The organism is Stenotrophomonas maltophilia (assembly GCF_900186865.1).
Classification (GTDB): Bacteria; Pseudomonadota; Gammaproteobacteria; order Xanthomonadales; family Xanthomonadaceae; genus Stenotrophomonas; species Stenotrophomonas maltophilia.
The window spans coordinates 2,253,281-2,366,676 of sequence record NZ_LT906480.1 but is presented as its reverse complement, the minus strand read 5'-3'; the positions used below and the strand labels follow the sequence as shown (position 1 = coordinate 2,366,676).

Below are 113,396 nucleotides of genomic sequence, written 5' to 3'. Positions count from 1 at the left end.
GCATTGTCCATCTCGCCGGAGAACATGCGCTGGAACTCCAGCTTTTCCACGTGCGCCTGGTGCTTGTCCAGGTCGGCGACCACCGCCAGTGCGGTGTCCTCGTCCTGCTCGGACTCGGCCAGCTCGAGCAGTTCGGTGGCGTCGTTCAGGCCATCCAGCACCGAGGCGATGCCGCCCACGGTCTTTTCCAGGCTGGAACGTTCGCGGCCCAGGTTCTGGGCGTACTCGGCGTTGTTCCAGACGTCGGGGCTTTCCAGCTCCCGCGTTACTTCTTCAAGACGCTCTTTCTTGGCGTCGTAGTCAAAGATACCCCCGAAGCGACAGCACGCGATCGGTCAGATCGGTGATGCGCTGGCGGACAGGATTCAGTTCGATCATGTCGGCGGTTATGCATTCAAAAGATGACTGCCAATGATACCGCAGGCCGGGGGCGCCCGGAATGAGGGACCAGGCCTGCCGCTGGGAGCCAACCACTGGTAGACCCGCCTCTGTAGAGTCGACTGTCAGTCGACTGCTTTTCATTCAGGTTGCGGTGGAGCCCGCGCTGCGCGCGATAGTCGACCAACAGTCGACTCTACCCGCGCCCGCGCCGCCCAGCGCCTGCCGCAGGACCGGCAGCTGGCGCCGGCTGCAGGGCACTTTGGCTCCATCGGCCATGTGCAGCAGGGCCTCGCCTCCGTCCAGCGGCTCGATCGAGCGCAACTGACCGCGATTGATCAGCCAGCTGCGATGCGGGCGCAGGAACTCGCCCGGGTCCAGCCGCTGCTCCAGCACCGCCATGGTGATGCGCAGCGGGTAGTCGTGGCCGCGTACCCGCAGGTTCACGTAGTTCCCCGCGGCCTGCGCGTACTCCACATCTGCGGTGGCAACCAGGAATTCCTTGCCCAGCTTGCGCACCAGGAAGTGCTGGGGGCGCTCGACCGGCTCCACCGGCGGGCCGACGTCGGGCTCGGCCAGCAGGCTCGCTTCGCCCTGCCTGCGCCTGCCGAACCAGCTGGCAAAGTGCTCGAGGGCCACGAACATCGCGAACGTGCGCACATCCTTCAGGTACTCGTAGGCAAAACGCTCCAACAAACCGGCATCGTCCTGGTAGCGGTAGCCCAGCGACGCGTAGGCCAGATGCCGCAGCAGCATCATCCCCACCACGTGCAGCAGCGACCAGCCGACGCTGGCCAGCAGATACAGCGGCAACCGCCGCCTCCAGGTATCGGCATGCAGCGGCCAGCGCTCGCAGCCCCACCACAGCAACGGCAGGGTCAACAGGATCAGGGCGAGGCTGCTGAACTCCCAGATCATCGGCTCCCACAGCCCGAGATCGGCGCCGCGGCGACTGGCGTCCATCACTTCCACCAGCGCATTGGTCACTGCCGAGGCCGACAGGATCGCCGCCCATACCAGCAGGCGGGTTGAAGTACGCCAGCGCGATGGTCGGCCCTGGGTCATTGCTGCATCCATGTCGTTGCGGTGCTCCAGCCTGCCTCAAGGGACCAAGGGTAGCGGCTCCATTGGTCCCACCACGCCCGCCATTGGTCACTGCGTCGGTTCCAACGGCCCCTTGCCAGTCGCCGCAAGGACCGGACGGCGTCACCTTGGCTCGACTCTCCGGCACACCACCACCATGCCCCGACGCTACGACATCGACGCCCTGCGCGTGTTCGCCTTCGCTCTGCTGATCCTCTACCACACCGCCATGGCCTACGTGGACGACTGGGGCTTTCACCTCAAGAGCGTGCATACCGCCGAATGGCTGCAGTGGCCGATGCTGTTCGTCAACCGCTGGCGGATGTCGCTGCTGTTCCTGATCTCGGGTATCGCCATCGCGCTGATGCGGCCGGAAGGCAGGTTGCTGCGCTTCGCCGGCCTGCGCACCTGGCGGCTGCTGCTGCCGCTGCTGTTCGGCATGTTCGTGATCGTGCCGATCCAGCCCTACTGCGAAGGCGTAGCCAACGGCCACGTGGCACCCGGCTTCGGCCACTTCCTGCTGCGCTATTGGCAGGTGCGGCCGTGGCCGGAAGGGAGTTTCGCCGGTTGGCAGTACGGCATCACCTGGAACCATCTGTGGTACCTGGCGTATCTCTGGAACTACACGCTGGCACTGGCCCTGTTGATGCCGTTGCTGGGAACGGCGGTGGTGCGCCGCGCGGTGGCGTTCTGCGCAGCATCGCCGATGCTGCTGATCGGCCTTCCGTCCGCCCTGCTGCTGGCCTGGGTGATCTGGCTGGAGCCGATCTACCCGTCCACCAATGCCCTGCTCAGCGACTGGTACCAGCACGCGAAGTACGCAACGGTATTCCTGGCCGGCTACCTGCTGGGTCGTGAGCCGGTGTTCTGGCAGCGCGTGGTCGCCCTGCGCCGCACCACGCTGTGGCTGGCGCTTGCTGCCGTTGGCTGGTATCTGGGGTTGCGCATCCTCGGCCAGGTGCTGCCCGCCGACTCACCGCTGCGGCAATGGCCCGAACCGTTCTGGGACCTGCAGGGCCGGGCCAGCCAGTCGCTGTACGTCTGGACCGCGCTGCTGGCCATCCTCGGCTGGGGAAAGGTCTTCCTCGACCGCCCGTTCCGCTGGCTGCCGTACTGCACCGAGGCGATCTATCCGTGGTACATGCTGCACCAGAGCCTGATCATCGTGCTGTTGTTCTGGCTCAGACCGCTGCAGCTGGACCCATGGCTGGAACCGGCACTGCTGCTGGGCGGCACCGTCGGCGGCTGCCTGCTGATCCACGAGCTGCTGATCCGTCGCTGCCGCTGGCTGCGGCCCCTGTTCGGCCTGCGTGCCGATCCGCCAGCGGCGTCAAAGGCGCGCACCGTGGCGTTGTAGCGCCGCACCGAGGCTCGGCTGCCTGTGCCGTGAGCCGGGCATGGCCCCGGCTCTACATCAAAGCAGTCGAGCAAGCTCGACGCTACGCGGACGTCCGAGCGGTCAACGCACCTCGAACTCGCCCACCAGCACGGTTTCGGCGCGATCCTTCAGGCGCATCGTCACCATCTGGTCCTTCTGCTTGGCCGTGCCCCAATGGGTGGTCAAGCGCAGCATCAGGGTCGTCGCACCGGTCACCAGCTGCTGGCGGCTTCCGAAGTAGTTCGCTTCCACCTTGTACTTGCCCGGCTTGGCGTTGCGCAGGGAGAACTGCTCGGGGCCATAGCCGCCGGTGAAGTCCTGCGACATCTGCCCACCCTGGTAGGTCAGGCGGTTGCCGTAGTACGCGCGCTCGCCGTTCGGGTCGGTCACCCACAGATCCATGTCGCTGTTGTCGGCATCCCACGACAGCACCACGCGCAGGTCCAGCGGCATTGCCTGCAGCAGGCGCGGGTCGATGCTGGTGGTATCCAGCCGGGGCGTGCTGCGGGCCACCAGGTTGGTCAGTTCATCCAGTGCGATCAGGGCGATGCCATCGAAACGGCTGTCCCACGGCCGCACAACCACCTGGTACAGCGGCGCCAGCGCCTGCTGCGGCTTGCCGGCCGCGGCCAGTGCAAGGCCCAGGTCGCGGAAGCTCTGCGGCTCTTCCTGGCCCATCGCCAGCACCTGCTCGAACACCGGCACCGCCAGTGCGGGGGCATCAGCCTGCATCAGCCGGTAACCGAGCACGCGCAGCAGGTGGCGGTTGTCCAGGTCCATCTCGGCCAGGTTGGACAGCACGCGCAGTGCCAGGTCGCGCTGACCCTGCTCCAGCAGCAGGTCGGCCACGTCGAGGAAGAACGCGCTGCTGTCGGCATGCGCATCGCGCTCGGCCAGGTAGCGGTCATACAGTTCCGACGCCGGGCCCTGGCGCAGGCGCCGGGCGATGGCCGAGTCCGGCTGCCAGGCCGCCAGCTGGATACCGAGCTCGCCCTCGTTGGCGGCAGCGGGCGCAGCGACACGGCCACCAGTGACCGTAATTGAATCCAGGGCCTTGTTCGATGCAGGCGCCGAGCGACGTGCACGCGCGCTGTTGGCTTCCATGCGCTGCTCGGCGGCGGCGGCCATCGGTGCCGGGGCGGGCGGTGCCGCAGGGGCCGGCGCGGCGAGCATTGCCACCGGCGCCGATTCCATCGCATGGTCCGCCGAGGCCACTTCCAGTGCCCCGCCCTTCGCCTGCGGTGGCACACCCTTCGGCCAGCTGCGGCTCCACCACTGCTGGCGCTCCTTCCAGCGTGCCGCCACCTCATCCAGGCGCTGGCGATCAGCAGCGGCGCGATCTCTTACCTGCACTGCAAACCTGGCGTCGTACCCGGCGCGCAGCGTGCCCGAAGGGCGGATCGCATAGCGCAGGTAGTCCTCCAACGTCTCCAGCACGATCAGCGAGGTGTCCGGGCCGACCAGGCCAAACTGCTGCGACAGCCGCTGCATCGCCTCGCGGTTGCCACGGCGGTCGGCGGCCAGCTGCTGCAGGCGCGCCTGCGCCCACAAGCCCGCCAGCAGTTCTCCGTCGTTGCTCTTCTGCGTGGCGGGCAGCGCCTGCCATTCGCCGCCACCCACGCGCACCCGCATCGGCACTCCGTCGGCCGCCAGTCGTGCGTGCAGCCACAGCCAGCCCTGGGCTTCACTGCGACGATCGATCACCACGTCCTGCACGCCGCGCCCCGCATCGACCTGCACATCCAGCGGCGACGACAGCAGCTCGCGCGCCGCCGCATCAACATCCTCGCCCAGCGCAACGAAGCGGCCGCCACGCGCTTCGGTCCAACCACGCAGTCGCACGGCATCGGTGCGCGCACCGGCGCTGCTGACCGCAAACAGGCGTTGATCCGGCGCCATCGCCGGCAGCTGTTCCGGCCCGTAGGTCAACAGCCCATCGCTGACCAGCAGGTACTCCTTCACGCCCGGCTGCGACTGCCACTGCGCCAGCGCGCTGGCACCGTCCGGGCGCACCGCCTGCAGTGCTGCGCGCAGCTCACTCCAGTTGCCGGCGCGGATGCGGAAGCGACGCACCGGTTCAGCGCGATCACGCAGCACGGTCAAGGCCACGGTGCCGTCACCCAGCGCTGCGAAATAGCGATCCAGCAGGGCGAACTCACGTGTGCGATCGCGCTGCCCCGCCGAACCGGAGCCGTCCCACAGCAGGCCGATCTCGCTCGGCAACGTGCGGGGTGTACTGCTGGCCGCCACCGGCAGCTGTGCCAACAGGTAGTGCCCATCCTGCCAGGGCGCCACCTGCACCTGTGCGTGGCGGGCTGCCGGCAGGTTCCACTGGAGTTGCTTCGGCAGCTGCGCACCCTTGCCCTGCCACTGCAGCTGGCCCGCGCTGATGCGGAATGGCGCAGTACCTGCGGTGGCCGCGTCGGGAGCATGCACCTTCAGTTCAACCGAGGCTGCACCGGCGGCGAACTGCAGCGGCAGCGTCCACTGCCAGCCTTGGCCGGCGAAGGCCAGCGGTTCGCGGATCACCAGCTGCACACGCCGACTGCCACCGGCCGGCAGCGGGTAGACGCGCAGGCGGAACTGGTTGCCGGCGGTCTGTTCCAGCAGGCCCGGATCGACACCACGGCGGGCGATTTCCTCGAACACCTGGCGGCCGCGGTCCTTGGCCACCGGCACCGCGTCACGCATCTCGCCGTTGATATCCAGCGCGAAGCCGGTGATCTGCTGGCCATCAGCCAGCGGGAACTGCAGCTCACCCTCCAGCACACGACGGTTTGGGTTGTGGAATTCCAAGGTGATCCGGGTCTGGGCAACGCCGGCCTGGACCTCGCCTTCGATGCGGGCGTGTCGCAGTCGGACCGCCTGCTCGGCAGCCGGGGCAATCAGCAACGGCGTGCTGGCCTGCGGCCGGGAGATCAGCGGCGACTGCGCGCCAGCGGGCCAGGCCACAAGGGCCAGCAACAACACGGTGCAGCAACGGGCGAAGACCATGACCGGACTCCAGTGGGATCGTGGATCGTTGAACGCACCAGCAACCGTAACGGGGTTGGCGGGGCCCCAAAAAGGGGACGGAGGGGATTAAGTCGCAATTGGCCAACAAGGCAAAAGCGGCTTAATCCCCTCCGTCCCCTTTTTCTAGGCGGGCAGGCAGTGTTCGATGATCAGCTGGATGGCGCTGCCGCCACGGTAGTCGTCGCAGGCCAAGCGGTAGGCGAGGTGCACGTGGCGGCCAGGCGCATTGCCGTGCCAGCCGCCGAAATGGATGGCATTGATGGTGCCGGGCACGCCGGGCAGGCGCAGCTCCAGCTTGAGGTGGCGTTCCTTCAGAACGCGCCAGTTGGCCACTTCAAAGTGGCCGTCGAACAGTGGCTCGGGGAAACCCTGGCCCCACGGCCCGGCCAGGCGCAGCGCATCGGCGTGGCGATGGTCCAGCTCGTCGGCGGCCAGTTCGCCGTCACTGAGCACCTGCTGCTGCAATGCGGCCGGATCGAGCATCTCCAGCACCACGGCGACGAAGGCGGCCTTGAAGTCATCGACGTGATCCAGCCGCATGCTCAGCCCGGCCGCCATGGCATGCCCACCGAAGCGCTCGATCAGGCCCGGATGGCGCGCATCGACCAACGCCAGCGCGTCACGGATGTGCAGGCCGGGAATGGAGCGCGCCGAGCCGCGCAGGGTGTCGGCGCCGGGTTCGGCCGGGGCGAAGGCGATCACCGGGCGATGCAGGCGATCCTTCATTTTCGATGCGACCAGGCCGACCACGCCTGGATGCCAGTCGGCATCGAACAGGCAGGCCGCCACCGGTCGCTGACCGGCCATGTCCAGCACCACGCGGGTCAACGCCTGCTCGGCGTCATCGGTCATCGCCTGCTGCACCGCGCGGCGTTCCGAGTTGATCTGCTCCAGCGTCTGCGCGATCTCCCGCGCCTGGCGCGGGTCTTCGGTCAGCAACAGCGCGATGCCCAGCGCCATGTCTTCCAGCCGGCCCGCGGCATTCAGGCGCGGGCCGAGCGCGAAGCCGATGTCGGTGGCGGTCAGCCGCGCCGCATCACGGCCGCTGGCTTCGATCAGCGCTCGCAGGCCGACGCAGGCCTGCCCCGCGCGCAGACGGCGCAGGCCCGCGCTGACCAGTGCCCGGTTGTTCGGATCCAGCACCACCAGGTCGGCGACGGTGCCGACCGCCACCAGGTCCAGCAGCGTGGTCAGGTCCGGCCCCTTGCCATCGGCAAAGACACCGGCCTCGCGCATGTGCCGGCGCAGGGCCATCAGCACGTAGAAGATCACGCCGACGCCGGCCAGCGATTTGCTGGGGAACGCATCACCGTCGAGATTGGGATCGACGATGACATCGGCCGGCGGCAGCTGCGGCCCGGGAAGGTGATGGTCGGTGACCAGCACCTGCCAGCCCCGCGCCTTGGCCGCGATCACGCCCGCATGGCAGGCGATGCCGTGGTCGACCGTGACCAGCAGGTCCGGCTGCAGCGCGGCCAGCTCCTCCACCAGAGAAGGTGACAGGCCGTAGCCGTGCACCATGCGGTTCGGCACCGCGTGGAAGACGTGTTGCGCGCCGAGCATGCGCAGGCCCCGCACGCCGACCGCACAGGCGGTGGCGCCATCGCAATCGAAATCGCCGACCACCAGGATGCGCTTGTCGTTGGCGATGGCCTCGATCAGCAGACCCACCGCATCATCGATGCCGGTCAGCAGCTCCGGCGCGTGGAGGCTGCCCAGCTTCGGCAGTGCCAGCTCTGGCGTACCGGCGCCGCGGCTGGCATAGAGTCGCGCCAGCAGTGGCAGCGTGCCGTCTGGCCAGCTGCCGGGTACGACCGCATCGCGGCGGCGGATCATCGGCGTATCAGAGGACGGCTGCGCAGCATCGGCGGCAAGGGACATCGGCATCGCCGGGTTGCGGAAGACATCCCCATGATAGCGCGGGGTCGGATCTCTCTGCCCGCAGAAGGCTCCACCCCGATCGCTGGCATTTGGAATCTGCCAGCCTATCTTCCATGCTTGTCGGCCCGGAAATGGACTTCAACGCATGCATCGCACGCTCCTTCCCGCGCTGCTGGGCCTCGCCCTGGCCCCGGCCACCCACGCCGCCACGCCCGAACCGAAGGCCGGCGTGCAGTTCCAGCACAACGACTGGTCGCTGGCCTGCGACAACACCCGCACCTGCCGCGCCGCCGGCTACAGTCCAGAACAACCCGGCAATCTGCTCAGCCTGATGCTGGAACGCGCGGGCGGCCCGGGTACGAAGGTGCTCGCGCGGCTGCGCAATGGCGAGGATGGCGAAAGCGCGACGCCGACCGGGGCGCTGCGCCTGCGCCTGAACGGCAAGGACCTGGGCCCGGTGCGCGACACCGGCGACGGAGATCAAGTACTGCTGCAGCAGGGACAGACCGATGCGCTGGTCGCCGCGCTGCCGCGCCACGCACGCATCGACATCATCGACGGCAAGGGCAAGGCGTGGCCGATCTCCGACAGTGGTGCAGCGGCCGTACTGCTGAAGATGGACGAGGCCCAGGGCCGGCTGGGCACGCCCGGTGCGCTGGTGCGGCGTGGCGACAAGGCTGAAGCGAGCGTGCCTGCGGCGTTGCCGGTGCCAGTGATCATGCGCGGCACGCTGGTGGCACCGCGCGCCTCGGACGCGGCACTGGCGAACGCACCGGGCCTGCGCAAGGCACTGATCGCCAGCCTGCCGAAGCCGGATGAGTGCGGCCGCCTGAGCGAGGGTGGGACAGACGAGATCGAGATCCAGCGACTGGACGCCCAGCATGTACTGGCAAGCACCAGCTGCTTCATGGGTGCCTACAACTTCAGCAGCGGCTACTGGGTAGTGCAGGACAAGGCGCCGTACCAGGCGAAGTTCGTGACCTCCAACGCGGAGGACTTTGATCGCGATGACGCGACGCTGCGCGGGCGCTTCCGTGGACGCGGCATCGGTGACTGCTACTCCGGCCACGACTGGGCGTGGGATGGCGCGCGATTCGTGAAGAGCGGCGAGTTCACCACCGGGCAGTGCCGCGGCGTGGCGGGAGGGCATTGGCAGCTGCCGACCGTGGTCAGCACGGTGAGGTGATTGTTTGCAGGGCTGCGCCCTGCACCTGCCGAAGCAACATCCGAAGCAACAGCAACAGCGGGGAGTCCGTGGGTTGGCGGGGCGGTGTCGGATTGCGGGGACGCCGCAAGTACGTCCCTGTAGGCTTGGCAGCCGCATCCATGCGGCTGACACCCCGCAATCCGACACCGCCCCACCTTCGACAGGTTCACGCCGCTGCTGGTAGGTGTCGACCTTGGTCGACACATCTTTCAGATATCGATAGACAAAATGGGGTCAGAGCCGTTTTCCCTAGGAAAACGGATCCGACCCCGCTCGGCCGAGGCCCCGATCAGTCGTGAAGCTGGCGCGGCTTCTTCCAGAACTGCCAGCGCTGTCCGCGATCCAGCTGGAACTGCAGGCCGTCCTCGAAATCCAGCACCAGCCGCTGCAGCTCGCCGCGCTTCAGCGCGGCCAGCAGCGGACGGATCGCATCGTTGCCGAGCTGCTGCAGCGAGCGCAGCTGGCGCAGATCAACCAGTGCATCGACCGCCTGCTCGCCATCCACGGCTACGCCAGCCGCAAGAGCCAGGCCCTGCAGCAGCGCATCGCGGCTGCGCACCTGCGCATGCGGCGTGCTGACCGATACCGGCATCACGCCACCACCCCAGAACCACAGCGAATTGATCGGCTGTTGTCCCTGCGCGGCGCGCTGCTGGTTCCAGGAATGGTTGTGCAGCAGTACCTGCGCTTCGGTCATCAGCGCCCGCCAACGGCGGCCGCCCTCGCCTTCCGGCAGGTGCGAGAACAGGTCATCGCCCAGCACCTCGTCCGGACTGTCGAAGTCCGGCAGGGCCAGGTCGATCGGCAGGCGCAGGTACCAGCGCGAAGGGTCCGGTGCGTCGAGCACGAATCCGGCATCGGCGAACAACGGCTGCAGCACCGGCAGCAGGGCCAGGCAGTCGGCCAGGGTCGGTCGCAGCGTTTCGCCATAGGCCATCATCCGCGCGCCGTGCATGTCCGGCACCATGCAGGCCGGATCGGCACGCAGCCAGCTGGCGCCAGCGGCATCGCCGACGTCGCGCTGGCGGGTCAACGCGGCCACCGGCCATTGCGGCGCGGCGACCGTGAAATGGCGCGTCAGCTGCGCGCGTTCACCCGGTGCGACCTGCACCGTCGTGGCGCGGCCAAGCGCGCGCGCCACATCGTCCGGCAGCGCAGCCGCGGCAAAGCGGCTGCGTGCCGGCAACAGCAGGGTCGCCGTTGCCACCGGGTCAGTCCACGTAGCTGACGCTGACGATCTCGTACTCGCGCTGGCCGGCCGGGGCGTCGATCACGATCGAATCACCTTCCAGCTTGCCGATCATCGCGCGCGCCACCGGCGAGGAAATCGCGATCAGGCCCTGCTTGATGTCCGCCTCCAGGTCACCGACGATCTGGTACTTCTTCTCTTCGTCGGTTTCCACGTCGGCCAGCGTCACGCTGGCGCCGAACACCACCTTGGAGCCGGCATTGAGCTTGCTCACGTCGATGATCTCGGCGTGCGACAGCTCGCCTTCCAGCTGCTTGATGCGGCCTTCGATGAAGCCCTGTTCCTCGCGCGCGGCGTGGTACTCGGCATTCTCCTTCAGGTCGCCATGCTCACGCGCTTCGGCGATGGCCGCGATCACCTTCGGGCGCTTGACCGACTTCAGGTGATCCAGTTCGTCGCGCAGCTTCTGCGCGCCCTTCATCGTGATGGGGGCTCTCATGCATTCAACTCCTTGTGCAGCTCCTGCAGCGACCAGACGGGGCCGGTGCCGCGGAATTCCAGTGAATCCACCAGCGCCTTGGCGCCGGCAATGGTGGTCGAGTAGGTGACGCGATGCTGCAGCGCCTCGCGACGGATCGAGAACGAGTCGTTGATCGCCGAACGACCTTCGGTCGTGTTGACGATGTAGACGATCTCGCCGTTCTTGATCGAGTCGACGATGTGCGGACGGCCTTCGACCACCTTGTTGATGATCTCGCAGTCCATGCCGTGCTGCTGCAGCCACGCGGCGGTGCCACGGGTCGCGACCAGGCTGTAGCCACGCGCCAGCAGCGCCTTGGCCACCGGCAGCACGCGCTTCTTGTCCGGATCGCGGACCGAAACGAAGGCCTTGCCGACCGGCGGTGCCTTGATGCCACCGGCTTCCTGCGCACGCGCGAAGGCGGCGTTGAAGCTGCGGCCCACGCCCATCACCTCACCGGTGGAGCGCATCTCCGGCCCGAGGATCGGGTCGACGCCCTGGAACTTGGCGAACGGGAAGATCGCTTCCTTCACCGAGTAATAGTCCGGCACGATTTCCTTGGTCGCGCCCTGCTCGGCCAGGCTCTTGCCGGCCATGCAGCGCGCCGCGATCTTGGCCAGCGGCATGCCGGTGGCCTTGGACACGAACGGCACGGTGCGCGAGGCACGCGGGTTCACTTCCAGCAGGTAGATGGTGTCGGCACCTTCGTCGCTGGTCTGGATCGCGAACTGGGTGTTCATCAGGCCGACCACGTTCAGGGCCTTGGCCAGCTCCACCACCTGGCGGCGCAGCTCGGCCTGGGTTTCAGCCGACAGCGAGTACGGCGGCAGCGAGCACGAGGAATCGCCCGAGTGCACGCCGGCTTCTTCGATGTGCTCCATCACGCCACCGATCAGGACGTTGCCCTCCTTGTCGGCGATGATGTCGACGTCGCACTCGACGGCGTTATCGAGGAAGCGGTCCAGCAGCACCGGCGAATCGTTGGACACCTTCACCGCGTCGCGCACGTAGCGGGCCAGGTCGGCTTCGCCGTAGACGATTTCCATCGCACGGCCGCCCAGCACGTAGCTCGGGCGCACCACCAGCGGGTAGCCGATCTCGCGGGCCAGCAGCAGCGCTTCCTGGTCGTTGCGGGCGATGCGGTTCGGCGGCTGCTTCAGGCCCAGCTTGTCGACCAGCTGCTGGAAGCGCTCGCGGTCCTCGGCCAGGTCGATCGAATCCGGGCTGGTACCGATCACCGGCACGCCGTTGGCTTCCAGCGCGCGCGCCAGCTTCAGCGGGGTCTGGCCGCCGTACTGCACGATCACGCCCTTCGGCTGTTCCAGTTCGACGATTTCCAGCACGTCTTCCAGGGTCAGCGGTTCGAAATACAGGCGGTCGGAGGTGTCGTAGTCGGTCGACACGGTTTCCGGGTTGCAGTTGACCATGATGGTTTCATAGCCATCCTCGCGCAGCGCCAGTGCCGCATGCACGCAGCAGTAGTCGAACTCGATGCCCTGACCGATGCGGTTCGGGCCACCGCCCAGGATCATGATCTTGTCGCGGTTGCTCGGCGCGGCCTCGCACTCGTCCTCGTAGGTCGAGTAGAGGTAGGCGGTACCGGTGGAGAATTCACCGGCACAGGAGTCCACGCGCTTGTAGACCGGGCGCACCTTGTGCGCACGACGCAGCGCGCGGATGGCGGCTTCGTTGGTGCCGGTCAGCTGCGCCAGGCGTGCGTCGGAGAAGCCGGCGCGCTTCAGCTTGCGCAGGCGTGCGGCGTCCAGTGCGTCGATGCCACCGGCGGCGACGTCAGCTTCGGCAGCGATGATTTCCTCGATCTGGTCCAGGAACCAGTGATCGATGAACGACAGCGCGTAGATCTCTTCCACGCTCATGCCGGCGCGGAATGCATCGGCGACGAAGAACAGGCGCTCCGGACCCGGTGCCTTCAGTTCGCGGCGCAGGGTCTGCAGGTCGTCTTCGTTGCCCAGGTCCAGGCCGGTCGGGTCGAAGCCGACCTTGCCGGTTTCCAGGCCACGCAGGGCCTTCTGCACCGACTCCTGGAAGGTGCGGCCCATCGCCATCACCTCGCCCACCGACTTCATCTGGGTGGTCAGGCGGGCGTCGGCGGCCGGGAACTTCTCGAAGGCGAAGCGCGGGATCTTGGTGACGACGTAGTCGATGGACGGCTCGAACGAGGCCGGGGTCAGGCCGCCGGTGATCTCGTTCTTCAGTTCGTCCAGGGTGTAGCCCACGGCCAGCTTGGCGGCGACCTTGGCGATCGGGAAGCCGGTGGCCTTGGACGCCAGCGCCGAGGAACGCGACACGCGCGGGTTCATCTCGATGACGACCACGCGGCCGGTCTTCGGGTTGATGCCGAACTGCACGTTCGAGCCACCGGTATCGACGCCGATCTTGCGCAGCACGGCGATGGAGGCATCGCGCAGGCGCTGGTATTCCTTGTCGGTCAGGGTCTGCGCCGGGGCCACGGTGATCGAGTCACCGGTATGCACGCCCATCGGGTCGAGGTTTTCGATCGAGCAGACGATGATGCAGTTGTCCGCGGTATCGCGGACCACTTCCATCTCGAACTCCTTCCAGCCCAGCACCGACTCTTCCACCAGCACTTCGGTGGTCGGCGACAGTTCCAGGCCGCGGCTGACGATTTCGACCAGCTCTTCGCGGTTGTAGGCGATGCCGCCACCGCTGCCGCCCAGGGTGAAGCTGGGGCGGATGATGGTCGGGTAGCCAACGCGGGTCTGGATCTCCAGCGCTTCGTCCAGGGTGTGGGCGACGGCGGCGGTCGGGCATTCCAGGCCGATCTCACCCATGGCCACGCGGAACAGCTCGCGGTCTTCGGCCATGCGGATCGCTTCGCGCTTGGCGCCGATCAGTTCGACGTTGTACTTCTCCAGCACGCCGTGGTCGGCCAGGTCCAGCGCGCAGTTCAGCGCGGTCTGGCCACCCATGGTCGGCAGCAGCGCATCGGGCTTTTCCTTGGCGATGATCTTCTCGACCGTCTGCCAGTTGATCGGCTCGATGTAGACGGCATCGGCCATCTCCGGGTCGGTCATGATCGTGGCCGGGTTGCTGTTGACCAGCACCACGCGGTAACCCTCGTCACGCAGGGCCTTGCAGGCCTGGGCGCCGGAGTAGTCGAACTCGCAGGCCTGGCCGATGACGATCGGGCCAGCACCGATGATGAGGATGGTCTTGAGGTCAGTGCGCTTGGGCATTTTCTTCTCTAAGTCAGTACAGCGTGACAAGGGGGAGTGATCGCACGCTGTCGATCAGGAATCTTGATCCGCAGCGCCGCGCCAGGGGCAGCAGCGATGCGGGGTTTACGGTCCATCGCGACGCCACCGGGGGGCCGGCGGCGTACTGATCACGCCTTGGCCTGCTCCATCAGCACCACGAAGCGGTCGAACAGCGGGCCGACATCGGTCGGGCCCGGCGACGCTTCCGGATGGCCCTGGAACGAGAACGCCGGCACGTCGGTGCGGGCCACGCCCTGGTTGGTGCCATCGAACAGCGAGCGGTGGGTCACGCGCAGGGTCGGCGGCAGGGTCGCTTCATCGATCGCGAAGCCGTGGTTCTGCGAGGTGATCATCACCCGGCCGCTGTCCAGGTCCTGCACCGGGTGGTTGGCACCGTGGTGGCCGTGGCCCATCTTCATGGTCTGCGCGCCCGAGGCCAGGCCCAGCAGCTGGTGGCCAAGGCAGATGCCGAAGGTCGGGATCTTCACGTCGATGAAGGTCTTGATCGCTTCGATGGCGTAGTCGCACGGTTCCGGGTCACCCGGGCCGTTGGACAGGAACACGCCGTCCGGCTTCAGCGCCAGCACTTCGGCGGCCGGGGTCTGCGCGGGCACCACGGTCACTTCGCAGCCGCGCTCGGCCAGCATGCGCAGGATGTTGGTCTTCACGCCGAAATCGTAGGCCACGACCTTGTACTTGGCCGGCACGCTGACGAAGGCATTGGCATCCAGGTCCAGCTGGCCCTCGGTCCAGGTGTAGGTCTTCTCGGTAGTAACGACCTTGGCCAGATCCATGCCCTTTAGCCCCGGGAACTTGCGGGCGGCTTCCAGTGCCTTTTCCACGTCGATGTCGCCGGCCATCAGCGCACCGTTCTGCGCGCCCTTCTCGCGCAGGATGCGGGTCAGCTTGCGGGTGTCGATGCCGGCGATGGCAACCACGCCACGCTGGATCAGCCAGTCCTGCAGCGACACCTGGCTGCGCCAGTTGCTGGGGCGACGGGGAACATCGCGCACGATCAGGCCGGCCGACCACACCTTGGACGCTTCATTGTCCTGGTCGGTCATGCCGGTGTTGCCGATATGCGGATAGGTCAGCGTGACCATCTGCCGGGCGTAGGACGGGTCGGTCAATACTTCCTGGTAGCCGGTCATGGCGGTGTTGAACACCACCTCACCGACGGACAGGCCGGGCGCGCCTACGGATTCGCCCTCGAATACGGTGCCGTCTTCGAGGACGAGGATTGCGGCTTGGGTCACGGGAATCTCACTTTGGCTACCGAGGGGGCTGCCGAAGTCACGCCTGCGCTTCACGGAAATCCGGTTGCAAAAAAGCGCGGACGTGCGGTCTGGGACCGGTCCGGCTTTCGTGATTCGGCGAGTGCGAATTGTAGCGCTGCCGGGGCGCTCGCGCCAGCGGTTATCGCGCTTCATGAACGGGCGATTGCGCATTCATTTCAATCCGGCGGCGTATGCGGCACCCGCTACCGGGTAGTGCCGGCCGCTGGCCGGCAATCCCATTGGCGCCCCGTAACCCAAGGTTGCCGGCCAGCGGCCGGCACTACCGCCTTACGCCAGCAGGTCCCGTACCCGGTAGCTGCCCGGGGCGCGGCCCTGCAGCTGGCGGGCGGCGAACAGGGCGCCGCGGGCGAAAATGTCGCGGTTGGTGGCCCGGTGCACCAGCTCGATGCGCTCGCCCAGCCCGGTGAACTGCACCAGATGCTCGCCGACGATGTCACCAGCGCGCAGGCTGGCATAGTGCGGCTCCGCCCCGCCCCGCTGCGCGGCCGCGCCCAGGGTCAGTGCAGTGCCCGACGGCGCGTCCTTCTTCTGGGTGTGGTGAGACTCGACGATGTCACAGTCCCAGCCGGCCAGCGCCTGCGCCGCACGCTCGACCAGCTCGTCCAGCACCGCCACGCCCAGGCTGAAATTCGACGCCCAGACCAGCGGGATCCTCGCCGCCGCCGCCTCCAGCGCCTGGCGCTGCGTGCTGGAAATGCCGGTAGTGCCCGAGACCAGCCCCGCACCACGTTCCACGCACAGTGCCAGAATCGGGTCGAAACCCTCGGGCAGGCTGAAGTCGATCGCCACGTCGAATGCCGGCGCACCGGGCAGCTCGCTGGCCGCGAAGAACGGTACGCCATCGACCACGCGCTGGGCCGGCGCACGACCCGTCACCGCAGCGGCGATCTGCAGGGTTTCGGGATGTTCGGCGGCCAGCCGCAGCAGGGCCTGGCCCATGCGCCCGGAGGCACCGTGGATGAGCAATCGCAGGGGAGTCTGGTTCATGCCTGCAGGCTAGCGGCAGCACGCCCGCTCCGGCAAGCGCCATCGCTGCTACGCTGCATGCCCTTTCATGCAATGGATGGCAGTTCCCTCATGCAGATCAGCGAACAGCTGGTGCTGGTCACCGGTGCCGGGCGCGGACTTGGCCAGCACATCGCCCGCGCCTTCGCCGCCCAGGGCGCGCGCGTCATCATCAACTACCACCGAAGCGAAGGCGCCGCACGTGCTCTGGCTGCCGAGCTGGGCGGACAGGCGATCGCGCTGCCGGCCGATGTCACTGAGCGCGCCGAGGTCGATGCAATGCTGCAGCACGCCCTGGCCCACTTCGGCCAGGGCGTCACCACCGTAGTCAACAATGCATTGGCAGCGTTCTCGTTCAATGGTGATGCCCGCGACAGCGCCGCCGACATCGGCTGGCCGGCGTTCCAGGCGCAGTTCGAGGGCAGCGTGCGCGGCGCGCTGAACACCGTGCAGGCCGCCCTGCCCGGCATGCAGGCCCGTCGCTTCGGTCGGGTGATCAACATCGGCACCAACCTGTTCCAGAATCCGGTGGTGCCCTATCACGACTACACCGCCGCCAAGGCCGCACTGCTGTCGCTGACCCGTACCCTGGCCGGCGACCTCGGCCCGCATGGCATCACCGTGAACATGTTGTCGGGCGGCCTGCTGCGCACCACCGATGCCAGCGCCGCCACCCCGGAAGCAGTGTTCGACTACATCGCCGCCAACACGCCACTGCGCAGCGTCACCACGCCGGCCGAGTTCGCCGATGCCGCGCTGTTCTTCGCCAGCCCCTGGTCGCGCGCGGTGACCGGTCAGAACCTGGTGGTCGATGGCGGGCTGGTGCGGGACTGAGTCGATGCGCATCTCCGAAGTCAGCCGCCTGACCGGCGCCAGTGCCAAGGCCATCCGCCTGTACGAGGCGCGCGGACTACTGCCGCCGGTGCCACGCCTGAACCGCTATCGCGACTACAGCGAACAGGACGTGGCCTGGGTGCAGCTGATCCGTCAGGCACTGGGGCTGGGCATCACCCTGGCCGCGATCTCACGCCTGCAGGGCCGCGATGGACGGCTCGACTGGCCAGCGGTACTGGCCTTGCTGGAGCAGCAGCGCGGCCGCATCGCCGACGAGCGGATGCGGCTGGCACAGGTCGAGCGCGACCTGCAGCTGGTCAGCGACGAACTGCAGCAGTGGCTGCACTCCGGCAGCGGCGACTGCATCCTGGAACCCAGCGGCTGCACCACCCCGGTTTGACTCTGCCCCTGGGGCAGACCCCAACCTCGCGCACTTTCCATTGCCCGAGGTTGCCGTGTCCCGTTCCATCCTGATCCTGCTCGGCCATCCCGACCGCGACAGCCTGTGCGGCGCCCTCGCCCAGCGCTACGCCACCGCCGCCGAGAACGCCGGTCACCAGGTACGCCTGATCGCGCTGGGTGACCTCCAGTTCGACCCGGTACTGCGCCACGGCTACCGTCAGATCCAGCCGCTGGAAGCCGACCTGCAGGACGCCGCGGAAGCGATCGAGGCCTGCGATCACCTGGTGCTGGTCTACCCCACCTGGTGGGGCGCGATGCCGGCACTGCTGAAGGGCTTCTTCGATCGCGTGCTGCTGCCGGGGTACGCCTTCCGCTACCGGCGCGATTCGGTGTGGTGGGACCGGCTGCTGGCCGGGCGCAGCGCGCGGGTGATCACCACGCTGGATACGCCGCCCTGGTACTACCGCTGGATCTACCGCGACCCGGGCGTCGCCCAGATCCGCGCCACCATCCTGCAGTTCTGCGGCATCCGCCCGGTGCGTGTCAGCCGCCTTGGCGCTGTACGCAGCAGTACAGCGGCACAACGCAGCAAGTGGCTGGCGCTGGCGGCGGACCTGGGCTCACGCGCCTGGTAGATCCACGCCATGCGTGGATGAAATGGTGGCCAGTGTTCCGCGTGTCGCGTTTGCCAATTGACCGCCAGGCACCGCGCCTCAAGGCTGTGCCCCCCCCTGTTCCGGCCCGGGCAAAGCCCATGAAATCCTCGACTGTCTTCAGCAAGTGCGCCAGGAAGACCGGCTTTGCCGGGACCACGACTACCCGCTACCGCTTGCTGGATGACGCCCTGCTTGTCGTGAATCACCAGCGTGCCAGCGAAAGCCGGGGTTTCTATGTGAATGCTGGACTCTACTTTCCAGAGCTGCTCGAGCATCCCCTCGCACCTGACGATCTTGAAACGGCTTTCAGGTACCGCTCCAGCATTCCCACGCCCCACGTCGACTGGCGGATCGAAGAGACACCAGGCCTGCGCCGGGCCTTCATCCAGCAGGATCTTGAAGACCTGCTGCAGGCTGGTAACCGCGACGGACTGAAAGGCCTGCTGCTCGATGCCCTTGCCGACGTGGCCGGCTTCGCGGCAACCCATGGGAACCGGGAATCGGTGCGGCAATTGAATCGGGATGGACGCTTCCGGGCGATCATCCGCAGAGAGGTCTGAACCCCGGAAGCGTGCGAACCAAGGTTCGCACCCACCAGCGCAGGAGAAGCAGCGTCAGTGCCGCTTCGGCGGAGTCGGCCCGCAGCTGTCGCAACCGCCACAGGCGCCACCACTCCCGCTCGCCGGCGGCGCGACCTTCCGCCCCAGCGCCTGCAGCCAGGCAGCACGGCCCGGCTTCAGCAGGGCCAGCGCCAACGCACCGCGCAGCTTGCGCACGGTACCGGGGAACTGCTTCTTCAGCACCACCCAGGCACTGACCAGCACGGCCACCGCGATGATCAGGTACTGGATCAGCAGGCCGGCATCCATCAGCCGCCTCCCAGCGCCCTGGTCACCTGGTAGGTGATCAGGGCGGCCACGTAGGCCGCCGCGAACAGGTAGAACGCAGCGAAGCCCATCTGCTTCCACGAGTTGGTCTCGCGCTTGATGGTGGCCAGCGTCGAGATGCACATCGGGGCGTAGATGTACCAGACCAGCAGCGACAGTGCGGTGGCCAGCGACCAGCCATCGCTGATCAGCGGGGTCAGTGCTTGGCTGGCGGCATCGTCATCGGCTGCCGACAGCGCATACACGGTGGCCAGTGAAGACACCGCCACTTCACGCGCGGCCAGGCCCGGGATCAGCGCGATGCAGATCTGCCAGTTGAAGCCCAGCGGCGCGAAGAATGCCGCCATCGCATGGCCGATCTGGCCGGCGTAGCTGTAATCGATCGCGGGCATGGTGGCCCCCGCCGGCGCTGCCGGGAACGACAGCAGCACCCACAGCAGGATGGTCAGCGCCAGGATGATGCCGCCAACGCGCTTGAGGAAGATCATGCCGCGCTCGTACAGGCCGACCGCCAGGTCACGCACGTGCGGCAGGCGGTACGACGGCAGTTCCAGCATCAGCGGATGCTCGCTCTTGTCGCGGCGCCACTTCTTCATGATCCACGACATCGCCAGCGCGCTGAGGATGCCGGCCGCGTACAGGCCGAACAGCACCAGGCCCTGCTGGTTGAACACGCCCCACACCGTCTTCTGCGGAATGAACGAACCGATCAGCAGCGCGTACACCGGCAGGCGTGCGGAACAGGTCATCAGCGGCGCCACCAGGATCGTGGCCAGGCGGTCACGCGGGTCCTGGATGCTGCGCGTGGACATGATGCCCGGCACTGCGCAGGCGAAGCTGGACAGCAGCGGGATGAACGAGCGACCGGACAGGCCGGCAGCGGCCATCATGCGGTCGAGCAGGAACGCCGCACGCGGCAGGTAGCCGGATTCCTCCAGCACCAGGATGAAGAAGAACAGGATCAGGATCTGCGGCAGGAACACCACCACGCCACCGACACCGGCGATGATGCCGTCGGTCAGCAGGCTGGCCAGCGGGCCTTCCGGCAGCACGCTGCCGACGAAGGCGCCGAGCCAGGCGAAACCGGCCTCGATGGCGTCCATCAGCGGCGTCGCCCAGGCGTACACGGCCTGGAAGATCAGGAACATCACCACCGCCAGGCTGATCAGGCCGAACACCGGGTGCAGCAGCCAGCGGTCCAGCGCGTCGTCGATCTTCGCGGTCCGCGCCGGCATGCGCACGGCCACCGACAGGATCTCGCGCACCTTGGCGTGGTAATCGATGCCACCTTCCGGGCCCGGCACCGGTGCATCCAGGTGCGGGACCATCGCATCCAGGCGTTCGACCAGGGCCTTGGCGCCCTGCTTGCGCACCGCCACGGTCTCCACTACCGGCACGCCCAGCTCGCGCTCCAGCGCGGCCACGTCCACCTGGATGCCACGGCGCTGGGCCGCATCAACCATGTTCAGCGCCACCACCATCGGCTTGCCCAGCTCGCGCAGTTCCAGCGCGAAGCGCAGGTGCAGGCGCAGGTTGGTGGCGTCGATCACGCACAGCAGCACATCCGGCGCGGCTTCGCCCGGGTAGAAGCCCCGGCACAGGTCACGGGTGATCGCCTCGTCCAGGCTGGCCGGATGCAGGCTGTAGGCGCCCGGAAGATCGAGTACCGCGAACTCGCGGCCGGACGGCGCACGCAGACGGCCTTCCTTGCGCTCGACGGTGACGCCAGTGTAGTTGGCAACCTTCTGCCGGCTGCCGGTCAGCTGGTTGAACAGTGCGGTCTTGCCGCTGTTGGGGTTACCAACCAGCGCAACGCGCAAGGGGGCGGTAGTGGCAGTAGCAGTCATGCGCGTCGTTCCTGGCTGGCGGCGTCGACCACGACCCGCTTGGCTTCACTGATCCGCAGCGCGAAACGGGTGAACCCGACCTGCACCAGCAGCGGCTCTCCCCCCACCGGACCCTTGGCCACCAGGCGCACTTCCTCGCCCTTCACGAAACCCAGCTCGCGCAGGCGACGGGCGATGGCATCGTTGGCATGCAGGTCCTGCACGGACTCGACCACGGCCGAGGTGTGCAGCGGCAGTTCGGACAGCGTCATCTAGCGTGTTCTCTGCTGGATGTAAATGGTTCTCGATTCTAACATTCCCGCGTCGCGTCATGGCCCATGACCAATGGCCCGCTATGATCCATACAGGTATGGAGTGACCCTGGAATCCCATGAACGATGCTTTGCAGATCGAGCGCAGCGGCGCCGTCCTCACCCTCTGGCTGAACCGGCCGGAGCTGCACAACGCCTTTGACGCCGGGCTGATCGCCCGGCTGACCGCCGCACTGGAGGCCGCCGGCCACGATGCTTCGGTGCGCGCGGTGGTGCTGGCCGGCCACGGCGCCTCCTTCTCGGCCGGTGCCGACATGCAGTGGATGCGCGGCATGGCGGCGGCCAGCGAAGCCGATAACCGCGAGGACTCGCTGGCCCTGGCCCGGCTGATGCGCACCCTGGACGAGCTGCCCAAGCCGACCCTGGCCCGGGTCCATGGCGCGGCCTTCGGCGGCGGCGTCGGCCTGGTCGCCTGCTGCGACATCGCCATCGCCAGCACCTCGGCCCGCTTCGGCTTGACCGAAAGCCGCCTCGGCCTGCTGCCGGCGGTGATCTCGCCCTATGTGATCGAAGCCATCGGCCCGCGCCAGGCCCGCCGCTGGTTCGCCACCGGCGAGCATTTCGACGCCGACACTGCGCTGCGCATCGGCCTGGTCCACCAGCTGGTCGAGCCCGAACGCCTGGACGAGGCCGTGCAACGCCAGCTGGCCCTGCTCGACAAGGCCGGCCCGATCGCCTCGTCCACCGCCAAGCAACTGGTCCGCCAGGTCCGCGACAGCCATGACCGCGACACCCTGGATCGCGATAATGCCGCCCTGATCGCGCGCCTGCGGGTGTCGGCCGAGGGCCAGGAAGGCCTGGGCGCCTTCCTCGACAAGCGCGCGCCCCACTGGGTCACGGAAGCCTGAACATGCTCGATCATCTTGGTTTGACCAGCGCCGACCTGGCGCGCAGCAAGGCCTTCTTCCTGCAGGCACTGGCGCCGCTGCAGATCGGCGTGGTGATGGAAGTGACCGCCGAACAGACCGGCGCGCACGACCACATCGGCTTCGGCAGCGACGGCAAGCCGTTCTTCTGGCTTGGCAATGGTGGCACCGCCAGCCATGGCGTGCATGTGGCCTTCGCCTGCGCCAGCCGCGACCAGGTGGACGCCTTCCATGCCGCCGCCCTCGCCGCCGGTGGCCGCGACAACGGCGCCCCGGGCCTGCGCCCGTGGTATCACCCGGACTACTACGGCGCCTTCGTGCTGGACCCGGATGGCAACAACATCGAGGCGGTCTGCCACCGCCCTGCCAATGGGGCAACCGCATGAGCGACTACGTCCGCATCGTCGAGGTCGGGCCGCGTGACGGCCTGCAGAACGAAAAGCAGTCGGTCTCCACCGGCGACAAGATCGAACTGATCAACCGCCTGTCGGCCACCGGCCTGCGCAGCATCGAGGCGACCAGCTTCGTCAGCCCGAAGTGGATCCCGCAGCTGGCCGATGCCGCCGAGGTCTACGCCGGCATCCAGCGCCGGCCCGGCATCCACTACCCGGTACTGGTGCCGAACGAACAAGGCTACGACCGCGCCCGTGCGGTGGGCGTGGAGGAAGTGGCGGTGTTCACCGCCGCGTCCGAGGCGTTCAACCGCACCAATACCAATGCCGGCATCGATGAATCGCTGGCGCGCTTCGAGCCGATCCTGCGCCGTGCCGCCGCCGATGGCGTGCGCGTGCGCGGCTACGTCTCCACCGTGCTCGGCTGCCCCTACCAGGGCGAAGTGCCGCTGGCTGATGTGGTGCGCGTTGCACGCGCCCTGCACCAGATGGGCTGTTACGAAATCTCGCTGGGCGACACTATCGGCGTCGGCACCCCACGCAAGGCACGGGCGATGCTGCAGGCGGTCGCTGCCGAGATTCCGATGGAAGCACTGGCCGTGCACTTCCACGACACCTACGGCCAGGCCATCGCCAACATCGCCACCTGCCTGGAAGCAGGCGTGCGCGTGGTCGACAGCGCGGTGTCGGGTGCCGGTGGCTGCCCGTATGCCAAGGGCGCCAGCGGCAATGTGGCCAGCGAAGACGTGGTCTACCTGCTGCAGGGCCTCGGCCTGGACAGCGGCGTGGACCTGCCGGCACTGGCCGAGACCGGCCGCTGGCTGGCCGGCCTGCTCGGCCGCGCCACCGCCAGCCGCACCGGGCAAGCGCTGGCCGCCGCCGGTTGACCGCCGCACTGCGCCGCCCCGCAAAGGCGGCGCAGTGCACAACAGCGGCGGTCGCGGCTTCCGTTAGAATCGGCGGTTCTCGAACCTGCAGGACCGTTCAATGCAGCTGTCTTCCGTACGTGCCGTGATCACTGGCGGCGTCTCCGGCCTCGGCCTGGCCGTGGCCCAGCACCTCGTCGCCCAGGGCGGCAAGGTGGCCCTGTTCGACCTCAACGACGACAAGGGCGCTGCCGCCATTGCCGGGCTGGGTGCCGACAGGGCCCGCTATTTCAACGTCAACGTCAGCGATGAGGCGGCGGTGACCGCGGCCATCGACCAGGCCCACGATTTCCTCGGCGGCCTGAACGTGGCGATGAACTGCGCCGGCATCCTGGGCGCCGGCCGCGTGCTGGGCAAGGAAGGCCCGATGCCGCTGGCCGGCTTCCAGGGCACGGTGATGGTGAACCTGGTCGGCAGCTTCAACGTGGCCAAGGCCGCTGCCAACCGCATGCAGCACAACGAGGCCGGCACCGACGGCGAGCGCGGCGTGATCATCAACACCGCCAGCATCGCCGCCTATGAAGGCCAGATCGGCCAGGCCGCGTATGCCGCCAGCAAGGGCGGCGTGGTCTCGATGACGCTGCCGATGGCGCGCGAACTGTCGCGCTTCGGCATCCGCGTCAACACCATCGCCCCGGGCGTGTTCTGGACACCGATGGTCGACGGCATGCCTGAGGCCGTGCAGCAGTCGCTGGCCGCCTCGATTCCGTTCCCGTCGCGCCTGGGCAAGCCGGAAGACTTCGCCAGCCTGGTCGGCTTCATCCTCGGCAACACCTACCTCAACGGCGAGACCATCCGCCTGGACGGCGCTACCCGCCTCGCTCCGAAGTGATTCCCCCCCGGGCGCCGGGACGGCGCCCTCCCCCAACGACCTAGATCACCATGAAAGCCAACGACATCAAGAAGGGCAACGTCGTCGAGTACAACAACGGCGTGTACCAGATCCGCGACATCGAGCGCAGCTCGCCGCAGGGTCGCGGCGGCAACGTCCGCTTCCGCTTCATCATGTACAGCGTGCCGGGCGGCAACAAGCTCGATGCCAGCTTCGATGCCGACGACAACCTGGTCGAGGTCGAACTGCTGCGCCGCCAGTCCACCTATTCGTACAAGGACGGCGACGCGTTCGTGTTCCTCGATGACGAGGACTACACCCCCTACACCCTGGACGCGGACGTGATCGGCGACGACGCTGGCTACATCACCGATGGCCTGACCGGCATCTACGTGCAGGTGATCGACGAGCAGCCGGTGGCGATCCAGCTGCCGGCCTCGGTGGTGCTGGAAGTGATCGAGACGCCGCCGGAACTGAAGGGTGGCACCGCCACCAAGCGCCCGAAGCCGGCCAAGCTCAACACCGGCATCGAGATCATGGTGCCGGAGTACATCGTCAACGGCGAACGCGTGCTGGTGAACACCGCCACCGGCGAATTCGCGGGCCGTGCCGACTAATCGCCTCGCGCTGATCGGCTGCCTGTCCCTGCCTGCGGCGCATTCGCCGCAGGCAGGCCATCGGATGTAGCAGTCGTGTAGCACCGAGCCCACGCTCGGCTGCTGTGCGTTGGACAGGGACTGCAGCCGAGCGTGGCTCGGCTCTACAGGTAGCTTACGGCTGCTTCGCGCCGAAATTGCCGCAGCCGTGGTACTGGCGGGTGCCGATGGTCAGGTTCACCTTGGCCTCGAACGCCTCGCCACTCATGTCGTCCTGGCAGATCGTGCGCTGGAAGCTGAGCTTGACGTCGGTGCCATCAGACGCCTTGCCACTCCAGCCGTCAGCACCTGCGGTGGGCTTGGCGACATCGAAACGACGCTCACCGTAATCCACTTCCACCTGCAGGCCCGGCGTGTCGCCGTCGACAACCGCCAGCCAGCCCGGCTCATTGCCGGTGGCACGGAACGCGGCATTGCCGGCGCTGCCATCGCCTTCAGTGGCTTCGACTGCATGGCACTCCCGATCGGCTTCGCCCTTCAGGCTCAACAGGCCGTCATCGCTGCCCTTGGTCCAGAAGCTGTTGCCCTTGCCATCGCCGTACTTGGCACCCGACGCCGCACGCTCGGAGCTCATGGCGAAGGTGCGTTCGCCGATCACCACCGTGGCCGCATCCTCGCCATTGAAGGTCGCGCGCACGCTCAGATCACCACACTGGTAGGTGGTCTCGCTGCCACCTTCGGTGCTGGCGCTCGGCTGCGGCGCGGCAGGCGCGGCATCATTGCCGCTCGCAGCGGGCGGCTGGGCCGGCTGGCACGCGGCCAGCACCAACCCGAGGGAGGCTGCCAACAGACTGGGAACTACACGCATGGCTCGACTCCTTGTCGACACTACAGAGAGGCTCGACCCTACCACCTGTCGGTGAGCGGGGCCTGAAAGCGGCCTGACCGCACTCATGCGGCCAGTACCGCCATCGACAACAACTGCGCGCCGCTTTCGCCGGAACTGCAGGTCCACACCCGCAGCAGGCGCAGTTTCAGCTCGCGCTCCTGGCCCTGCCCGCGCACCGACAAGCGCACGTCGCTGGACAACAATGCCAGGCGTCCGCACAGCAGCGTTTCCACCGCGTACGACTGCAGGCTGCGCACGTGCAGGTTTCCGGCCAGCCAGTTGCCCAGCCAGGGCAGGTCGAGCAAGCGTCCGCCCTGCCCGTCCATCATGAACAATGCCGGCGATACCAGCGCGGTCAGCGCATCGTGGTCGTCATCCAGCAATGCCTGCCGCAGGCGCTGTTCCAGCGCTGCCAACTGCCGCTCATGCAGGTCTTCAACGATGTCCCGTTCCATCCACGGATCCTTCCGGCATCGGCCGGCGCCTGCGCAGGCGTTGCGCGATCCACTGCCGCGCGCCCTGCACCACTACATAGAAGACCGGCACGAAGAACACCGCCAGCACCGTCGCACTGACCATGCCGCCGAACACACCGGTTCCAATCGCCTGCTGGGTTTCCTTCGACGCGCCCTGCGCCAGCATCAGCGGCACCACGCCCAGCGCGAATGCCAACGAGGTCATCACGATCGGCCGCAGGCGCAGCCGCGCCGCCTCCAGCGCCGCTTCAACCAGGCCGCGACCCTGCTGCTGCAGCTGGCGCGCGAACTCGACGATGAGGATCGCGTTCTTCGCCGACAGCCCGATCACGGTGATCATGCCGACCTTGAAGAACACGTCGTTGGGCATGCCCCGCAACAGCACCGCAGCAACCGCACCGAGCAGACCCAGCGGCACCACCAGCATCACCGCCAGCGGGATCGACCAGCTCTCGTACAGTGCCGCCAGCACCAGGAACACCACCAGCATCGACAACAGCAGCAACCACGGCGCCTGCGCACCGGACTCCCGCTCCTGCAGCGACTGGCTGGTCCACTGCAGGGCAAAGCCGGACGGCAGCTTCTCCGCCAACCGCTCCATCTCCGCCATGGCCTGGCCGGTCGACACGCCGGAGGCCGGTGCGCCGGACAGGTTCAGCGCCGGGAAGCCGAGATAGCGCTGCAGCTGCAGCGGCGCCTCGGTCCAGTGCGGCGTCACCAGCTCCGACAACGCCACCATGCCGCCTTCGCTGTTGCGCACGTACAGCTTCAGCACGTCCTCCAGCTCCATCCGGTGGGGTGCATCAGCCTGCAGGATCACCTGCTGCAGCCGCCCCTTGTTGGGGAAGTCGTTGACGTACTGCGAGCCCATCGCCGCCGACAGCGTGCTGCTGATCTGCTCGAACCCCACGCCCATCGCCTCGGCCTTGGCGCGGTCGATGTCCAGCCGCACGCTGGTACCTGCCGGCAGGCCATCGGCATGCACCTCCGACAGCAGCGGGCTGGCTTCGGCCAGCTTCAGCAGCTGCTGCAGGGCCGCACGAAGTTCGGCCTGGCTCTGCCCGGTACGCGCCTGCAGGGCCAGCGAGAAGCCGGACGAACGGCCCAGGCTGTCGATGGCCGGCGGCATCACGCTCATCACCTCGCCCTCGGCAATCGTCGCCATCGCCTTCTGCGCGGCCTCCACTTCGCCGGCCGCGGTAGCCCCTGCACGCTCGCCCCAATCCTTCAGCATGGTGTAGGTCAGCGCCGCGCTCGGGCCGGAACCCGAGAAGCTGTAGCCGAGGATCGACTGGTTGGAGCCGATGCCCGGGCGTGACGCCACGTGCCGTTCGTAGGCTTCGACCACGGCCAGCGTGAGTTCGGCGGTGGCTTCGGCCGGCAGCTGGATCGAGGTCATGAAGTAGCCCTGGTCCTCTTCCGGCAGGAAGGCGCCCGGCAGCCAGTGCAGGCCCAGCAGCAGCGCCGCCACCAGAGCCGCGAACACGCCCATGACCCGCCCGCTCCGCTGCAGCACCGACGCCACGCCACGCTGGTAGCGCCCGGTCATCCGTTCGAAGCCACGATTGAAGGCGCCGAACAGACCGCCCCGACCATGGTGGCCATGGGTGTTCGGGCGCAGCAGGGTCGCGCACAGCGCCGGCGTCAGGCTCAATGCCAGCAGCGCCGAGAACAGGATCGACACCGCCATCGCCACGGTGAACTGGCGGTAGATCGCGCCCACCGAGCCGCTGGCCAGCGCCATCGGAATGAACACCGCAGTCAGCACCAGGGTGATGCCGATCACCGCACCGGTCAGTTCGCGCATCGCCTTGATGGTGGCCTCGCGCGGCGGCAGGCCTTCCTCGGCCATGATCCGTTCCACGCCCTCGACCACCACGATGGCGTCGTCGACGATGATGCCGATTGCCAGCACCATGCCGAACATGGTCAGCACGTTGATCGAGAAGCCCAGCGCCAGCATCACCGCGAAGGTGCCCAGCAACGCGATCGGTGCGACCAGCGCTGGAATCAGCGTGTAGCGCCAGTTCTGCAGAAACAGGTACATCACTGCGAACACCAGCAGCATCGCCTCCAGCAGCGTCTGCACCACCTTCTGGATCGAGATCTTGACGAACGGCGCGGTGTCGAACGGAATGCTCGATTCCACGCCGCGCGGCAGCAGCGGCGCCAGCTCGGCCATGCGCTCGCGCACCGCCGACGCGGTGCGAACCGCGTTCGCGCCAGGACGCAGCTGCACGCCGGCGGCGGTGGCCGGATGGCCATCCTCGCGGGTGCCCCAGGCATAGCTCTGCGCGCCCAGCTCGACGCGGGCGACATCGCCCAGCACCACCCGCGAGCCGTCGGCCCCGGCGCGCAGCACGATGGCAGCGAACTGTTCCGGCGTGGACAACTGGCCATCGGCGCTGAGCGGCACGGTGATGCGCTGGCCCGGAACACCCGGAGAATCGCCGATGCGCCCCGGCGAGATCTCCAGGTTCTGCTGCTCGATGGCAGCGGCCACGTCACCCATGGTCAGCCCATAGCCGGTCAACCGGGTCGGGTCCAGCCACACGCGCATCGCCTGTTCGGCACCGAACAGCTGCACGCGGCCGACGCCATCGATGCGGCGCAGCTCCTCGATGATGTTGCGCGCCATGAAGTCGCCCAGTGCGGCCTCGCTGACGCTGGCATCCGGCGAACGCAGGCCGACCAGCATCAGGAAGCCGGAATCGGCGGCCTCTACGAACAGGCCGTTCTGGCGCACGCTGCGCGGCAGGCGCGGCTCGATCGCCTTGATCCGGTTCTGCACGTCCACCTGCGCCAGCTCCGGGTTGGTGCCCGGCTTGAAGGTGGCGGTGATCGAGGCTTCGCCGGACGTGTCCACCGACGACTCGAAGTACAGCAGGTGCTTGACGCTGGACAGCTCGCGCTCGATCAGGCCGACCACCGCGTCATTCAGCGTCTGCGGGCTCGCACCCGGGTAACTGGCATAGATGCTGACGCTGGGCGGGGCAACCGCCGGATAGCGCTCCACCGCCAGCCGCGGGATCGCCAGCACACCGGCCAGGATGATGAAGATCGCCAGCACCCAGGCGAACACCGGGCGATCGATGAAGAAACGTGCCATGTTGGATTTTCCTGGAGGGACCGGCCCGGTAGAGGCTCAGCCCTTGCTGCCGGCCTGCACCGCGCCGGCGCTGGCGACCGGCATCTGCCAGTCGCGCGCATCGACCACCACGCCTTCCTGCAGGCGCTCCTGGCCTTCGACCACCACCTTTTCGCCCGCCTTCAGGCCGGTGCGCACCAGCCATTGGCGATCGACACTACCGTCCACTTCCAGCGTGCGGATCACCGCCTTGCCATCGCCACCGATCACCCAGGCATAGGCCTGGCCACCGGCACTGCGCAGCACGGCCTGCTGTGGCACGGTCAGTGCGCTGGCCGGCGCACCCCGCGGCACCTTCGCGCGCACGTACATGCCGGGCAGCAGCTGGCGCTGCGGGTTGTCGACCAGGATGCGCAGGATCACATCACCGGTGCGCGCATCGACATTGATACCGGAGAACAGCATCTGGCCACGTTCGGGCAGTGGCTTGCCGGCCGCACCGATGATCGTCACCGGCAGCTCGCCGCCACCGGCACTGCGTTGCAGCGACTCGAGCTGCGCCGCTGGCTGGCGCACATCGACGTAGACCTGGTCGATCTGCTGCACCACCGCCATCGGCTCGGCATCGGCCACGCCGACCAGTGCACCTTCGGTCACCAGGGCCTGGTCGATGCGACCGGCAATCGGTGCACTGACCGTTGCATAGCGCAGGTCGAGCTGGCGGCGGGCCAGGATCGCGCGCGCCTCGTTCACCGCGGCACGGGCCTGTTCGTACTCGGCACTGGCATCGTCGCGGTGCTGCTGGCTGACCGCCTGCGCGGCCGCCAGCGCATGCAGGCGCTGCGACTGCACGCGACTGCGGCCCAAGGCGGCCTCACTGCGCTGCAGCGCGGCCAGTGCCGAGTCAACGTCGGCACGGAACGCCGCCGGATCGATCTGGAACAGGGCCTGGCCGGCGCGCACTTCCGCACCCTGCTCAAACAGCCGGCGCTGCACGATGCCGCCCACCTGGGCACGGATCTGTGCGGTGCGTACGGCGGCCACGCGGCCGGGCAGTTCGTCATCGCGCTGCACGACCTGCGGGCCGACCGTGACCACGCTGACGCGCGGTGCCGCTTCGGGCGTGGCTTCGGGGGCGGAGCAGGCCGTCATGGCCAGGGCGAGGGCCGCGATCAACGCGACCGGAGTCCTGAAGGTTCTCATTGCTGTGCACAATGCCGCGCGGGCGGCTGATAGGTTCTGAAGCGTGCAGTCTGCGGGGCGATGATGGGGTTTCGATGGAGGAACTGTGGAGATACGATGGAGGCAAGCACCTTAAGGCCCCGCCCCTGCATGCATGCCTCCCCTGCCCTCGCCGCCCTCGTCCTGATCGTCGAGGATGAGGCCGAGATCGCCGATATTCTTACCGCCTACCTGGAACGCGAAGGACTACGCACCCTGCGTGCCGCCGATGGCCACAGTGCACTGGACCTGCACCGCAGCGCCCGCCCCGACCTGGTCCTGCTCGACGTACAACTGCCGCGGCTGGATGGCTGGAGCGTACTGACCCAGCTACGCCAGCGCGGCGAAACGCCGGTGATCATGCTGACCGCGCTGGACCAGGACCTGGACAAGCTGACTGCGCTGCGCATGGGCGCCGACGACTACGTGGTCAAGCCGTTCAATCCAGCCGAAGTGGCAGCGCGCGTGCGCGCCGTGCTGCGGCGTACGCTGCGTGGCTCGCGCGTGGACGCACCGACCGCACTGCGCGCGGGCCCGTTGCTGATCGACTCGGCCACCCATGCCGTGCATGTGGAAGGCGACGGCTACAGCCACGAAGTGCTGCTCACCCTCACCGAGTTCAAGCTGCTGCACTGCATGGCGCTGGCGCCGACCCGCATCTTCAGCCGCAGCGAACTGATGCACGAATGCCTGCCGGAAAGCGAGGCGCTGGAGCGCACGGTCGACAGCCATGTCAGCAAGCTGCGCCGCAAGCTGGATGAAGTGGGCATGGTCAATGTTCCGGCCAGCGTGCGCGGTGTCGGCTACCGGTTGATGGCCGACCGCTGATGGCCCGCCTGCGCCGCTCCGGGCTCAGTCGCCACATCATCGTCTCGATGTCGCTGATGGTGATCGGCGTCATCGTGATGATGATCCTGTCATCGTGGCTGCTGTACGCGGTGCTGGTCGAGTTCTTCCCCGGCAGTGCCGAAGAGCCGGAAAGCTGGCTGCCGACCGGGCCGGAGCTGGCATGGATGGTCGGGGTGATCCTGACCGGCCTGGCACTGGCCATCGCCGCCTCGTTCCGCCTTGCCCACCGCATCCTGTCGCCGTTGAATTCACTGGTTGACAGCGTGCGCGCGCTTGCTGGCGGCGACCTCGGTGCGCGCGCCAGCGCCCAGGAAAACTCACCCGGCGAAGTGGCCACCCTGGTCGAGGATTTCAATGCGATGGCGCGCCGCCTGCAGCACATGGAAAGCGAGCGCGCGATGTGGCATGCGGCCATTGCCCATGAACTGCGGACTCCGGTGACGATCCTGCGTGGTCGCCTGCAGGGGCTGGCCGAGGGCGTGTTCCAGCCAGACGAATCCCAGTTCCGCAGCCTGCTGGCACAGGTCGAAGGCCTCTCACGCCTGATCGAGGATCTGCGCGTGTTGAGCCTGTCCGACAACGCGCGGTTGGACGTACGCCGCGCACGCACCGACGTGGTGGCCGAAGTGCATTCGGTGATGACCCTGGTCGACCCGCAGTTCCGCGCCGCCGGCTTCGTGCTGGAGCTGGAAACCAGCCGCGAGGAGCACAACGCGCACTGTGACCCGACACGCTTGCGCCAGGCCCTGCTGGCACTGCTGGAGAATGCGCGCCGCTACGCCAGCCCGGGCAAGGTGCGGATTGCCGTGCACGACACGCCCGGACACGTGCAGGTGGCGATCGAGGACGAAGGCCCGGGCATCGACCCGGAACTTCACACCGACATCTTCACTCCGTTCATGCGCGCCGACGGCTCGCGCTCCCGCCAGGGCGGCGGCAGCGGGCTGGGCCTGGCGGTGGTCAAGGCCATCGCCGATGCACATGGCGGCCGCGTCTACTGCACGCCCGGCAGCGCCGGCGGCAGCCGCTTCGTCATCGAGCTTCCGCGTCAGTAGCCGGCAGCCTGGCCTGTTCGCGCAGGTGCGCGCCGAGTGTGGTCAGATTGGCGTCGATCGCATCCATTTCGTCGCGCTGCGGCGCCGGCAGCGTCTGGCGCAGCTGTACGCGCAGCGCCTGCCACGCCGGCACCGCCTGCGCACTGGCGGTGGCCACGACCTCGGACAACAGCGCCTGCTCATCGGCAAGCGGCAACCCGTAGCCATCGTCGACCAGCAGCGTACCCGGGCGCAGCCATTGCCCACCCTGCTCCAGCAGCTGGCGCAGGCCGCGCGTCTCGGCACTGTCCGGTGCCGCCAGCAGGCGCCGTTTCAGCACATCGCGCGCGCGCAGTTCGGCGCGGCGTTGCGCAGCCTGTTCCAGCAGCAGCAGCCCGGCGCTGGCACGCAGGTCACCCTGCAGCAGCCAGGGCGCACGCTGCTGTGCGGGCAGCTTCAGCCAGGCGCGCACATCGCGCACCGGCAGCCCCAGCTGTGAGCTCGCCACCGCGAACAACTGCTGATAGTGATCGCGCGCCGAGGCAAAGTAGTAGCCCTGCGCCTGCGCTGCATTGCGGTCCGTCAGCACCTGCTCGTCCAGCACATGCAGCCGGGACAGCCGACGCTTCAACCCGCGCGGACTCAGCTGGGCCAGCCCGGCCGCCCCCAGGCGCGGCACACCCGCCTGCAGCAGCTTTGCAGTTTCCACCGCGCAGTTGTTGCTGACGAAGTAATAGCGCCCGTCATAGCTCCAGTGCACCTGTGCAGTGCGCTCGAGCAGGCCGGCGATCTCGCCGGGCGACAACTGCAACGGCAGCGACTGTAACCCACGCAGTTCCACCTTGGTGTACTCGTCCACCACCTGCTGCAGCGGCAGCACGAACAGGCGCGAGGGATAGCCGCCGCTCAGGCCACGCCAGTTGGAAATCTGCACATCACCTACGAATGCGCGGAACGACAGCACGCGGTGGTACTCCAGGTCCAGGCGGCAGTCTGGCCCCGGCGCACGGCCCGGCCGGCAGATCACCAGCCGCAGCATGCTGTGCCCCCAGCGGCTCATCGGCTGCGCACTGCCTTCGGCGAACAGGTAGTCCACGGCGTAGACGCGCGAAGGATCGAGCTGCAGCAGCGATGCCGCACCCTCTTCCGATTCGGCCTGCAGCAATGGCAACGTGGCCGCGCAGTGCGACTGCGGCAGCGATGGCGGGGTTCCGAAATGGGCCTGGTACCACTGCGCCAGCGCCGGGCGCCGGCAGGCAAACTCGCTGTCGAGCACGAAATGCTCGGCGTTCACTGCCAGGTACTCGGCCGGGTCCTTCAGCTCATAGGCATCCGGACTACGGTCACGGAAGTCGTTGCCACCACGGCCGAGATGCCAGGGCTTGCGCTGCCATCCGGCCAGGTCGCGCCAGCGCGCACTGCGCGACCAGTTCGCGCCGCTACGGTCTGCAACATGGGTCAGTTCATGCACCAGCGCGCTGCGTCGTGCACGGCGTGCGCCGGGCACGGCATCATCCAGCAGCTCGCGACGCAGGTCGATGCGGCCGGCGAAAGCGCGACCGTGCACATCGGCCGGCAGGTGGTCGCTCCAGCGCACCTGCACGTGTGCTGGCAGTGCGCGCAGCAGGCCATCTGGCAGCAGGGACTGCACGTCGGCCAGGGTCTCGCTGGCGAGCTGCTGCTGTGCAGGGCTCAGCCCTTCCGGATTCAGGCGCAGGTCTTCGCTGGCATGTGCGGCCGGAACGGCCAGCAGTAGAGCCAGGCCATGCCTGGCTGCGTTCCGTGCAGATGTCATGGCGTTGCCAGCCAGCGGCCGGCACTACCCGGGATCAACGCGCCAGCAGCGCGCGGGCCAGTTCCAGGTCGCTCTGCTGCTGTGCGGCAGCGCTCTGCTCACGCAGGTGGACCAGCGCGGCCTGCAGGCGGGCGCCACGGATCTGGCCGTCGCTGGCGATGAACGCGGCGGCATCATCACGTGCGGCCTGCACCACCTTGTCGTCGCCCGAGCTGCTGGCCGAAGAGCCCGATGATGCACCGGTGGCGGAACCGGCCGAGGTGCCGGCGAAGCTGGAAGCAAAGCCGGCCAGCGGCAGGGACAGCAGGGCGAGCAGCAGAAGCGGACGGGTCATCGGTTCGAAGCCGGTTGTGAGGAAGCGTGGAGCGTAACGGGTGCGTGAAGGATTTGCCCGGCTCAAACGTCGAACAGCTTGCCGGGATTCAGCCGCGCTTGGGGATCGAACGCACGTTTGACCGCCTTCATCAGGGCGATCTCGGCCGGGCCGCGGGTGCTGTCCAGGTAGCCCTTCTTGACCAGGCCGATGCCGTGTTCAGCCGAGATGCTGCCATCGAACCGGGCCAGCACCTGCGCCAGCAGCTTGGTCACATGCTCGCACTGCGCCACGAAATCGGCGTCGCTGGTGTCATCGGGCTTGAGCACGTTGATGTGCAGGTTGCCGTCACCGATATGACCGAACCACACCACATCGAAGTGCGGGTAGGCCTGGCCGATCAATGCCTGGGTCTCGGCCAGGAACGCCGGCATCGCCGAGATCCGCACCGAGACGTCGTTCTTGTAGGGCTTGTAGCGCGCCAGCGATTCGGTGATGCCTTCGCGCAGGCGCCACAACTGGGCGGCCTGGGCATCGCTGGCACTGATCACGCCGTCGCTGACCCAGCCGTTGCCCATGCAGTCCTCGAAGGCCGCCATCGCCGCCGCTTCCTGCGCTTCGTCGTTGGCGGCGAACTCGGTGACCACGTAGTACGGATGCACCTCGTCGAACGGTGCCTGCGCACCATGCGCCAGCACGTGCTCCAGCGCCCGGTCGGTAAAGAATTCGAAGGCCTGCAGCTGCAGCCGCGCGCGGAACGCGGCGAATACCTGCATCAGCACTTCGAAGCTGGGCAGCGCCAGCAGCATCACGTTGCTGGCCGGCGGCGGATCGGTCAGCTTCACCGTCGCTTCGACGATCACGCCCAGCGTGCCTTCCGAACCGATCAGCAGCTGGCGGAAGTCATAGCCGCTGGAGTTCTTGATCAGGCCCTTGTTGAGCTCCAGCAACTCGCCACTGGCGGTGACCACCTTCAGCCCGGCGATCCACTCGCGGGTGTTGCCGTAACGGATCACGCGGATGCCACCGGCATTGGTGGCGATGTTGCCGCCGATCGTGCAGGAACCACGCGCGGCGAAATCCACCGGGTAGATCAGGCCGTGGTCCAGCGCGGCGTTGTGCACGGCTTCCAGCGGCATGCCGGCCTGCACCACCAGGGTGCGATCGACCGCGTCGTAGGCCAGCGCCTTGTTCATCCGTTCCAGGCTGAGCACCAGCTCGCCGTTGGCAGCCACCGCGCCACCGGAGAGGCCGGTACGGCCGCCGGACGGCACCACGGCCACGCCCTCGCCCGCACTCCAGCGCATCACCGCCTGCACTTCCTCGACCGTGGCCGGCAGTGCGATCGCCAACGGCGCCGGCGTCCAGCGCCGGGTCCAGTCGCGCCCGTAATGCTCCAGGTCGGCCGGGTCGGTCTTCAGCTTCAGGCCGGGACAGGCCTGCTGCAGCGAGGCAATGCGGGAATCGGTCATGACGGTCCAGCGCGGGGCGTGAAGAACGGGCAAGCGTGCCAGCGGCACGCGCCAGCGTCCAGCCCTGCCGCGCTGCAGATAGCTACGGATGCAACCAATTGCGCACTGCACCATGGGCGCTTCGATCTGGCATAGTGGTCAGCCCCTGTCCCACTGGCCGTGTCGCCCCATGTCGCCGAAGAAGACCTCGTTCCCCAAGCAGGATATCCGCGTGCTGTTGCTGGAGGGGGTCAGCCAGACCGCCGTGGAGGTGTTCAGCGCCGCCGGCTACAGCCAGATCGAGGCGCACACCAAGGCACTGCCCGAGGACGAACTGAAGGCGCGCATCGCCGAGGCGCACATCGTCGGCATCCGTTCGCGCACCCAGCTCAGCGCCGAGGTGCTGGCCGAGGCCAAGCGCCTGATCGCGGTGGGCTGCTTCTGCATCGGCACCAACCAGGTCGACCTGGACGCGGCCGAGCTGGCCGGCATCCCGGTGTTCAACGCGCCCTATTCCAACACCCGCAGCGTGGCCGAGCTGGTGATTGCCGAGGCCATCATGCTCACCCGTGGCATTCCGCAGAAGAATGCCGAGTGCCATCGCGGCGGCTGGTCGAAGTCGGCCAGCGGCAGCCATGAGGTGCGTGGCAAGACCTTGGGCATCATCGGCTATGGCCACATCGGCACCCAGGTCGGCGTGCTGGCCGAATCGCTGGGCATGCAGGTGATCTTCCACGACGTGGAAACCAAGCTGGCGCTGGGCAATGCGCGTGCTGCGGCCAGCCTGGACGACCTGCTGGCCCGCGCCGACATCGTCACCCTGCATGTGCCGGAGACCCCGGCCACGCAGTGGATGATCGGCAGCACCGAGCTGGCGAAGATGCGCAAGGGCGCGCACCTGATCAACGCCGCGCGCGGCACCGTGGTCGACATCGATGCGCTGGACGCGGCCCTGGCCAGCGGCCACGTCGGCGGCGCCGCGCTGGACGTGTTCCCGGTCGAGCCGAAGGGCAATGGCGATATCTTCGAATCGCCGCTGACCCGCCACGACAATGTGATCCTGACCCCGCACGTGGGCGGCAGCACGCTGGAGGCGCAGGACAACATCGGCGTGGAGGTGGCGGCCAAGCTGGTGCGCTACAGCGACAACGGCAGCACCCTGTCGGCGGTCAACTTCCCGGAAGTGACCCTGCCCGAACACGAGGACAGCCTGCGCCTGCTGCACATCCACCAGAACGTGCCGGGCGTGCTGTCCAGGGTCAACGAGATCTTCTCGCGCCACAACGTCAACATCGACGGCCAGTTCCTGCGCACCGACCCGAAGGTGGGTTACGTGGTGATCGACATCACCGCCAGCGAGGCACAGGCCGCCGCCGTGCGCGACGAACTGGCCGCGATTCCGGGCACGCTGCGGACGCGCATCCTGTATTGAAAAAAGGGGACGGAGGGGATTAAGTCGTTTGCGGCACATGCGCTATAAACGACTTAATCCCCTCCGTCCCCTTTTTACCTCAACGTGCCAGCCAGCGGCGCGCCATGCGCTGCATGGATTCGTCCGATTCCGGATCGGCCGCGACTTCGGTCACCGGCCGCCAGGCCAGGTCGAGTGACTCCTCGCTGAGCACGAAGGCCTCGCCACCCAGCGCCCGGATCACGAAACGCACGTCGTAGTGCCAGTGCCCCGGCACATCCTTGCGCTCCGGGATCCAATGCTTGTCCAGATCGAAGATGGCCGGGTCTTCCAGCACCAGGCCGCTCAGGCCCGACTCCTCCTCGGCTTCCTTCAGTGCCACCTGGGCCAGGTCGCGGTCACCGTCGGCGTGGCCGCCCAGCTGCAGCCAGCGCTGCAGCTTGCGGTGATGGGTCAGCAGCAGGCGCTGGCCATCGGCACTGACCAGCCAGCAGCTGGCGGTGAAGTGGCCGGCCAGGCGCTCGCGGCGGAACGGATCTTCCGGATCGTCCAACAATGTGCCGAATTCGGCAGCCAGTGCGTCGTGGGCAGGCTCACGGCGGGCGTAGTCCCGCAGCAGGTCGCGCAGGCGATCGTCAAGCACGGCAAGGGTTTCGGCGGTCTGGCGCATGAATGGGGGCGGTCTGGAAAAATACTGCTCATTATCGCCGTTCATTGTTGCGATTGCGCTTGTGCGTTGGCTTCAGCTTTGGCTAAGGTACAGCGGGCCGTTCGCGCGGCCTTCACCATTCCAGGGTTGCCGGCAACGTATCGGCGGCCCACCCCATCCGATCACTAGGAAGTACTGCATGCTGAAAGCTCTGTTGAGGGTCAAGCCGGTTGAACCGGCCGGGCACGTCGATGCCGGCGAACCCATCGAAGGCAGCCTGGACGGCGAAGCCACGTTGAAACGGACCCTCACGGCTAAACACCTCATCCTGCTTGGCGTGGGTGCGGTGATCGGCGCTGGTATCTTCGTGCTGACCGGCCAGGCCGCGGCCAACCATGCCGGCCCGGCGGTGATGCTTTCGTTCGTGCTGGCCGGTTTCGCCTGTGCCCTGGCGGGCCTGTGCTACGCCGAGTTCGCGGCGATGATGCCGGTCTCCGGCAGTGCCTATTCGTACTCCTACGCCACCCTGGGCGAAGGCATGGCCTGGTTCATCGGCTGGTGCCTGGTGCTGGAGTACCTGTTCGCCTCGGCCTCGGTCGCGGTGGGCTGGTCGGCATACCTGATCAGCTTCATCACCACCACCCTGCACATGCCGTTCCCGGACCTGCTCAGCGCCGCGCCCATCGCCTGGACCGGCAGCGAGTTCGTCTCCTCCGGCAAGCTGTTCAACCTGCCGGCGGTGCTGATCGTGGCGGCGGTGTCCGGCCTGCTGTACGTGGGCGTGACCCAGTCGGCCTTCGTCAACGCCATCATCGTGGCGATCAAGGTCACCGTCATCTGCCTGTTCATCGGCATCGGCGCGGCCCATATCGACCCGGCCAACTGGCAGCCGTTCATCCCGGAAAACACCGGCGTGCCGGGTGAGTTCGGCTGGAGCGGCATCTTCCGCGCGGCCACCATCGTGTTCTTCGCCTACATCGGCTTCGACGCGGTCTCCACCGCCGCCGGCGAAACCAAGGACCCACAGCGCAACATGCCGATCGGCCTGCTCGGCTCGCTGGCGGTGTGCACCATCGTCTACATCATCGTCTGTGCGGTGCTGACCGGCATGATGCCGTACCACCTGCTCGGCACCGACAAGCCGGTGGCGACCGCGCTGGAGCCCTACCCGACCCTGTCCTGGCTGAAGACGTTCGTGGAAATCGGCGCCATCGCCGGCCTGTCCTCGGTGGTGCTGGTGATGATGATGGGCCAGACCCGCATCGCCTACACCATCTCCCGCGACGGCCTGCTGCCGAAGTTCTTCGGCAAGGTCCACGCCCGCTTCCGCACCCCGTACGTCGCCACCATCGTGGTCGGCGTGATCGCCGCCGCGCTGGCCGGCCTGGTGCCACTGAACGTGCTCGGCGAACTCGTCTCGATGGGCACCCTGCTGGCCTTCGCCACCGTCTGCGTCGGCGTGCTGGTGCTGCGCTATACCAAGCCGGACCTGCACCGCCCGTTCCGCGTGCCGATGGTCTGGATCATCTGCCCGCTCGGCGCTGCCACCTGCCTGTTCCTGTTCTGGCAGGCGTTCGTGGTGCATTGGCACCTGTTCGTTGGCTGGACCCTGCTCGGCCTGCTGATCTACCTGGGCTACGGCATCCGCAACAGCAAGCTGGCCAAGTCGCCCTGATCCGCCTACGGGCCGGCCTCGCGCCGGCCCGTCCGTTTTCCCCGCGCGCCGCCCGTGGCGCGCTTCGACAAGACCACCACACATGTTCAAGCAACTGTGGGCCACCAAGCACCCGCATGCCGCCCATGAAGACGCCAACGGCCTGAGCCTGCGCCGCCACCTCGGCCCCTGGGGCCTGACCGCCCTCGGTATCGGCGCGGTGATCGGCGGCGGCATCTTCGTCATCACCGGCCAGGCCGCCGCCAACCACGCCGGCCCGGCCATCATGCTGTCCTTCGTACTGGCCGCCATCTGCTGCGCCTTCTGCGCGCTGGCCTATGCCGAGTTCGCCTCGATGGTGCCGGTCTCCGGCAGCGCCTACACCTACACCTACGCCACCTTCGGCGAGCTCTCGGCCTGGTTCATCGGCTGGATGCTGGTGCTCGAATACGGCGTCTCCGCCTCGGCGGTGGCGGTCAGCTGGACCGGCTACTTCCTCAGCCTGCTCAGCCAGTTCGACATCCATCTGCCAGCGGCGCTGGTCAGTGCGCCACTGGACGCACAGCTGCGCCCCACCGGCGCGATCGCCAACCTGCCGGCCGCCGCACTGGTGCTGCTGCTGACCTGGCTGTGCTACGTCGGCATCAGCAAGTCCTCGGCGATGAACATGGCGATGGTCGTGCTCAAGACCGGCCTGATCGTGCTGGTCATCGTGGTCGGCTGGAAGTACGTGGACACCAGCAACTGGACCCCGTTCATCCCGGCCAACGAAGGCCCCGGCAAGTACGGCATGGAAGGCGTGCTGCGTGGCGCGGCGATGGTGTTCTTCGCCTACATCGGCTTCGAGGCGGTGTCGGTGGCGGCACAGGAGTCGAAGAATCCTCAGCGCGACATGCCGTTCGGCATGATGCTGTCGCTGGTGATCTGCACCGTGCTGTACATCGCGATGGCCGCGGTGATGACCGGCCTGGTGCCGTTCCAGCTGCTGGGCACCGATGAGCCGGTGGTGACTGCCGTGGCCGCGCATCCGCAGCTGGGCTGGCTGCGCTGGGTGGTCGAGGTCGGCGCGCTGGTCGGCCTGTCCTCGGTGGTGCTGGTGATGATCATCGGCCAGCCGCGCATCTTCATGATCATGGGCCGCGACGGCCTGCTGCCGCCGGTGTTCACCAGGATCCACCCGAAGTACCGCACCCCGCACATCAACACCGTGATCACCGGCATCGGCATCGCGCTGCTGGCGGCGCTGTTCCCGCTGGACATCCTCGGCGAGCTGACCTCGATGGGCACGCTGATCGCGTTCGCCGCAGTCTGTGCCGGCGTGCTGATCCTGCGCCGTACCCAGCCGGACCTGCCGCGCCCGTTCCGCATGCCGATGGCGTGGCTGATCTGCAGCCTGGGCGTGTTGAGCTGCCTGGCGCTGCTGTCAGCGATGACGATGTACAACTGGATGCTGATGGGGGTGTGGACGTTCGTCGGTTTCGTGATCTATTTCTGCTACGGGTTCCGGCACAGCCGCCTGCGGGTGGAGTAAAGGGATTGCAGGGCCTGCGGCCCTGCACCCGCCTTTGAAGCCGGAGCAACGGCAACGGCAACAGCGGGTCTGAGGGTTTGGCGGGGAGGGGCGAGATTGCGGGGGGCGCTGCAAGTACATCCCTGTAAGCTCGGTCGCCGCATCCATGCGGCTCACGCCCCCGCAACCTCACCCCTCCCACCTTCGACACTCTCCCGGCGCATCCGGTGGATCCACGCCATGCGTGGATGATGATCATTCCCAGCGACCAGGGCGCCCGACGATGATCATCTGCGGCCAAACCAGATGGTCTTCTGTATCCAGCCTGCGCCGCCCATGCAGCCCATGGAGTGCTCGTGATTCTCCTTGGCGTTGACGTCCACGGTGTGGCGCTCGGTCTTTGGCATCAGCATCTTCTTGTATTTGCCATCCACGTCGCATGTCTCGCCTTCCTTGCAGACGGTCAGCACCTCGATCTCCTCGGTGCGCTCGACAACCTCAATCTTCTCCGGCCACTTCTCGTTCGCTTCGGCCCTGCAGTGCCAACGCGACTCATCCAGCGGATCGGCATGGTCGCTGAAGCGTGCCCATTCGGTCGCACAACCGCCGGTCAACAGCGCAAGCCCCGCAGCAACGGCCATCGCATACACGTAGCCATCTCCATCATCACTTCTCGATTTCCGGTCGCAGCACGCGCTCGTACTTTCCGTCCACGCCGTACGTGTTCTTGTCCTGCCCCCTGCTCGTCTCCAGCCTCAACGCCTGAACGGTTCGCAGAGCCAGATCATTCTCCGCTGGCCCCTGTTGCCTCGACTCCGTTGAGCAGCAACCGGTCGAGCCCCTGTCGTCCGCTGCGCCGGCTCCGCCTAGCGGCGATTGAACCAGATGAGCTGCTGCTGCCAGCCGGCACCGGCCATACAGGCATTGAACTCGCTGCTGCGGTCGGACGCGTTGACGTCCACGATGTAACTCTCCTCTTTCGGCATGGGTACCATGTTGTACTTGCCGTCAATGGCGCAGACTTCATCAAGCCTGCAGGGCACCTTGCGGTCTTCGTAGACGGTGCGCGTGGCCACTTCATTCCTGACCGGCCAGTGATCGTCGGCCTGCGCCCTGCAACTCGAATGGGCGGGGCCGAATGACCGCGCACCCGCATCCATCTTCACCCATTCCATCGTGCAGCCACTGCTGGCAAGCATGATGCCAATCACCCCCATCATCCCCATCGCGCGCGCGATCATCGAAGTACTCCTTTTCTTGGCGCTCGCCGGAACTTCTGCGGCAATCCGATGATGTTTCGCGGCAAGAGGGCTGTCCACGACCGGAATCGCTTCCAGCGGGAGCGCTGCCCTCCCCATTCAGCCAGCGCTGTGCTTGCCTCGATCCACCCCCTGCGCGCCGCCTGCCAGCACACCGCTTCGCGTTGCCCACGCAGCAGGCAGGCGGTACCCGCGCGGGCCCAGCATCGGGCCGGATCACGTAAAATGCCGTCCATGGACACCACCACCTTCCCCTACGACACCGCCCGCCTGGGCGAACTGGCCCAGCTGCTGATCGACAACGTCCGCGAACTGGCCCAGGCCGGCTGGACCCCGGCCACCAGCAGCAACTTCTCCCACCGCCTGGACGACCGCCACGCCGCGATCACCGTCTCGGGCAAGGACAAGGGCCGCCTGATCGAGGACGACATCATGGTGGTGGACTTCGACGGCCAGGCCGTCGGCCGCCCGTTGCGCCCCTCCGCCGAAACCCTGCTGCACACCCAGCTGTACCGCCGCTTCCCGGAAATCGGCTGCGTACTGCACACCCATTCGCCGGTGCAGACCATTGCCTCGCGCCTGTACGCGCCGCAGGGTCATGTGCACCTGGAAGGCTACGAACTGCTGAAGGCCTTCGCCGGCAACAGCACCCACGAGATGGCCATCGACGTACCGGTGTTCGCCAACACCCAGGACATGAACGTGCTTTCGAAGCAGGTCGATGATCTGCTCGACCGCCAGAACCTGTGGGGCTACCTGATCGACGGCCACGGCCTGTACGCCTGGGGCCGTGACATGGCCGAGGCGCGCCGTCATCTGGAAGCCTTCGAATTCGTGTTCCACTGCGAACTGGAACTGCGCAAGCTGCGCGGCTGAACCCGCGCGCAGGTGCAGATGCCGATCCGGAATCTGCACCTCGCCCCACCCTGATACCCTGTCTTCCCCCCGAGACGTTCAAGCTGCCGCCATGAGCCGACTGCGCATCTACGACGACACCCGCCCCGAATCGCCGCTGCTGGACACCCAGGACGGCGCGGTCATCGCTGCCGAACTGCAGAAGATCGGCGTCACCTTCGAGCGCTGGCAGGCCACCGCGCCAGTCGCGCCGGGCGCCAGCCAGGAGGAAGTGTTCGCTGCCTACCGTGCGGACATCGACCGCCTGGTCGCCGAGCGCGGCTTCAAGAGCGTGGACGTCGCCTCGATCGCCCCGGACAACCCGAACCGCGCCGAGCTGCGGAAGAAGTTCCTCGACGAGCACTTCCACAAGGAAGACGAGGTGCGCTTCTTCGTCGCAGGCTCCGGCCTGTTCACCCTGCACGTGGGTGACAAGGTCTATGAGATCGAGTGCGTGAAGGACGACCTGATCGCCGTGCCCGATGGCACCACCCACTGGTTCGACATGGGCGATGAACCGAGCTTCGTGGCGATCCGCTTCTTCACCGAGCCGGACGGCTGGGTGGGTCATTTCACCGGCACCGACATCGCGCAGAAGTTCCCCCGTTACGTACCTACCCAGGCGTCCTGATCCATGCAGCCCCGCGTCATCCTGACCGACATCGAAGGCACCACCAGCAGCATCTCGTTCGTCAAGAACGTGCTGTTCCCCTATGCCCGCAAGGCCTTGCCGGCGTTCGTTGCCGAACATGGCCAGCAGCCGGAGGTCCGCCGCTGGCTGGACGCGGTGGCTACCGAGATCGGTGGCGCCTGCCAGGACAGCCTGGTGGCCGAGACCCTGCAGGGCTGGATCGACCAGGACCGCAAGCACACTGCACTGAAGGCGCTGCAGGGCCTGATCTGGGATGAAGGCTACCGCCGCGGCGACTACACCGCGCACTTCTACCCGGAAGTGGCGCCGGTGCTGAAAGGCTGGCATGCCGCCGGCCTGCCGCTGTACGTGTACTCCTCCGGCTCGGTGCCGGCGCAGAAGCTGTTCTTCGGTTTCAGCGATGCCGGTGACCTCAGCCCGCTGGTGTCGGGCTGGTTCGATACCGAGATCGGCGGCAAGCGCGAGGCCGACAGCTACCGCCGCATCGTGCAGGCGATCGGCGTGCCGGGCGGCGAGATCGTGTTCCTGTCGGATGTGGTGGAGGAATTGGACGCCGCCCGCGAAGCCGGCCTGCAGACCCGCCTGATCGATCGCCTGGACGATTACCCGATGCCGCGCATCGGCCAGGCCGCCAACGGCCACGAGCGGGTCGAGAACTTCCAGCAGATCCAGCTGTAAAGAAGAGAGGTGTGCGGACCAACGGTCCGCACCTACCCGTCTCCGCGTCTGGTGGATGCCAACCTTGGTTGGCATGTTCGGTGTGTGCCAACCAAGGTTGGCATCTACCAAAACAGGATGTGCCGCCCTCAACGATCGTTGAGGGTCTTCAGCTTCATTGCTTCGCGCAGGGTCGTCAGGTCCACCGGGCCACGCACCGCGATATCGCGGATTTCGCCCGGCAGCAGATCCAGCAGGTTGTCTTCGACCTGCACATCCAGCGCGCCGAAATCGATCCACGTCGCGCGCACGTAAGCCGCGCTTTCCAGGCGCAGACGGTAGTGATCGCCTTCGATGGACAAGGTGGCCTTCAGCTTCTGCCGCGGCAACACCTGGTCCTTGGCTTCGACGAATCCGACGATCTGGCGGGCACTGACCGCCCCGTTCTGCAGCAGCTCGAACACGGCCACCGTGCGCTTCGGATCGGCACCGGCCAGCAGCTCGGCATCGCGGAAATCACCGATCGAGGTGACGCCCGCCGCCGTCAACGTCACCGCGTCCTCGCGACGACGCAGCACCTTGCCATCCACATCCATCACCCGCAGCCGCCAATGTGCATCTGCGGCAGCGCCATCATTGATCAGGCGCACCCGCGTACTGCCCTCATCACGCAATGCCGCCAGCGTGACCGGCGCGAAGAAGCGCCGCGCGGCGTAGTGCAGCGCCTTCCAGCGACCGAAGTAGTCCACGCTGGACCATGAAGCACCCGGCCAGACGTCGTTGAGCTGCCAGTACAGCGAGCCCATCGTGTACGGCCGCGAGGCGCGATGGTGCAGCGCGGCCAGCGCGATGCCATCGGCCTGCATCACCTGGCCGAGGTAGACGAAGTCCTCGAAGTCCTTCGGCGTGCCATAGCCCAGTTCGATGTAGTGCAGCAGGCGGCTGTTGCCCTCGCCGGCCATGAATTTCTGGTGCGCGCGGATCACCGGGCTGTCGATGCGCTGCTCGGCGCGGGTGGCAATCTGGTCCACGGTGGCCACCGACGGCCATGCCTGCAGGCCGTACTCGGACATGAAGCGCGGCGTCTCGCGCAGGTAAGCCTGCACCGGCAGCGCCGGATTGCCCCAGACCTGCCAGTAGTGCTTGTCGCCACGGGTCGAGTCGTTCGCCTTTTCGTCCAGGTCGTTACTGGGCGAGCTGGACCAGTACGGCACGCCCAGCCCCTCCTCACCCACTACCTGGCGCAGGTCATTGCCGAACAGGTCGACATAGCCCTGCCAGACCTTCTCGGCAAACGCCGGGTCGGCCGCCTTCAGGTCGCGGCCGTGGCCCCAGTCCTTCCAGGCGGTTTCTTCCTCGTTGTTGCCACACCACAGCACGATGCTGGGGTGATGGCGCAGCCGGCGCACATTGTCGCGTGCCTCGGCCACCACGCTGGCACGGAAGGCCGGATCGTAGCCCGGCTGCATGCCACCACCGAACATGAAGTCCTGCCAGACCAGCAGGCCCAGTTCGTCGGCGATGTCGAAGAAGGCATCGTCCTCGTAGTAGCCGCCCCCCCAGTTGCGCAGCATGTTCATGTTGGCGTCGCGTGCGGCGGTCAGCACCTGGCGCAGGCGCGCGGCGTCGACCCGTGCGGGGAAGGCATCGAACGGAATGACGTTGGCGCCCTTTGCGAAGATCTCCACGCCGTTGATGACCAAAGCGAAGCCCTGCCCGCCCTTGCCGTCTTGCTCGCGGCGCAGTTCAACCGTGCGCAGGCCGATGCGCTGCTCGCGCACCAGCGCTGCATCGGCGCCACCGTCCAGGCGGGCCTGCACGGTGTAGCGGTCCTGTGCACCGTGGCCGACCGGCCACCAGCGCTGCGGCTTGACCAGTTCGACCGGTACTTCGACGGCGTTCTGGCCGGGCTTCAGCAGCACCGTGCGCTGCACCTGGGCCACGATGCGACCCTGCGGATCGCGCACATCGACATTCACCACCGCAGAACCGGCCGCCGCGCCCTGCTCCATCTCCAGCAGCACGGCCAGCTTCGCCTGCTCCGCGCTCAATGCATCGGTACGCACGGCAAGATCGGTCAGGCGGTGCGCATCCCAGGCCTGCAGGTCGACCCAGCGCCACACGCCGGCGGTGACATAGCGCGGGCCCCAGTCCCAGCCGAAGTGATAGGCCGGCTTGCGCGCGAAGTTGCCGACCATCGCGTCCTTGGGCTCATCGCCATAGGGCGAAGGATAGTTGCCGGCGATCTTGTGCGGCATCGCCTGTACACCGGGAAGCAGTGTGCGGATTGGTGAACGGAACACGATCTGCAGTTCATTGCCATTCGCGCGCAGGCGCCCGTCCACGCGCGCACGCCAGGTGCGGTGCGCGTTGTCCGCGCTCAGCAGCGGCCTGCCGTTGAGGCTGACTTCGGCATAGGTATCCAGCCCGTCGAAGCGCAGCTCGGCATTGGGCTTGGCCAGTGTCGCCGCATCCACGTCGAAGCGGGCGCGGTATTCCCAGGCAGCCAGCCCGATCCATTGCAGCTCTGCCTCAGGCGCACCGACGTACGGATCGCGGATCAGCGCGTGGGCGAGCAGGTCGGTGTGCACGCTGCCCGGCACCTTCGCCGCACGCCACTGCTGCAGGCCCGGGTGGGCGGCGCCCTGCGCATCGCCGGGCAGCATGCGGAATTCCCATCGCGCCTGCAGCGGGGCTGCAGTTGCCGGGAAGGCGCAGACTGCGATCAGCAGCAGGAGCAGACGGACAACGAGGGAAAGACGATGCACGCGGAGCTCCTGTTTTTCCGCCGGGCGTCGCCCGGCGCTACCGATTCCGGATTGCCAGGCATGGCCTGGCACTACTGCCTTCGAACGATCTTCAGCGCAGCACGTTCAACACTTCGTAGCACGCGCCCATGGTGTGGTAATCCACCTTGCCGGCCGGGCTCTTCTCGTCGCTGTACTTGCGGTTGTCGGCATCAAGGATGCGGAACCAGGCACCGTACTGGTGGTCGACGAAGTACTCCCACGAGTAGGCCCAGATGCGTTCATACCACTGCCAGTAGCGGTCATCACCGGTGCGCTTGGCCATCAGTGCGGCGGTGGCCAGCGTTTCGGCCTGCACCCAGAAATACTTGTCGTCGTCGCAGACGAAGCTGTCGCCACCGATCGGCGCACCGTCCATGCCCGGCTGTCGGCGCGTTTCCGGTGCGAAACCGTAGTACAAGCCACCGCGCGCTTCGTCCCAGCTGCGCGCCACGGCCACATCGAACAGGTGCTGCGCGGTCGGCACCAGCCAGTCGGCCTGCACGTGGCGATCGAGGATCAGCAACAGCTTGGCCCATTCGGTCTGGTGGCCGGGCTGGAAGCCCCACGGGCGGAACAGGTGCTTGGGGTCGTCCAGGTTGTAGTCCCAGTCGATCTCCCAGTTCTCATCGTAGTGCTCCCAGACCAGCCCGCCGGCCTTGGCCGCCTGGCGGCGGGTCATGTTGTCGGCCAGCTGCAGCGCACGCTCGACATAGCGCTGCTCACCACTGGCCTCGAACGCCGCCAGCATCGCCTCGCACATGTGCATGTTGGCGTTCTGGCCGCGATAGCCGGTGAAGTTCCACTGGCCATCGGCCTCGTCCTTGTACAGGCCGTGCTGTGGCTCCCAGAAGCGCGCTTCCAGCAGCTGCCAGGTTTCGTCCATCCACTCGCGGGCCTGCTCGACACCGGCCTTCAGCGCGCAACTGTAGGCCAGCAGCACGAACGCCACGCCGTAGCAGTGGTTCATGTCGTCCTCGACCTTGCCATCACGCAGGGTCCAGGCGTAGCCACCGGTGGCCGGGTTGCGGTGCACCTCGCGCAGGTAGCGCACGCCGTGCTCGACCGCCTCGCGGTACTCGGCATTGCCGAATTCGCGGTAGGCCATCGCGTAGTTGAAGACGAAGCGCGTGCTGCTCACCAGGTGGCGGTGGCTGGCATCGTAGACGCTGCCGTCATCCCGGAAGTAGTGAAAGAAGCCGCCGTCCGGATCGATGCAGCGCGGATGGTAGAACGCCATGGTATCGGCGATGTGCGCGCGCAGGAACGCGGGCGAACGGAAATCGGGCGAGGTGCTCATGCGGTAATGTCCTGTGCCTGCAGCAGCTGCTGCACTTCATCGAGCAAGGGCATTGCGGCGAACGCGCCCTTGCGGGTAACAGCCAGCGCCCCCACGGCGGCGCCGAAACGCAGCGTGGCGGTGATCGCCTCCGGGTCCTGGCAGAACGCAGCGAAACCAGCGCCCGCCCCACCGCGCTCCAGCAGGCCGACCAGCACGCCGCCGACGAAGGCATCGCCAGCAGCCGTGGTGTCGACCGTGGCCACGCGGAAACTGGTGACCGTGCCGTGGTTGTCGCGGGTGTACCAGTGCAGCGTGGCCGCACCGTCGGTGACGATGACCCAGCGCGCCTGCGCGGCCAGCAGGCGCCGCAGCACCGTCGCCTCGCCGTCACTGCCCAGCGGCGCGGCCAGGTAGTCCAGTTCCTCGCGCGACAGCTTGACCAGATCGGCGCGTTCCAGCGCCTGCCACAGGCGCGGCGTCGGATCCTCGTTCGCCGGCCACAGCGCGGGACGCAGGTTCAGATCGAGGCTGACCACCGCGCCGGCCGCACGTGCACGGTCCATGCCGGCAAAGGTCGCCTCGGCGATGCCCGGCTCGGTCAGGCTGTTGGAGCAGACGTGGAAGCACTGCGCGCTGTCGAGGCAGGCGGCCTGGAAATCGCTGTCACGGAACAGCAGGTCGGCGGCCGGCGGGCGGTAGAAGCTGAAGCTGCGCTCGCCACTGGCGTCGAGGGCGACGAAGGCCAGCGCGGTCTTCGCCGCATCGGTACGCACGATGTAATCCGTGCCCACGCCGTGCTCGACCAGGCTGTCGGCCAGGAAGTCACCGAACATGTCACGGCCGAGCATGCCGACGAACTGGGTCTTCGCGCCCAGCCGCGCAGCGGCCACGGCAACGTTGGCCGGCGCCCCGCCGGCGTACTGCAGGAACGCCCGCGGCGTATCGGCCGAGGCCGGCGGCTGCGCTAGTAGATCGATCAAAATTTCGCCGAAGCAAACGATGGAACCCATTCCGGACTCAGCCTCCCTGCGTTGCGGAAGCCGGCGTACGTGCGCCGACCAGTCCGTAGAAAATGATGTAGCCGTAGCACAGCAGCGGCAGGATGAAGCTGGCCTGCACACCGATGTGGTCGGCCAGCACGCCCTGCAGGTACGGCACCACCGCACCGCCGACGATGGCCATGATCAGCAGGCTGGAACCCTTGTTGGTCAGCGGGCCCAGGCGCTCGATGCTCAGCGCGAAGATGGTCGGGAACATGATCGAATTGAACAGGCCGATCGCCACCACCGAGTACAGCGCGATGTTGCCGGAGGTCAGCATGGTCGTGACCAGCAGCCCCACGTTGACCAGCGCGAAGATCGCCAGCAGGCGGCTGGGCGAGAAGCGCGCCAGCAGCGCCGAGCCGGCGAAGCGGCCGATCATCGCCATCGTCCAGTAGGCCGACACGTAATGCGTGGCTTCCTGCTCGCTGAAGCCGCCGATGTTGGGCATCGACAGGTAGTTGACCAGGAAGCTGCCGATCGAAACTTCGGCACCGACGTAGAAGAAGATGCCCAGCACACCCAGCAGCAGGTGGCGCTTGCGCAGCGCATCCAGGTAGCTGTGGTGGTGGCCCTGGTCGGCCTGCTCGGTGGCGTCGCTCAGTGCCGGCAGGCGGAACAGGTATACGAACAGCGCCAGCAGCACCAGCGCAACGGCCAGCCCCACGTACGGGCCCTGCACGGCCTGCGCCTCGGCGGCACGGTAGGCCAGCTGTTCGGCGGCCGGCAGTGCCGCGATGTCATCGGCACTCTTCACCGTGTTGGACAGGATCAGCATGCCGCCGAAGATCGGGGCGATGGCCGTGCCCAGCGAGTTCAGCGCCTGCGCCAGGGTCAGGCGGCTGGAGCTGGTCTGCTCCGGGCCCAGCAGCGCGACGTAGGGATTGGCAGCAACCTGCAGCACGGTGATGCCGGTGGCCAGAACGAACAGTGCGCCCAGGAAGGCGCCATACACGCGCAGCTCGGCCGCCGGCCAGAAGCCCAGCGCACCGATACCGGCAATCACCAGGCCGGCCACGATGCCCTTCTTGTAGCCCAGCGCCGCCACCAGGCGACCCGCCGGCAGCGACATCAGGAAATAGGTGCCGAAGAAGGTGAACTGCACCAGCATCGCCTTGGCGTAGTTCAGCTCGAACACCGCCTTCAAGTGCGGGATCAGGATGTCATTGAGGCAGGTCAGGAAGCCCCACATGAAGAAGATCGTGGTGACCACGGCCAGCGCCTTGCCGTTGGTGACGGCAGGTGCGTTGCCCGAAGATCCCGTTGGACGGGGCGTTGCGGAGATCGGCATGCGGTACGCGCCTCGATGCGCGGAAGGTCGTTGTTGCGTGGAAGGGGTGTATGGAATAAATCAGTTCGGTCGTGCGGCACTGCTTTCGCGGATGCGCAACTGCACCGGCGCGACCGTGCGCCGTGGCGGCGCGTCCGGTTCGTCCAGTCGTTGCAGCAGCAGCGCCGCAGCTTGCCGGCCCCGCTCGCGCGGATCGGCGGTGAGCGTGGTCAACGGCGGCACCGCTACCGCAGCCTCGGAAATATCGTCGAAGCCGGTAACGGCAAAGTCACCTCCCGGACGGATGCCCCGTGAATTCAAGCCCAGCATCAGGCCCAGCGCGACGGTGTCGTTGTAGCAGACCGCCGCACTCGGCCGATGGCCATCGGCAAACAGCTCATCGGTGCGCGCAGCGGCTTCCAGACGGTTCGGCGCCGACTCGATCATCCAGCCCGGCGGCAGCGACAGACCGGCCTCGGCCAGCGCCTGCTGGAAACCGGCACGGCGCTGGTGGCACGAGCTCGATGCAGCGTGGCCGCCGAAGAAGGCGATCTGGCGATGGCCGCGCTCGATCAGGTGACGCGTGGCCAGATAGGCGCCGTGCTGGTTGTCCAGGGTCAGGAAGTCCCAGTCGGCCCCTTCCAGTTCGCGGTTGAACAGCAGCACGTTGGCATTGGCACCCAGTGCCTGTCGCAACTGCACGGTATCGCTGCCCTCGGCCGGCGACAGGATCAGGCCGGCCGGGGTGTGCTCCATCAACGTGGACAGCACGGCCTGCTGGCGCTCCGGCGATTCGCCAGTGCTGCCGAGCAGGGTCACGTAACCGCGTCCGCCCAGCGCCTCGTCCACGCCGGACGCGAATTCGGCGAAGAACGGGTTGGAAAGATCGTTGATCACCAGCGCGATGCTCGACGAGGTACGTCGACGCAGGTTGGCGGCAGCGCGGTTGTAGACATAGCGCTGCCGGCGCAGCTCGGCCTCGACCTTGGCACGGGTATCGACGTTGACCAGCGGGCTGCCGCGCAACACCAGCGACACGGTCGCCCGTGACACGCCGATGGCACGCGCGATGTCGGTCACCGTCACTGCCTTGCCGGCGCGCTTGCTGGGACTGCTGCCGTTGTCGTTCATCGTCTTCCCGGACTCCGCTGGAGGCTCAAGCCTAATGGATCAGGGCCGTGTCGTGCCGTGCCGTTCGCTGGGTCACCGCGAACGGCACAGTCCGGCTCAGCGCAGCTGGCTGCCCGGTGCCGCGCACCAGGACACCGGCAGGTCCTTCACCGCCGTACCCCAGCCCTGCTCCGGCGCCTTCGCGTCAAGCGCGAACTGCAGGCGCGGGCCCTGCTGCAGCTGGTTCCAGTCCAGCCAGACCGGCGCATGCGCCTGGCCATCGACCTGCACGCCCTGAACGTACTGCAGGCGGCGGCCATCGGCACCCGGCGCGTCGATGCGCAGCGTCCGGCCATTGCCCATGTCCAGTTCCACCTTGCTGAAGCGCGGGGTGTGCAGCAGGAACTGGCCGCTGCCCGGCACCGCCGGATACACGCCGATGGCGCTGAAGAGATACCAGGCCGACATCGTGCCGAGGTCGTCGTTGCCAGTCACGCCATTGGGCGCGTTGGTGAACAACTGCTGCGCGGCGCGCACCACGGCGGCGGTCTTCCACGGCTGGCCGATCAGCGTGTACAGCCACGGCGAATGCAGGTCCGGCTCGTTGTTCGGGTTGTAGCGGAACTGGTTGTAGTAGCTGTACGGCCCGACCACCCACTCCTTGCGGGCGGCGTTGAGCGGATCGGCCTGCAGCGCGTCCATCGCGAAGAACGCGTCGAGGCGGCGGCCGGCCTGTTCGCGGCCCTGCATCGCTTCGACCAGCCCCGGCACGTCCTGCTGCGCCAGCCACTGGTACTGCCACGCCGTGCCCTCATGGAAACCGTGGTGCGAACGCGGGCTGTAGTGGCCATCGGCCGGGGTGTACCACTGGCCATCCTCGGTGCGCGGGCGCGGGAAACCGGTGAAGCCGGTCTCGGCGTCGCGCACCTGCGGGTCCCACACCTTGCGCCAGTTGCGGCCGCGCTCACGCAGCGTCGCCGCGTCCTGCGCATGGCCGAGGCCATCGGCCATCTGCGAAAGCGCACAGTCGGCCAGTGCGTATTCCAAGGTAGCCGAACCGCCGTGGTGCGGATCGACGTCCATGCCCTTGGACGGGAACGCGCGGTCGTAGACCACGTAGCCCTTTTCCAGGTAGGTCGGGTTGCCGGAACGGCCGGCCATGCGCGAGTTCAGCGGCGGCGTGCCGAAGGCATTGCGGCGCAGCGCATCCCAGGCCTGCGATTCTCGGCCCTTGAGCGCACCGAAGCGCCACAGGTCGACCATGAACGGGGTGACCGGATCGCCGGTCATGATGTTGGTCTCGAAGTTGGCATAGCCCCAGCGCGGCAGCCAGCCGCCCTGCTCGTCGATCGCCAGCAGGGTACGGCCGATGTCGCGCGCCACGTCCGGGCGGGTCAGTGCCAGCCACTGGTTCTGCGCGCGGTAGGTATCCCACAGCGAGAAGTACTCGTAGTAGGTCCAGCCATCGGCACGGTGGATGCCATCGTCATAGCCGCGGTAGCGGCCGTCGGCGTCGTTGCCGGTCATCGGCTGCAGCAGCACGTGGTAGACCGCGCTGTAGAACACAGCGCGGTCGTCGGCGGTGCCGCCCTGCACGCGCACCCGGCCCAGCTGCTCGCGCCACGACTGCTGGGACAGCGCGCGCATCCGGTCGAAACCGAGCAGCGCCCCGCCCTGCATGCCCTCCGCGCGCAGGTTGATGCGCGCGCCTTCGGCATCCACATGCGATATCGCGCTGATCGCCGTTACCGACTGGCCCTTGGCGAGGTCGAAGCTGAGCCAGGCACCGTTCGGCTTCTGTTCGCCTTCCATGCTGTGGCGCGCACCCGGCAGGCCGCCGCCCTCGCCCCAGGTGCCATGCGCCTTGAACGGGCGGTCGAACTCGATGCGGAACCAGGTGGTGTACTGATGGCCGCCGCAGAAACTTTTGGTCACCAGCTTGCCCTCGACCACGCGGTCGCCGACCACATCGACTACGCTGCCGATCACCGAGTGGCGTTCGTTGGCCTGGCCGACGTTGACCAGCACGTGGCCCTCGCCCTGGCGCTGGCTGAAGGTGTAGCGCTCGGCCGCGGCACGTGTACGCGCGGTGGCCTCGGCATCGATGCCGCCGTAGCTGGTCAGGCGCACCTTGTAATAGCCGGCCTGGCCGATCTCGCCGTCATGCGTGTACAAAGCGGCATAGGTCTTGTGGTTGAAGTTCTTGGCATCAGCAGTATCGAAATCGCCGCCCGGACCGATGCTGCCGGTGACCGGCAGGATCGACACCTGCCCGCCCTGCTCCCAGCAACCGGCGCCGGAGATGAAGGAGTGGCCGAAACCGCGGATCTTCTCGTCGTCGTAGCGCCAGCCCGAATAGTGGCTGCCGATCGGGCTGACCTGGATCAGGCCGAACGGTGCCGATGCGCCGGGGAAGGTATTGCCGTCGTCCTTGCTGCCGATGAAGGTGTTGACCTCGCGCTCCAGCGCCGCCGGTGCGGCCTGCAGCAGCATCGGCATGGCCGAAAGCGCCAGCAGACAGGCCAGGCGCGCCAGCGGGCGGGAGGACAATGGGACGGCGGGAGCGGACGGCACTGGACGCATGTCGGGTTCCTGTAGTCGATGACGCGGAGGCAGACGGCCGGGATCGTTCGGCACCGTTCCGCTGAGCCCTGCCCTGCAGAGAGCTCCCCCTGGAATGACGTCCGACCCACCAGACCGTGGATTTAGATCGATTCAAGTAGAGCATGCGGATTCAGCCGAATGCATTCTGCGGCGCAGCATGAGAGGGGGTGTTCGGCAGGGCTGCGCCCTGCACCTGCCGAAGCCGAAGCAACAGCAAAAGCCGACTATCCGTGGGATGGCAGGACCGTTGGCGCCATGGATGGCGCCATCGAGCCCCCAGGGGTGAGGGCGCTTTGCTTGCGAAGCACTGCTTCGCAAGCGCCCGAACGCACAGCCGCCAGCGGCTGGGCCGGACCCCGGAAGGGGGGTTTACGGCGTGTCCTGCCAGCCCACACCGCCCCGCCAAACCAGCAGAAAACCAGAGCCGCTTTGGCTTTGGCTTTGGCTTTGGCTTTGGCTTTGGCCGTTGCCCTGGCTTCAAGCAGGTGCAGGGCGCAGCCCTGCCGACCCACCCTCCCCTGCGCACGAAAACGATTTCACTGTTTTCAGCAAACCGTCATCCCTTCGCCACGCCAGTACCATATTGCGCAGCAGCATGCGCCCACGGGCGACCCATGCTAAAAAACGCCCGCCCATCGCTTAGATCGATCCAAGACGACATTGCGATGGCCGGGAGTTGGGGAAGCGGCAACAGGACGTACCAGGCCACGCGCACGGTGCAACTGCCACTGCATGGCGATAGCGACAATGTCACTTCAAATTAGATCGATTCAAGTTGTCCGTGCCACGTCACCGGATCAATCCAGGAGAGAGGGAGAGATGGGAATGAAGCATTCAACACGTACGCATGGCCAGGACGCACTGTCGCTGGCCATCGCGCTGGCCCTGGCCGCCGCCGTCGTTCCGGCCGGCGCCGCCGCGCAGCAGGCAACCACCACCGGCTCGCAGGAAGCCACCAACCTGGAGCGTCCAGGTCACCGGCTACCGCTACGCCATCGAAAAGAGCCTTGAGCAGAAGCGCGACGCCAATGCCGTGGTCGAAGTGATCACCGCCGAGGATGTCGGCAAGTTCCCCGACAAGAACGTGGCCGACGCATTGCAGCGCGTGCCCGGCGTGATCATCACCCGCAGCGGTGGCGAGGGTAAGAACGTCAGCGTGCGCGGCCTGGCCTCGGACCTGACCCTGACCCAGTTGAACGGCAATTACGTCGCCACCTCGGAAACCAATGACGAGGCCTCGCGTTCGTTCAACTACACCCTGCTGCCATCGAACATGCTGTCGGCAGCCGAGCTGTACAAGACGCCGGAAGCACGCATCGACGAAGGCGGCATCGGCGGCACCGTGATCCTGCGCACCCGCCGTCCACTGGACATGGAAGCCAACTCTGGCTTCGCCTCGATCGAAGGCACCTCGTCGGACACCAGCAGTGGTGTCGACCCGCAGGCATCGGCGATGTACTCCTGGCACAGCAAGGACGAGCGCTTTGGCCTGCTGATCGGCGCGACCAAGCAGGTTCGCACCAACCGCAGCATGGAAGTCAGTACCGAAGACTGGCAGTGGTACAGCGACCGTGTCGATGCCAACGGCGGCGTCATCCATGACTACGTCTGGAACGCGGCGGGCCGCACGCGTAATCCGGCCGTCGACGTGTACGGCAACGCCTTGCCTGACGCCTCCCAGTTCTGGGGCCGCTCGGGCATCTACAACCAGAATGGTGGCCACTACTCCGGCTTCTTCATGCCGACGTCGGTCAACTTCGCAGTGCGTGACGAGCGCCGCGAGCGCACCGGCGGCCAGCTGACGTTCCAGTTCAAGCCCCTCGACAACGTCACGATGACGGCGAACTACTTCCGCTTCGAACTGCAGGGCAACTACACCCAGAACATGCTGAAGGTTCCGGAATGGAACCTGGCGCGCGTGGCCGGCGACGGCAACTGGGAAGGTGGCCGCATGCTCAACGGCTTCACCATGGACCCCAGTGGCACCATCGTGACCGGTGCGCAGTACCAGATGCAGCCGGGTCGCAACTACATCTGCAGCGAAGACCAGGCCGCCGCCGCCGGCCTGCGCCCAGGCGGCTGGGGCCCGGATGACTGCACCATCCCTACCCCGCAGCTGACCGGCACCTACAGCAAGGAAAAGGCGCTGTCGCAGACCGCGGACCTGACCATCGACTGGGACATCAGCCCGTTGTGGAAGGCCAGCTTCGCCGGTGGCCGGACGTGGTCCGAAGGTGGCCCGTCGATGAACTTCCGCATGTCGGCCAAGCCGCGCCGCCAGGTCAACGGCCAGTGGCAGGCCGGCAACACCTACAGCGCGTGGGACCTGACCGGCACGCCGTCGGTGAACTTCTCGCCCGACCTGCAGCAGCAGCTGATGAACGGCATCGCCGAAGTGGACACCGGCTCGACCGATTCGTCGTGGAAGCGCACCGAGGTCAAGCAGAACCACTTCCAGGCTGACTTCACCAAGCTGTTCGAGGCCGGCTGGCTGGATTCGATCCAGTTCGGCGCCAAGTACAGCGATGGCAAGGTCCACCGCAATACCGGCAACACCTACTGGGTCTGCCAGGGAGCCGACCCGAGCGATTACAGCAAGCGTTACCAGGCGGGTTGTGATTCGACCGCCGGCATCGCCCAGCCCGGCTTCTTCCTGTCAAAGCCGATGGACAACATCGCCGGTGGGTTCAACGCCAACGTGTTCCCGGGCATCAACTACCCGGCCTACATCGACTACCTGAACAACCGCTACGGCGGCGTGCAGAACCGTACCGAGGACGACTTCGTCTACGACGTGCAGGAAAAGGTGTACTCGGGCTACTTCCAGGCCAACTTCCGCACCGAGCGCCTGCGCGGCAACATCGGCGTGCGCGTGGCACGGACCAAGCAGCACGCCGCCTCCAGCGATTCGGTCGAACGCTTCAATGACTATTTCGCCGACAACGCTGCCGGCTCGCCCTTGGCCTGCACCGATCCGTCAGCAGCGGCCCTGCTCGGCTCCAACAGCGGCTATGGCTGCGAAAGCGGCTTCGTGCGCCTGCCGGATGCACTGGCCCGCGCCAAGACCTACGAACTGTCCTCGCTGGAAAAGACCTACACCGACATCCTGCCGAGCTTCAACATCGCCTGGGACATCACCGATTCGCTGGTGCTGCGCGGTGCTGCATCGAAGGTCATTGCCCGCCCCAGCTACACCAACATCGCCTACCCCGGCGGCCTCAGCTACTACTCCGATGAGTACAGCAACGACCGTCGCGTTGCCGGTGGTGCCACCAACCCCGGCTGGTATGGCTCGGGCAGCAACAAGGAACTGGAACCGTTCAAGGCCACCCAGTACGACCTGAGCCTGGAGTGGTACTTCAAGCCGGGTGCCGTGGCGGGTGTGGGCGTGTTCCGCAAGGACGTCAAGAACTTCACCGTGCCGGTGGTGCGCGACCAGCAGATGAACGTCGGCGGCCAGAACGTGACCGTGCAGAAGTATGAGACCCAGGCCAACGGCCGTGACGGCGTGTCGCAGGGCGTGGAAATCTACGGCCAGTACACCCTGGACTTCGGCCTCGGCTTCCAGGCCAACTACACCTACAACGACACCAACATGGCCTCGGTGGAGATCAACGGCGAACAGATCGGTTCCTCGCCACTGGTGGGCAGTGCCAAGAACCAGGCCAACTTCACCATGTTCTACGAGAACGAGAAGTTCCTCGCACGCGCCTCTTACAACCGTCGCGGCGTGGTGGTCGGTGGCCTCAACAACGGCTTCAGCTCTTACTCCGAGCCGTACGACCAGCTGGATCTGAACGCCGCATACAACATCCGTGAAGACCTGGCACTGACCGCTTCGGTGCTCAACGTCACCAAGTCCGAGCAGCGTGTGCACCTGGGCAACGACACCAAGGCGCGCCTGCTGTCCAACACCTACTCGGGCCGCCAGTACTACGTCGGCCTGACCTGGAAGTTCTAAGGCAACACCGGGTTGCCCGGGCGTGCCCCGGTGCAACCCACGCCCCGCCCTGGCGGGGACGTTCCTCCACGGCAGCCGCGCTGGTACAGGTGGCTGCCGTTTTTTCTTGTCGGCGCTTGCCTTTCGTTCAGCCCGGCGCTTGACCCTGCCATCGTTGGAAGGTGCACACTGACTCCACCCCAAGAGCACCGAAGGAGCTACAGATGGAATTCCATGTCGATGGCATGACCTGCGGCGGCTGCGCGCGCAGCGTGACCCGTGCGATCCAGCAGATCGATCCCAACGCCAGCGTGGTCGCCGACCCGCCGACCGGCCTGGTCAAGGTGCAGACCACCGCATCGCAGGAAGACGTCTTCGCCGCAGTGAACGACGCAGGCTTCCCGCCGCGTACTGCCTGATCCCCTGCCCCCGTCTCACACAGGAAAGCCCGCCCGGTGCCGCTGCACCCGGCGGGCTTTTTCATGCATGCGATATCGAGTCAATGCTTGTGCGTACGCCGCCGCACCGCACCGGTCTTCGCGGTATCGACCGGCACCGGCGTCTGATCGTCCTCACCCAGCCGCTGTAGGATCGGGCACTCCGGGCGCTCGTCGCCGGCACAACAACTGATCAGCGATTTCAGCGTGTCGGCCATCTGCCGCATGTGCTCGATGCGCTGTTCCAGATCGGCAATGTGCTGTTCGGCCAGGTGCTTCACGTCGGCGCTGTGCCGCGAGGTGTCATTCCAGAGGCCCAGAAGATCAGTGATCTCGGCCACCTGGAAGCCGAGATCGCGCGCGCGGCGAATGAAGCGCAGACGGTGGATGTCCGCCTGCGAATACGCCCGGTAGCCCGACTCGGTTCTATCAGCGGCGGGAATCAGACCGATCTGTTCGTAGTAGCGGATCATCTTCGCCGACACGCTGGAGGCCTTGGCAGCTTCACCGATGTTCATACGGATCTCCTTCAATGGGTCGCTGCGGCGGCATCCGCCATCGGTGGCTGGAAACGGCGCAGGCGCAGCGCGTTGCCCAGTACGAACACGCTGGACAGTGCCATTGCACCGGCCGCGAACACCGGTGACAGCAGCACGCCCCAGACCGGGTATAGCACGCCGGCGGCCACCGGAATCAACGCGGTGTTGTAGGCGAAGGCCCAGAACAGGTTCTGCCGGATGTTGCCCAGCGTCGCCTTCGACAGCGCGATGGCATTCGGCACCCCCTGCAGGTTGCCCGACATCAGCACCACATCGGCCGATTCCACTGCGATATCCGTGCCGGTCCCGATGGCCAGGCCGACATCGGCTTCAGCCAGTGCCGGCGCATCGTTGATGCCGTCGCCGACGAAGGCGACATGGCCATGCGTGGCCTTCAAGCGGCGCACCGCCTCGACCTTGCCTTCCGGCAGCACCTCGGCCACCACTTCGTCGATGCCGAGCTGGCGCGCGATCGCCTGCGCGGTACCAGCGTTGTCACCGGTGACCATCGCCACCTTCAGGCCAAGCTCATGCAGTGCCGCGATTGCGGCCGGCGTGCTCGGCTTGATCGGATCGGATACCGCGATGATTGCGGCCAGGCGGCCGTCGATGGCGGCATACAGCGGCGACTTGCCCTGGGTGCCCAGCTCTGCCGCCAGCGTCGCGAACAAAGTGATGTCCACGCCCAGGTCGCGCATGAAGCGATCGGCACCGACCTCCACCCGCGCACCATCAACGTTGGCACGCACGCCCATGCCGGTGACCGATTCGAAATCGACCATCGACGGCAGCGCGATGCCCTGCTCGGTGGCTGCATCGACGATGGCGCGGGCAATCGGATGCTCCGAGCGCGACTCCACCGCCGCCACCGCCGCCAGCACCGTGCCGTGGTCAAAACCGCTGGCGATCTCCAGATCGGTCAAGCGCGGGCGGCCCTCGGTCAGCGTACCGGTCTTGTCCACCGCCACCACCTGCGCGTCCTTCAGCAGCTGCAGCGCCTCGCCCTTGCGGAACAGCACGCCCATTTCAGCGCCACGGCCGGTCCCGACCATGATCGAGGTCGGCGTCGCCAACCCCATCGCGCACGGGCAGGCAATGATCAGCACCGCCACCGCATTGACCAGCGCGAAGCTCAGCGCCGGTGACGGGCCGAAGATCAACCAGACCAGGAAGGTAGCCAGCGCGGCCAGCATCACCGCCGGCACGAACCACAGCGTGACCTTGTCGACCACCGCCTGGATCGGCAGCTTCGAGCCCTGCGCCTGTTCGACCATGCGGATGATCTGCGCCAGCATGGTCTGCGCGCCCACCGCCGTGGCACGTAACGTCAGTGCGCCCTTCTGGTTGACCGTACCGCCCACCACGCTGCTGCCCGGCTGCTTCTCGACCGGGATCGGCTCGCCGCTGATCATCGATTCGTCGATGTAGCTGCGGCCTTCAACCACCTCGCCATCGACCGGCACGCGCTCGCCCGGCCGCACTTCCACCATGTCGCCGCTCTGCACTTCATTGACCGGGATGTCGACGGTGCGGCCGTCACGGAACACATGGGCGACCTTGGCCTGCAGGTTGACCAGACGCTTGATCGCTTCGGAGGTACGGCCCTTGGCGCGGGCCTCGAGGAAGCGGCCGAGCAGGATCAGCGCGACGATGACTGCTGCCGCTTCGTAGTAGACGTTCACCGTGCCCGGCGGCAGCAGCCGCGGTGCAAAGGTCGCCACCACCGAGTAGCCAAACGCCGCGGCGGTGCCCACCGCTACCAGTGAATTCATGTCCGGCGCCAGCCGCAGCAGTGCCGGGAACCCCTTCTGGTAGAAACGGCGGCCGGGAATGGCCAGCACCAGGAGGGTCAGTACGAACTGCAGGTACCAGCTGGCCTGCATGCCGATGGTGGCCATCACCCATTCGTGCATGCCGGGAATCAGGTGCGAGCCCATCTCCAGCACGAACACCGGCAGCGCCAGCGCGGTCGCCACGATCAGGTCGTGCTTCAGTTCGGCGCGCTCGGCATCCTTCTTTTCAGCGGCTTCATCATCGGACTGCACACCGGCCTCGATCGGGCGGGCGGCGTAGCCGACCTTGTCGATGGCCGCAACCAAGGCGGCCGTATCAGCCACGCCGCGCACGGTCGCACGCTCCGTCGCCAGGTTCACGCTGGCCTGGCTCACGCCTGGCACCGCCAGCAGCGCGCGCTCCACGCGGCCCACGCAGGAGGCGCAGGTCATGCCTTCCACGGCCAGTTCAACGGTGGCGGGGGGCACGTCGTAGCCCACCCGCTCCACCGCCTGGATCAACGCGGCCCGATCGACCGGACCGGACGGGCGGATATCCGCGCGCTCGGTGGCCAGATTGACCGAAACACTGCCCACGCCTTCGACCTTGGACAGCGCCGCCTCGACCCGGCCGACACAGCTGGCGCAGGTCATGCCCTCGATGGGCAGGCTGATGGTGGAGGGGCTGGCGGGGACGGCAGCGGTGCGCGGCGTGCTCATGATCGGATTCCCGGGATTCCTTCTGGATGCGGACAGGCTAAACCTTGCCATCGTGGGAAGGTCAAATCCAGCCACCCCGGGGGTTCATGATGGGGTTCATCCACGCATGGCGTGGAACTGCTGAGCGGACGGAGGCGCCACGGGCGGATCAGGCCCGGCGCCCCCTGCGGGTCTGCTCAGAAGGTGAACACGTACTCCAACGCGAACTCGCGGCCGACCGCGCCAAGCAGGCGGGTCGGGGCGAAGTCGTAATCCAGCTTGTACGGGTCCTTGTGGTTCCAGCTGGCTGCGTTGAAGGCGTTGTTGACGTACACGTTTACCTTCGCGTGTTCGGTCACCTGGTAGCCCACGTTGAAGTTCCAGGTGATGAACGGCCCCACTCGACCGTAGTAGCGCGCCGTCTGCTGCCCGGCATTGGGGTTCGGGTTCGGCGAGCCGTCCGGACGTGTCGCCGGCTCCAGGCAGTTCAGCGACGGGCTGTCGCTGGGCACGTAGCCGTCGGCGAACGGCAGGCAGCCGCCGGGGTTGTCCAGGCGGTCGGTGCCCCAGTGGTAGCGCACGCCCGGCACCGAGCCCACGCGGTCGGTATAGACATTGGCATTCCAGTTGCCGCGCTGCCAGGCCAGGCTCGCGCGCAGCTTGCTGCGCAGGTCGCGGTCGCGGCGTTCCGGATTCGGATCGTTGGCGTAGCGCTGTTCCTTGGTCGAGATCTGGTTGGTGTAGTTCAGGCCCAGCTGGAAGCTGCCCCACTGCGCGGTTTCCAGGCGATAGCGTGCGGTCAGGTCGACACCACGTACTTCGCGGCTGGCCAGGTTGAACGGGCCGCGCTCGATCGACACCAGGCGGCCGCTGCTGTCACGGTTCACGCGGGCCAGGATGCCGGCGCAGTATTCGCCACCGGCCGGATTGGCCCATGGCGTGCCATCGATGTTCTTGCCGGTCAGGCAGCCGGCCTCGCTGGCCAGCACCTCATCGGCGCCGACGTCGACGATCATGTCTTCCAGCTTGATCGCCCAGTAGTCGGCACTGACCGACAGGTTCGGCATCACGTCCCAGACCAAACCGACCGTCCACGAATCACCGGTTTCCGAGCGCAGCAGCGGCGTGCCACGCCGGTTCACGTCGAAGGTGTACCAGACATCGGTGTTGCCCACGCCGCAGTTGTTGACCAGGTACGCGCCACTCTGGATGCAGCGCAGGCGGTCATAGGTCTGCACTTCGGAGCTGCTCGGCTGGCCCAGCAGGTAATGCATGTCCGGCGCATGGAAGCTGGTGGCATAGGAGCCACGCACCAGCAACGATTCAACCGGGCGCCATTCCAGGCCGACATTCCAGGTGGTTTCCTTCTGGCTGCCGATGTTCAGTGCTTCGCTGCTGTCGTCGGCCTTGTAGTTGCCATAGCGGTCATAGCGCGCGGCCGCAGTGGCGGTCACGCTGTCCAGCAGCGGAATCTTGAACTCGACGCCGGCCGAATAGCGGGTGCGCTCGCCGCCACCGCGATCGACGTTCTGCAGGTCGAAATCGATGCCGGCGCGTGGGTCGGGGCTGAGGTGATAACCCTGCTGCGCGACTTCAGCCACCGCGGCGAACGAGATCGGGCCGGCCCAGCCCTGGAACAGTTCGCCGGTGATATCCGCCGAGGCCTGGTTGACCCAGGACGCCGCACGGTTCTTCGCCACCGTACCCATCTGCCAGTACTGGTCCGGCGTCAGCGGATTCCACCAGCGCGATTCGTTCAAGGCGTAGATCGCCTCGCCATCGGCCGTGGTGCCCAGCTTCGGGCCGAGGAAGTAGTTGTACGACTTCTGCTTGTCGACCACGTTCTGCCGTTCTTCCACGCGGTAGTACGAGCGCCCCACCGTGGCGCTCCAGTCGAAGCGGTCGGCGAGGCGGCCACGCAGGCCGGCGCTCCAGTCCCAGGACAGTTCGCGGTTGGTGTTGCGCAACGTATCCAGCCCGCCAACCTCATTCGGGGTGAACTGGCGCACGCCAAGAATCGGACGGTTGCGGTTGGCGTCCCAGTAGTAGCCGTTGTCATCGTCGATCAGCGACACGCCGGGCGGATTGGTGCCCCAGATCGCTTCGGAACGGTAGACCGCCAGATTGGTCCAGGCCTGCAGGTCGTTGCTGAAATCGAAGGTGGCATACAGGTTGCCGGACACGTTCTCGGCACCGCCGGTGAGCAGCCAGTTGGCGTAGTCGGCGCTCATGCCGCACAGGCGGCCGGTGTTGGTGATGGTGTTGGCGGCGTAGTTGTAGACCAGTCGATCGGCGGTGTAGTACTCACTGCCGAACTTCTCGCAGGTGCCGGTGGGCGGCGCCAGGCGCTGGCCCGTGGTCGGATCGATCAACGCCAGTCCGGCGGTAGGACGGAAGCCGACCTTGCGTTGTTCCATGTTCCAGGACGGGTACGGCGCATCATCGGCATCGTCCATCTGCGGGCGGTCACGGCCGAACAACGGATCGCGCTTGGTGTACTGCAACGCGTAGGTCACGCTCCAGTTGTCACCGGTCTTGCCGCCGGCCCAGGACAGGTCCCAGGTGTCGCGCCCACCCTCGGTGGAGGTGCCGCCACGCACGCGCACCTCGTCGCCGTCGTAGTTGGTCTTCAGGATGACGTTGACCACGCCGGCGATCGCATCCGAGCCATAGATGGCCGAGGCGCCACCGGTCAGCACTTCGATGCGCTCCACCGCCGCGGCCGGAATGTTGCCGTAGTTGGAGAAGTTGGTTTCACCGCCATAGGGCAGCGGGTAGTCGGCCACGCGACGGCCGTTGACCAGCAGCAGCGAGCGGTTCGGGCCCATCCCGCGCAGGTTCAGGCCGCTGGCATTAGGCGTGTGCGAGCCCCACTGCGAGGCAGCTTCAACAGTGCCGGTCGCTTCGGTGAGGGTCTTCAGCGCGTCGTACACGCTGACAAAGCCTTCCTTCTGGATCTGCGCGGCGGTGATCACGTTGACCGGCGCCGGGCCTTCGACGCTGGCGCGCTTGATGCGCGAGCCGGTGACGGTGACCGCGTCGAGATCCTTGGTGGATGAACTGGCGGCCTCCTGCGCGCTGGCAGCCAGGGGCAACAGGGCCAGGACCAGGGCCTGGGACAGCAGGTGACGACGCTTGCGGACGATCTGAGCCATGGGTGGTTGCTCTTCGAAAGTGTGGACGCACGGACGGGTGGTGGCGCGGCACTACAGCTGATCCGGGCACCTGGATCGGTTCAAGACCGTCCCGACGCCCCCCCTGTGGATCGATCCAAACTAAAGCACAGCTGAACCACGCTGGGCATGCGGCGACGCAGCAATGCCCGGTGCAATGCCGCTATCGGCCGCAGGTATCAAGAACAATCAAAGGGTTGCGAAACATCGCTGAGAGAACAGCGCACACGTCAATGACACGATCGCGACAATCGCGCGCGGAACGTATTTGTCCGGCGCAAGCCAGCGTCCGGGGTCGGATCCCCTCGCAGAGGGGCTCTGACCCGATTGCGTCGGGTGGGGTCAGAGCCCTTCTGCGAAGGGATCCGACCCCGGGCAGCTCTCAGCCGTCCAGCGCCTGTCGCAGCGCGGCCACGGTCGCGGTGGCGGTCTGGCTCCAGTCCGGGTCCAGCCCGCGCAGGTCCGGGTTCTGGAACTGCATGGCCGAGCGCCGCAGGCCTTTGGCCGAGGCGTGCAGTTCGGTGCAGCCGCTGCGTCGTGCGACGGCGGCGACATTGGCCGGGCCCAGCCCGGCGCCGGCCATCACCGTGATACGTCCCGCCGCCTGGGTGACCAGGCCCGCCAGCACATCGGCACCGGCCTCGGCACTGACCTGGCCGCCCGAGGTCAGCACGCGCTGGCAACCCAGTTCGATCACCTGTTCCAGTGCCGCCGGCAGATCGCGGGCGGCATCGAAGGCGCGGTGGAAGGTCACCTGCAGCGGCCCGGCAGCCTGCACCAGTTCACGGCACAACGCCACGTCGATACCGCCCTGCACATCCAGCGCACCGATCACCACGCCATCGCAGCCGAGCGCGCGGCACTGCGCGATGTCACGCAGCATCAGTTCGGTTTCCAGCGCGTCGTAGTGGAAGTCGCCCGGGCGTGGCCGCACCAGCACGAACAGCGGAATCGACAGGCGTTCGCGCGCAAGCGCGATGGTGGCGAACGACGGCGTGGTGCCTCCCTCGGCCAGGTTGTCGAACAGCTCGATGCGGTCGGCGCCGCCGGCCTGGGCGGCCAGCGCCGAGGCCAGCGAGTTGCTGGCGATTTCCAGAGTGAGCCGGGTTTTCACGTCTGGGTGCTCGTGTAGATCGACGGCGAGTCGCGCAGGTCATCCTGGCGCTGCGCATCGCACACGGCGTAGACGAAGCCGCGATGCAACGCGTAGGCGCCCACCTCGCCCTGCTTGTTCATGGCCAGGAAGCACACCTGCAGCGTTCTGCTAGCTTCCGGGCGCTTGCGCACCACGCGGTCGATGGCTTCGCGGCAAGCCTGCGCCGGCGAGCGCCCCTGGCGCATCAGCTCGACCACCAGGAACGACGCGGCGTTGCGGATCATCTCCTCGCCCACGCCCGAGGCAGTGGCCGCCCCCACTTCGTTGTCGACATACAGGCCAGCACCGATGATCGGGCTGTCGCCGACCCGGCCGTGCAGCTTCCAGGCCATGCCGCTGGTGGTGCAGGCACCGGCAAGGTGGCCCTTGGCATCCAGCGCCAGCATGCCGATGGTGTCGTGGTTGTCGCTGTTGCCGGGAATACCTCGCCGCTCGGCGTTGATCTGCGGCTGATACTTCTCCGTCTTCAGCCACTCGCGCCAGGCCGCTTCGGCCTGCGGCGTCAGCAGGTGCTTGCGTTCGAAACCCTGCTGCACCGCGAACTGCTGCGCGCCCTCGCCCACCAGCAGCACATGCGGGCTGTTCTCCATCACTTTGCGGGCCACCGACACCGGATGCAGGATGTCGACCAGCGCGGCCACTGCGCCACAACGGCCATCGCCATCCATGATGCTCGCGTCCAGGCTCAGCACGCCGTCGCGATCCGGGTTGCCACAATGGCCGACGGTGGGGTTGCAGAGCTCGCCCTCGGCCCAGCGTGCGCCTGCTTCCACCGCATCCAGCGCGCTGCCGCCCTGCGCCAGTACCTTCCACGCGGCCTGGTTGGCCGGTACGCCGAAGTCCCAGGTCGAAACCACCTTGGCCCCACCCTGCGTGCGCGCCTGCACGCCCGGCAAAGCCGCCATGCCTGCAGCCAGTGCACCGGCCTGCAGAAACTGCCTGCGATCCACCATCTTCCCCTCCCAGTCTGCAATGCACGGCCGGCCCGATGCCGACCCTGCCGATCAGTCGTGCGTGGGCTGCCGTGCGGCGTGCCAGACCGCTGCGCCGAGCACGCCCAACTGGCCGTGCTCCACGCGCCATACCGGCACCTGGCGCAGCACCTCGGTCAGCACGCCCTTGTTGAGGAAGCGCTCACGGAAGCGGCCATCGGCCAGGAAATCCTGCACATGCGCGGAAATGCCTCCGGCCAGGTACACCGAACGTGCACCGACGGCGATCGCTGCGTCGCCGGCCAGGCTGCCCAGCCACGCACAGAACACCTGCAGTGTTTCCACGGCCAGCGCATCCTCGCCGCTGCGTGCGGCGCCGATCAGTGCCTCGGTGCTGGTCCACACCGGGGTGACGCCGCGCAGTTCGCACAGGCACGGATACAGGTTCATCAGGCCGCTGCCGGACAGCACGCGTTCGTTGTCCACGTGCGCCCAACGCTGCAGCAGCTTGCCCAGCACCTGCAGTTCCAGCGCGTTGCCGGCGCCAAGCGCGGCATGGCCGATCTCGCTGGCCAGCACCGGGCGCTCGCCGTCGGCAAAGCGCAGTGCGGCGCCCAGGCCGGTACCGGCACCCAGCACCAGCGCCGGGAATGCCTGCGCCGGATCAGCATCGCCGTTCAGCGGCACCAGCGTGTCCGGCTGCAGATAAGGGATGGCCAGCGCCACCGCCTCGAAATCGTTGATCAGCTGCAACTCGTGCAGCCCGGACTGCGCGCGGGTGGTCGACAGCAAGACCGTCCACGGCAGGTTGGAATTGATCAGCACATCGCCATCAAGCAGTCCGGCGATGGCCACCACCGCGGTCTGCACCGGCTGGCCAAGGCCTGCGGTGAAATCGGCCAGGATCGCCGCCAGGCTGGGATGCTCGGCGCAGGCGTAGGTGCGATGGTTGCCCAGCAGCGGCGCCTGGCCGGGTTGGGTTTCAGCCAGCGCAAGGCGGGCGAAGGTGCCGCCGACATCGGCAACGACCAGGCGGCGTGGAAGACCGCCGCGGGCGGAGTCGGAGGAAACCGGGGACGCTGCTGCGATGGTCACGCTGGCCTGCTTGGATCGATTGAATCGCCCCGATTCTCAGGCATCGGGGCGGCTTTGCCTAGCGCGCCGATGGTTCAGGTTGGCCTACATGCCTTCCTGTTCGGCCACCTGCACACCATCCACCAGCACGCGCAGCCGCTGCGGGCGGAAGCCGGCGAACAGCAGCGGCCGGGTGCGCTCGACCAGCACTTCATGGCCGGCGATGTGGCGCAGCCACGACTGTACCAGCGAGAACGAGAAGTGGGTGCCCGGATGCAGCGGGTGCTGCACCCAGACCTTCTCGGTGGCGCTCTGCAACTGCATCGCGCCGGTGAACCAGTGGCGGCTGAGGGTCACCGGCGTGGTGCCGGCCATGAAGCGGATATCCATGCGGGGTCCTTTCGCTGGAGCGGTGGTGTGCGGGGTCAGGGCTGGGCAGTCTGCAGGCTGTAGCTGGTGCTGGCGGTGAACACCGCGCCGTCGGGCTGGGTGGAGCGCACCTCGACCTTGTGGCTGCCCACGGCCAGATCGGTCGGCAGCGCGCCACGCCACAGGTGCGGCGATGCGGTGGCCTCCGGCGAGCGGTCGTAGCCTCGCAGGCTGATTGCAAGATCGTCAGCCACGTTCTCCACCATCAGGCGCGGATCGGGTTGGCTGACCTGCTTCATCGGCTGCCAGACGCCACCATCGACGCGGTACTCGACCACGCTGGCATCCTCACCCATGTAGACGTTGGCATAGATGCCCCAGGCCGGGTAGGCGCCCTGGCGCAGCACCTTCGGCGCATGCAGGCCGATCTGCTCGCTGGCCGGTTTTCCGGCCACGCGGTACTGCAGTCTGTAGCTGCCATTGCCGGCCACGTCGAGCAACGCATAGCCCTTCGGCGTGCCATCGCTCATGGTGCTGTCCGGCACGCCGGCGGCATTCTTCACGCCTGACCAGAACGCACCGCAGTTGGCACCCACGTTGTATTCGTGCAGCGGCTTGTCGCCGTCCCAGCCCTCGGCCTTGCCATGGTAGACGTGCTGCTGGGTGTGGCTGTGGCCGCTGAGCACCAGCACGTTGCGGAAGTCCTTCAGCAGGTCGAACAGGCGCTGGCGGTCGGCATGGCGGAAGGTCTCGCGTCCCGGCGCCGCGTCGAACAGCGGGATGTGCATGCCCAGCACCAGCAGGCGATCCTTGTGCAGGCCCTTCAGGTAGCTGGCGAGGAAGGCGAACTGGTCTTCGCGCAGGCCGCCGATGTACTTCGGCTTGGCCTTGGGGTCGTACACCACGTCGTCCAGGAATACGAAACTGGCGCCGCCCTCTTCCACCGCGTAGGTATCCGGGCCGTAGATGTTGCGCCAGCTGTCCAGCGAGTGTTCGTCGCTGGCCGCATCGAAGTCGAGATCGTGGTTGCCCGGCACGTGGAACCACGGTACGCCAAGTCCGGTAGTGACCTTGTTGATCGCCGGATACAGGGTCAGGTCGTCGTTGACGATGTCACCCAGGGTGGTGCCCATGCGCGCCTTGGTCTGTCCCACCAATGGCGCGACGATCGACTGCTGGTAGTAGCCGATATCCTTCAGGCTGGCGGTCTGGGAGTCGGTGAATACCAGCATCTGGAAACCACGGCGGCTGTCATGGCGATCCGACTGCAGGGCGAAATCCCAGTTGCGGGTGACGTCGCTGGTCGCGGCGATGCCGCCGTACTTCAACGCCGGCGAACCGTTCGGGCGATAGTGCCGCCAGAACGAAGGCAGGCCGTCGGCCGCTTTCGGGAAGGAATACGCATCGGGCTTGATCACGAACACGGTCTGGCCATCACGCACCGGCAGGCTGTAGCTGCCGTCTGCAGCCGTCTTGACGATGGCCTCGCCGTTGGAGACCTGCACGCCGGCCAGGCCCGGATCGGTCGCACCGCGGCCGGGTTTGCCGTCGCGCTCCAGATAGACCTTGCCGGTGACCACGATGTCCGCGGCCCAGGCCGGCGAGGTCAGCAACAGGCAGCACAGCCAGGCGGCAGGCAGTTTCATGGGCGGTCCGGGTAAAGAAAGACCGCCTATTGTAGATTCCGTTGATGACATCGCGCACGCGATGACGCATGCCGGTAGTGCCGGCCGCTGGCCGGCAGCCTCATGAACGTCGGGCATCCGGGGTTTGCCGGCCAGCGGCCGGCACTACCGCACGTCAACGATGGCGTTTTTCCAGCACCGCGCGCGCATCATCCAGCGACAGCCCGCGCGCGCGCAGCAGCACCAGCAGGTGGTACAGCAGGTCCGAGGCCTCGCCCAGCAACGCCTCATCATCCTGCGCCACCGCCGCGAGGGCGGTCTCCACCCCCTCCTCGCCCACCTTCTGTGCGATACGGCGGATGCCGCCCTCGAACAGGCTGGTGGTGTAGCTGCCCGGCGGGCGTTGCGCCTCACGCATCGCCACCAGCTGGCCCAGCCCGCCCAGGAAATCCTTCGGCGCCTGGTCGAAGCAGCTCTCTGCACCGGTGTGGCAGGTTGGCCCCGCCGGCCGTGCCATCACCAGCAAAGTATCTGCATCGCAGTCGACGCTGATCGACTGTACCACCAGCACGTTGCCGGACTGCTCGCCCTTGGTCCACAACCGCTGCTTGCTGCGGCTGAAGAAGGTCATGTGGTCGATGGCCAGCGTGGCCGCCAGCGATTCGGCACTCACAAAGCCCAGCATCAGTACCTGCAGGGTATCGGCATCCTGCACCACCGCCGGCAGCAGGCCGTCGCCCTTGCTCCAGTCCAGCGCCTGCAATGCGTCCAATGACGGCCTGACTTCAATAGACATCCCGCACCTCGATCTGCTGTCCGCGCAGGTAGCGCTTCAATTCCGGAATGGCGATGGCGCCGCTGTGGAACACGCTGGCGGCCAGCGCACCGTCGACGTCGGCCTGGTCAAAGGCTTCGGCGAAGTGCTCCATCGCACCCGCACCGCCGGAGGCGATCAGCGGCACCTGGCACAATGACCGTGCCTGCTGCAGTTGCACGACATCGTAGCCACGGCGTACGCCATCGCTGTCCATGCAGTTCAGCACGATCTCACCGGCGCCCCGCCGTTGCGCCTCGACAATCCAGTCCAGGGTGCGCAGCGGCACCGCCTGAGTCTTGTCCGGGTCGCCGCTGAAACGCCGCACCCGCCACTGCCCGTCGGCCTCGCGCACCGAATCGACGCCCACCACAACGCACTGCACGCCGAACTCGTCCGCCAGCTCGGTGATCAGCTCCGGGCGCCCCAGCGCCGGCGAGTTGATCGACACCTTGTCGGCACCGGCAAACAGCACGCGGCGCGCGGTTTCCACACTGTCGATGCCACCGGCCACGCAGAACGGAATGTCGATCAAGCGTGCGATGCGCTCGATCCACGCCACGTCGACCGAACGCGCCTCGGGGCTGGCGCCGATGTCATAGAACACCAGCTCGTCCGCCCCCTGGTCGCGATAGCGCTGCGCCAACTCGGCGATGTCGCCCATGTCGACGTGGTCGCGGAAGCGCACGCCCTTGACCACACGGCCATCGCGCACGTCCAGGCAGGGAATGATGCGGCGGCTCAACATGCCAGTGCCTCCGCCAGGTCCATGCGCTGCTCCAGCAGTGCCTTGCCGAGAATCGCACCGCCGCAGCCGGCGGCACGTGCCTCGGCCACATCGGCTACGTCGCGGATGCCACCGGACGCCTGCACCGCCACACCCGGCAACAAGCCGGACAGGTGCCGATAGAGGTCGATATTGGGCCCGGCCAGCATGCCGTCGCGGGCGATGTCGGTGCACAGCAGGTGGCGCATGCCGGCGCGCGCGTAGCGCTGAGCCAGCTCATCCAGGGTCACCCCGGCATTCTCGGTCCAGCCGTGCACCGGCAGCTGCCACTGCCCCTGTGCGTCCTGGCGCGCGTCCAGCGCAACCGTGATGCGCTCGGCGCCGAATTCCTCCAGCCAGCCGACCACTTCATCGGGGCGACGCACCGCCAGCGAGCCGACCACCACGCGACCGGCGCCGGCATCGAGGATGCGCGCCACATCGTCGCGGCCGCGCACGCCACCGCCGGTCTGCACCTGCAGCGATGTCTGCGCGCGGATCGACGACAGTAGCGGCGCCAGCGTATAGCCACCGGCGCGCGCAGCGTCCAGATCGACCAGATGCATCCACTGCGCACCCTGCGCGGCGAAGGCCTGCGCGCGTGGCAACGGATCGTCGCCATACGAGGTTTCATGCGCGTAGTCGCCCTGGCGCAGCCGCACCACGCGGCCGTCGCGGATATCCAGCGCGGGGTAGACGATGAAACTCATGCAGCAGTGCCCTCGAGAAAATTGCGCAGCATCAGCGAGCCGGTCTCGCCGGAGCGCTCGGGGTGGAACTGTGCGCCGTAGTAACGCCCCTGCTCCACCACGGCAGTGAACAGGCCGCCGTGGTCGCAGGCAGCGACGGTGTGGGTATTGAGGGGCGCGGCGTAGCTGTGCACGAAGTAGGCGCTGGCACGCTCCGGCACGCCGCGCAGCAGCAGCGATTCGCGCAGCGGCAGCAGGCGGTTCCAGCCCATGTGCGGCACGCGGATGCCGCAGGCCGGCACCAGCTTGCGCACCACGCCGGGAATCAGGCCCAGTGTCTCCACACCCGCCTCCTCGGAGCGTTCGAACAGCAGCTGCATGCCCAGGCAGATTCCCATCAGCGGCACCTCCAGTCGCTGCAGCGGTTCCACCAGGCCTTGCGCATGCAGGCGTTGCATGCCGGGACCGGCGGCGCCGACGCCGGGCAGGATCACCCGCTGCGCACCGACCAGACCGTCCGCATCGCGCACCAGCCGCACAGTCGCACCCAGGCGCTCCAGTGCGTAGCGCACCGAGCCCAGGTTGGCGCCGCCGGCATCGATCAGCGCAACGTCACTCACAGCGCCCCCTTGGTGCTCGGCAGTGCCGTGCCCTGCCGGGCCAGCGCCGGACGCAGCGCGCGGGCCAGGGCCTTGAAGCACGCCTCCACCTTGTGGTGATCGTTGTCGCCGCGTACCTGCAGGTTGAGGTTCAGGCCGCTGGCATCGCACAGCGAGCGGAAGAAATGCGGCACCAGCTCGGTCGGCATATCGCCCACGCGTTCGCGCTTGAACTCGCCCTCGAACACGAAGTACGGGCGGCCACTGAAGTCCAGCGCAGCGCTGGCCAGCGTCTCGTCCATCGGCAGGGTGAAACCGTAGCGGCCGATGCCGCGCTTGTCGCCCAGCGCCTCGCGCAGCGCCTGGCCCAGGGCCAGCCCCGTATCCTCGATGGTGTGGTGTTCGTCGATGTGCAGGTCACCCTCGGCCTGGATGTCCAGCGCGAAGCCACCGTGCTTGCCGATCTGTTCCAGCATGTGGTCGAAGAACGGCAGGCCGGTGGAGATGCGTGCATCACCCGCGCAATCCAGGTCCAGTTCGACGCGGATCTTCGTTTCTTTCGTGTTGCGCTGGACCACGGCGGTGCGCGGCGCATCGGCCAGCGCATGGGCAATGCCCGGCCAATCCCACTCGCCACCAAACTGCGCGGTGCGCAGCTGGAAACCGCGGATGTTGAGGTTTTCGGCAAACTGCAGGTCGGTGATGCGATCGCCGACCATGCCCGAACGCGCCCAGTCGATGCTGCGGTCCTGCAGATAAGCCGTCATCAGTCCGATGGCCGGCTTGCGGGTCGGCGCATTGTCGTGCGGCCAGCTGCAGTCGATCAGCACGTCACGGAAAGTGATGCCCTGGCTTTCGAAGATCTGCAGCATCAGCTCGTTGGGGCCATCGAAGCTGGCACGCGGGTAGCTGTCGCTGCCCAGGCCATCCTGGTTGGTGACGATCACGAACTGGTAGCCGGCATCCCGCAGCTTCAGCAGCGCCGGGATCACCTGCGGCACGAAGCGCAGCTTCTCGTAGGCGTCGATCTGGAAATCGGACGGCTCCTCGATGAGGGTGCCGTCGCGGTCGATGAACAGGATCGGGGTCATGCTGCGGCCCTCCGCGCCGACAGGGCCGCGAGCACGCGGTCATTCTCTTCCGGGCTGCCGATGCTGATGCGAAGCGCATCGCCCAGCTGCGGCGCGGCGCGCTGGTCGCGCACCACCACCCCTGCAGCAAGCAGCGTATCGAACGCCGCCTGCGCATCGGCGAAGCGGACCAGCAGGTAGTTGCCGGACGAGGCGTACACCCGGCGTACACCGGGCAGGCTGGCCAGTGCCGTTCGCAGGCGTTCGCGCTCGGCGATGACCGTGGCCACGCGCTCGGCGGTGCGTGCCAGCGCGGCCGGCTGCAGGGCCTGCACGGCCAGTTCCGCGCACGGGGTCGGCACCGGATACGGCGCCTGGCAGCGGCGCAGCACGGCAATTAGTTCCGGCGCGGCGATCAGCGTTCCAATGCGCGCGGCCGCGAGTGCGTGTGCTTTCGACAGCGTGCGCAGCACCGCCAGGTTGGCGTGCACGGCCAGCAACGTGGTCGCCGACGGACGCTGCGCGTACTCGACATAGGCCTCGTCCACCACCACCAGTGCCTGCCCGCGCAACGCAACCGCCACCCGTTCGACCTCGTCCAGGGCGATATCACTGCCGGCCGGGTTCGACGGTGCGCACAGGAACACCAGCTTGGCATTGCGCGCCCTGGCGGTGTCGATCACCGCATCCAGATCGGCGCGCAGGCCATCCTCGCTGTCCACCAGCGGCACTTCAATCAATGCGGCGCCCTGCAGGCGTGCGCAGACGGCGTACATGCCGAACACCGGCGGCGTGACCAGTACGCCATCGCGGCCCGGCACGCACAGGGCACGCACCAGCAGATCAATGGCTTCGTCGCTGCCGCGACCGATCAGCAGCTGCTGTGGCGTCACGCCGTACAGCGCCGCCAGTCCCTCGCGCAATGCCAACGGCTGCGGTTCGGGATAGCGCCGGCTGCTGCCCGCGGCATCAGCGGGATTGGCCCAGGCCGATTCATTGGCGTTCAACCAGACCTCGCCCTGCACCGCCGCGCTGCGCGCCGAGCTGTAGCCGGCGAAGGCCTGCAGATCCGGGCGAACCAGTGCCAGCACATCATCGATAGCCGCGTTCATGCTGCCACCTCCATGCGCACTGCGACCGCACGTTCATGTGCATCCAGGCCTTCGGCACTGGCGATGATGCGCGCGCAGCCGCCAATCGCTGCCAGGCCGGCGGCGCTGGCGCTCTGCACGCTGATCAGGTTCTGGAAGCTGGCCACACTGACACCACTGTAGGCACGTGCGGCACCCGCGGTGGGCAGCACGTGGTTGGTGCCGCTGCAGTAGTCGCCCAGTGCCTCGGGGGTGTAATCACCCAGGAACACCGAGCCGGCCGCCTGCACCTTGTCCAGCCACGCACGCGGATCACGCAATGCCAGGATCAGGTGCTCCGGTGCATAGCGGTTGCTGATCGCGAAGGCTTCGTCCAACGAGTCGACCTGGATCAGCCGCGAGGCCGACAGCGCCTGGCGTGCGATCTGCTGGCGCGGCAGCAAGGCCACCTGGCGCTCGACTTCAGCCTCGACCGCCGCCAGCATCGCGGTATCGTCGGTCAGCAGCAGCACCTGCGAATCCGGGCCGTGCTCGGCCTGCGACAGCAGGTCGGCTGCAACGAACGCCGGGTTTGCACCTGCATCGGCAATCACCAGCACTTCGGAGGGACCGGCCGGCATGTCGATGGCGGCGGCGCCGTCCTGTGCGACCTGCTGCTTGGCTTCGGTGACGAAGCTGTTGCCCGGCCCGAACAGCTTGTCACAGGCCGGAATGCTGGCCGTGCCGTAAGCCATCGCAGCGATGGCCTGGGCGCCGCCCAGCTTGAACACGCGCTGCACACCGGTCAGGCGTGCGGCCACCAGCACCGCAGGATCGGCCGTGCCGTCGGCGCGTGGCGGCGTGCACAGCACCACCTGCGGGCAGCCGGCCAGCTGCGCGGGCACGCCCAGCATCAACGCGGTGGACGGCAGCGGTGCGCTGCCGGCCGGCACATACAGGCCCACCCGGCCGATCGGGCGCAGCATGCGTTCGCAGACCACGCCCGGTGCGGTTTCCACGGCATACCCCGTACCCATGCCGGCGGCGTGGAAACGGGCGATGCGTTCGGCAGCTTCGACCATCGCCTGGCGCAGCTCGGCGGGGACGGCGGCATCGGCCGCTGCGAACTCGGCTTCGCTCACTTCGAACGATGGCAGCTCGACGCCGTCGAAACGTGCGGTAATCGCACGTAGCGCGTCATCGCCCTGCCCGCGCACCTGTGCAATCAGCGTAGCCACCGCATCGCGGGTCTGCTGCGCCACGGTCTGCACCGGGCGGGTCAGTGCCGCACTGCGCGCGGCCTCATCAAGTCGGGACCAGATCAGACGGTTCATGCCAGCGACCGCTCCACGCTCAGTACCATCAAGCCCTGCGCGCCGGCGCGCTCGAGTTCCTCCATGCGCTGCCAGCTCAGCGGGCCCGGGCACATGGTCTGCAGGCGCAGTGCGCCGCCGTCGGCCGGCAGCCGCACCAGCGGCTCGGCATCGGCCAGCAGCTGCGCCAGCGCGTCGACGCGATCCTCGCTGGCGCGGAACATCAACAGCTTGCGGTCCTGGCGCTGCACCACGCCGTCGAGGCGGCGCAGCAGCATCGCGCGCAGCGATGCACGTACATCATCCGGCACGCGCACCGCACCGGCCAGCACCGCCTCGCTGTCGAGCAGGTTGTGCACCGGGGTCAGCTGGTTGGCGCGCAGCGTGGCGCCGCTGGAGACCAGATCGCAGATCAGGTCGGCGGTACCCAGGCGCGGGGCGATTTCCACCGACCCGGACAGCTCGACCACCTGTGCGTCCACGCCCTGTTCGGCCAGCCATTGCTTGAGGATGGCCGGGTAGCTGGTGGCAATGCGGGCACCGGCCAGCTGCGCCGGTCCCTGCCACTGCCACTCCTCGGGTACCGCCAGCATCAGCCGGCACTGGCCAAAGCCCAGTCCGCGCAGTGCCTGGTAGGCATCCGGCAGGCCGATCTGGCGACGTGCCGCAGCCTGCTCGTCCAGCTCGTTGCGGCCGACGATGCCGAGGTCGCAGACGCCGTCGGCGATCAGGCCGGGGATGTCGTCGTCGCGCACCAGCAGCAGGTCCACCGGCAGCGATTCGCCGTAGCAGAACAGCTTGTCGCGGCTCTCGCGCCAGCTCAGGCCGCAGGCGCTGAGCAGGTTGCGCGCGGGTTCGGCCAGCCGGCCACTCTTCTGGATGGCGATACGCAGCCGGTCTCGTGCCGGCGCTGCCTGGGTTGCACTCATGGGGGAGGTCTCGAAGTTCGGAACGGGGCGCGGATCAGCGCGAGGCAAGGCGGTCGATGGCGGCGGCATAGCCTCGATGGCCATGCTCAAGGGTGCGTGCCACCCGTCCGGTGGTGGTCACGCTGACGCCGGTGCGCTCGTGGATCTCGCGGTACGGCACGCCCTGCTGCAGCAGCGGCACCACCTTCCAGCGGTCGGCCATGGCTTCCAGCTCGGCCGGTGTGCACAGATCGCGCAGGAAGGCCTCGACCTGTTCCGGCTCGCGCAGGGCGGCAAAGGCCCGGGCCAGGGCTTCAAGGTCGGCCTTCGGGTCTTTGGCGGCAATTTCGGGGCGGGCTTTCACGGGGTCGTTTCCATGCATCAATGTAATAGCGCGTTAGTACATTAGCGCATTCTTGCGCAGTGCGTCAAATCGAGGGTTGAGGGTGCGGCAGGGCTGCTGCCCCGCACCCGCAGAGGCCGGAGCATCGGCACAGCTGGGTTCCGGACCGACCCCGCCCTCGACAGGTGGCCGCGAGCTGTTGGGACGGCCGGGGTCGGATCTGTTTTCCAGAGGAAAACGGCTCTGACCCGGAACGGGGCCCGGAAACGAAAACGCCCACCGGTTGGTGGGCGTTTCGTTGAAGCGCTGCATGCTGCCAGGGGCCGTTACATCACCTTCGACTGCTCCAGCTCGACCTGCAGGGTGCTGGCCAACTCGTCACGGGAGACTTCGAACTGCTGCTCGCGCAGGAGGTCCTTCACCGCCACCACGCCGCGCGCCAGCTCGTCCTCACCGGCCAGCACCACGAAGCGGATGCCGGCCTTGGCGGCGTACTGGAACTGCTTGCCGATCTTCTTCGGCTCCATCTGCACTTCGGTGTTGATGCCACCGGCGCGAAGGCGGCGCGCGATGTCCAGCGACTGCGGCATGCCCTGCTCGTCCATCAGCGCCACCAGCGCCTGCACGCTGCTGCCCTCGATGCCATCGATCAGGCCGGCTTCGCGCAGCTGCCAGAACAGGCGCGACAGGCCGATGGAGATGCCCACGCCCGGCAGCTTCGACTTGCTGTAGTGGCTGGCCAGGTCTTCGTAGCGGCCGCCCGAGCAGATCGAACCGATCTGCGGGTGGTCGGTCAGCGTGGTCTCGTAGACGGTACCGGTGTAGTAGTCCAGGCCGCGCGCAATGGAGAAATTCAGGCAGTACGCGGTTTCCGGCACGCCCAGCGCCTGCACCAGCTGCAGCACTTCGCGCAGTTCGGCGACGCCGGTACGCAGGATCTCCGAAGAACCGGCGTCGGCTTCAAGCGTGGCCAGCTGCGCCAGTGCATCGGCATGGCCCTGCGAACGCACGGCCACGAACGCCAGGATCTTCTCGACCTGCTCGGCCGGAATCTCGAAGCCCTCGCCCACCAGCGTCTCGCGCACGTAATCGGCGCCGCGCTTGTCCAGCTTGTCCACTTCGCGCAGCACTGCCAGCTGGCGCTCGCCCTCCGCCACGCCCAGGCTCTCGAAGAAGCCACGCATCAACTTGCGGTTGTTCAGCTGGATGCTGAAGTCACCGATGCGCAGTTCCGAGAACACCGCGTGGATGACCGCCAGCACTTCGGCGTCGTATCGCACGCTCAGGCTGTCCTTGCCGATCACGTCGATGTCGCACTGGTAGAACTCACGGAAGCGGCCGCGTTGGGCGCGCTCGCCGCGGTACACCCGCTGCATCTGGTAGCGACGGAACGGGAAGGTCAGTTCATGCTCGTGCTCGGCCACGTAGCGCGCCAGCGGCACGGTCAGGTCGAAGCGCAGCGCCATTTCCGGCAGCGAACGGTCACCCGATTCGGCGGCGTTGGCCAGCGCACCGGTGGACTGCACGAAATACACCTGGCGCTCGGTCTCGCCACCGGACTTGGTCAGCAGCACGTCGGACAGCTCGAACACCGGCGTCTCCACCGGCAGGAACCCGAAGCGCTCGTAGTTGCGACGGATCACGTCCAGCATGCGCTGGAACGCAATCTGCTCGCGCGGCAACAGTTCAAGGGTGCCGGGCGGGGTACGGGGCTTGATCACGGGCGGAACTCCTGCTGGAACGGGACGTGGGAGGGGGCGACATTCTAGCGCCCCCGCCTCGGGCAGGGTCGAACGGCCGCTTGAAGTATCATAAGGCCCTCCCCGCCCGCGATACGCCCCCGCAACATGTCACGGCCTTCCGGCGCTCCGCCCGCCACCAACGATCCCGCCTCGCCGTCCTGCAACACGCTGGACTGCCTGCACTGCTCGGTTCGCCACCTTGCGGTGTGCTCGGCGCTGTCGCCCGATGAAGTGCAGGCACTGGAACAGGTCACCGTTTCCCAGCAGGTCAGCATGGGCAGTACCCTGGCCCGCACCGGCGAAGAGCGCGACCATGTCTATACATTGACCGGCGGCGCCCTGCGCCTGGTGCGCACCCTGGCCGATGGCCGCCGCCAGATCAATGGCTTCGTGCTTCCTGGCGACTACCTGGGCCTGAGCGGCAGTGACCACCACCGCTACGATATCGAGGCCATCGCAGACAGCCGCGTATGCCGTGTCGCGCTGCCGCAGATGAAGGCGCTTCGCAGCCGCTTCCCGCACCTGGAACGCAAGCTGCTGCAGCGTGCCTGCCAGGAGCTGGACGCCGCGCAGGATGCCGCGCTGGCACTGGCGCGGCTGCAGCCGGCCGAGAAAGTGGCCGACTTCCTGCTGCGCCTGGCCGCGCGCGAGGCCAAGCTGGGTGGCGATGGCCTGCGCGTCTCGCTGCCGATGGGGCGTGGCGACATCGCCGACCATCTGGGCCTGACCATGGAAACGGTCAGCCGTACCTTCACCAAGCTGCGCCAGCAGGGGCTGATTGCCCTGCCCCACCTGAACGTAGTGGAGATCCTCGACGAGGACGGGTTGCGCACGCTGGCCGGTGAAGGGTTGATCTGACCGCATCGCGGTTGGCTGGGTTGCCGGCCAGCGGCCGGCACTACCAGGTGGACGCAGCACGGGTAGTGCCGGCCGCTGGCCGGCAACCCCAGATGCCTTCGATCAACGCAGCAACACCTCGCGCAACGCCGCATACTCCGCGGCCAACGGTTCCGCGTGCGCGGGCCGCTGCAGCAGCGCATCCAGCGCCGGCGGCACGGCCACTGCTTCGCCAATCAAGGGCTCCACCACTGCCTCGAACTTGGCCGGATGTGCGGTAGCCACCACCGCCCAGTCGCCCTTGGCGCCGCGCGCACGCAGGTCCTGCAGCACCTTCACCGCTGTGGCCGTATGCGGGCAGAACAGTTCGCCGTTGCTGGCGTGCGCCGCCGCAATCGTCGCGCGGATGGTCACGTCATCCACCGCGAACGCGCGGAACGCAGCGCGCAGCTCGGCGTCATCTCCGAGGTAAAGCCAGCGCAGGCGTTCAAAGTTGCTGGGCGCCCCTACGTCCATTGCATTGGCCACGGTGGCCACGCTGGCCTGCGGCTGGTAGTCGCCGCCATTGAAGTACGCCGGCAGTACCGCATTGGCATTGGTGGCCAGCACGATCTGCCCGATCGGCACGCCCAGCGCGCGCGCCAGCACGGCCGCCATCGCATTGCCAAGGTTGCCGGTCGGCACCACCAGATTGAGCCGACGACGATGCGTCGCGTAATGGGACAACGCCGCATGCGCGTAATAACTCATCTGCGGCAGCAGGCGGCCGAGGCTGATGCTGTTGGCCGAACTCAGCGGCCCCTGCGCCTGCAGTTCGCGGTCAGCCAGTGCCTGCTTGACCATCGCCTGGCAATCGTCGAACGCGCCGGCCACGCGCAGCGCCTGGATGTTGTCGCCGAAACAACCGAGCTGATGCGCCTGGCGCGGTGACACGCGGCCATCCGGATACAGCACCACCACGCGCACGCCGGGCTGGCGATGGAAGGCCGCAGCAACGGCGGCGCCGGTATCGCCAGACGTGGCGACAACAATCGTCAGATCGTGGTCCTTGCCGGCCTGCAGCCGCGACAGTGTTCCGGCCAGGAAGCGCGCACCGATATCCTTGAACGCCGCCGTCGGCCCATGGAACAGCTCCAGCACATGGTCACCGCCGCCCAATGCACGCAGCGGAACCTGAAAGTCGAACGCTTCCCGGCAGATCGACGGCAACGCAGACTCCAGCGCGTCGCCGGAAAAGAACGGTGCCAGCAGATCGGCGGCGGTATCGGCCAGCGTTGCGCCGGCCCGCAGCTCACGTGCCGCCGGCAGCACCTGCGGAACATACAGCCCTCCATCGGGCGCCAATCCTGAAGCGATCGCCGCACTGAGGCCAACGGCCGGGGACTGACCCCGGGTCGAAACAAATTGCATGGGTTCGGTATCCAGTAAAGGGGAAGGATTCAGCACAAGCGGGCTCCCGGTGCATCCAGCGGCGACACCCAGGCATCGCTGTCGAAACCGGCGGCGGCAAATGCCGCCTGCACCGGTGCGACAGCGGTGCGGGCCTGGTCGGCGTCCTCGAACCAGGCGAACACGCTGGGTCCGGCACCGGAGATGCCCGCACCCATTGCATGGGCCGACAGCGCCGCATCGCGGGCTGCTTCGAAACCTGCAATCAGGCCGGCCCGCCGTGGTTCGACCAGCACATCGCGCAATCCAGCCCGCACCAGCGCCGCATCACTACGATGGCAACCACTGAGTACCAGCGCGAGGTTCGCACTCTGTGCCACGAATTCACCCAGCGCGTAGCTGCCCTGCAGCACCTGGCGCGCACGGCGTGTTTCCAGCACCGCGTGCGGATGCACCAGCAGGCTGTGCCAGGTCGCCGGCACCGGAATTGGCAGCAGGCGATCGGCCGTACACAGCGCAAGACCACCCAGCAGCAGCGGCCCCACGTTGTCGCCGTGGCGGCCACCGCTGGCCACCGCCTCGCCATCGAGCGCAAACGGATACAGCGCCTCGCGCGACAGCGGTACATCCAGCAGCGCGTTGGCGGCAACCAGCGCCGCAACGCATGACGCTGCCGAACCGCCCATGCCGGAACCGAACGGAATGCCCTTGTCGATCTCCACCGCGAATCCGAAATCCAGGCCCAGGCCGTCGCGCAGTGACATCAGCGCAGCGCCGGCGGTGTTCCCGGCTGCCTCCAGCGGCAGCTCGACGGCACTGCCGCGAATCGCCTCGATGCGCACCAGCGGCTCGTCGATGCGGCGCACGCTCACGGTATCGCCAACACCGGAAATGGCGTGACCGAGAATATCGAAGCCCACCGCTACGTTGGCCACCGAGGCCGGCGCGAACGCACGTGCGATCACAGGCGCGCTCCTTCACCGGCCGCGACCCGCAGCAGGTCGGCAAACACACCGGCGGCGGTGACTTCCGGGCCGGCGCCCGGACCCTGCACCACCAACGGGTTGTCGCAGTAGCGACGGGTACGGAACTGCACCACGTTATCGGTCAACCGAAGGTTGGCGAAGGCGTGGTCGGCGGGCAGTTCCTGCAGGCCCACCGAGGCACCGTCAGCGCCCAGCTGTGCCACGTAGCGCAGCACCGCGCCACGCGCCCGCGCGTCCTGCAACCGCTGCAACAGGCTGGCATCGGACTCGCCCAGCCGCGCCATGAAGTCATCCACGCTGCCGTCGCGCAGCAGCGCCGGCACCAGGCTTTCCACCTGTACCTGTTCCAGGCTGAGCGCGTGGCCGGCCTCGCGGGCGAGGATCACCAGCTTGCGCGCCACGTCCACGCCCGAAAGATCATCGCGCGGGTCCGGCTCGGTGTAGCCCATCGACCGCGCCTGCGCGACCAGCTGCGAGAACGGCTGACTGCCGTCGAAGCGGTTGAACAGCCACGCCAGCGTGCCGGAGAAGATGCCTTCGATCGCCAGCACCTCGTCGCCCGTATCGACCAGATCACGCAGCGTGGTGATCACCGGCAGGCCCGCGCCCACCGTGGCTTCGTAGCGGAAGCGCGCACCACTGGCCGCCGCAGCAGCGCGGATGCGCTGGTAGCGCGGCAACGGGCCAGCACCGGCCTGCTTGTTCGGAGTCACCACGTGGATGCCGGCGGCCAGCCAGCCCTCATAGCGCTCGGCCACGTCGGCGCTGCCACTGCAGTCGATCACCACCGCATGCGGCAGGTGCGCGGCCAGCAGGTGTTCGGTGAAGCGATCCAGGTCGCTGGGCTCGCCCGCGTCCTGCAATGCCTCCCGCCAATCGGCGTGCAGGCCATCCACTTCCAGCCGCATGCGCGAACGCGAGGCCAGCGCGCGCAGGCGAAGATCCACATTGGCCTTGGCCAGCAGCTGCAGGCGGGCCGCCAGCAGCTGGTCCAGCAGTGCCGCGCCGACGTTGCCCGGCCCGATCACGCCGACCGCGAACGTCTGCGACGACAGCCAGAAGCCCGCATGTGCGGCCCGCAATGCGCGGGTGGCATCGGCACTGTCCACCGCCACAGAAATATTGCGCTCCGACGAGCCCTGCGCGATCGCCAGGATGTTCACCTGCGCGCGTCCCAGCGCCTCGAACAGGCGCGCCGCCACACCGGGCTGGCCGGCCATGCCGTCACCCACTGCCGCCAGCACGCTGACGCCCTCACTGACCTGCACCCGCTGCACCTGCCCTACCGACAGTTCATGCGCGAACGCGTGCAGCAGCGCTTCGCGGCCACGCGCGGCTTCGGCGGCGCGCACCACGCAGCAGATCGAATGCTCTGACGAACCCTGCGAGATCATCACCACCGACACCTGCGCCTGGCGCAGCGCCGCGAACACGCGCTCGGCGGTACCGGGCACGCCGATCAGGCCGGTGCCCTCCAGGTTCAACAGGGCCAAGCCGGGGCTCAGGGTCAGGCCCTTCACCGGCCCGCGCGGCGAGCGCTCGGCGCTGATGCGCGTCCCCGGATGCGCCGGCTGGAAGGTATTGCGGATGAAGATCGGCAGGCCGAGGCGGATCGCCGGCGACATCGTCTGCGGGTGCACCACCTTGGCGCCGAAATAAGCCAGTTCGCAGGCCTCGTCGTAGCTCAGTGACTCCAGCTGCACCGCCTCGGGCACCAGCCGCGGGTCGGCCGACAGCACGCCGTCGACGTCGGTCCAGATGTGCAGTTCATCGGCATTGAACAACGCGGCGAAGATCGCGCCGGAATAGTCGCTGCCGTTGCGGCCGAGCGTGGTGATGCGGTCATGGCGGTCACGGGCAACGAAACCGGTGGCGACCAGGCGCATCTGCGGATGCCGCAGGCGCCACTTGGCCAGGCGGTCCGCGCTGGACTCCCAGTCGACATCCACGCCCAGTTCGCCATGCCCGACCACCAGCACGTCGCGTGCATCGAGTACCGCACAGTCTTCGCCCAAGGCACGCAGGTGGGTGCCAAGCAGTTGCGCGGAGAATACTTCGCCCAGGCCCTGCACGCGGTCGAGCACTTCGCGCGGCAGCTCGCCGATCACCGCCAGCGCCGCAAGCACTTCGGCCAGTTGATCGAAGCGGGCATCGATCCATTCGACGGTCTCGCCCACCTGCTCGCCCAGCAGGGCCACGGCGGCGCCACGGTGACGCGCGCGCAGCGCATGCCAGGCCTCGCGCCAGCCTTCGTCGCCCATGGCCGCCAGCTGGGCCAGCTCGATCAGCGCGTCAGTGACGCCCTTCATTGCCGAAACGACAGTGACCTGCAGCGATTCGGGACGGGCCAGCAGCAGGCCCGCAACGTGGCGGTAGCGTTCGGCATCGGCCACCGAGGTGCCGCCGAACTTGTGCACGACGATGGAAGGTGCAGCCAGATCGGCCGGGGCAACGGGATGAGCGGGGGCGTGGGAAGACATGCAGACCTCGGCAGGAGGCCCCGTCGCATGCAGGTGTCGAGCTTCCCCGCCACCTGTATGGTGCGGGGCCGTGGTTTTCGGGAGTTACACGAAGACGACGGGCCGCACCAGGGCAGTGGTGACGGTGGTGGTGGTAATGGTGGTGGTGGCGACCGGCGCAGTCGAACGGCCCGCAGTGGCGGGGGCGATCAGGCTGGCGTGGGCGGCATCAAAAACCATGACGCACAGAAAACACTGTGCGCCGGCCTGCTGTCAAGTGCTGCGATGCAAAAAACCAGTGCCGCGATCATCGCTCAACGTGCCGGCATTTGGTTGCATCTGAGACCAAGGCAGCATCAGCACGCTTGACGCACGCATTCAGCCGACATGTTCGGCGATCGCCCGTGGAGTACGATGGGCATGCGCGCACAGCATCACGCCGGCCACCAGGAACACGATCGCCAACGCTTCCAGCAGCGAAGGCCAGCGCTGCTGCCAGGCGAAGGCATACGTCAGCGCGAACAGCGTCTCGAACACGATCATCTGGCCGGTCAGGGTCAGCGGCAGCAGGCGGCTGGCGCGGTTCCAGAACGCATTGCCGAGGATCGAGGCCACCACCGCCACACCGGCGCTGATTGCCCAGAAACCACTCCACTGCGCCGCCGTGTGCCCGCTGGTGTGCCCGATGAAGGCCATCGGCACCAGTAGCAGGGCCAGGCCGCCGGTGGTGACGCCGGTCAGCAGCGACCAGTCGTGGCTGGACAAGTCCGGTCGACGCGCCAGCCAGCGGCTGTTGCCGATCGAGTACAACGCCCACGAGAACAGCGCGCCGAACGCGCACAGCAGGCCGATCAGGCGCTGCCGCCACGGAGTTGCCAGGTGCTCGGACATCAGTGCTTCCCAACCAAACAGGGCCACGCCCAGCACGCACAGGCCCAGTGCCGGCAGCAGCTGCTTCAAAGGCACTGCACCCTGTTCGCGCACGCCGACCAGGGTGACCACCACCGGAATCAGGCCGACAATCAGCGACGCCGCCGCACCGCCGGCCCACTGCACCGCCGTGGCCAGCAGCAGGAAGTACACCAGGTTCCCGGCCAGGCTCAGCCACAGCAGCCCGATCCATTCGGTGCGACCCAGCTGGGGTGCCAGCCGCTTCCAGCGCGGGAGCAGCAGTACTACGGCGATCAGGCCGTAGACCAGATAGCGGCCGGCCGACAATTGCAGGGCGTTGAACGACTGCAGCACGGCGGGCGCGAGGAAGACCACGCCCCACAGCGCGCCAGCGGCAACGCCATTGGCGATGCCTAGGGCCATCGGGTTGTTGCGCATTCGGGTTCTTCGGGGGGAGAGAACAGGCCGCGCAGTGTAAGCGCTGGCCAGCGGACGCTCTTGACCGAGGCTATTGCCCTGACCGGCCGCGCGTGCGCAAAGCCGAGCGTGGCTCGCCCCTACAGTCCGGCGCCCCGGCGCCACGCTGCGGGAGTCTGGCCGCACTCGCGGCGCAGCGCACGGGTCAGTGCGCTCTGCTCGGAATAGCCCGCGGCCAGCGCGATATCGCTGATCGGCGCCACGCTGGTGCGCAGCTGGTGCTTGGCCCAACGCAACCGGCTTGCACTGAGCCAGGCCTGCGGGCTGAGCCCGAACTCCTGCCGGAACAGCGCATGCAAACGGCTCTCGCTGACCCCGACGAACGCCGCCATGCGCGCCACCGGCCACGCCTGCCCGGGGTCGGCCTGGACCGCCGCACACAGACCCTGCATGCGCGCGCCACTGCCGGCAGGTGCAAATACCTGCAGCAACTGCGGCAGCAGCGCCGGCATTGACTGCCCTGCCTGCACCTCAGCGAGGCGTCGGCGCAATGCCAGCGGCAGATGCAGCCAGCGCTGCCGGCACAGATGCTCCTGCGTGCCGTCATCAAGTACGCCCGGAGGACAGTCAACGATCACGAAACCATTGGGACCATCAGCCATCTGGTCATGCGCCTCACCGGCGGCCACGAATGCCCCCTGCAGCACGTCCAGCCGACCTCCGCGACCTTCCATTTCGAACTGCAGTTCACCCTGCACTGGCAGCACCCACTGCGCGTAGTCATGGCGGTCCAGGCCGGTAGCCTGGCCGTAGTGCCGCAGATGGAAGATGGCGCCCATCCGGGCAGTGTGCGCGTGTAACAACGGCCGTGCAAACCGTTGCTATAGTCGATCCGTCATCCAACGCAGGTAGTGCAGGACATGACCCATCAGCAGGTGTCCCTGGTGCTCGCCACCAGCCTCGGCCTGGTGCTCGCAGCTTCGGTCTCCGCACAGGAGCGTACGCCACCGGCTCCGCACTGCATGGACGCTGTCGGCGTACAGGAAGTGGAGCAGGCATCACCGCGCTCGATCGCACTGCGCGCCGCCTCCGGCCAGCCCTTTCGGATCGACTTCAACGAAGATTGCCCCGGCGTCCGCGGTGCCACCTCGCTGAAACTGGAAGTCCCCGCCGGCTGGGCCTGCGGCCGCCCCAGCGAACGCGTCGTGGTCGACGGCCGCCGATGCACCATCAGCGCGGTCACCCCGCTGCAGAATCGCGAGTATGCCAGCGTCGCCCGCGACAGCGACCGCCTGCGCACCGCTACCCTGCCTGCCGTGACCATCCGCGAACGCAAGGAGGTGCGTCGCAGCTTCGGCGGCTCACCGTCCTACTGCTTTGCCACGCGCAACGTGCGTGCCTGGTCATCCGACCCGCAGGGCATGCTGGTGGAGACCAATCCGCGCCGCAATGGCGGCCATCGCTACTACCGGGTCGAACTCGGCAGCCACTGCCGCCAGCTCGACCGCGCGCCGCAGCTGAGCTTCCACTCGGGCCTGCAGAACGGCCTGATCTGTGGCAATCCCGGCGATCGGATCATGACTGCCGAATTCGAGACAGACGATCTGCGCGGTGAAGGCATCGCCCCGCTGCCGCAGTACACCCGCGGCAGCTGCACGATCCAGGCGGTCTACCCGGCCTCCAGCCAGGCGTCGAACTAACCGTCGACGCCGAGGAAGGCGAACGGTGCGCTGGGCACGAACTGGCCCAGTGCATCACCGGCGAAGGTATTGCGCTGGTCCTTGCCGAGGTCGAGCTTGAGCACCTTGCCGGCGAAATCGACCTTGTTCAGATCGACCCAGAAGGTGTTCGGGGTCAATGCCGATTCGAAGAAGTACAGCCGCCGCTTGTGGTCGGCCACGGTGCGCCAGCGCGTGGATGAGATGTTCGGCTCACCCGGCGTGGTGATGCCATACGGCACCGACGCGTTGCGGATCACGCTGAACACACTGGCCAAGGCCTCCACCGGATCCTCGGCCTTGGGAATGGCGTTGATGTAGAACGAGGCGCGCGCGAAACGGTCAGCAGAGCGGTTGGTGCCCGGCAGCATCACCGTGCCGCCGATCTGCTGCCAGTAGCTGTTGAGCGCCAGCTGCTGCTCGAAGATAGGCGAATTGGTCATCACCTGGTAGCGCCGGTCATGGTGGATCACCTGGCGGCCGCCGATGTACTCGACGATGGCACTGTCGCCGCTGGCATCGGACAGCGACAGGTGCAGCGTCGCCTGCCGATCTTCACCGGGCACCTTGTCGGTGACGATCGCGTACGGCTCGCGTTTCAACGCAGCGACCGCCTCTTCCACGGTAGCGAAGTTGTCCAGCACATACTGCGCCCACAGCGAAATCGCCAGACCCGGCTTGTTGCCACGCTGCTGCGGATACTCCGATTCGACCAGCCACAGCAGGTTGGCCACCAGGCCCTTTTCGTTCATGCCATCGGTGGTCGACACGTCGTAGCCGGTGGCCACCACCGAGCCGTAGCGCGCGGTCCACGCCAGCGACTTCGGGCCGGCCTGGCCGGTGCGCGCAATGCCGCGCGGCAGTATGTAGAGGTTGGTCGCCACATCGACCTTCCAGTCCATCGAGCGCGCGGTGATCACATCGCCGTTGTCACCCAGGTACACCGCGCGCGTGCAGGCTAGTGCCGGTGCCACGGCTGCGGCCAGCGCGACCGCCAGCATTCCCCTTCCCATCCACTTCATCCGTGCCATGTCGTTGCACTCCTTTTCCCCGTGATCCGAAGATAGGACCCCAGGCAGGGTGAGACAGGGGTGAAAGCCTCAACGGACGAAGCGGTCGTGCAGCCAGAATCCTGCAAGCATCGAAGGCACGAACCACAGGGCTTCGCGCGACGCCACGACCACCCCGGCGATGGCCGGGCCTGGGCAATAGCCCGCCCAGCCCCAGCCGATCCCGAACAGCGCGGCACCCAGCAGCAGGCGAGCATCCACACGCCGGGTAACAGGCAGCCGGAAGCGGTCTGCGTACAGCGGCTGCTGTCGCCGCAACACCCACCGCTGCCCGATCGCGCTGACCAGCAGCGCCGAGCCCAGCACCCACAGCAGCGTGGGATCGAAGTCACCGGTGATGTCGAGGAAGCCGAGGACACGACGCGCGTCGGTCATTCCCGAAAGTGCCAACCCCATGCCAAACAACGCGCCCGCCGCGCCGGCGGCCCAGACTGCGCGGCTCATGTTGGGCCTCCGCCATGACGGACCAGGAAGGTGGTCAGCATCGCGCAGACCATGAACACCAGCACGGCCGCCAGCGATCGCTTCGAAGCGCGGGCCATGCCGCACACACCGTGACCGCTGGTGCAGCCGTTGCCCAGCCGCGTACCGAAGCCGACCAGCAGGCCGGCTCCCATCAACTGCCATGCCGGCAGCGCATCACGCAGCAGCGCACGCGGCGATGCCTCGGGCACCGATTGCCACCACAGCACCAGCCCCGCCGATGCGGTCAGGCCGGCCAGGAAGGCCCAGCGCCAGGCACGCTCGCCCTTGCCTGCGCGCAGGCTGCCTGCGGTGATGCCGCTGATGCCCGCCACGCGTCCGATGGTGGCGAGCAACAGCACCGCGGCGGCGCCGATCAACGCACCACCTGCCGCCGCACTCCATGGCAGGTTCATGCCCTGCCCTCTTCGCTGCCGTACATGGGATTGCCCATTTGTTTAGATTATTCTAAATTAGATCATTCTAAACAAAATGGTCAACCATGGCCCGGACCCAGCTCGACAGCGCCGCGATGGCCGAACACGCGTCGCAGGCAGCCACGCTGCTCAAAAGCCTGGCCCACCCGGCCCGGCTGCGGGTGCTGTGCCGCCTGGTGGAAGGTGAAGCGCCGGTACCGGAACTGCAGGCACTGACCGGCCTGAGCGCATCGGCGTTGTCACAGCATCTGGCGGTGCTGCGCGGACTGGATATCGTGGCGACCCGGCGCGAAGCGCAGGCGATCCACTACCGGGTTCTTGAAGGGCCCGCACTGGGCGTGCTGCAGGCGCTGCATGCGGCGTACTGCGGTGCTGCTTCGCGCTGAATCCGGCGCAGACCATCAGCCTGCGTGCAGCGCCGACTGCACCACCTGATCGAGCAGGTCCACTGGCGTCGGTGCCGAACGACCGCCCTGCAGGCGCCGGGAGAATCCGGACCAGTCACTGCAGGAAAGCTGGCGAGAATAGGCACCCACGCTGGCAGTTGCGGACCAGTCCGTCTCAGTCCGCCGGGATGCTGGCTGAAGCGCTTAGGTTGCCGCCAAGACCGTGCCGTCGCAGCGTCGTGGCAGCATTGCCTCGAACACCACCTGGCCCGCTTCGTTGCGGGCCGCAATGCGCCCGCCGTGCGCGCGGACGAACTGATCGACGATGTACAAGCCCAGGCCCAGGCCCTTGCTCTGGTGGAAGCTGGCCTTGAACGGTTCGAACAGTCGCGGCAACAGCGCGTCATCGATCCGGCCGGCGTTGCTGACCCGCAGCAGTACGCCGCGCGGGTCGCGCCCATCCACCTCCACCCTCGCCTCGCTGCCATGGGTCAGCGCATTGCCGACCAGGTTGGCGGCGACCTGGCCAAGGCGATCCAGATCGCCCTGCAGCCGCGTGTCTCCCTGCAGGTCCAGGTGGATCCGGTCCGCCCCATGCGCGCTGCCCGCCTCGGCGACTACCGCGCGCGTCACGTCGGCCAGATCGCAGGCACTTGCCTCCAGCCTCAGGCCACCGCTGCGGATCCGCGAGAAATCGAGCAGCTGCTCGACCATCCGCGCCATCCGCAGGGTGCTGGCTTCCAGGTACTGCAGGGTCTGCTGCGCGCCTGCGTTGTCTTCCGGAAGCTCCAGCGCCAGCTTGTCGGCACACAGCAGGATCGCCGACAACGGCGTGCGCAGGTCGTGGGTCAAAACGGCAGCCATCGTCTCGTTGAGCTTCAGCGCGCGCTCCAGTGCCTCGTTGCGCGCCTTCAGCAGCTGCCGCTGCTGGTACAGCTCGATGAAGACGTTGACCTTGCTCAGGATCACCTGCGGCGCCACCGGCTTGTGCAGGAAATCGACCGCACCGCTTTCGTAGCCCTTGAACACGCGCAGGGGATCATCCGGAGAGGCGGTCAGGAAGATGATCGGCACGTCGCGGCTGCGATGCGAACCGCGCATCAGTTCGGCCAGGGTGAAGCCATCGATCTCCGGCATGTGCACGTCAAGCAGGGCCAATGCCACCTCGTGCTCGAGCAGCAACTCCAACGCCTGCGCGCCCGAGCCGGCCAGCAGCAGGTTGACCCCTTCGCGCTGCAGCAGGGCCTGCATGGCTACCAGGTTCTGCGGCACGTCATCGACGATCAGCAGGTTGACCGGTGTCTGCGACTGCGCAGGTTCCGGTGGCAACAGGTTCATGCAAACAACTCCTTCAGGCGGCGACACATCAGTTCAAGGGGCAGCACGGCATCGGCGCCGGCGTACTGCAGGGCGGAAGCGGGCATCATCGACGCCTCGGCTTCCTCGGGACATTGCAGCCAGGCATGGCCACCGGCACGGCGCACGGCGGCAACGCCCTCGCTGCCATCACTGCTGGCACCGGTCAGCAGCAGGGCCAATACCTGCGCGCCGAACACCGCAGCGGCGGAGTCGAACAGCGGATCGATGGCCGGACGGGAAAACAGCACCGGTGCATCCACCGACAACGCCAACGCCCCCTCGTCCTCCACCAGCAGGTGGTAATCCGGCGGCGCGAACGTCACCGTGCCCGGCTGCAACGGCTGCTTGTCTTCGGCTTCGCGCACCGGCAACGCGCAGTACGGCGCCAGCACCTCGGCGATGCGGCTGGTGCGGTCTCGCGGCAGGTGCAGCACGGCCAGTACCGGTACCGGCAGCTTCGCCGGCAGTGCACCGAGCACCGCCTGCAGGGCCGCCACGCCACCGGCGGACGCGCCGATCACCAGCACGGCCGGACGCACCGGCAGCGTCATCAGGCCACCTTCCGGTACAGGCGGTGCTCTCGCGAACAGACCTCGAAGGCATCGTGGTGGCACCCGAACTGCAGCGACTCCTTGCTGCCCAGACCAAGGAAGCCCCGGTGCACCAGCGCTTCGCGGAACAGGCCGACGGCACGATCCTGCAGGTCGCGGTTGAAATAGATCAGCACGTTGCGGCACGACACCAGGTGCACTTCGGAGAACACGGTATCGGTGGCCAGGCTGTGGTCGGCGAACACCACGTTGCGGCGCAGTTGGCGGTCGAACACCGCGCCATCGTAGGCGGTAGCGTAGTAGTCCGACAGCGACGCGGTGCCACCGGCGGCCAGGTAGTTGCGGCTGAACTGGGCCATCCGGTCGATGCCATAGGCGCCCGCCTCGGCGGTGGCCAGTGCGGCCGGATTGATGTCGGTGGCGTAGACGATGCTGCGCTCGAGCAGGCCTTCTTCATGCAGCAGGATCGCCAGCGACCACACTTCCTCGCCGGTGCTGCAGCCGGCCACCCACAGCTTCACCGAGGGATAGGTACGCAGTACTGGCACCACCTGCTCGCGCAGCTCACGGAAATACGCAGGGTCACGGAACATCTCCGAGACCTGCACGGTGAAGAACTGCATGGCCTGGGCGAACAGGTCCGGCTCGTGCAGCAGCCGGTACTGCAGGTCGACCAGCCGCTCGCACTCATAGCGCTGCATCGCCTGGCGCATGCGTCGGCGCAGCGACGACACCGCATAGCTGCGGAAATCGTAGTGGTAGCGCTGGTACAGCGCCTCCAGCAGGACCTTCAGTTCGAGGTCGAACAGCGCCTGTTCGTTCATTGCCGCGAGCACCAGACCCGGCACAGCGAGACCAGCTTGTCGACGTCGATGGGCTTGGCGATGTAATCGTTGGCGCCCGCCTGCAGGCAACGCTCACGGTCGTCCGGCATGGCCTTGGCAGTCAGCGCGATGATCGGCAGGTCCTGCAGGTGACGCTGCGCGCGGATCTCGCGCATCGCGGCCAGGCCATCCTTCTCCGGCATCATGATGTCCATCAGCACCAGGTCGACTTCGCGCTCGGCCAGGCGGTCCACTGCCTCCTGCCCATTGCGCGCGATCTCCAGCGTCACGCCCAGCGGCTCGAGCACGCTGGACAGCGCAAAGATGTTGCGCACGTCGTCCTCGGCCAGCAGCACGGTGCGTCCATCAAGCACGGTGTCGCGACGGCGCGCCTCGCGCAGCAGGCGCTGCTGGTCGGTGGGCAGGCTGGCTTCCACGCTGTGCAGGAACAGGGTGACTTCATCCAGCAGGCGCTCGGGCGAACGCGCGCCCTTGATGATGATGCTCTTGGAATAGCGGCGCAGGCGCTGTTCTTCCTCGCGACCGAGCGCGCGGCCGGTATAGACGATCACCGGCGGGAAGCCGACGTCATCGTTGCCGGCCATGTGTTCGAGCAGGTCGTAGCCGCTGCCGTCAGGCAGTGACAGGTCCATCACCATGCAATCAAAGGTGACCGTGCTGAGCTGCTCCAGCGCGCCAGCAAGCGTTCCCACGGCGACGATCTGCAGCTGATCACGGCCCAGCAGCAGTTCCAGGTTGTGGCGCAGCTCGCTGTCGTCCTCGACGATCAGCAGGCGCCGCACGTCGCGCTGGCTGGTCTGTTCCAGCTGCTCGATGGCGCTTACCAGGCGCTCGCGCGTGGTCGGCTTGATCGCAAACCCGATCGCGCCAAGCTCGCGCGCCACCTGGCTGCGGTCCGTTGCCGAGACCACGTGCACAGGAATATGGCGGGTATCCGGGTTGCGCTTCAGGCGCTCCAGCACGCTCAGGCCGGACACGTCCGGCAGGCCGATATCGAGCAGGATGCCGTTCGGTCGCAGTTCGCCGGCCAGGGCCAGCGCCTCTTCGGCCGTCCCGGCCACCACGCAGTCGAAATCCAGTTCATGGGCCAGGGCCACCAGCGCTTCGGCGAACGTGGCGTCGTCCTCGACGGCCAGGATCAGGCGGCCCGGGTGCTGGCGACGACCGCGGTCGTCGGCCACGCTGGGCACCGTCGTCGTCGGCGCCACCGGAGCCCTTGCTGGCACCTGCATCGCCGGCACAGCGGCCGCGACCGGCGAGGCCACGAGGGCTGCGGCGATGTCCGCGGCGCTCGACGCGGGCGCGCCCTGCAACGGCAGTTCCAGAATGAAGCAGCTGCCACGGCCCGGTTCGCTGTCGACCTGGATGCTGCCGCCCATGCGCTCAGCCAGATCGCGCGAGATCGACAGCCCCAGGCCGGTGCCACCGTAGCGGCGACGGGTGCTGCCATCGGCCTGGCGGAAGGCTTCGAAGATGACCTGCAGCTGCTCGCGGGCAATGCCGATACCGCTGTCGCAGACCTCGAAACGGATGCGCCCCTGGCCGGCCGCGCGCACGTGCAGGCTGACCTTTCCATGCTCGGTGAACTTCACCGCATTGGCCAGCAGGTTCTTCAGGATCTGCTGCAGGCGCTGGCTGTCGACCACCAGCTGGCTCGGCGCCAGCGCATCGGCCTCGATCTGCAGGGCCAGGCCCTTCTGCCGCGCCATCGGCTCGAAAGTCTCGCGCAGGCGCTGCAGCACGCTGTCGGTCACCACCACTTCATCGGCCAGCTCAACGTGGCCGGCCTCGATGCGCGACAGGTCCAGGATGTCGTTGATCAGCGCCAGCAGATCGTTGTTGGACGACAGGATCGCACGCGCATACTTCACCTGTTCTTCGGTGAGCGTGCCGTCCTTGTTGTCGGCCAGCAGCTTGGCCAGGATCAGCGAGCTGTTCAGCGGCGTGCGCAGTTCGTGCGACATGTTGGCCAGGAACTCGGACTTGTAGCGCGATGTCGCGGCCAGTTCGTTGCTGTTGCGCACCAGCTGGCTCTGCGCGACCAGCAGTGCCTGCTTCTGCGCCTCCAGCTCGTGGGTCCGCTCTTCCAGCTGGACGTTGCTCTGTTCCAGCTCGGCCTGCTGTTCTTCCAGATGGCTCTGCGACTGCAGCAGGCTGCGGCTCTGCTCTTCCAGTTCCTCATTGGCCACGCGCAGCTCTTCCTGCTGGGCCTGCAGCTCCTCGCCCTGGCGCTGCGATTCCTCCAGCAGCACCACCAGTTGTGCGCGCAGCAGCGATGCACGCAGCGCCATGCCGATGGTCTCGGCGCAGCGCTCCAGCAGCTCGCGATCCAGGTCGCGCTGCGCACCCGCCCGGGCGCGTCCCAGCTCGACGATGCCTACCACGGTGCCGTCACTGCTGATCGGCGCCAGGATGCGCTCGCGCACCGGCAACCGCCCCAGGCTGGTCTGCAGTTCAAGTACGGCGTCGTCGCTGCCCTCCAGGTGACGGATGCACTCATCCCGCGCCACCTGCCCGGCTACGCCCTCCTGCAATGCCAGCGACGCCGGCATGCCGGACGGCAACGCCAGGCCGCCGGTCAGCTGCAGTCGTCCGCCTTCCAGCCGGTACACGGCGCCGACGTCGGCCTCCAGTTGCGCGCCCAGGCTGGTGGCTGCCGCCTCGGCAATCTGCTCCGGGCCGAGGTCGCCGCGCAGGCTCATCGCTACCGCGTTCTCGGCCTCCTGCAGCCACAACGCCCGCATTGCGTCCCGGCGTGCCTGGATCGCGCGGGAAACGATCAGCGCGATCATCAGGAACGCACAACCACCGATGCTTCGGTTGACCAGCGAGAACGCCGAGTTCGAGCTGGCCGGGGCGATGTTGAAACCGATGACCAGCAGGACGCAGGCGAGCACAGCCACGATGAACGGCGCGCGCGCACTGCGCTGGAACACCGTGACGCTCACGGCCAGGAAATACGCCAGCCATACCGCATAACCGAGCGGTACCACCAGCTCCAATGCGATGGTCGCAGCCAGCAGCACGGCGGACGTCATCCAGATCCAGCGGTCACGCGTAGTCGCACCAGGACGCATGCAGGTCGGTTCCAGAACAAAAAGGGTGGGTGATGGTACTCCGTGTCGTAGTCAGCCGCACAGGACAAATGGCACGTGTCCCGCCTCCACGCCTCCTTCACACTTGAATGCCTAGCTTCACGTCCCTCACAGGGGTAACACTTATTTTTACGTGGACGCTGCCGCCTCTACGACGTCCGTGCTGACGGACCCTTCCCGCCAACTGCGACTGCTGATCGACAGCGTGCGCGACCATGCGCTGTACCTGCTTGATCCGGATGGCATCGTCTGCAGCTGGAACCCGGGTGCGGAGCGCATCAAGGGCTATTCAGCCGATGAAGTGGTGGGCACCCACTTTGGTCGCTTCTACCTGGCCGCCGACCGCGAGGCAGGAGAACCGCAACGCCTGCTCCGTCATGCAGCGCAGCATGGCCACGTTGCCAATGAGGGCTGGCGGGTACGCCGCGATGGCTCGTCGTTCCGTGCCAGTGTTGTCATCGAGCCGGTGGTTGAAGCGGGTGAGCTGCTCGGCTACGTCAAGATCACCCGCGACATCACCGAGCAGTGGCAGGCACAGCGCCTGCTGCGTGATGCCCAACGAGCGCTGCGCAATACCCAACAGTTCGAGACCGTCGGCCGACTCAGCCGCGGCCTGTCGCATGAGTTCAACAACCTGCTGACCACCATCGGCAACGCACTGGACCTGCTGTCCCTGCGCGTTGGCGGTGACGATGCGCGCGCCGCCGAGCTGCTCGATGCCGCGCAGAGCGCGACAGATCGTGGTGCGCTGCTGACCCGCCAGCTGCTGGCGTTCAGCACTGGCCAGACCCTGATCCGCGAACCACTGGATATCAACGTGTTGATACAGCAGTGGCTGCCGGACCTGCAACGCGCCTGCCCGTCCACGGTGATGCTGGATGCCCAGCTGGCACCCGGCCTGCCTGCGGTCAACACCGATGCGGCGCAGCTGCAGACGGCGCTGGCCAATCTGGTCGCCAATGCCGCCGATGCTACCCTTGAAGGCGGTCGCATCCTGATCGGCACCGCGCTGGAGCATCGCCTCGACCCGGACGCGGACTCCACGCTGCAACGTGGCTATGTCACCCTCAGCGTCTGCGATGAAGGCCACGGGATGGCGGCCGACATCGCCGAACGGGCCACCGAGCCCTTCTTCACCACCAAGGACATCGGCAAAGGCAGCGGCCTGGGCCTGAGCCAGGTGTTCGGATTCACTACCCAGAGCGGCGGCTTCGTCGACGTGTCCACCACGCCCGGTGTCGGCACCACGGTCAGCCTGCTGCTACCCGCAATGGAGGACCCTGCCGATGACCGATGACCCGATCCGCGTACTGATGGTGGAAGACCAGACCGATCTGCGTGAAATGATCGGCCTGGCCCTGCGCGACCTCGGCATCGATGTGGCCACGACCGCCGATGGCCACGAGGCGGCGGAACTGCTCAAGGGCGAAGCACGTTTCGACGTGGTGTTCAGCGACGTCAGCATGCCCAACGGCATGTCCGGCATCGAGCTGAGCGAGCATGTGGCACGCGAACAGCCGCAGGCACGGATGATCCTCTCGTCCGGCTATGCCCGCTCGCAGCTGCCGCCGCTGCCCGAGCAGGTGGAGTTCCTGCCCAAGCCCTATCGCCTGCGCCAGCTGGTACAGCTGCTCAGGCAGGCGTAAGCCACGGCGCCCCCGCAGGAAACCCCTGCGGTCAACCCATCATCGCCCCCCGCTGGAACGACGCCAGCAGCGTACAGGCTGCCGCTGCCGGCGCCAGCCGACCGCGTGCCAGTGACCAGGTGATGCCGTAGAAACAGCTCCAGTAGAAGTCCGCGAGCCACACCGCGGTGAAACCGACGTTGAACTCTCCGGCCGCCTGACCCCGCAGGAAGAAGGCCTCGAAGCGCTCGCCGATCGGCGCCCAGCGCTCCGGCAGCAGGTGCAGGTCGCCCAGGCGCTGCTGTTCTTCCATCATCCGTGCGAACAGCAGCGTCACCAGCTCCCAGTCCGCCAGCAGCGTGGCGGTGACCTGCTCCAGCACGTGGCGTGCATCACCGCCCTGGTCGAACCAGGCCGCCGCCGCTTCCACGCGCTCGAAACCGGCCGCGAACAGGGCCTCGTCGATCGCCTCCCGGGTAGGCGCAAACCGGTACAGGGTCGCGCGGCTGATGCCCGCCCCGCGCGCGAGTTCGCTGAGGGTGCAGCGTGGATGGCTGACCAGGGTGGCCGCCAGCGCATGGGGCAGGTCGCGTCGTGTACGTGCTGCGGCAGGTCGCATGAAAAGCGAGGGGGTGTGGGCTGGCCCTCACGCTAGCATGAATCATCAATTAATAAGCTGAATCAAATATGATTCACACGAATCACGAATGCGCTACAACAGCGGTGCGTCCGGTGCACCCGGGTCGGTGCACGGCAGGGAACGCGTCACAGGCATCGAGGGAGACAACGCCATGCTGCACCCACTACGCGATATCGCCGTGCTGTTCGACGCCAGCGACACCGGGCACCGCGTTCTCAACATCGCCGCCGACCTGGCGCAGGCCCAGCAGGCGCATCTGGTCGCAGTCTCCACGGCCCTGCATCCCACCGACATCGCCAACGGCTTCGCGCGCGGTGCCGGCATCGCCGCCGCGCTGGACCACGAGGCCCGCGCGGATGCCGCCTGCACCGCACAGCTGATGCAGAACCTGCGTGCCGTGTCCGAGCCGCTGCAGATCAGCACCGAACTGCGCATCGTCTCGGACTACCTGGGTGGCGCTGACCTGGCGCTGCAGTCGCTGTACTGCGACCTGATCATCGCCGGCTATCCGCACACACCAGGCGCGCCCTCCGGCTGGCATCCACTGGGCACGCTGCGCCAGACCGGGGTACCGATGCTGCTGGTGCCGCCGCACTGGAAGGGCGAGCAGGTCGGCCGGCGTATCGTGGTGGCCTGGAATGCCAGCAAGCAGGCCCGTCGTGCGGTGGCAGATGCCCTGCCTCTGCTGGCCCGGGCGCAGGCCGTGCACCTGCTGATGGTCGACACGCCCAAGGCTGAAGCGGCACCCGGCGCTGAAATGGCCCAGCATCTGGCGCGGCACGGCGTTGAAGTTGAGATCCAGGCGATCAGCTCCAGCCAAGGGGGCGTAGCTGCCACCATTCGCCAGCATGTACTTGATGTCGAAGCCGATCTGCTGGTGCTGGGGCCCTACAGCCGCAGTCGCGTGGTCGAACGCGTGCTCGGCGGGGTCACCGAGGATCTGCTTGCCGAAGTACCGGCGCCCTTGTTCGTATCGCACTGATACCGCCCTGCCCCGCCCGGCGGTAGCCGGTCAGCGATTGGCCGGTGTGCCGCCGGAAATAGCGGCACAGGTAGGACGCGTCCTCGAAACACAGGCGTTCGGCGATGCGTCCGATCGGCAGTTCGCTGTAGCTCAGCAGCGCCTTGATCTCCAGCACCACCTGGCGGTCGATCAACGCCTTCGGCGTTTCGCCGAAGCATTCCCGGGTCACCTGCGAGAGATAGAACGGGGTAATGCACAGCGCCTCGGCGTAGGACTGCACGTCGCGTTGGCGCGTGCTGCGCTGGCCGACCAGTTCCCAGAAGCTCCAGGCCAGGCGCTCGCGCCGGCCGACCTGCGGCGCCGCCTCGTAGTATGCCGGGAGCAGTGTGGCGAACTTCAGGAAAAAGGTCTGCAGCAGGTTGCGCAGCATCACGTGCCGATGGCGGCCACCGTTGTGCTGGGCATCCATCAACTGCTGCAGCCAACCCTGCAGCAGCGGAACCTCCAGCGGTGACGGCACACAATGGGGGTGCTCGTGCAGGAACTTGAACAGTGCATTGGGCAGCACATAGGCCACCTCCGATGCCAGCGCTTTCGGCACCAGGCAGGCCACCGCAAGGAAGCCGCGCGAACGCTGCCGCAGCAGCGCCAGCGTATCCTCCGCCAGCACCAGTACGTCGTGCCGCTGCACCGCCACTTCGCGGAAGTTCAGTGCGAACCGCGCACGCCCGGACACGCACACCAGCACCGTCAGATAGGCGTGCCCGAACGACAGCGGAACACCCAAGCCTTCAGCCAGCGTACTGACTTCCAGGCGCATGGATTCGTCCTGTTCCAGAAGCTGGGGAATGCGATCCATGGGCCGATCCACTGGGATATCGCGGCAGAGCATATCCGCCCGAACGAAGAAGTTGTGAAAAGTACCGAAACCATCAAGGTCCCGTCCTGTGCTCCCCACCCGTCGCAACCTAGCCTGTGCACTCTCTTTCCACCGACGGACCCGCCATGCAACTGGCCACCCAACGCTTGATCCTGCGCCCCTGGCGCGACAGTGACGCCGCCGATCTGTACGAGTACGCCCGCGACCCGCGCGTGGGGCCCGCCGCCGGTTGGCCACCGCATGCCAGCGTAGAGGAGAGTGCCGACATCATCCGCACCGTGTTCAACCGACCGGAGGTCTACGCCCTGCAGAGCCGCGAGAACGCGCGTGCCATCGGTTGCGTCGGCATCCTGATCGGTGCAGACAGCAACTTCAGCTTGGGCGAGCGCGAGGGAGAGATCGCCTACTGGATCGGCGTACCGTACTGGGGTCGTGGCCTGGTACCCGAAGCTGTACGTGAGGTGATGCGGCATGCCTTCCTGGATCTGCAGCTGGATGCGTTGTGGTGCGGCTACTTCGACGACAACCTGCAATCGATGAGCGCGCAGGCCAAATGCGGTTTCCGCCATCACCACACCGAGGTCAACCAGTTCAACCGCTTCCTCGCCGACTACCGCACCGAGCACATCAGCCGCATCACTGCCAGGGAATGGCAGGCGCAACAGACCGTACCGCTGCCCACGTGATCACGGCTCAGCCGTCGCTGCGCTGCATGAACAACAGTTCCGGCGTCGAGGCATCTTCCACCGGCTGGAAGCCGAAATCGCGGTAGAGCGCGACCGCCGCGACGTTGTCACGATAGACACGCAGGCTCAGGCGCTGCACATCCGGCGACCGCAGGGCCTCGGCACACAACAACTGCATCAGCACCCGTCCCAGGCCGCGCCCACGCGCTTGCGGCGAGACAATGATGCGGCCCAGGTGGGCAGTGCCGGGCGCGGTCAACCAGTACTGGCCGAACCTCATGCACGCACCCTCCCCGTCCAACAGCACCCAACCCGGGCGCTCGGCCAGTTCAAGAGCCCGTGCGAATGCCTCAGGCAGCAGAGGAAACGCAACGCCCGGGCCAGCCCAGCGTTGCGTCGCTGCAACCGAATCGAGCCAGCCAGCGATACGCGGGTAATGCCGAGGTTGAACCGGCTGCAACTGTGCGGGCATGAGGATGCCTGTGTGGTCCCGTCAACCCGCCGCGGTCACTGCCTGGATTGGAGGGTGATGAGCAGGCGCTTGCAGCGGACGTGCTTGCGCGAACTGGGCTGCGGTAACAGTGCGTAAGACGGATGTCCCCTGCAGGAAGCCGCCGCACTCGACGGCGGCGACCTGTCGGCGCTTTACCGGCAGACGTACTCGCGTGCCGATTCGATGGTGTCCACGTCGAGCTCTTCGTATTGGATCTCGACGGTTTCCATGCTGGACGCGGTGGCCACCGCGCGCGCGCCAAGATTGCAGGCGGCAGGCAGCCCGCCAGCGTACGCTTGGCCATTGATCGCATACGCCAGCCCGTAGCAGGCCGAGCCGAGCTGGAACGGATTGTGGTTGCAGGCCATGAGCTGACTGTTGGCAAGGTCACTGGAGGCCGTGTAGTTGGACGTCCAGCCACTGCCGGCATCGCTGCCGCAGCTACCCGGATACCCCTGGATCTGCGCACCGCTGGAGTCGCAGGTGTGGTAGGCGAAACTGCCGAAGAAACTGGTCTTTACGTACGCGGTGCGGCCGCTGTCTACCCATTGTGCCGCAGCAGCGCTCTGGGCAAAGGCGGACAGGCCGAGCAGGCACACGGCGGCAGCGGTGAGAGGTTTCAATCCCTTCAACATGACTATCGTCCTCGGTATTGGCGTAGTGCACGCCTCATGCGTGCCAACCGAGTCTACCCCGCAGGTATACGGGCAAATATGACAGGCTCGACAGTCTGGGCCCTTCTGCGCACCTGATGCCTGAAGGGGAGGACGGCTTCGTGGCGAGGGCCGCCTGTTGACTGGCCATTGTGACCAAAGCACTGGAAGGTGCCGTGGAACAAGGAGCGCCATACGATCACGAATCGGCGCAAGTGACTGATTCTGGTGACCCCGGCCCGATTCGAACGGGCGACCTTCCCCTTAGGAGGGGGACGCTCTATCCAGCTGAGCTACGGGGCCATGCAGCCGGGAAGTTTACAGGCAACACACCCTGCGCTCCAAGCATTCGTGCTCCACACGGCGGCGCTGGCGCGTTGCACCATGGCCGGACAGGCCGCTCTGCTACCATCGGCGATTCAGTTCATCGCGCCCCCCACCTGCCCGCGATGGCACCAAACAACGTAACGAAACACAGGAGTCTGCATGTCTTCCGAGCTGCTCAAGTCCCTTGGCCTGGACGCGATCAACGCTGGCACGTACCTGGGCAACGGGGAGTGGTCGAGCGCGACCAGCGGTGAGCTGATCACCCCGGTCAACCCGACCACCGGCGAGCCGATCGCGCAGGTCCGCGCGACCACCGAGGCCGAGTACGAGACCGTCGTCGCCCGCGCCCAGGAAGCCTTCAAGGTCTGGCGCACCACGCCGGCCCCGCGCCGCGGTGAAGCCGTGCGCCTGTGCGGTGAAGCGCTGCGCAAGCACAAGGATGCGCTTGGCTCGCTGGTCGCCTTGGAAATGGGCAAGAGCAAGCCGGAAGGCGACGGCGAAGTGCAGGAGATGATCGACATCGCCGATTTCGCCGTGGGCCAGAGCCGCATGCTGTACGGCTACACCATGCATTCCGAGCGCCCCGGCCACCGCATGTACGAGCAGTACCACCCGCTGGGCCTGGTCGGCATCATCTCCGCCTTCAACTTCCCGGTCGCGGTGTGGAGCTGGAACTCGTTCCTGGCCGCCATCTGTGGCGATGTGTGCATCTGGAAGCCGTCCAACAAGACGCCGCTGACCGCCATCGCCTCGCTGAAGATCTGCAACGACGCCCTGCGCGAAGCCGGCTTCCCGGACATTTTCTTCCTGATCAACGATGCCGGCACCGCGCTGTCGGAAAAGATGGTCGATGACCGCCGCGTGCCGCTGATCAGCTTCACCGGCTCGACCCAGGTCGGCCGCACCGTCAACGAGAAGGTCGCGCGTCGCCTCGGTCGCTGCCTGCTGGAACTGGGTGGCAACAACGCCATCATCCTGGACGAAACCGCCGACCTGAAGCTGGCCGTGCCGGGCATCGTCTTCGGCGCCGTCGGCACCGCCGGCCAGCGCTGCACCACCACCCGCCGCCTGATCGTGCACCGCTCGATCTACGCCGACGTGCTGGCCACCCTGGTCAAGGCCTACAAGCAGGTCGAAGGCAAGATCGGCGACCCGACCGATGCGGCCAACCTGATGGGCCCACTGAACAGCGACGGCGCCGTGCAGCAGTTCCTCGATGCCATCGCCCAGGCCAAGGCTGCCGGCGGCACCATCGAAACCGGCGGCACCCGCATCGACCGCGCAGGCAACTTCGTGCTGCCGGCCATCGTCTCCGGCCTGAAGAACAGCGATGCCGTGGTCCAGCACGAGACCTTCGCGCCGATCCTGTACGTGATGCCGTACGACACCCTCGATGAAGCCATCGACATGCAGAATGGCGTGCCGCAGGGCCTGTCGTCCTCGATCTTCACCCAGAACCTGAAGACTGCCGAGAAGTTCCTGTCGGCCGCTGGCAGCGACTGCGGCATCGCCAACATCAACATCGGCACGTCCGGTGCGGAGATCGGTGGCGCCTTCGGTGGCGAGAAGGACACCGGCGGTGGCCGCGAGTCCGGTTCGGATGCGTGGAAGGTCTACATGCGCCGCCAGACCAACACCATCAACTATTCGGACTCGCTGCCGCTGGCCCAGGGCATCAAGTTCGATCTGTGATGGCGGACGTTTCTGCCATGGCTGCGGGTCAGAGCCCCTCCGGGGATCTGACCCCTGCCCAGGGCCGGATCCCCAATGGGGCTCCGACCCTCGACTTCACCGGTCGCCGCGTGCTGATCGCCGGCGGCAGCAAGGGCATCGGTCGTGAAATGGCGTTGGCATTTGCCGGCGCCGGTGCGCAGGTCTCGGTCTGCGCACGTGGCCAGGCCGGCCTGGATGCCCTGCGTGCCGATGCGCAGGCACAGGGCACCCCACTGCATACCGTCTCCGCCGATCTGGCCGACGCCGGCCAGATCCAGGCCTGGCTGCAGGCCGCTGCCGATGCACTCGGCGGCATCGATGTACTGATCAACAACGCTACCGGCTACGGCATGGCCGACGACGAGGATGGCTGGGCCGCCAGCCTGCAGATCGACCTGATGGCGGCGGTACGGGCCTCGCGCCTGGCACTGCCGTGGCTGCGCGCATCCAGAGATGCCTGCATCCTCAACCTGTCCTCGATTGCCGCACAGCAGCCACGCCCCGGTGGCGCGCCCTACGCCGCCGCAAAGGCCGCGCTGTCGCACTACACCACGTCGCAGGCATTGGCGCTGGCCAAGGACCGGATCCGGGTCAACGCCATCGCCCCCGGTTCGATTGAATTCGATGACGGCCTGTGGGATCGCCGTCGCACCGAAGATCCGGCGCTGTACCACGGCACCCTGGCGAAGATCCCGTTCGGCCGCTTCGGCCATCCGCGCGAAATTGCCGACGCTGCCCTGTTCCTGTGCTCGCCGCTGGCGCGCTGGGTCACCGGCAGCGTGCTCAACGTGGATGGCGGCCAGGTGTTGATGGGCTGATACCGGCACTCCGGTAGCTGCCAACCTTGGTTGGCATGCCTTTCGTCGACCAAGGTCGACGCCTGCCCTGCTGAAATACCCTTTGTCGACCAAGGTCGGCGCCTACCAGGGCTAGCACCTCGTTCGCCCACCAGGGTCCACGCCTGCCATCGCATCCGCCGGGCATGGGATTGCCTGGGCAGAGGCACTATCATGTGCACACTGCCCAGGAGGACCCCGATGAGCGTGGCACCCCGACAGACAAGCGCCCTGGCCGTGGTCAGCCTGGTCATGGGCATCGCCAGCTGGACCGTCCTGCCCTTCGTGGCCAGCATCGTGGCCATCATCACCGGCCACATGGCCCGCGCCGAGATCCGCCGCCGCCCGCATGAACTGGAAGGCGATGGCCTGGCCGTCACCGGCCTGGTGCTGGGCTGGGTGATGGTCGGCGCCGTACTTGCCGCCATCCTGGTCTTCATCCTGTTCTTCGGTGGCCTGGCGTGGCTGGCGGCGGTGTCGAACTGACGCCATGACCGCCTCCGACAGCACTGAACGCTTCAGCAGCCGCGTCGCCGACTACGTCCGCTACCGGCCCGATTACCCGCCCGCGCTGCTGGAATGGCTGCACGGCCCGATGGATGTCAGTCACCAGGCCCGTGTCGCCGACATCGGTGCTGGCACCGGCATTTCCAGCCGTCAGTTTCTGGCCAGCGGTCATCCGCTGGTGGCGGTCGAGCCGAACGCCGCCATGCGCGCCGCCGCCGAAGAGTGGCTGGCGCCGCAGTATCCGGGCTTTTCCGCCGTCGATGGCCGCGCCGAGGCCACCGGCCTGGACGATGCCAGCATCGATCTGGTCAGCGTCGCGCAGGCGTTCCACTGGTTCGACACCGTGGCAGTGCGCGCCGAGTGGCAGCGCATCCTCTGCCCCGGTGGCCTGGCACTGATCTACTGGAATTCGCGCCTGCTCGATGCTAGTCCATTCCTGATCGGCTATGAACAGCTGCTGCTGGACTACGGCACCGATTACACCGCGGTGGCCGAGCGCTACCAGGACGATGCCACCATGCAGGCCTGGTTCGGCCGCGGCCTGCGCGGCATGGTGGAGTTGCCGAACGTACAGCATCTGGACTTCGACGCCCTGCGCGGGCGCCTGCTGTCCTCCTCCTACGCACCCCAATCCGGTCATCCTCGCCACGCGCCGATGATCGACGCTCTGCAGGACCTGTTCGCCGCCCACGCGGTCGACGGCCAGGTCGCTTTTGAATATCGAACCCGAGCCTTCCTCGGCACGCTGGACTGAACCGACGCATGTATTCGCTTGCCCGCCCCTTCCTGTTCTCGCTCGACGCCGAGCGCGCCCACGGCCTCGGCCTGTCCGCACTGGACCTGGCCTACCGCACCGGCACCACGCCGCTGCTGGCCGCACGCATCGCGCCGATGCCCAGCACGGTGTTCGGGCAGACCTTCCCCAATCCGGTCGGCCTGGCCGCCGGCCTGGACAAGAATGGCGAGCACATCGATGCGCTGTTCGCGCTCGGCTTCGGCTTCGTCGAGATCGGCACCATCACCCCTCGCCCGCAGGCCGGCAACCCGCAGCCGCGCCTGTTCCGCCTGCCGGAACACAACGCGATCATCAACCGCATGGGCTTCAACAATGCGGGCGTGGACGCGCTGGTGCGCAATGTCGAGCGCGCGCGCAACCGCCGCGGCCTGCTCGGCATCAACATCGGCAAGAACAAGGACACCCCGAACGAACAGGCGGTGGACGATTACATCGCCTGCCTGGACAAGGTGTATCCGCTGGCGGACTACATCACCGTCAACATCTCCTCGCCCAACACCGCCGGCCTGCGTGAATTGCAGGAAGAGACCGCGCTGCGCCAGCTGGTCAGCCAGTTGCGCGACCGCCAGGAAGATCTCGCGGCGCGCCACGGCCGCCGTGTGCCGATGCTGGTCAAGGTTGCACCGGACCTGAGTGACCGCGACATCGATGCCGCCGCGCGCGTGCTGGGCGAACTGCAGGTGGACGGCGTGATCGCCACCAACACCACCATCGACCACAGCAAGGTGGCCGGCGATCCGCTGGCCAACGAGGCCGGCGGCCTGTCCGGTGCGCCGGTGCTGGAGCAGTCCACCCTGGTGCTGCGCCGCCTGCGCTCGCGCCTGCCCGAATCGGTACCGCTGGTGGGTGTCGGAGGCATCCTGTCCGGTGCCGATGCGGTGGCCAAGATGGCCGCGGGCGCGGCGCTGGTGCAGTGCTACAGCGGCTTGATCTTCCGTGGCCCGGCGTTGGTCTCCGAATGCGTGGAGGCGATCCGTCGCCGCCGCGAAGCGCCGAGCCGCGGCGCGGTGGCCCCACTGTGAGCGCGCCCATGGATACCGTCGACGGCAACGCCCCGCTGCGCTGGACGCTCACCCGCAATGCGCCACTGCAGGCGCTGAACACCTTCCACGTGCAGGCCAGCGCCGCGCAGCTGCTGGAACTGCACGATGCCGCACTGCTGCCGGAAGTGCTGGCATTGCCCGAAGTGGCCAGCGGTCCCCTGTTGGTACTGGGTGCCGGCAGCAACGTACTGATCGCCGAAGACCTGCCGGGCACCGTGCTGGTGTTCGGCAACCGTGACATCAGTTTCCTGGAACACCGCGCTGACCACGCAGTGATCCGCGCCGGGGCCGGCGTCCCCTGGCATGGCCTGGTGATGTGGTCGCTGCAGGAAGGCTTGTCCGGGCTGGAGAACCTGGCCCTGATTCCCGGCACCGCCGGTGCCGCGCCGATCCAGAACATCGGCGCCTACGGTGCGCAGGTCGGCGAGTTCATCCAGGCGGTCGAGGCCTGGGACTGCCAGGAACAAACCTGGGTACGGCTGGACAACGAGCAGTGTCGCTTCACCTACCGCGACAGCGTGTTCAAGCAGCAGATGGACCGCTACCTGATCACCGCCATCGAACTGAAGTTGCCGCTGCTGCACGACCTGCGCATGGACTATGCCGGCATCCGCGAGGAACTGCAGGCACAGGGCGTGGAGCTGCCGAGCGCGGTGGACGTGGCCAACGCGGTGATCGCGATCCGCCGCCGCAAGCTGCCCGACCCGGATGTGCTGGGCAACGCCGGCAGTTTCTTCAAGAACCCGGTGCTGCCGCTGGAACAGGTCGACGTGCTGCTGCAGCACTTCCCCGACCTGCCCGTGTTCCCGGCCGAGCAGGACGACAAGCGCAAGGTCTCGGCGGCATGGATGATCGAGTCCTGCGGCTGGAAGGGCTTCCGCGAAGGCGATGCCGGCGTGGCCCCCAGCCACGCGCTGGTACTGGTCAACCATGGCAATGCCAGCGGTGCTGAACTGCTGGCGCTGGCGCGACGCATCTCCGCTTCAGTGCTGGAGAAGTTCGGCGTGCCGATCGAACCGGAGCCCCGCCTGCTCGGCGCACAGTGGTGAACACCCCCGCCCTCTCCCCCAGCGCCACCCCGATGCGGGCGGCGCTGCTGATGCTCGGCAGCACGATGGCATTCGGCCTGATGGCCGTCGCCATCCGCTACGCCACCCGGTACGTACCAACCCAGGAAGTGGCGTTCTTTCGCAATGCCTTTGGCCTGCTCGCGTTGCTGCCGATGCTGCTGCGCCCCGGCCATGCACCACTGAAAACGCAGCAGCTGCCGCGTTATTTCGTGCGCAGTGCAATTGGCCTGGGTTCGATGCTGTGCGCGTTCTGGGCACTGGGCCATCTGCCACTGGCGCAGGCGGTTTCCCTCTCGTACTCCACGCCGTTGTTCGTCACCATCGCCGCCGTGCTGTGGCTGGGCGAGACCGTGCGTATACGGCGCTGGGCCGCGGTGGTGGTTGGATTCATCGGTGTGCTGGTGATCGTGCGCCCCGGTACCGCCGGCTTCACCGCCGGCAGCCTGGTAGCGGTGGCAGCCGCCGTGCTCAGCTCATTGGTGGCGATCCAGATCAAGCAGCTGACCCGTGTCGACAGCGCCGACACCGTGGTGCTCTACACCTACGTGTTCTGGGTGCCGCTGTCGCTGGTCCCGGCCCTGTTCGTCTGGGTCTGGCCCACCGGCGTGGCGTGGCTGTGGCTGCTGGCCACCGGCGTGCTCGGCACCATCGGCCAGCTGCTGTGGACGCGGGCGTTGCGGCTCGGTGAAGTCTCGGCGCTGACCCCGATCAGCTTCCTGCAGCTGCCGCTGGTAACGCTGCTCGGCTGGCTGCTGTTCAACGAAAGCGTGGATCGCTGGACGCTCATCGGTGCCGGCATCATCCTCGCCGCCAACGCCTACATCGCCCACCGCGAAGCCGTGTTGTCGCGCCGCGCCGCAAGCGCGGCGGCCTCGGCAGCGGCCAAGCCCGCCGAATGAAAACCATCTGCATGGACAAGCCATGGGGCCTGCACGGGCAAGCCACGGGTCGTGCATGGACAGGCCATGGGTAGAGTCGACTGTTAGTCGACTCCCGCGCGCAGCGCGGGCTTTGCCTGTTCCAATCGAAGCGCAGTCGACTAACAGCCGACTCTACCTAGGGCGATCCTGGCAACGACCTGGAACCTGATCCAGCGCGCGATATACCCGCTCCGCCGCATCGAACACATTGCCCGGTGCGAACTGCTCCCCCAGGTAGTGCAGCGACTGCCGGCGCAGCTGCGGCGATCGGTCCTCTCCGTCACTGCCCAGCAGCACCTGCTGGAACTCGATCAGGTCCTGCAGAATGCGCCAGTGCCGGTACCAGGCGATCCAGCGTGGGTCACCGCGGTCGCTGCCGTAGCCCTCCTCGAACCCCAGTGGATTCTCGCGACCCCAGCGCCCGCCAACAGCGGCACCGATGAACATCAGGTCACGCTCGCGCGGGGCCAGCGACAGACCATCCCAATCGATCAGGTGCAGGCCCCCGTCATTGCCCATCAGCAGGTTGCCGGCATGCAGATCGGTGTGGCACAGATGCAGGTCTACCGGCGCGTCCTGCAACGCCGCGAGCAGCTCCCGTGCCTGCGCATGCAGCGCCGCGATGCGCGCATGCTGCTGGTCCCATACCGAAACGAATGCGCGGCCCAGCCCGTCCTTCGCAGCCGCCAGGCCCTCGCCGGCCAACCATTGCCCGACGGTCTCCAGCGCCGCGGTTTCCAGCCGTACGATCGGCAGTGCCTGCTGCAGTTCCGCTGGCAACTGCGCGCCATGCAGCCGCCGCAGCACCTCCCCCAGCCGTTTCCACTGCGTGCGGCTCAACGCCGCCTCGAACCCGGACTGGCCTTCCACATACGGGAACAGGGTGAACTGCAATCCCCAGCGCTGCACAGACGCACCACCGGTCAACGCCGGCCACGGCGCGACGATCTCATCGATACCCAGCGTGCCGCGCATCCAATGCAGGCTGTCCCACACCGCTGGGGCGACCTGGTAGGTACGGCATTTCAACCACCACTGCCCGTGCCGCGCATCGACGCGATACACGCTGGCATTGGCGTCGGCGCCCACCGGGCGTGGCACCACGGCGGTGGGGGTGATGCCATAGGATTGTTGCAGGACTTCGCCGAGATGCTGCGCCGAAGCGAATGACATGGATGCAAGCAGAAAGTGTTACCTGCCACCACTATCGCAGATGCGTTCGCCGCGGCACAGACATGTCCGTCACAACATCGCTTCAGCACGACCAGGGAACTAGCCTGCGATGCGCCGCATCACCGTCTCCAGCGGGCCGCGTGCGAACTGCCACGACCATAGCCAGGCCGCGCCCGTCGCCAGCATCAGGAACAGCAGCGCCCACAGCAGCACCGATGCGAGCGACGCGCTGCCATCGAGCAGGCCCAGGCTTTCCAGCGTGCCCATGCCCAGCAGGATGTGGCCCACATACAGGGTCAGGGTCATGCGTCCGGCCGCGGTGAACGGCTCCAACCAGTCACCCGGTCGCACACGCGCCAGCCACAGGCAGGCGGCGATGACACTGCAGGCCGCACCCGCACCCGTAAGCACATAAGCCGGTCCCGGCGGCATCGGCTGCGTTCCCAGCCACACCTGCCAGGGCGTTCCCTGCGCAAGCTGCTGCACGCCATGTCCAGCCCCGATCAGCAGCAGCCCCAGCACCAGCAATGCATGCTGTACCCGCGGCTGCGACAACTGAAGCCGTGCCAGCAGCATCCCCAGCAGGAAGAAGCACAGCCACGGCATCAACGGGTGGAAGCCATTGAACAGCAGGTTGCGGGCTGCGCCCGGCCACTGCCACAGGCCGGCATATTCCAGCGTCTGCCAGTTCCAGCCTTCGCTGTAGTTCCAGTGCAGCAGCGCCCAGAACGAACAGGCCGCCAGGCCCACGATGCTGGCCAGCAGCACGCGCGGCGAGGCACGCAGCCACACCACGGCCAGCGCGAAATACACCGCGTAGTAGTGCAGGATGTCGGCCGGGAACAGGGTCAGGTTGAGCAGGCCCAGCACCATCAGGAACAGCGCGCGCCTCCAGGTCTGCACGCTGGCCGGCCACCCCCCTTGCCGCTGCGTGGCCAACACCAGGCCCAAGCCAGCCAGCGTAACGAACGTCGCCGAAGCCTTGCCTTCCAGAAAGTGGAAGAAGCCTGCCAACCATCCGGCGCCCTCTGCCGGCACGGCCATCGCCAGGCGGAAGTTGACCAGCACCATGCCGGCCAAGGCCAGGTAGCGCGCCAGATCAAGGCCGTGCAATCGCCGGTCAACGGCACTCATGCGCGCGCCCCGAGCAGCAGCGCGAGCAGGCCAAGATCCAGCGATGCCTCATCGCCGCCACCGGCCTCGCCCAGCCCCCGACGCAGTGCATCGCTTTCAATGGCATCCAGCAGCACCTGCGCCTGCAATGCGGGGGCCAACACGGGACGCCGGCGTTCGCGCTGTGCCACCTGCTGCAGCGCTTCGGCCAGGACCGCCTGCAACTGCCTGCGATTGGCCGCAAATGCCTCGGCTACGGCCGGATTGCGTGCGCTCTCGGCCAGCACTTCGACGGCGAGCGTCGCCCATTCCGGCTGCCGGCACAGTGCGTGGAAGTCCCGAAGGAAAGCCAGCACCTGTGCGCGCTCGCCTTCGGACGCGGCCAGTCGCTGCAGCAACGGTGCCAGCTCTTCGCTCTCAGCCACCGCCACGGCAAGGATGATCGCCTCCTTGCCCGGGAAGTGGTTGTAGAGATTGCCCAGGCTGACACCGGCCGCCTGCGCGATGTCACGCATGCTGGTCTGGTGGAATCCCTTCGCGAGGAAGCACTGCAGGGCGGCCTGCAGGATCTGCGCGATGCGTTGCTCGTTGCGGTCGGCTCGCTTCATGGCGCAAATAGTGAACGAACGTTCGTCCAATTAGAAGGCAACAACCCGACCACCATTGGGCTTCGTTCAGCCAGCCTTGACCTCAACCGCGGTTGAGGCCCGATGCTGCCCGGCCCGCCCCACGCTCAACCCGGAGTTCCTGCATGCCACGGATGATCGCCACCCTGCTCGACAGCCGCGTGCTGTGGTTCCTCGCCCGGCTGCTGCTGGCCGTGGTGTTCCTGTCCTCGGGCCTGGCCAAGCTGCTGGCGTGGGACAACAGCGTGGCCGAAATGCAGGCGGCCGGGCTGCAGCCGCCTGTGCTGTTCAACCTCGCCAGCGCGGTGGTGCTGCTGGGTGGCTCACTGTGCCTGCTGCTTGATCGCCTGCTCTGGCTGGGCAGCGGCGTGCTGGCAGTGTTCATGCTGCTGACCATCGTCGTCGTGCATACCTTCTGGACCAAGCACGGCGCGGAACAGCAGCTGGCCCTGTTCTTCGCGCTGGAGCACCTGAGCGTGGTGGGTGGCCTGATCTGCGCGGCCATCGCCAGCCACGCGCGGGCTCAGAAGAACTCGTCGAGCAGCCGGTAGAACGCGAGCCGGCGCTCGTCGGCCACGCGCCGTAGCGCTGGAACAACGGCGCCACCCAACGCGTATCGCCGAAGTTGTGGACCAGGCTGCGCGCGGCCAGCGCCAGGTCCTGGTAGCGGTCGGCAACACCCAGTCGCCCACAGTCGATGAAACCGCTGAAACGCCCCTCGACCACCATCAGGTTCGGCAGGCAGGCATCGCCATGGCTGACC

The 113,396-nt window shown here is 67.2% G+C and carries 102 protein-coding genes, 1 tRNA gene and 2 pseudogenes (2 of these 105 running past the window's edge); 37 read left to right on the top strand and 68 right to left on the bottom strand.

Annotation, left to right across the window (positions count from 1 at the left end; all coding sequences use genetic code 11):
- Positions 1 to 378 (bottom strand): peptide chain release factor 2 gene (gene prfB / locus CKW06_RS11450; RefSeq protein WP_014037064.1). Its coding sequence is split into 2 segments (ribosomal slippage): positions 1 to 302 and positions 304 to 378, totalling 1,125 coding nucleotides; it reaches 748 nt to the left of the window's first position; the frame shifts between segments, so codons are not numbered across the junction.
- A gap of 144 nt (positions 379 to 522) precedes the next feature.
- On the bottom strand, positions 523 to 1,443 hold the full coding sequence (locus CKW06_RS11445) for a LytTR family DNA-binding domain-containing protein (protein ID WP_024958345.1): 921 nt from the start codon (positions 1,441 to 1,443) through the stop codon (positions 523 to 525).
- A 175-nt stretch (positions 1,444 to 1,618) separates the two neighbouring features.
- Between CKW06_RS11445 and CKW06_RS11440 the strand changes: the two genes are divergently transcribed.
- On the top strand, positions 1,619 to 2,818 hold the full coding sequence (locus CKW06_RS11440) for an acyltransferase family protein (protein WP_024958344.1): 1,200 nt from the start codon (positions 1,619 to 1,621) through the stop codon (positions 2,816 to 2,818).
- A gap of 102 nt (positions 2,819 to 2,920) precedes the next feature.
- Here CKW06_RS11440 and CKW06_RS11435 read toward each other — a convergent pair whose 3' ends face one another.
- Together CKW06_RS11435 and recJ are read right to left on the bottom strand one after the other, a co-directional pair.
- On the bottom strand, positions 2,921 to 5,833 hold the full coding sequence (locus CKW06_RS11435; RefSeq protein ID WP_024958343.1) for a VIT domain-containing protein: 2,913 nt from the start codon (positions 5,831 to 5,833) through the stop codon (positions 2,921 to 2,923).
- Positions 5,834 to 5,977: 144 nt separating this feature from the next.
- Entirely contained in the window at positions 5,978 to 7,735 is a 1,758-nt protein-coding gene (gene recJ, locus CKW06_RS11430; protein ID WP_024958342.1) for a single-stranded-DNA-specific exonuclease RecJ, read from the bottom strand.
- Positions 7,736 to 7,880: 145 nt separating this feature from the next.
- Here recJ and CKW06_RS11425 point away from each other — a divergent pair, with 145 nt between their 5' ends.
- The gene (locus tag CKW06_RS11425; protein WP_024958341.1) at positions 7,881 to 8,921 is read left to right on the top strand and encodes a DUF1176 domain-containing protein; all 1,041 of its coding nucleotides are present in this window, start codon (positions 7,881 to 7,883) and stop codon (positions 8,919 to 8,921) included.
- Between the two features lie 310 nt (positions 8,922 to 9,231).
- On the opposite strand, the gene CKW06_RS11420 is transcribed toward CKW06_RS11425, so the two are convergent.
- The 5 genes from CKW06_RS11420 to CKW06_RS11400 all read right to left on the bottom strand — a co-directional run bounded on the left by CKW06_RS11420 (position 9,232) and on the right by CKW06_RS11400 (position 16,127).
- The gene (locus CKW06_RS11420) at positions 9,232 to 10,149 is read right to left on the bottom strand and encodes a hypothetical protein (RefSeq protein WP_005409484.1); all 918 of its coding nucleotides are present in this window, start codon (positions 10,147 to 10,149) and stop codon (positions 9,232 to 9,234) included.
- 4 nt (positions 10,150 to 10,153) lie between these two features.
- The gene (greA, locus tag CKW06_RS11415) at positions 10,154 to 10,618 is read right to left on the bottom strand and encodes a transcription elongation factor GreA (protein ID WP_181453298.1); all 465 of its coding nucleotides are present in this window, start codon (positions 10,616 to 10,618) and stop codon (positions 10,154 to 10,156) included.
- Positions 10,619 to 10,626: 8 nt separating this feature from the next.
- Positions 10,627 to 13,869 (bottom strand): carbamoyl-phosphate synthase large subunit, encoded by a 3,243-nt coding sequence (gene carB, locus CKW06_RS11410; RefSeq protein ID WP_024958340.1) that lies wholly within the window; start codon positions 13,867 to 13,869, stop codon positions 10,627 to 10,629.
- Between the two features lie 149 nt (positions 13,870 to 14,018).
- Positions 14,019 to 15,146 carry a glutamine-hydrolyzing carbamoyl-phosphate synthase small subunit gene (gene carA, locus CKW06_RS11405; protein WP_005413213.1) on the bottom strand — a complete coding sequence of 376 codons (1,128 nt, stop codon included), beginning with the start codon at positions 15,144 to 15,146 and terminating at the stop codon, positions 14,019 to 14,021.
- Between the two features lie 309 nt (positions 15,147 to 15,455).
- Positions 15,456 to 16,127: a 4-hydroxy-tetrahydrodipicolinate reductase gene (locus CKW06_RS11400; RefSeq protein WP_032964524.1), complete on the bottom strand. Its 672-nt coding sequence runs from the start codon at positions 16,125 to 16,127 to the stop codon at positions 15,456 to 15,458.
- 138 nt (positions 16,128 to 16,265) lie between these two features.
- On the opposite strand from CKW06_RS11400, the gene CKW06_RS11395 reads away from it, so the two are divergent.
- The 4 genes from CKW06_RS11395 (at position 16,266) to CKW06_RS11380 (ending at position 18,645) form a co-directional block, all read left to right on the top strand.
- A complete protein-coding gene (locus CKW06_RS11395) occupies positions 16,266 to 17,027 on the top strand; it encodes a 3-oxoacyl-ACP reductase (RefSeq protein ID WP_005413210.1) in 762 nt (253 codons plus the stop codon).
- 4 nt (positions 17,028 to 17,031) lie between these two features.
- A complete protein-coding gene (locus CKW06_RS11390) occupies positions 17,032 to 17,427 on the top strand; it encodes a MerR family transcriptional regulator (protein ID WP_012480067.1) in 396 nt (131 codons plus the stop codon).
- A 55-nt stretch (positions 17,428 to 17,482) separates the two neighbouring features.
- Positions 17,483 to 18,064 carry an NAD(P)H-dependent oxidoreductase gene (locus CKW06_RS11385; protein ID WP_012480066.1) on the top strand — a complete coding sequence of 194 codons (582 nt, stop codon included), beginning with the start codon at positions 17,483 to 17,485 and terminating at the stop codon, positions 18,062 to 18,064.
- Between the two features lie 119 nt (positions 18,065 to 18,183).
- Positions 18,184 to 18,645, top strand: a complete 462-nt coding sequence (locus CKW06_RS11380; protein ID WP_005409476.1) for a DUF4304 domain-containing protein — start codon at positions 18,184 to 18,186, stop codon at positions 18,643 to 18,645.
- A 54-nt stretch (positions 18,646 to 18,699) separates the two neighbouring features.
- Here CKW06_RS11380 and CKW06_RS11375 read toward each other — a convergent pair whose 3' ends face one another.
- From CKW06_RS11375 to CKW06_RS11365, 3 genes are read right to left on the bottom strand one after another with little or no spacing between them, the layout of a single operon-like run.
- Positions 18,700 to 18,954, bottom strand: coding sequence for a DUF6587 family protein (locus CKW06_RS11375; RefSeq protein ID WP_005409475.1), 255 nt, complete (start codon positions 18,952 to 18,954; stop codon positions 18,700 to 18,702).
- Positions 18,954 to 20,819, bottom strand: coding sequence for a ferrous iron transport protein B (gene feoB / locus CKW06_RS11370; protein ID WP_024958337.1), 1,866 nt, complete (start codon positions 20,817 to 20,819; stop codon positions 18,954 to 18,956). Before feoB ends, CKW06_RS11375 begins: the two co-directional genes overlap by 1 nt.
- Positions 20,816 to 21,070, bottom strand: coding sequence for a FeoA family protein (locus CKW06_RS11365; RefSeq protein ID WP_005409473.1), 255 nt, complete (start codon positions 21,068 to 21,070; stop codon positions 20,816 to 20,818). Before CKW06_RS11365 ends, feoB begins: the two co-directional genes overlap by 4 nt.
- Positions 21,071 to 21,189: 119 nt before the next feature.
- Between CKW06_RS11365 and CKW06_RS11360 the strand changes: the two genes are divergently transcribed.
- The 5 genes from CKW06_RS11360 to yeiP all read left to right on the top strand — a co-directional run bounded on the left by CKW06_RS11360 (position 21,190) and on the right by yeiP (position 24,763).
- Positions 21,190 to 21,978 (top strand): enoyl-CoA hydratase/isomerase family protein, encoded by a 789-nt coding sequence (locus CKW06_RS11360; RefSeq protein ID WP_005409472.1) that lies wholly within the window; start codon positions 21,190 to 21,192, stop codon positions 21,976 to 21,978.
- Between the two features lie 2 nt (positions 21,979 to 21,980).
- Positions 21,981 to 22,382, top strand: coding sequence for a VOC family protein (locus CKW06_RS11355; RefSeq protein WP_005409471.1), 402 nt, complete (start codon positions 21,981 to 21,983; stop codon positions 22,380 to 22,382).
- On the top strand, positions 22,379 to 23,275 hold the full coding sequence (locus CKW06_RS11350; protein ID WP_012480063.1) for a hydroxymethylglutaryl-CoA lyase: 897 nt from the start codon (positions 22,379 to 22,381) through the stop codon (positions 23,273 to 23,275). Before CKW06_RS11355 ends, CKW06_RS11350 begins: the two co-directional genes overlap by 4 nt.
- Before the next feature lie 100 nt (positions 23,276 to 23,375).
- Positions 23,376 to 24,146, top strand: coding sequence for an SDR family oxidoreductase (locus CKW06_RS11345; RefSeq protein WP_024958336.1), 771 nt, complete (start codon positions 23,376 to 23,378; stop codon positions 24,144 to 24,146).
- A 50-nt stretch (positions 24,147 to 24,196) separates the two neighbouring features.
- Positions 24,197 to 24,763: an elongation factor P-like protein YeiP gene (yeiP, locus tag CKW06_RS11340; protein ID WP_005409468.1), complete on the top strand. Its 567-nt coding sequence runs from the start codon at positions 24,197 to 24,199 to the stop codon at positions 24,761 to 24,763.
- A 154-nt stretch (positions 24,764 to 24,917) separates the two neighbouring features.
- Here the strand turns inward: yeiP and CKW06_RS11335 are convergent, their stop codons facing one another.
- The 4 genes from CKW06_RS11335 to CKW06_RS11320 form a co-directional block, all read right to left on the bottom strand.
- Complete coding sequence (locus CKW06_RS11335; RefSeq protein ID WP_024958335.1) at positions 24,918 to 25,610, bottom strand: COG3650 family protein; 693 nt, start codon at positions 25,608 to 25,610, stop codon at positions 24,918 to 24,920.
- A gap of 83 nt (positions 25,611 to 25,693) precedes the next feature.
- Entirely contained in the window at positions 25,694 to 26,086 is a 393-nt protein-coding gene (locus tag CKW06_RS11330) for a nuclear transport factor 2 family protein (protein WP_024958334.1), read from the bottom strand.
- Positions 26,067 to 29,216 carry a multidrug efflux RND transporter permease subunit gene (locus CKW06_RS11325; protein WP_024958333.1) on the bottom strand — a complete coding sequence of 1,050 codons (3,150 nt, stop codon included), beginning with the start codon at positions 29,214 to 29,216 and terminating at the stop codon, positions 26,067 to 26,069. The genes CKW06_RS11330 and CKW06_RS11325 overlap by 20 nt, the downstream gene beginning before the upstream one ends.
- Positions 29,217 to 29,252: 36 nt before the next feature.
- A complete protein-coding gene (locus CKW06_RS11320) occupies positions 29,253 to 30,398 on the bottom strand; it encodes an efflux RND transporter periplasmic adaptor subunit (protein ID WP_024958332.1) in 1,146 nt (381 codons plus the stop codon).
- Positions 30,399 to 30,527: 129 nt separating this feature from the next.
- Here CKW06_RS11320 and CKW06_RS11315 point away from each other — a divergent pair, with 129 nt between their 5' ends.
- Both CKW06_RS11315 and CKW06_RS11310 read left to right on the top strand, forming a co-directional pair.
- Positions 30,528 to 31,244, top strand: a complete 717-nt coding sequence (locus CKW06_RS11315; protein WP_005413196.1) for a response regulator — start codon at positions 30,528 to 30,530, stop codon at positions 31,242 to 31,244.
- A complete protein-coding gene (locus CKW06_RS11310; protein WP_005409462.1) occupies positions 31,244 to 32,320 on the top strand; it encodes an ATP-binding protein in 1,077 nt (358 codons plus the stop codon). The genes CKW06_RS11315 and CKW06_RS11310 overlap by 1 nt, the downstream gene beginning before the upstream one ends.
- Here CKW06_RS11310 and CKW06_RS11305 read toward each other — a convergent pair.
- From CKW06_RS11305 to CKW06_RS11295, 3 genes are all read right to left on the bottom strand, one after another.
- The gene (locus CKW06_RS11305; RefSeq protein ID WP_024958331.1) at positions 32,298 to 34,094 is read right to left on the bottom strand and encodes a DUF7844 domain-containing protein; all 1,797 of its coding nucleotides are present in this window, start codon (positions 34,092 to 34,094) and stop codon (positions 32,298 to 32,300) included. The two genes, CKW06_RS11310 and CKW06_RS11305, sit on opposite strands and share 23 nt — an antisense overlap.
- A gap of 34 nt (positions 34,095 to 34,128) precedes the next feature.
- A complete protein-coding gene (locus CKW06_RS11300) occupies positions 34,129 to 34,428 on the bottom strand; it encodes a DUF2388 domain-containing protein (RefSeq protein ID WP_005409460.1) in 300 nt (99 codons plus the stop codon).
- A 62-nt stretch (positions 34,429 to 34,490) separates the two neighbouring features.
- The gene (locus CKW06_RS11295; protein WP_024958330.1) at positions 34,491 to 35,879 is read right to left on the bottom strand and encodes an FAD-binding oxidoreductase; all 1,389 of its coding nucleotides are present in this window, start codon (positions 35,877 to 35,879) and stop codon (positions 34,491 to 34,493) included.
- Positions 35,880 to 36,048: 169 nt separating this feature from the next.
- Here CKW06_RS11295 and serA point away from each other — a divergent pair, with 169 nt between their 5' ends.
- Complete coding sequence (gene serA, locus CKW06_RS11290; protein WP_005416356.1) at positions 36,049 to 37,290, top strand: phosphoglycerate dehydrogenase; 1,242 nt, start codon at positions 36,049 to 36,051, stop codon at positions 37,288 to 37,290.
- A 79-nt stretch (positions 37,291 to 37,369) separates the two neighbouring features.
- On the opposite strand, the gene CKW06_RS11285 is transcribed toward serA, so the two are convergent.
- Complete coding sequence (locus tag CKW06_RS11285) at positions 37,370 to 37,984, bottom strand: NUDIX hydrolase (RefSeq protein ID WP_024958329.1); 615 nt, start codon at positions 37,982 to 37,984, stop codon at positions 37,370 to 37,372.
- Positions 37,985 to 38,117: 133 nt separating this feature from the next.
- On the opposite strand from CKW06_RS11285, the gene CKW06_RS11280 reads away from it, so the two are divergent.
- Together CKW06_RS11280 and CKW06_RS11275 are read left to right on the top strand one after the other, a co-directional pair.
- Positions 38,118 to 39,593 (top strand): amino acid permease, encoded by a 1,476-nt coding sequence (locus CKW06_RS11280; protein WP_005409456.1) that lies wholly within the window; start codon positions 38,118 to 38,120, stop codon positions 39,591 to 39,593.
- Between the two features lie 82 nt (positions 39,594 to 39,675).
- Positions 39,676 to 41,103, top strand: coding sequence for an amino acid permease (locus tag CKW06_RS11275; RefSeq protein ID WP_024958328.1), 1,428 nt, complete (start codon positions 39,676 to 39,678; stop codon positions 41,101 to 41,103).
- A gap of 266 nt (positions 41,104 to 41,369) precedes the next feature.
- On the opposite strand, the gene CKW06_RS11270 is transcribed toward CKW06_RS11275, so the two are convergent.
- Both CKW06_RS11270 and CKW06_RS11265 read right to left on the bottom strand, forming a co-directional pair.
- A complete protein-coding gene (locus CKW06_RS11270; RefSeq protein WP_024958327.1) occupies positions 41,370 to 41,723 on the bottom strand; it encodes a hypothetical protein in 354 nt (117 codons plus the stop codon).
- Between the two features lie 225 nt (positions 41,724 to 41,948).
- Positions 41,949 to 42,323, bottom strand: coding sequence for a hypothetical protein (locus tag CKW06_RS11265; protein ID WP_005413186.1), 375 nt, complete (start codon positions 42,321 to 42,323; stop codon positions 41,949 to 41,951).
- 252 nt (positions 42,324 to 42,575) lie between these two features.
- Here CKW06_RS11265 and CKW06_RS11260 point away from each other — a divergent pair, with 252 nt between their 5' ends.
- From CKW06_RS11260 to mtnC, 3 genes are all read left to right on the top strand, one after another.
- The gene (locus CKW06_RS11260; RefSeq protein ID WP_024958326.1) at positions 42,576 to 43,217 is read left to right on the top strand and encodes a methylthioribulose 1-phosphate dehydratase; all 642 of its coding nucleotides are present in this window, start codon (positions 42,576 to 42,578) and stop codon (positions 43,215 to 43,217) included.
- Positions 43,218 to 43,308: 91 nt separating this feature from the next.
- On the top strand, positions 43,309 to 43,866 hold the full coding sequence (locus CKW06_RS11255; protein ID WP_005409451.1) for a 1,2-dihydroxy-3-keto-5-methylthiopentene dioxygenase: 558 nt from the start codon (positions 43,309 to 43,311) through the stop codon (positions 43,864 to 43,866).
- Positions 43,867 to 43,869: 3 nt separating this feature from the next.
- Complete coding sequence (gene mtnC / locus CKW06_RS11250; RefSeq protein ID WP_024958325.1) at positions 43,870 to 44,565, top strand: acireductone synthase; 696 nt, start codon at positions 43,870 to 43,872, stop codon at positions 44,563 to 44,565.
- Positions 44,566 to 44,693: 128 nt separating this feature from the next.
- Here mtnC and CKW06_RS11245 read toward each other — a convergent pair whose 3' ends face one another.
- The 6 genes from CKW06_RS11245 to CKW06_RS11220 form a co-directional block, all read right to left on the bottom strand.
- The gene (locus CKW06_RS11245; protein ID WP_024958324.1) at positions 44,694 to 47,312 is read right to left on the bottom strand and encodes a beta-mannosidase; all 2,619 of its coding nucleotides are present in this window, start codon (positions 47,310 to 47,312) and stop codon (positions 44,694 to 44,696) included.
- A 91-nt stretch (positions 47,313 to 47,403) separates the two neighbouring features.
- Complete coding sequence (locus tag CKW06_RS11240; RefSeq protein ID WP_024958323.1) at positions 47,404 to 48,630, bottom strand: AGE family epimerase/isomerase; 1,227 nt, start codon at positions 48,628 to 48,630, stop codon at positions 47,404 to 47,406.
- Complete coding sequence (locus CKW06_RS11235) at positions 48,627 to 49,622, bottom strand: carbohydrate kinase family protein (RefSeq protein ID WP_024958322.1); 996 nt, start codon at positions 49,620 to 49,622, stop codon at positions 48,627 to 48,629. Before CKW06_RS11235 ends, CKW06_RS11240 begins: the two co-directional genes overlap by 4 nt.
- 7 nt (positions 49,623 to 49,629) lie before the next feature.
- A complete protein-coding gene (gene fucP / locus CKW06_RS11230) occupies positions 49,630 to 50,943 on the bottom strand; it encodes an L-fucose:H+ symporter permease (protein ID WP_005409446.1) in 1,314 nt (437 codons plus the stop codon).
- A gap of 60 nt (positions 50,944 to 51,003) precedes the next feature.
- A complete protein-coding gene (locus tag CKW06_RS11225; RefSeq protein WP_005413180.1) occupies positions 51,004 to 52,053 on the bottom strand; it encodes a LacI family DNA-binding transcriptional regulator in 1,050 nt (349 codons plus the stop codon).
- A 96-nt stretch (positions 52,054 to 52,149) separates the two neighbouring features.
- A complete protein-coding gene (locus tag CKW06_RS11220; RefSeq protein ID WP_024958321.1) occupies positions 52,150 to 54,615 on the bottom strand; it encodes a GH92 family glycosyl hydrolase in 2,466 nt (821 codons plus the stop codon).
- Between the two features lie 840 nt (positions 54,616 to 55,455).
- On the opposite strand from CKW06_RS11220, the pseudogene CKW06_RS11215 reads away from it, so the two are divergent.
- A pseudogene (locus CKW06_RS11215) lies at positions 55,456 to 58,597 on the top strand (TonB-dependent receptor).
- Positions 58,598 to 58,800: 203 nt separating this feature from the next.
- The gene (locus CKW06_RS11210; RefSeq protein ID WP_005409441.1) at positions 58,801 to 58,995 is read left to right on the top strand and encodes a heavy-metal-associated domain-containing protein; all 195 of its coding nucleotides are present in this window, start codon (positions 58,801 to 58,803) and stop codon (positions 58,993 to 58,995) included.
- Between the two features lie 80 nt (positions 58,996 to 59,075).
- Here CKW06_RS11210 and cueR read toward each other — a convergent pair whose 3' ends face one another.
- The 18 genes from cueR to hisS all read right to left on the bottom strand — a co-directional run bounded on the left by cueR (position 59,076) and on the right by hisS (position 79,645).
- A complete protein-coding gene (gene cueR / locus CKW06_RS11205) occupies positions 59,076 to 59,531 on the bottom strand; it encodes a Cu(I)-responsive transcriptional regulator (RefSeq protein ID WP_005409440.1) in 456 nt (151 codons plus the stop codon).
- An 11-nt stretch (positions 59,532 to 59,542) separates the two neighbouring features.
- On the bottom strand, positions 59,543 to 62,044 hold the full coding sequence (locus tag CKW06_RS11200) for a heavy metal translocating P-type ATPase (protein ID WP_024956872.1): 2,502 nt from the start codon (positions 62,042 to 62,044) through the stop codon (positions 59,543 to 59,545).
- 176 nt (positions 62,045 to 62,220) lie between these two features.
- Positions 62,221 to 65,178 carry a TonB-dependent receptor plug domain-containing protein gene (locus CKW06_RS11195; protein WP_024956873.1) on the bottom strand — a complete coding sequence of 986 codons (2,958 nt, stop codon included), beginning with the start codon at positions 65,176 to 65,178 and terminating at the stop codon, positions 62,221 to 62,223.
- Between the two features lie 400 nt (positions 65,179 to 65,578).
- Complete coding sequence (locus tag CKW06_RS11190; RefSeq protein ID WP_024956874.1) at positions 65,579 to 66,310, bottom strand: copper homeostasis protein CutC; 732 nt, start codon at positions 66,308 to 66,310, stop codon at positions 65,579 to 65,581.
- Positions 66,307 to 67,305 carry a glycosylasparaginase gene (locus CKW06_RS11185; protein WP_024956875.1) on the bottom strand — a complete coding sequence of 333 codons (999 nt, stop codon included), beginning with the start codon at positions 67,303 to 67,305 and terminating at the stop codon, positions 66,307 to 66,309. The genes CKW06_RS11190 and CKW06_RS11185 overlap by 4 nt, the downstream gene beginning before the upstream one ends.
- A 51-nt stretch (positions 67,306 to 67,356) precedes the next feature.
- Positions 67,357 to 68,379 carry a glucokinase family protein gene (locus CKW06_RS11180; protein ID WP_024956876.1) on the bottom strand — a complete coding sequence of 341 codons (1,023 nt, stop codon included), beginning with the start codon at positions 68,377 to 68,379 and terminating at the stop codon, positions 67,357 to 67,359.
- 84 nt (positions 68,380 to 68,463) lie between these two features.
- Positions 68,464 to 68,748, bottom strand: a complete 285-nt coding sequence (locus tag CKW06_RS11175; RefSeq protein ID WP_024956877.1) for a hypothetical protein — start codon at positions 68,746 to 68,748, stop codon at positions 68,464 to 68,466.
- 35 nt (positions 68,749 to 68,783) lie between these two features.
- On the bottom strand, positions 68,784 to 70,373 hold the full coding sequence (locus tag CKW06_RS11170; protein WP_024956878.1) for a calcineurin-like phosphoesterase C-terminal domain-containing protein: 1,590 nt from the start codon (positions 70,371 to 70,373) through the stop codon (positions 68,784 to 68,786).
- A 154-nt stretch (positions 70,374 to 70,527) separates the two neighbouring features.
- On the bottom strand, positions 70,528 to 71,148 hold the full coding sequence (gene hisIE, locus CKW06_RS11165; protein WP_024956879.1) for a bifunctional phosphoribosyl-AMP cyclohydrolase/phosphoribosyl-ATP diphosphatase HisIE: 621 nt from the start codon (positions 71,146 to 71,148) through the stop codon (positions 70,528 to 70,530).
- Complete coding sequence (gene hisF, locus CKW06_RS11160; RefSeq protein ID WP_024956880.1) at positions 71,138 to 71,914, bottom strand: imidazole glycerol phosphate synthase subunit HisF; 777 nt, start codon at positions 71,912 to 71,914, stop codon at positions 71,138 to 71,140. Before hisF ends, hisIE begins: the two co-directional genes overlap by 11 nt.
- Positions 71,908 to 72,642, bottom strand: a complete 735-nt coding sequence (gene hisA / locus CKW06_RS11155) for a 1-(5-phosphoribosyl)-5-[(5-phosphoribosylamino)methylideneamino]imidazole-4-carboxamide isomerase (protein ID WP_024956881.1) — start codon at positions 72,640 to 72,642, stop codon at positions 71,908 to 71,910. Before hisA ends, hisF begins: the two co-directional genes overlap by 7 nt.
- Positions 72,639 to 73,241, bottom strand: coding sequence for an imidazole glycerol phosphate synthase subunit HisH (gene hisH / locus CKW06_RS11150; protein WP_024956882.1), 603 nt, complete (start codon positions 73,239 to 73,241; stop codon positions 72,639 to 72,641). Before hisH ends, hisA begins: the two co-directional genes overlap by 4 nt.
- A complete protein-coding gene (gene hisB, locus CKW06_RS11145; RefSeq protein ID WP_024956883.1) occupies positions 73,238 to 74,311 on the bottom strand; it encodes a bifunctional histidinol-phosphatase/imidazoleglycerol-phosphate dehydratase HisB in 1,074 nt (357 codons plus the stop codon). Before hisB ends, hisH begins: the two co-directional genes overlap by 4 nt.
- Positions 74,308 to 75,402 carry a histidinol-phosphate transaminase gene (gene hisC, locus CKW06_RS11140; protein ID WP_005409427.1) on the bottom strand — a complete coding sequence of 365 codons (1,095 nt, stop codon included), beginning with the start codon at positions 75,400 to 75,402 and terminating at the stop codon, positions 74,308 to 74,310. The genes hisB and hisC overlap by 4 nt, the downstream gene beginning before the upstream one ends.
- Entirely contained in the window at positions 75,399 to 76,694 is a 1,296-nt protein-coding gene (hisD, locus tag CKW06_RS11135) for a histidinol dehydrogenase (RefSeq protein WP_012480031.1), read from the bottom strand. Before hisD ends, hisC begins: the two co-directional genes overlap by 4 nt.
- On the bottom strand, positions 76,691 to 77,602 hold the full coding sequence (hisG, locus tag CKW06_RS11130) for an ATP phosphoribosyltransferase (RefSeq protein WP_024956884.1): 912 nt from the start codon (positions 77,600 to 77,602) through the stop codon (positions 76,691 to 76,693). Before hisG ends, hisD begins: the two co-directional genes overlap by 4 nt.
- Positions 77,603 to 77,636: 34 nt before the next feature.
- Positions 77,637 to 77,945 (bottom strand): YerC/YecD family TrpR-related protein, encoded by a 309-nt coding sequence (locus CKW06_RS11125; protein WP_005416326.1) that lies wholly within the window; start codon positions 77,943 to 77,945, stop codon positions 77,637 to 77,639.
- A 305-nt stretch (positions 77,946 to 78,250) separates the two neighbouring features.
- Entirely contained in the window at positions 78,251 to 79,645 is a 1,395-nt protein-coding gene (gene hisS, locus CKW06_RS11120) for a histidine--tRNA ligase (RefSeq protein ID WP_005413164.1), read from the bottom strand.
- A gap of 126 nt (positions 79,646 to 79,771) precedes the next feature.
- Here hisS and CKW06_RS11115 point away from each other — a divergent pair, with 126 nt between their 5' ends.
- Entirely contained in the window at positions 79,772 to 80,524 is a 753-nt protein-coding gene (locus CKW06_RS11115) for a Crp/Fnr family transcriptional regulator (RefSeq protein WP_005409422.1), read from the top strand.
- A 102-nt stretch (positions 80,525 to 80,626) separates the two neighbouring features.
- On the opposite strand, the gene thrC is transcribed toward CKW06_RS11115, so the two are convergent.
- Genes thrC through thrA form a run of 3 tightly spaced genes read right to left on the bottom strand, consistent with a single transcriptional unit; the run spans position 80,627 to position 85,358 of the window.
- Complete coding sequence (gene thrC, locus CKW06_RS11110; RefSeq protein ID WP_024958864.1) at positions 80,627 to 81,913, bottom strand: threonine synthase; 1,287 nt, start codon at positions 81,911 to 81,913, stop codon at positions 80,627 to 80,629.
- Positions 81,914 to 81,942: 29 nt separating this feature from the next.
- A complete protein-coding gene (locus CKW06_RS11105) occupies positions 81,943 to 82,857 on the bottom strand; it encodes a homoserine kinase (protein WP_038645935.1) in 915 nt (304 codons plus the stop codon).
- A complete protein-coding gene (gene thrA, locus CKW06_RS11100) occupies positions 82,854 to 85,358 on the bottom strand; it encodes a bifunctional aspartate kinase/homoserine dehydrogenase I (RefSeq protein WP_038645932.1) in 2,505 nt (834 codons plus the stop codon). Before thrA ends, CKW06_RS11105 begins: the two co-directional genes overlap by 4 nt.
- A 27-nt stretch (positions 85,359 to 85,385) precedes the next feature.
- Here thrA and CKW06_RS23735 point away from each other — a divergent pair, with 27 nt between their 5' ends.
- On the top strand, positions 85,386 to 85,706 hold the full coding sequence (locus CKW06_RS23735) for a hypothetical protein (protein ID WP_162268864.1): 321 nt from the start codon (positions 85,386 to 85,388) through the stop codon (positions 85,704 to 85,706).
- Positions 85,707 to 85,715: 9 nt separating this feature from the next.
- Here CKW06_RS23735 and CKW06_RS11095 read toward each other — a convergent pair whose 3' ends face one another.
- Positions 85,716 to 86,666 carry a DMT family transporter gene (locus CKW06_RS11095; RefSeq protein WP_038645929.1) on the bottom strand — a complete coding sequence of 317 codons (951 nt, stop codon included), beginning with the start codon at positions 86,664 to 86,666 and terminating at the stop codon, positions 85,716 to 85,718.
- Positions 86,667 to 86,785: 119 nt separating this feature from the next.
- Positions 86,786 to 87,484, bottom strand: a complete 699-nt coding sequence (locus CKW06_RS11090; protein WP_033833287.1) for a helix-turn-helix transcriptional regulator — start codon at positions 87,482 to 87,484, stop codon at positions 86,786 to 86,788.
- Positions 87,485 to 87,565: 81 nt separating this feature from the next.
- Here CKW06_RS11090 and CKW06_RS11085 point away from each other — a divergent pair, with 81 nt between their 5' ends.
- The gene (locus CKW06_RS11085; protein WP_038645924.1) at positions 87,566 to 88,345 is read left to right on the top strand and encodes a DUF6491 family protein; all 780 of its coding nucleotides are present in this window, start codon (positions 87,566 to 87,568) and stop codon (positions 88,343 to 88,345) included.
- Here the strand turns inward: CKW06_RS11085 and CKW06_RS11080 are convergent.
- From CKW06_RS11080 to CKW06_RS11070, 3 genes are all read right to left on the bottom strand, one after another.
- Positions 88,342 to 89,394, bottom strand: coding sequence for a linear amide C-N hydrolase (locus CKW06_RS11080; protein ID WP_038645921.1), 1,053 nt, complete (start codon positions 89,392 to 89,394; stop codon positions 88,342 to 88,344). The genes CKW06_RS11085 and CKW06_RS11080 overlap by 4 nt on opposite strands.
- A 69-nt stretch (positions 89,395 to 89,463) precedes the next feature.
- On the bottom strand, positions 89,464 to 89,877 hold the full coding sequence (locus tag CKW06_RS11075; RefSeq protein ID WP_024956887.1) for a DUF6691 family protein: 414 nt from the start codon (positions 89,875 to 89,877) through the stop codon (positions 89,464 to 89,466).
- Complete coding sequence (locus tag CKW06_RS11070; protein WP_005413154.1) at positions 89,874 to 90,311, bottom strand: YeeE/YedE family protein; 438 nt, start codon at positions 90,309 to 90,311, stop codon at positions 89,874 to 89,876. The genes CKW06_RS11075 and CKW06_RS11070 overlap by 4 nt, the downstream gene beginning before the upstream one ends.
- Positions 90,312 to 90,397: 86 nt before the next feature.
- Here CKW06_RS11070 and CKW06_RS11065 point away from each other — a divergent pair, with 86 nt between their 5' ends.
- Entirely contained in the window at positions 90,398 to 90,718 is a 321-nt protein-coding gene (locus CKW06_RS11065; RefSeq protein ID WP_012480019.1) for an ArsR/SmtB family transcription factor, read from the top strand.
- A gap of 15 nt (positions 90,719 to 90,733) precedes the next feature.
- Here CKW06_RS11065 and CKW06_RS24090 read toward each other — a convergent pair whose 3' ends face one another.
- From CKW06_RS24090 to CKW06_RS11040, 5 genes are read right to left on the bottom strand one after another with little or no spacing between them, the layout of a single operon-like run.
- Complete coding sequence (locus tag CKW06_RS24090) at positions 90,734 to 90,868, bottom strand: hypothetical protein (protein ID WP_255211732.1); 135 nt, start codon at positions 90,866 to 90,868, stop codon at positions 90,734 to 90,736.
- Positions 90,869 to 90,922: 54 nt separating this feature from the next.
- Positions 90,923 to 92,056, bottom strand: a complete 1,134-nt coding sequence (locus CKW06_RS11055; RefSeq protein ID WP_005409410.1) for a hybrid sensor histidine kinase/response regulator — start codon at positions 92,054 to 92,056, stop codon at positions 90,923 to 90,925.
- Entirely contained in the window at positions 92,053 to 92,628 is a 576-nt protein-coding gene (locus CKW06_RS11050; protein WP_005413150.1) for a chemotaxis protein CheB, read from the bottom strand. The genes CKW06_RS11055 and CKW06_RS11050 overlap by 4 nt, the downstream gene beginning before the upstream one ends.
- Positions 92,628 to 93,452 (bottom strand): CheR family methyltransferase, encoded by an 825-nt coding sequence (locus tag CKW06_RS11045; protein ID WP_005409408.1) that lies wholly within the window; start codon positions 93,450 to 93,452, stop codon positions 92,628 to 92,630. The genes CKW06_RS11050 and CKW06_RS11045 overlap by 1 nt, the downstream gene beginning before the upstream one ends.
- Positions 93,449 to 96,550 (bottom strand): hybrid sensor histidine kinase/response regulator, encoded by a 3,102-nt coding sequence (locus tag CKW06_RS11040; RefSeq protein ID WP_024956889.1) that lies wholly within the window; start codon positions 96,548 to 96,550, stop codon positions 93,449 to 93,451. The genes CKW06_RS11045 and CKW06_RS11040 overlap by 4 nt, the downstream gene beginning before the upstream one ends.
- Before the next feature lie 151 nt (positions 96,551 to 96,701).
- On the opposite strand from CKW06_RS11040, the gene CKW06_RS11035 reads away from it, so the two are divergent.
- Both CKW06_RS11035 and CKW06_RS11030 read left to right on the top strand, forming a co-directional pair.
- Positions 96,702 to 97,865: a two-component system sensor histidine kinase NtrB gene (locus CKW06_RS11035; RefSeq protein ID WP_425513033.1), complete on the top strand. Its 1,164-nt coding sequence runs from the start codon at positions 96,702 to 96,704 to the stop codon at positions 97,863 to 97,865.
- Positions 97,855 to 98,214 carry a response regulator gene (locus tag CKW06_RS11030; protein WP_005409405.1) on the top strand — a complete coding sequence of 120 codons (360 nt, stop codon included), beginning with the start codon at positions 97,855 to 97,857 and terminating at the stop codon, positions 98,212 to 98,214. The genes CKW06_RS11035 and CKW06_RS11030 overlap by 11 nt, the downstream gene beginning before the upstream one ends.
- A 31-nt stretch (positions 98,215 to 98,245) precedes the next feature.
- Here CKW06_RS11030 and CKW06_RS11025 read toward each other — a convergent pair whose 3' ends face one another.
- Complete coding sequence (locus CKW06_RS11025) at positions 98,246 to 98,812, bottom strand: TetR/AcrR family transcriptional regulator (RefSeq protein ID WP_024956891.1); 567 nt, start codon at positions 98,810 to 98,812, stop codon at positions 98,246 to 98,248.
- Positions 98,813 to 98,984: 172 nt separating this feature from the next.
- Here CKW06_RS11025 and CKW06_RS11020 point away from each other — a divergent pair, with 172 nt between their 5' ends.
- Complete coding sequence (locus CKW06_RS11020) at positions 98,985 to 99,815, top strand: universal stress protein (protein ID WP_032963501.1); 831 nt, start codon at positions 98,985 to 98,987, stop codon at positions 99,813 to 99,815.
- Here CKW06_RS11020 and CKW06_RS11015 read toward each other — a convergent pair.
- On the bottom strand, positions 99,763 to 100,656 hold the full coding sequence (locus tag CKW06_RS11015; RefSeq protein ID WP_024956893.1) for an AraC family transcriptional regulator: 894 nt from the start codon (positions 100,654 to 100,656) through the stop codon (positions 99,763 to 99,765). The genes CKW06_RS11020 and CKW06_RS11015 overlap by 53 nt on opposite strands.
- Positions 100,657 to 100,802: 146 nt before the next feature.
- Between CKW06_RS11015 and CKW06_RS11010 the strand changes: the two genes are divergently transcribed.
- Positions 100,803 to 101,363, top strand: a complete 561-nt coding sequence (locus CKW06_RS11010; RefSeq protein ID WP_024956894.1) for a GNAT family N-acetyltransferase — start codon at positions 100,803 to 100,805, stop codon at positions 101,361 to 101,363.
- 7 nt (positions 101,364 to 101,370) lie between these two features.
- Here CKW06_RS11010 and CKW06_RS11005 read toward each other — a convergent pair whose 3' ends face one another.
- The 3 genes from CKW06_RS11005 to CKW06_RS10995 form a co-directional block, all read right to left on the bottom strand.
- A complete protein-coding gene (locus CKW06_RS11005) occupies positions 101,371 to 101,835 on the bottom strand; it encodes a GNAT family N-acetyltransferase (protein WP_024956895.1) in 465 nt (154 codons plus the stop codon).
- 173 nt (positions 101,836 to 102,008) lie between these two features.
- Positions 102,009 to 102,491, bottom strand: coding sequence for a hypothetical protein (locus tag CKW06_RS11000; protein ID WP_024956896.1), 483 nt, complete (start codon positions 102,489 to 102,491; stop codon positions 102,009 to 102,011).
- A gap of 244 nt (positions 102,492 to 102,735) precedes the next feature.
- Positions 102,736 to 102,812 (bottom strand) — tRNA-Arg (locus tag CKW06_RS10995).
- A gap of 183 nt (positions 102,813 to 102,995) precedes the next feature.
- Here CKW06_RS10995 and amaB point away from each other — a divergent pair.
- The 7 genes from amaB (at position 102,996) to CKW06_RS10960 (ending at position 109,700) form a co-directional block, all read left to right on the top strand.
- Positions 102,996 to 104,528, top strand: a complete 1,533-nt coding sequence (gene amaB, locus CKW06_RS10990; RefSeq protein ID WP_005413146.1) for an L-piperidine-6-carboxylate dehydrogenase — start codon at positions 102,996 to 102,998, stop codon at positions 104,526 to 104,528.
- Complete coding sequence (locus CKW06_RS10985; RefSeq protein WP_024956897.1) at positions 104,528 to 105,367, top strand: SDR family NAD(P)-dependent oxidoreductase; 840 nt, start codon at positions 104,528 to 104,530, stop codon at positions 105,365 to 105,367. The genes amaB and CKW06_RS10985 overlap by 1 nt, the downstream gene beginning before the upstream one ends.
- A 219-nt stretch (positions 105,368 to 105,586) precedes the next feature.
- On the top strand, positions 105,587 to 105,871 hold the full coding sequence (locus CKW06_RS10980; RefSeq protein WP_005413144.1) for a DUF4190 domain-containing protein: 285 nt from the start codon (positions 105,587 to 105,589) through the stop codon (positions 105,869 to 105,871).
- Between the two features lie 4 nt (positions 105,872 to 105,875).
- Positions 105,876 to 106,646, top strand: a complete 771-nt coding sequence (locus CKW06_RS10975; RefSeq protein ID WP_024956898.1) for a class I SAM-dependent methyltransferase — start codon at positions 105,876 to 105,878, stop codon at positions 106,644 to 106,646.
- 8 nt (positions 106,647 to 106,654) lie between these two features.
- Entirely contained in the window at positions 106,655 to 107,710 is a 1,056-nt protein-coding gene (locus tag CKW06_RS10970; protein ID WP_024956899.1) for a quinone-dependent dihydroorotate dehydrogenase, read from the top strand.
- A gap of 8 nt (positions 107,711 to 107,718) precedes the next feature.
- Complete coding sequence (gene murB / locus CKW06_RS10965; RefSeq protein WP_005409364.1) at positions 107,719 to 108,780, top strand: UDP-N-acetylmuramate dehydrogenase; 1,062 nt, start codon at positions 107,719 to 107,721, stop codon at positions 108,778 to 108,780.
- A gap of 32 nt (positions 108,781 to 108,812) precedes the next feature.
- Positions 108,813 to 109,700 (top strand): DMT family transporter, encoded by an 888-nt coding sequence (locus CKW06_RS10960; protein ID WP_024956900.1) that lies wholly within the window; start codon positions 108,813 to 108,815, stop codon positions 109,698 to 109,700.
- 153 nt (positions 109,701 to 109,853) lie between these two features.
- Here the strand turns inward: CKW06_RS10960 and CKW06_RS10955 are convergent, their stop codons facing one another.
- From CKW06_RS10955 to CKW06_RS10945, 3 genes are all read right to left on the bottom strand, one after another.
- Positions 109,854 to 110,894, bottom strand: coding sequence for an aminoglycoside phosphotransferase family protein (locus tag CKW06_RS10955; protein ID WP_012480001.1), 1,041 nt, complete (start codon positions 110,892 to 110,894; stop codon positions 109,854 to 109,856).
- Positions 110,895 to 110,993: 99 nt separating this feature from the next.
- On the bottom strand, positions 110,994 to 112,028 hold the full coding sequence (locus CKW06_RS10950) for a DUF418 domain-containing protein (RefSeq protein ID WP_024956901.1): 1,035 nt from the start codon (positions 112,026 to 112,028) through the stop codon (positions 110,994 to 110,996).
- Positions 112,025 to 112,615: a TetR/AcrR family transcriptional regulator gene (locus CKW06_RS10945; protein WP_024956902.1), complete on the bottom strand. Its 591-nt coding sequence runs from the start codon at positions 112,613 to 112,615 to the stop codon at positions 112,025 to 112,027. The genes CKW06_RS10950 and CKW06_RS10945 overlap by 4 nt, the downstream gene beginning before the upstream one ends.
- A gap of 143 nt (positions 112,616 to 112,758) precedes the next feature.
- Here CKW06_RS10945 and CKW06_RS10940 point away from each other — a divergent pair, with 143 nt between their 5' ends.
- Positions 112,759 to 113,184, top strand: a complete 426-nt coding sequence (locus CKW06_RS10940; RefSeq protein ID WP_012480000.1) for a DoxX family protein — start codon at positions 112,759 to 112,761, stop codon at positions 113,182 to 113,184.
- Here CKW06_RS10940 and CKW06_RS10935 read toward each other — a convergent pair.
- A pseudogene (locus CKW06_RS10935) lies at positions 113,157 to 113,396 on the bottom strand (APH(3')-II family aminoglycoside O-phosphotransferase) (it continues 563 nt past the right edge of the window). The gene CKW06_RS10940 and the pseudogene CKW06_RS10935 sit on opposite strands and share 28 nt — an antisense overlap.

Coding starts and splice junctions, on each gene's coding strand:
- CKW06_RS11090 (WP_033833287.1), bottom strand. CDS start 87,484: ATGGGCGCCATCTTCCATCTGCGGCACTACGGCCAGGCTACCGGCCTG.
- hisF (WP_024956880.1), bottom strand. CDS start 71,914: ATGTTGAGCCGCCGCATCATTCCCTGCCTGGACGTGCGCGATGGCCGT.
- CKW06_RS11000 (WP_024956896.1), bottom strand. CDS start 102,491: ATGTTGAAGGGATTGAAACCTCTCACCGCTGCCGCCGTGTGCCTGCTC.
- CKW06_RS11260 (WP_024958326.1), top strand. CDS start 42,576: ATGGACACCACCACCTTCCCCTACGACACCGCCCGCCTGGGCGAACTG.
- hisD (WP_012480031.1), bottom strand. CDS start 76,694: ATGAACCGTCTGATCTGGTCCCGACTTGATGAGGCCGCGCGCAGTGCG.
- hisB (WP_024956883.1), bottom strand. CDS start 74,311: ATGACCCCGATCCTGTTCATCGACCGCGACGGCACCCTCATCGAGGAG.
- CKW06_RS10945 (WP_024956902.1), bottom strand. CDS start 112,615: ATGAAGCGAGCCGACCGCAACGAGCAACGCATCGCGCAGATCCTGCAG.
- cueR (WP_005409440.1), bottom strand. CDS start 59,531: ATGAACATCGGTGAAGCTGCCAAGGCCTCCAGCGTGTCGGCGAAGATG.
- CKW06_RS11285 (WP_024958329.1), bottom strand. CDS start 37,984: ATGAACGGCGATAATGAGCAGTATTTTTCCAGACCGCCCCCATTCATG.
- CKW06_RS11195 (WP_024956873.1), bottom strand. CDS start 65,178: ATGGCTCAGATCGTCCGCAAGCGTCGTCACCTGCTGTCCCAGGCCCTG.
- CKW06_RS11445 (WP_024958345.1), bottom strand. CDS start 1,443: ATGACCCAGGGCCGACCATCGCGCTGGCGTACTTCAACCCGCCTGCTG.
- CKW06_RS11065 (WP_012480019.1), top strand. CDS start 90,398: ATGGCCCGGACCCAGCTCGACAGCGCCGCGATGGCCGAACACGCGTCG.
- CKW06_RS11005 (WP_024956895.1), bottom strand. CDS start 101,835: ATGCCCGCACAGTTGCAGCCGGTTCAACCTCGGCATTACCCGCGTATC.
- murB (WP_005409364.1), top strand. CDS start 107,719: ATGGATACCGTCGACGGCAACGCCCCGCTGCGCTGGACGCTCACCCGC.
- CKW06_RS11235 (WP_024958322.1), bottom strand. CDS start 49,622: ATGGGTTCCATCGTTTGCTTCGGCGAAATTTTGATCGATCTACTAGCG.
- CKW06_RS10960 (WP_024956900.1), top strand. CDS start 108,813: ATGCGGGCGGCGCTGCTGATGCTCGGCAGCACGATGGCATTCGGCCTG.
- thrC (WP_024958864.1), bottom strand. CDS start 81,913: ATGCAATTTGTTTCGACCCGGGGTCAGTCCCCGGCCGTTGGCCTCAGT.
- CKW06_RS11255 (WP_005409451.1), top strand. CDS start 43,309: ATGAGCCGACTGCGCATCTACGACGACACCCGCCCCGAATCGCCGCTG.
- CKW06_RS11115 (WP_005409422.1), top strand. CDS start 79,772: ATGTCACGGCCTTCCGGCGCTCCGCCCGCCACCAACGATCCCGCCTCG.
- CKW06_RS11315 (WP_005413196.1), top strand. CDS start 30,528: ATGCATGCCTCCCCTGCCCTCGCCGCCCTCGTCCTGATCGTCGAGGAT.
- CKW06_RS11075 (WP_024956887.1), bottom strand. CDS start 89,877: ATGAGCCGCGCAGTCTGGGCCGCCGGCGCGGCGGGCGCGTTGTTTGGC.
- CKW06_RS11330 (WP_024958334.1), bottom strand. CDS start 26,086: ATGGAACGGGACATCGTTGAAGACCTGCATGAGCGGCAGTTGGCAGCG.
- CKW06_RS11295 (WP_024958330.1), bottom strand. CDS start 35,879: ATGACCGATTCCCGCATTGCCTCGCTGCAGCAGGCCTGTCCCGGCCTG.
- feoB (WP_024958337.1), bottom strand. CDS start 20,819: ATGACTGCTACTGCCACTACCGCCCCCTTGCGCGTTGCGCTGGTTGGT.
- CKW06_RS11335 (WP_024958335.1), bottom strand. CDS start 25,610: ATGCGTGTAGTTCCCAGTCTGTTGGCAGCCTCCCTCGGGTTGGTGCTG.
- CKW06_RS11225 (WP_005413180.1), bottom strand. CDS start 52,053: ATGAACGACAACGGCAGCAGTCCCAGCAAGCGCGCCGGCAAGGCAGTG.
- CKW06_RS11380 (WP_005409476.1), top strand. CDS start 18,184: ATGAAATCCTCGACTGTCTTCAGCAAGTGCGCCAGGAAGACCGGCTTT.
- CKW06_RS23735 (WP_162268864.1), top strand. CDS start 85,386: ATGCAGGTGTCGAGCTTCCCCGCCACCTGTATGGTGCGGGGCCGTGGT.
- recJ (WP_024958342.1), bottom strand. CDS start 7,735: ATGTCCCTTGCCGCCGATGCTGCGCAGCCGTCCTCTGATACGCCGATG.
- CKW06_RS11325 (WP_024958333.1), bottom strand. CDS start 29,216: ATGGCACGTTTCTTCATCGATCGCCCGGTGTTCGCCTGGGTGCTGGCG.
- amaB (WP_005413146.1), top strand. CDS start 102,996: ATGTCTTCCGAGCTGCTCAAGTCCCTTGGCCTGGACGCGATCAACGCT.
- hisA (WP_024956881.1), bottom strand. CDS start 72,642: ATGAGTTTCATCGTCTACCCCGCGCTGGATATCCGCGACGGCCGCGTG.
- CKW06_RS11310 (WP_005409462.1), top strand. CDS start 31,244: ATGGCCCGCCTGCGCCGCTCCGGGCTCAGTCGCCACATCATCGTCTCG.
- CKW06_RS11275 (WP_024958328.1), top strand. CDS start 39,676: ATGTTCAAGCAACTGTGGGCCACCAAGCACCCGCATGCCGCCCATGAA.
- CKW06_RS10970 (WP_024956899.1), top strand. CDS start 106,655: ATGTATTCGCTTGCCCGCCCCTTCCTGTTCTCGCTCGACGCCGAGCGC.
- CKW06_RS11270 (WP_024958327.1), bottom strand. CDS start 41,723: ATGGCCGTTGCTGCGGGGCTTGCGCTGTTGACCGGCGGTTGTGCGACC.
- CKW06_RS11320 (WP_024958332.1), bottom strand. CDS start 30,398: ATGAGAACCTTCAGGACTCCGGTCGCGTTGATCGCGGCCCTCGCCCTG.
- CKW06_RS11300 (WP_005409460.1), bottom strand. CDS start 34,428: ATGACCCGTCCGCTTCTGCTGCTCGCCCTGCTGTCCCTGCCGCTGGCC.
- hisIE (WP_024956879.1), bottom strand. CDS start 71,148: ATGTCTATTGAAGTCAGGCCGTCATTGGACGCATTGCAGGCGCTGGAC.
- CKW06_RS10975 (WP_024956898.1), top strand. CDS start 105,876: ATGACCGCCTCCGACAGCACTGAACGCTTCAGCAGCCGCGTCGCCGAC.
- CKW06_RS10950 (WP_024956901.1), bottom strand. CDS start 112,028: ATGAGTGCCGTTGACCGGCGATTGCACGGCCTTGATCTGGCGCGCTAC.
- CKW06_RS11400 (WP_032964524.1), bottom strand. CDS start 16,127: ATGGGCCAGGCCCTGCTGCGGCTGGCCGCCGAACATCCCGAAACCCTG.
- CKW06_RS11070 (WP_005413154.1), bottom strand. CDS start 90,311: ATGAACCTGCCATGGAGTGCGGCGGCAGGTGGTGCGTTGATCGGCGCC.
- hisG (WP_024956884.1), bottom strand. CDS start 77,602: ATGAGTGCAACCCAGGCAGCGCCGGCACGAGACCGGCTGCGTATCGCC.
- CKW06_RS11010 (WP_024956894.1), top strand. CDS start 100,803: ATGCAACTGGCCACCCAACGCTTGATCCTGCGCCCCTGGCGCGACAGT.
- serA (WP_005416356.1), top strand. CDS start 36,049: ATGTCGCCGAAGAAGACCTCGTTCCCCAAGCAGGATATCCGCGTGCTG.
- CKW06_RS11210 (WP_005409441.1), top strand. CDS start 58,801: ATGGAATTCCATGTCGATGGCATGACCTGCGGCGGCTGCGCGCGCAGC.
- CKW06_RS11345 (WP_024958336.1), top strand. CDS start 23,376: ATGCAGCTGTCTTCCGTACGTGCCGTGATCACTGGCGGCGTCTCCGGC.
- CKW06_RS11200 (WP_024956872.1), bottom strand. CDS start 62,044: ATGAGCACGCCGCGCACCGCTGCCGTCCCCGCCAGCCCCTCCACCATC.
- CKW06_RS11055 (WP_005409410.1), bottom strand. CDS start 92,056: ATGAACCTGTTGCCACCGGAACCTGCGCAGTCGCAGACACCGGTCAAC.
- CKW06_RS11025 (WP_024956891.1), bottom strand. CDS start 98,812: ATGCGACCTGCCGCAGCACGTACACGACGCGACCTGCCCCATGCGCTG.
- CKW06_RS10955 (WP_012480001.1), bottom strand. CDS start 110,894: ATGTCATTCGCTTCGGCGCAGCATCTCGGCGAAGTCCTGCAACAATCC.
- CKW06_RS11395 (WP_005413210.1), top strand. CDS start 16,266: ATGCAGATCAGCGAACAGCTGGTGCTGGTCACCGGTGCCGGGCGCGGA.
- CKW06_RS10985 (WP_024956897.1), top strand. CDS start 104,528: ATGGCGGACGTTTCTGCCATGGCTGCGGGTCAGAGCCCCTCCGGGGAT.
- mtnC (WP_024958325.1), top strand. CDS start 43,870: ATGCAGCCCCGCGTCATCCTGACCGACATCGAAGGCACCACCAGCAGC.
- CKW06_RS11240 (WP_024958323.1), bottom strand. CDS start 48,630: ATGAGCACCTCGCCCGATTTCCGTTCGCCCGCGTTCCTGCGCGCGCAC.
- CKW06_RS11355 (WP_005409471.1), top strand. CDS start 21,981: ATGCTCGATCATCTTGGTTTGACCAGCGCCGACCTGGCGCGCAGCAAG.
- CKW06_RS11365 (WP_005409473.1), bottom strand. CDS start 21,070: ATGACGCTGTCCGAACTGCCGCTGCACACCTCGGCCGTGGTCGAGTCC.
- CKW06_RS11305 (WP_024958331.1), bottom strand. CDS start 34,094: ATGACATCTGCACGGAACGCAGCCAGGCATGGCCTGGCTCTACTGCTG.
- fucP (WP_005409446.1), bottom strand. CDS start 50,943: ATGCCGATCTCCGCAACGCCCCGTCCAACGGGATCTTCGGGCAACGCA.
- CKW06_RS10980 (WP_005413144.1), top strand. CDS start 105,587: ATGAGCGTGGCACCCCGACAGACAAGCGCCCTGGCCGTGGTCAGCCTG.
- CKW06_RS11440 (WP_024958344.1), top strand. CDS start 1,619: ATGCCCCGACGCTACGACATCGACGCCCTGCGCGTGTTCGCCTTCGCT.
- carB (WP_024958340.1), bottom strand. CDS start 13,869: ATGCCCAAGCGCACTGACCTCAAGACCATCCTCATCATCGGTGCTGGC.
- CKW06_RS11390 (WP_012480067.1), top strand. CDS start 17,032: ATGCGCATCTCCGAAGTCAGCCGCCTGACCGGCGCCAGTGCCAAGGCC.
- hisC (WP_005409427.1), bottom strand. CDS start 75,402: ATGAACGCGGCTATCGATGATGTGCTGGCACTGGTTCGCCCGGATCTG.
- CKW06_RS11435 (WP_024958343.1), bottom strand. CDS start 5,833: ATGGTCTTCGCCCGTTGCTGCACCGTGTTGTTGCTGGCCCTTGTGGCC.
- yeiP (WP_005409468.1), top strand. CDS start 24,197: ATGAAAGCCAACGACATCAAGAAGGGCAACGTCGTCGAGTACAACAAC.
- CKW06_RS11015 (WP_024956893.1), bottom strand. CDS start 100,656: ATGGATCGCATTCCCCAGCTTCTGGAACAGGACGAATCCATGCGCCTG.
- CKW06_RS11085 (WP_038645924.1), top strand. CDS start 87,566: ATGACCCATCAGCAGGTGTCCCTGGTGCTCGCCACCAGCCTCGGCCTG.
- CKW06_RS11360 (WP_005409472.1), top strand. CDS start 21,190: ATGAACGATGCTTTGCAGATCGAGCGCAGCGGCGCCGTCCTCACCCTC.
- CKW06_RS11185 (WP_024956875.1), bottom strand. CDS start 67,305: ATGGTGGATCGCAGGCAGTTTCTGCAGGCCGGTGCACTGGCTGCAGGC.
- CKW06_RS11175 (WP_024956877.1), bottom strand. CDS start 68,748: ATGGATATCCGCTTCATGGCCGGCACCACGCCGGTGACCCTCAGCCGC.
- CKW06_RS11045 (WP_005409408.1), bottom strand. CDS start 93,452: ATGAACGAACAGGCGCTGTTCGACCTCGAACTGAAGGTCCTGCTGGAG.
- CKW06_RS11280 (WP_005409456.1), top strand. CDS start 38,118: ATGCTGAAAGCTCTGTTGAGGGTCAAGCCGGTTGAACCGGCCGGGCAC.
- CKW06_RS11095 (WP_038645929.1), bottom strand. CDS start 86,666: ATGCGCAACAACCCGATGGCCCTAGGCATCGCCAATGGCGTTGCCGCT.
- CKW06_RS11265 (WP_005413186.1), bottom strand. CDS start 42,323: ATGATCGCGCGCGCGATGGGGATGATGGGGGTGATTGGCATCATGCTT.
- CKW06_RS11170 (WP_024956878.1), bottom strand. CDS start 70,373: ATGAAACTGCCTGCCGCCTGGCTGTGCTGCCTGTTGCTGACCTCGCCG.
- thrA (WP_038645932.1), bottom strand. CDS start 85,358: ATGTCTTCCCACGCCCCCGCTCATCCCGTTGCCCCGGCCGATCTGGCT.
- CKW06_RS11425 (WP_024958341.1), top strand. CDS start 7,881: ATGCATCGCACGCTCCTTCCCGCGCTGCTGGGCCTCGCCCTGGCCCCG.
- CKW06_RS11040 (WP_024956889.1), bottom strand. CDS start 96,550: ATGCGTCCTGGTGCGACTACGCGTGACCGCTGGATCTGGATGACGTCC.
- CKW06_RS11020 (WP_032963501.1), top strand. CDS start 98,985: ATGCTGCACCCACTACGCGATATCGCCGTGCTGTTCGACGCCAGCGAC.
- CKW06_RS11080 (WP_038645921.1), bottom strand. CDS start 89,394: ATGGCACGGATGAAGTGGATGGGAAGGGGAATGCTGGCGGTCGCGCTG.
- CKW06_RS11050 (WP_005413150.1), bottom strand. CDS start 92,628: ATGACGCTGCCGGTGCGTCCGGCCGTGCTGGTGATCGGCGCGTCCGCC.
- CKW06_RS10940 (WP_012480000.1), top strand. CDS start 112,759: ATGCCACGGATGATCGCCACCCTGCTCGACAGCCGCGTGCTGTGGTTC.
- CKW06_RS11375 (WP_005409475.1), bottom strand. CDS start 18,954: ATGGATGCCGGCCTGCTGATCCAGTACCTGATCATCGCGGTGGCCGTG.
- CKW06_RS11030 (WP_005409405.1), top strand. CDS start 97,855: ATGACCGATGACCCGATCCGCGTACTGATGGTGGAAGACCAGACCGAT.
- CKW06_RS11220 (WP_024958321.1), bottom strand. CDS start 54,615: ATGCGTCCAGTGCCGTCCGCTCCCGCCGTCCCATTGTCCTCCCGCCCG.
- CKW06_RS11350 (WP_012480063.1), top strand. CDS start 22,379: ATGAGCGACTACGTCCGCATCGTCGAGGTCGGGCCGCGTGACGGCCTG.